This window comes from Piscibacillus salipiscarius JCM 13188, from assembly GCF_001311865.1.
GTDB lineage: Bacteria > Bacillota > Bacilli > Bacillales > Alkalibacillaceae > Piscibacillus > Piscibacillus salipiscarius.
In genome coordinates this window covers 115,344-202,502 of record NZ_BBCD01000002.1, presented here as the reverse complement: position 1 = coordinate 202,502, position 87,159 = coordinate 115,344, and the positions used below count along the sequence as shown (strand labels likewise).

The 87,159-nt window shown below is 39.7% G+C and carries 84 protein-coding genes, 21 pseudogenes and 1 riboswitch (1 of these 106 cut by a window edge); of the genes and pseudogenes, 81 read left to right on the top strand and 24 right to left on the bottom strand.

The features are described from left to right. Window positions 1–91 precede the first annotated feature (91 nt). The 4 genes from JCM13188_RS02615 to JCM13188_RS02600 are packed head-to-tail and all read right to left on the bottom strand — an operon-like array spanning window position 92 to window position 1,432. On the bottom strand, window positions 92–520 hold the full coding sequence (locus JCM13188_RS02615; RefSeq protein WP_054751929.1) for a hypothetical protein: 429 nt from the start codon (window positions 518–520) through the stop codon (window positions 92–94). Then, window positions 510–770, bottom strand: a complete 261-nt coding sequence (locus JCM13188_RS02610; RefSeq protein ID WP_279401276.1) for a hypothetical protein — start codon at window positions 768–770, stop codon at window positions 510–512. Before JCM13188_RS02610 ends, JCM13188_RS02615 begins: the two co-directional genes overlap by 11 nt. A 29-nt stretch (window positions 771–799) precedes the next feature. After that, window positions 800–1,066 (bottom strand): hypothetical protein, encoded by a 267-nt coding sequence (locus JCM13188_RS02605; RefSeq protein ID WP_054751926.1) that lies wholly within the window; start codon window positions 1,064–1,066, stop codon window positions 800–802. Window positions 1,067–1,075: 9 nt separating this feature from the next. Then, a complete protein-coding gene (locus tag JCM13188_RS02600) occupies window positions 1,076–1,432 on the bottom strand; it encodes a hypothetical protein (RefSeq protein WP_054751924.1) in 357 nt (118 codons plus the stop codon). 139 nt (window positions 1,433–1,571) lie between these two features. Between JCM13188_RS02600 and JCM13188_RS17620 the strand changes: the two genes are divergently transcribed. Continuing rightward, entirely contained in the window at window positions 1,572–1,742 is a 171-nt protein-coding gene (locus JCM13188_RS17620; RefSeq protein ID WP_279401275.1) for a hypothetical protein, read from the top strand. Here JCM13188_RS17620 and JCM13188_RS02595 read toward each other — a convergent pair. The 4 genes and pseudogenes from JCM13188_RS02595 to JCM13188_RS02580 form a co-directional block, all read right to left on the bottom strand. Beyond that, a pseudogene (locus tag JCM13188_RS02595) lies at window positions 1,739–2,939 on the bottom strand (exo-beta-N-acetylmuramidase NamZ family protein). The gene JCM13188_RS17620 and the pseudogene JCM13188_RS02595 sit on opposite strands and share 4 nt — an antisense overlap. A gap of 326 nt (window positions 2,940–3,265) precedes the next feature. Further along, window positions 3,266–5,278, bottom strand: a pseudogene (locus JCM13188_RS02590) (glycoside hydrolase family 3 protein); the annotation flags it as partial. A gap of 363 nt (window positions 5,279–5,641) precedes the next feature. After that, window positions 5,642–7,326: pseudogene (locus JCM13188_RS02585) on the bottom strand (serine hydrolase domain-containing protein). 383 nt (window positions 7,327–7,709) lie between these two features. After that, complete coding sequence (locus JCM13188_RS02580; protein WP_054751922.1) at window positions 7,710–8,243, bottom strand: ribonuclease H-like YkuK family protein; 534 nt, start codon at window positions 8,241–8,243, stop codon at window positions 7,710–7,712. 459 nt (window positions 8,244–8,702) lie between these two features. Between JCM13188_RS02580 and JCM13188_RS02570 the strand changes: the two genes are divergently transcribed. The 3 genes from JCM13188_RS02570 (at window position 8,703) to JCM13188_RS02560 (ending at window position 12,859) form a co-directional block, all read left to right on the top strand. Continuing rightward, window positions 8,703–10,493: a M6 family metalloprotease domain-containing protein gene (locus tag JCM13188_RS02570; protein WP_054751918.1), complete on the top strand. Its 1,791-nt coding sequence runs from the start codon at window positions 8,703–8,705 to the stop codon at window positions 10,491–10,493. A gap of 475 nt (window positions 10,494–10,968) precedes the next feature. After that, a complete protein-coding gene (locus JCM13188_RS02565) occupies window positions 10,969–11,931 on the top strand; it encodes a hypothetical protein (RefSeq protein WP_054751917.1) in 963 nt (320 codons plus the stop codon). Beyond that, the gene (locus JCM13188_RS02560; protein WP_054751915.1) at window positions 11,912–12,859 is read left to right on the top strand and encodes a hypothetical protein; all 948 of its coding nucleotides are present in this window, start codon (window positions 11,912–11,914) and stop codon (window positions 12,857–12,859) included. The genes JCM13188_RS02565 and JCM13188_RS02560 overlap by 20 nt, the downstream gene beginning before the upstream one ends. A 29-nt stretch (window positions 12,860–12,888) precedes the next feature. On the opposite strand, the gene JCM13188_RS02555 is transcribed toward JCM13188_RS02560, so the two are convergent. From JCM13188_RS02555 to JCM13188_RS02540, 4 genes are all read right to left on the bottom strand, one after another. Continuing rightward, a complete protein-coding gene (locus JCM13188_RS02555) occupies window positions 12,889–13,617 on the bottom strand; it encodes an efflux RND transporter periplasmic adaptor subunit (RefSeq protein WP_054751913.1) in 729 nt (242 codons plus the stop codon). A gap of 50 nt (window positions 13,618–13,667) precedes the next feature. After that, complete coding sequence (locus tag JCM13188_RS02550; RefSeq protein ID WP_054751911.1) at window positions 13,668–14,114, bottom strand: HlyD family secretion protein; 447 nt, start codon at window positions 14,112–14,114, stop codon at window positions 13,668–13,670. Continuing rightward, the gene (locus JCM13188_RS02545) at window positions 14,111–14,782 is read right to left on the bottom strand and encodes a hypothetical protein (RefSeq protein ID WP_279401274.1); all 672 of its coding nucleotides are present in this window, start codon (window positions 14,780–14,782) and stop codon (window positions 14,111–14,113) included. The genes JCM13188_RS02550 and JCM13188_RS02545 overlap by 4 nt, the downstream gene beginning before the upstream one ends. Window positions 14,783–15,266: 484 nt before the next feature. Beyond that, window positions 15,267–15,554 (bottom strand): hypothetical protein, encoded by a 288-nt coding sequence (locus JCM13188_RS02540; RefSeq protein WP_054751907.1) that lies wholly within the window; start codon window positions 15,552–15,554, stop codon window positions 15,267–15,269. A gap of 181 nt (window positions 15,555–15,735) precedes the next feature. Between JCM13188_RS02540 and JCM13188_RS02535 the strand changes: the two genes are divergently transcribed. The 14 genes and pseudogenes from JCM13188_RS02535 to JCM13188_RS02480 all read left to right on the top strand — a co-directional run bounded on the left by JCM13188_RS02535 (window position 15,736) and on the right by JCM13188_RS02480 (window position 26,683). After that, complete coding sequence (locus tag JCM13188_RS02535) at window positions 15,736–16,563, top strand: hypothetical protein (protein ID WP_054751905.1); 828 nt, start codon at window positions 15,736–15,738, stop codon at window positions 16,561–16,563. 143 nt (window positions 16,564–16,706) lie between these two features. Further along, window positions 16,707–17,102 carry a hypothetical protein gene (locus JCM13188_RS02530; RefSeq protein ID WP_054751903.1) on the top strand — a complete coding sequence of 132 codons (396 nt, stop codon included), beginning with the start codon at window positions 16,707–16,709 and terminating at the stop codon, window positions 17,100–17,102. After that, window positions 17,066–17,278, top strand: coding sequence for a DUF6241 domain-containing protein (locus JCM13188_RS02525; protein ID WP_054751901.1), 213 nt, complete (start codon window positions 17,066–17,068; stop codon window positions 17,276–17,278). Before JCM13188_RS02530 ends, JCM13188_RS02525 begins: the two co-directional genes overlap by 37 nt. Before the next feature lie 69 nt (window positions 17,279–17,347). After that, window positions 17,348–17,740, top strand: a complete 393-nt coding sequence (locus JCM13188_RS02520) for a YkvA family protein (protein ID WP_054751899.1) — start codon at window positions 17,348–17,350, stop codon at window positions 17,738–17,740. A 232-nt stretch (window positions 17,741–17,972) separates the two neighbouring features. After that, a complete protein-coding gene (locus JCM13188_RS02515; protein WP_054751897.1) occupies window positions 17,973–18,293 on the top strand; it encodes a hypothetical protein in 321 nt (106 codons plus the stop codon). A 152-nt stretch (window positions 18,294–18,445) separates the two neighbouring features. Next, window positions 18,446–19,012, top strand: a complete 567-nt coding sequence (locus JCM13188_RS17615) for a DMT family transporter (protein WP_279401272.1) — start codon at window positions 18,446–18,448, stop codon at window positions 19,010–19,012. A gap of 106 nt (window positions 19,013–19,118) precedes the next feature. Next, window positions 19,119–19,349: an EamA family transporter gene (locus tag JCM13188_RS17610; protein WP_279401271.1), complete on the top strand. Its 231-nt coding sequence runs from the start codon at window positions 19,119–19,121 to the stop codon at window positions 19,347–19,349. A 275-nt stretch (window positions 19,350–19,624) separates the two neighbouring features. Next, window positions 19,625–20,344 carry an HAD-IIA family hydrolase gene (locus tag JCM13188_RS02505; protein WP_369404781.1) on the top strand — a complete coding sequence of 240 codons (720 nt, stop codon included), beginning with the start codon at window positions 19,625–19,627 and terminating at the stop codon, window positions 20,342–20,344. Window positions 20,345–20,474: 130 nt separating this feature from the next. After that, a complete protein-coding gene (locus tag JCM13188_RS02500; protein ID WP_369404780.1) occupies window positions 20,475–21,527 on the top strand; it encodes an ABC transporter substrate-binding protein in 1,053 nt (350 codons plus the stop codon). Window positions 21,528–21,559: 32 nt separating this feature from the next. Beyond that, window positions 21,560–21,739 (top strand): hypothetical protein, encoded by a 180-nt coding sequence (locus JCM13188_RS20275; RefSeq protein WP_369404779.1) that lies wholly within the window; start codon window positions 21,560–21,562, stop codon window positions 21,737–21,739. A 201-nt stretch (window positions 21,740–21,940) separates the two neighbouring features. Continuing rightward, window positions 21,941–22,684, top strand: a complete 744-nt coding sequence (locus tag JCM13188_RS02495) for a carbohydrate ABC transporter permease (RefSeq protein ID WP_279401270.1) — start codon at window positions 21,941–21,943, stop codon at window positions 22,682–22,684. Window positions 22,685–22,696: 12 nt separating this feature from the next. Continuing rightward, window positions 22,697–23,506: pseudogene (locus tag JCM13188_RS02490) on the top strand (carbohydrate ABC transporter permease). Between the two features lie 153 nt (window positions 23,507–23,659). Next, window positions 23,660–24,727 (top strand): NAD(P)H-dependent flavin oxidoreductase, encoded by a 1,068-nt coding sequence (locus JCM13188_RS02485; protein ID WP_054751894.1) that lies wholly within the window; start codon window positions 23,660–23,662, stop codon window positions 24,725–24,727. A 480-nt stretch (window positions 24,728–25,207) separates the two neighbouring features. Continuing rightward, a complete protein-coding gene (locus JCM13188_RS02480; RefSeq protein ID WP_054751892.1) occupies window positions 25,208–26,683 on the top strand; it encodes an MFS transporter in 1,476 nt (491 codons plus the stop codon). A 17-nt stretch (window positions 26,684–26,700) separates the two neighbouring features. On the opposite strand, the gene JCM13188_RS02475 is transcribed toward JCM13188_RS02480, so the two are convergent. Continuing rightward, entirely contained in the window at window positions 26,701–27,888 is a 1,188-nt protein-coding gene (locus JCM13188_RS02475) for an ROK family transcriptional regulator (protein WP_054751890.1), read from the bottom strand. A 198-nt stretch (window positions 27,889–28,086) separates the two neighbouring features. On the opposite strand from JCM13188_RS02475, the pseudogene uxaC reads away from it, so the two are divergent. The 5 genes and pseudogenes from uxaC to uxuA all read left to right on the top strand — a co-directional run bounded on the left by uxaC (window position 28,087) and on the right by uxuA (window position 33,810). Beyond that, window positions 28,087–29,450, top strand: a pseudogene (gene uxaC / locus JCM13188_RS02470) (glucuronate isomerase). Between the two features lie 17 nt (window positions 29,451–29,467). Then, window positions 29,468–30,308: pseudogene (locus JCM13188_RS02465) on the top strand (SDR family oxidoreductase). Window positions 30,309–30,335: 27 nt separating this feature from the next. Beyond that, a complete protein-coding gene (gene uidA, locus JCM13188_RS02460; protein WP_054751888.1) occupies window positions 30,336–32,141 on the top strand; it encodes a beta-glucuronidase in 1,806 nt (601 codons plus the stop codon). A gap of 19 nt (window positions 32,142–32,160) precedes the next feature. Further along, a complete protein-coding gene (locus JCM13188_RS02455; protein WP_054751885.1) occupies window positions 32,161–32,775 on the top strand; it encodes a bifunctional 2-keto-4-hydroxyglutarate aldolase/2-keto-3-deoxy-6-phosphogluconate aldolase in 615 nt (204 codons plus the stop codon). A gap of 5 nt (window positions 32,776–32,780) precedes the next feature. Further along, window positions 32,781–33,810: pseudogene (gene uxuA / locus JCM13188_RS02450) on the top strand (mannonate dehydratase). Window positions 33,811–33,960: 150 nt separating this feature from the next. On the opposite strand, the gene JCM13188_RS17605 reads toward uxuA, so the two are convergent. Then, window positions 33,961–34,134, bottom strand: a complete 174-nt coding sequence (locus tag JCM13188_RS17605) for a Spo0E family sporulation regulatory protein-aspartic acid phosphatase (protein WP_279401269.1) — start codon at window positions 34,132–34,134, stop codon at window positions 33,961–33,963. Window positions 34,135–34,274: 140 nt separating this feature from the next. Between JCM13188_RS17605 and panD the strand changes: the two genes are divergently transcribed. The 19 genes and pseudogenes from panD to JCM13188_RS02370 all read left to right on the top strand — a co-directional run bounded on the left by panD (window position 34,275) and on the right by JCM13188_RS02370 (window position 49,213). Continuing rightward, window positions 34,275–34,670 carry an aspartate 1-decarboxylase gene (gene panD / locus JCM13188_RS02445; RefSeq protein WP_054751882.1) on the top strand — a complete coding sequence of 132 codons (396 nt, stop codon included), beginning with the start codon at window positions 34,275–34,277 and terminating at the stop codon, window positions 34,668–34,670. Between the two features lie 193 nt (window positions 34,671–34,863). After that, complete coding sequence (locus JCM13188_RS02440; RefSeq protein ID WP_054751881.1) at window positions 34,864–35,847, top strand: M20/M25/M40 family metallo-hydrolase; 984 nt, start codon at window positions 34,864–34,866, stop codon at window positions 35,845–35,847. Window positions 35,848–36,007: 160 nt separating this feature from the next. Then, window positions 36,008–36,745 (top strand): oxygen-insensitive NADPH nitroreductase, encoded by a 738-nt coding sequence (gene nfsA / locus JCM13188_RS02435; RefSeq protein ID WP_054751879.1) that lies wholly within the window; start codon window positions 36,008–36,010, stop codon window positions 36,743–36,745. A gap of 264 nt (window positions 36,746–37,009) precedes the next feature. Next, window positions 37,010–37,692, top strand: a pseudogene (locus JCM13188_RS02430) (CoA transferase subunit A). Further along, window positions 37,679–38,331 (top strand): annotated as a pseudogene (locus JCM13188_RS02425) (3-oxoacid CoA-transferase subunit B). The pseudogenes JCM13188_RS02430 and JCM13188_RS02425 overlap by 14 nt, the downstream one beginning before the upstream one ends. A gap of 15 nt (window positions 38,332–38,346) precedes the next feature. After that, a complete protein-coding gene (locus JCM13188_RS17600) occupies window positions 38,347–38,742 on the top strand; it encodes a TAXI family TRAP transporter solute-binding subunit (RefSeq protein WP_279401268.1) in 396 nt (131 codons plus the stop codon). Between the two features lie 7 nt (window positions 38,743–38,749). Then, window positions 38,750–39,394: a TAXI family TRAP transporter solute-binding subunit gene (locus tag JCM13188_RS17595; protein ID WP_279401280.1), complete on the top strand. Its 645-nt coding sequence runs from the start codon at window positions 38,750–38,752 to the stop codon at window positions 39,392–39,394. A gap of 31 nt (window positions 39,395–39,425) precedes the next feature. Continuing rightward, window positions 39,426–40,700: a TRAP transporter permease gene (locus JCM13188_RS17590; protein WP_279401267.1), complete on the top strand. Its 1,275-nt coding sequence runs from the start codon at window positions 39,426–39,428 to the stop codon at window positions 40,698–40,700. Beyond that, complete coding sequence (locus tag JCM13188_RS17585) at window positions 40,690–41,394, top strand: TRAP transporter large permease subunit (RefSeq protein WP_279401266.1); 705 nt, start codon at window positions 40,690–40,692, stop codon at window positions 41,392–41,394. The genes JCM13188_RS17590 and JCM13188_RS17585 overlap by 11 nt, the downstream gene beginning before the upstream one ends. A gap of 15 nt (window positions 41,395–41,409) precedes the next feature. Further along, on the top strand, window positions 41,410–42,255 hold the full coding sequence (locus JCM13188_RS02410) for a 3-hydroxyacyl-CoA dehydrogenase (protein ID WP_054751876.1): 846 nt from the start codon (window positions 41,410–41,412) through the stop codon (window positions 42,253–42,255). A 12-nt stretch (window positions 42,256–42,267) separates the two neighbouring features. Further along, on the top strand, window positions 42,268–43,047 hold the full coding sequence (locus tag JCM13188_RS02405; protein ID WP_054751874.1) for an enoyl-CoA hydratase/isomerase family protein: 780 nt from the start codon (window positions 42,268–42,270) through the stop codon (window positions 43,045–43,047). A 14-nt stretch (window positions 43,048–43,061) separates the two neighbouring features. After that, a pseudogene (locus JCM13188_RS02400) lies at window positions 43,062–44,212 on the top strand (acyl-CoA dehydrogenase family protein). Beyond that, window positions 44,212–45,413 (top strand): annotated as a pseudogene (locus JCM13188_RS02395) (thiolase family protein). The pseudogenes JCM13188_RS02400 and JCM13188_RS02395 overlap by 1 nt, the downstream one beginning before the upstream one ends. A 284-nt stretch (window positions 45,414–45,697) precedes the next feature. Continuing rightward, complete coding sequence (locus tag JCM13188_RS02390; protein WP_054751872.1) at window positions 45,698–46,186, top strand: NAD(P)-dependent oxidoreductase; 489 nt, start codon at window positions 45,698–45,700, stop codon at window positions 46,184–46,186. Window position 46,187: 1 nt separating this feature from the next. Further along, on the top strand, window positions 46,188–46,310 hold the full coding sequence (locus JCM13188_RS17580) for a hypothetical protein (protein ID WP_279401265.1): 123 nt from the start codon (window positions 46,188–46,190) through the stop codon (window positions 46,308–46,310). A 75-nt stretch (window positions 46,311–46,385) separates the two neighbouring features. Next, window positions 46,386–46,673: pseudogene (locus JCM13188_RS02385) on the top strand (NAD(P)-dependent oxidoreductase); the annotation flags it as partial. A 62-nt stretch (window positions 46,674–46,735) separates the two neighbouring features. Next, window positions 46,736–47,191: a PaaI family thioesterase gene (locus JCM13188_RS02380; RefSeq protein ID WP_054751868.1), complete on the top strand. Its 456-nt coding sequence runs from the start codon at window positions 46,736–46,738 to the stop codon at window positions 47,189–47,191. Further along, window positions 47,172–48,431, top strand: a complete 1,260-nt coding sequence (locus JCM13188_RS02375; protein WP_279401263.1) for a hypothetical protein — start codon at window positions 47,172–47,174, stop codon at window positions 48,429–48,431. Before JCM13188_RS02380 ends, JCM13188_RS02375 begins: the two co-directional genes overlap by 20 nt. Before the next feature lie 23 nt (window positions 48,432–48,454). Beyond that, the gene (locus JCM13188_RS02370; protein WP_054751864.1) at window positions 48,455–49,213 is read left to right on the top strand and encodes an IclR family transcriptional regulator; all 759 of its coding nucleotides are present in this window, start codon (window positions 48,455–48,457) and stop codon (window positions 49,211–49,213) included. A gap of 94 nt (window positions 49,214–49,307) precedes the next feature. Here the strand turns inward: JCM13188_RS02370 and JCM13188_RS02365 are convergent, their stop codons facing one another. The 4 genes from JCM13188_RS02365 to JCM13188_RS02350 all read right to left on the bottom strand — a co-directional run bounded on the left by JCM13188_RS02365 (window position 49,308) and on the right by JCM13188_RS02350 (window position 52,423). Further along, window positions 49,308–49,862, bottom strand: coding sequence for a hypothetical protein (locus tag JCM13188_RS02365; protein WP_054751862.1), 555 nt, complete (start codon window positions 49,860–49,862; stop codon window positions 49,308–49,310). 416 nt (window positions 49,863–50,278) lie between these two features. After that, on the bottom strand, window positions 50,279–50,869 hold the full coding sequence (locus JCM13188_RS02360; RefSeq protein WP_279401262.1) for a hypothetical protein: 591 nt from the start codon (window positions 50,867–50,869) through the stop codon (window positions 50,279–50,281). Between the two features lie 86 nt (window positions 50,870–50,955). Next, on the bottom strand, window positions 50,956–51,414 hold the full coding sequence (locus JCM13188_RS02355) for a hypothetical protein (protein WP_279401261.1): 459 nt from the start codon (window positions 51,412–51,414) through the stop codon (window positions 50,956–50,958). Between the two features lie 283 nt (window positions 51,415–51,697). Beyond that, the gene (locus tag JCM13188_RS02350) at window positions 51,698–52,423 is read right to left on the bottom strand and encodes a Crp/Fnr family transcriptional regulator (RefSeq protein WP_054751857.1); all 726 of its coding nucleotides are present in this window, start codon (window positions 52,421–52,423) and stop codon (window positions 51,698–51,700) included. A gap of 100 nt (window positions 52,424–52,523) precedes the next feature. After that, window positions 52,524–52,613, top strand: a riboswitch (cyclic di-GMP riboswitch). A 53-nt stretch (window positions 52,614–52,666) separates the two neighbouring features. Between JCM13188_RS02350 and sinI the strand changes: the two genes are divergently transcribed. From sinI to JCM13188_RS02335, 4 genes are all read left to right on the top strand, one after another. Then, window positions 52,667–52,768 carry a DNA-binding anti-repressor SinI gene (sinI, locus tag JCM13188_RS17575; protein ID WP_279401260.1) on the top strand — a complete coding sequence of 34 codons (102 nt, stop codon included), beginning with the start codon at window positions 52,667–52,669 and terminating at the stop codon, window positions 52,766–52,768. Between the two features lie 81 nt (window positions 52,769–52,849). Then, window positions 52,850–53,803, top strand: coding sequence for a nucleoside hydrolase (locus JCM13188_RS02345; RefSeq protein ID WP_054751855.1), 954 nt, complete (start codon window positions 52,850–52,852; stop codon window positions 53,801–53,803). A 61-nt stretch (window positions 53,804–53,864) separates the two neighbouring features. Then, complete coding sequence (locus tag JCM13188_RS02340) at window positions 53,865–54,386, top strand: hypothetical protein (RefSeq protein ID WP_054751853.1); 522 nt, start codon at window positions 53,865–53,867, stop codon at window positions 54,384–54,386. A 187-nt stretch (window positions 54,387–54,573) separates the two neighbouring features. Further along, on the top strand, window positions 54,574–55,773 hold the full coding sequence (locus JCM13188_RS02335; protein WP_054751851.1) for an MFS transporter: 1,200 nt from the start codon (window positions 54,574–54,576) through the stop codon (window positions 55,771–55,773). On the opposite strand, the gene JCM13188_RS02330 is transcribed toward JCM13188_RS02335, so the two are convergent. Beyond that, window positions 55,765–55,983: a winged helix-turn-helix domain-containing protein gene (locus tag JCM13188_RS02330; protein ID WP_054751849.1), complete on the bottom strand. Its 219-nt coding sequence runs from the start codon at window positions 55,981–55,983 to the stop codon at window positions 55,765–55,767. The two genes, JCM13188_RS02335 and JCM13188_RS02330, sit on opposite strands and share 9 nt — an antisense overlap. A gap of 15 nt (window positions 55,984–55,998) precedes the next feature. Beyond that, complete coding sequence (locus JCM13188_RS02325; RefSeq protein WP_054751847.1) at window positions 55,999–56,652, bottom strand: peroxiredoxin; 654 nt, start codon at window positions 56,650–56,652, stop codon at window positions 55,999–56,001. A gap of 218 nt (window positions 56,653–56,870) precedes the next feature. Between JCM13188_RS02325 and JCM13188_RS02320 the strand changes: the two genes are divergently transcribed. Both JCM13188_RS02320 and JCM13188_RS02315 read left to right on the top strand, forming a co-directional pair. Beyond that, entirely contained in the window at window positions 56,871–57,125 is a 255-nt protein-coding gene (locus tag JCM13188_RS02320; RefSeq protein WP_054751845.1) for a DUF2188 domain-containing protein, read from the top strand. A gap of 58 nt (window positions 57,126–57,183) precedes the next feature. After that, a complete protein-coding gene (locus tag JCM13188_RS02315) occupies window positions 57,184–57,555 on the top strand; it encodes a hypothetical protein (RefSeq protein WP_054751844.1) in 372 nt (123 codons plus the stop codon). Window positions 57,556–57,588: 33 nt separating this feature from the next. Here JCM13188_RS02315 and JCM13188_RS02310 read toward each other — a convergent pair whose 3' ends face one another. Continuing rightward, window positions 57,589–58,401: a YitT family protein gene (locus JCM13188_RS02310; protein ID WP_054751842.1), complete on the bottom strand. Its 813-nt coding sequence runs from the start codon at window positions 58,399–58,401 to the stop codon at window positions 57,589–57,591. Window positions 58,402–58,523: 122 nt separating this feature from the next. Here JCM13188_RS02310 and JCM13188_RS02305 point away from each other — a divergent pair, with 122 nt between their 5' ends. The 18 genes and pseudogenes from JCM13188_RS02305 to JCM13188_RS02230 all read left to right on the top strand — a co-directional run bounded on the left by JCM13188_RS02305 (window position 58,524) and on the right by JCM13188_RS02230 (window position 70,445). Then, window positions 58,524–58,976, top strand: coding sequence for a DUF2188 domain-containing protein (locus JCM13188_RS02305; RefSeq protein ID WP_054751840.1), 453 nt, complete (start codon window positions 58,524–58,526; stop codon window positions 58,974–58,976). A 281-nt stretch (window positions 58,977–59,257) separates the two neighbouring features. Continuing rightward, window positions 59,258–60,868 (top strand): gamma-glutamyltransferase family protein, encoded by a 1,611-nt coding sequence (locus tag JCM13188_RS02300; protein ID WP_054751838.1) that lies wholly within the window; start codon window positions 59,258–59,260, stop codon window positions 60,866–60,868. Window positions 60,869–61,107: 239 nt separating this feature from the next. Then, window positions 61,108–61,404, top strand: coding sequence for a LacI family DNA-binding transcriptional regulator (locus tag JCM13188_RS02295; protein ID WP_054751836.1), 297 nt, complete (start codon window positions 61,108–61,110; stop codon window positions 61,402–61,404). Window positions 61,405–61,433: 29 nt separating this feature from the next. After that, window positions 61,434–61,787, top strand: coding sequence for a type 1 periplasmic-binding domain-containing protein (locus JCM13188_RS02290; RefSeq protein WP_369404778.1), 354 nt, complete (start codon window positions 61,434–61,436; stop codon window positions 61,785–61,787). Then, window positions 61,784–62,110, top strand: coding sequence for a substrate-binding domain-containing protein (locus tag JCM13188_RS02285; RefSeq protein WP_279401279.1), 327 nt, complete (start codon window positions 61,784–61,786; stop codon window positions 62,108–62,110). Before JCM13188_RS02290 ends, JCM13188_RS02285 begins: the two co-directional genes overlap by 4 nt. A gap of 1 nt (window position 62,111) precedes the next feature. Further along, the gene (gene rpiA / locus JCM13188_RS02280; RefSeq protein WP_054751830.1) at window positions 62,112–62,807 is read left to right on the top strand and encodes a ribose-5-phosphate isomerase RpiA; all 696 of its coding nucleotides are present in this window, start codon (window positions 62,112–62,114) and stop codon (window positions 62,805–62,807) included. A gap of 13 nt (window positions 62,808–62,820) precedes the next feature. Beyond that, a pseudogene (locus tag JCM13188_RS02275) lies at window positions 62,821–63,785 on the top strand (sugar kinase). Window positions 63,786–63,803: 18 nt separating this feature from the next. Then, on the top strand, window positions 63,804–64,646 hold the full coding sequence (locus tag JCM13188_RS02270; protein WP_369404777.1) for a C-terminal binding protein: 843 nt from the start codon (window positions 63,804–63,806) through the stop codon (window positions 64,644–64,646). Continuing rightward, complete coding sequence (locus tag JCM13188_RS20270) at window positions 64,628–64,795, top strand: hypothetical protein (protein WP_369404776.1); 168 nt, start codon at window positions 64,628–64,630, stop codon at window positions 64,793–64,795. Before JCM13188_RS02270 ends, JCM13188_RS20270 begins: the two co-directional genes overlap by 19 nt. Window positions 64,796–65,325: 530 nt before the next feature. Further along, entirely contained in the window at window positions 65,326–65,832 is a 507-nt protein-coding gene (locus tag JCM13188_RS02265) for a chromate transporter (RefSeq protein ID WP_054751828.1), read from the top strand. Continuing rightward, window positions 65,829–66,361: pseudogene (locus JCM13188_RS02260) on the top strand (chromate transporter). The gene JCM13188_RS02265 and the pseudogene JCM13188_RS02260 overlap by 4 nt, the downstream one beginning before the upstream one ends. A gap of 143 nt (window positions 66,362–66,504) precedes the next feature. Beyond that, window positions 66,505–67,331 (top strand): annotated as a pseudogene (locus tag JCM13188_RS02255) (aldo/keto reductase). A 20-nt stretch (window positions 67,332–67,351) separates the two neighbouring features. Then, on the top strand, window positions 67,352–67,609 hold the full coding sequence (locus JCM13188_RS21650) for a hypothetical protein (protein WP_054751826.1): 258 nt from the start codon (window positions 67,352–67,354) through the stop codon (window positions 67,607–67,609). Beyond that, window positions 67,561–68,194, top strand: a pseudogene (locus JCM13188_RS17570) (fumarylacetoacetate hydrolase family protein); the annotation flags it as partial. The gene JCM13188_RS21650 and the pseudogene JCM13188_RS17570, both read left to right, overlap by 49 nt. Before the next feature lie 194 nt (window positions 68,195–68,388). Then, a pseudogene (locus JCM13188_RS02240) lies at window positions 68,389–69,395 on the top strand (N-acetylmuramoyl-L-alanine amidase family protein). Then, the gene (locus JCM13188_RS02235; protein WP_054751820.1) at window positions 69,392–69,649 is read left to right on the top strand and encodes an SH3 domain-containing protein; all 258 of its coding nucleotides are present in this window, start codon (window positions 69,392–69,394) and stop codon (window positions 69,647–69,649) included. The pseudogene JCM13188_RS02240 and the gene JCM13188_RS02235 overlap by 4 nt, the downstream one beginning before the upstream one ends. Continuing rightward, window positions 69,646–69,813, top strand: coding sequence for a hypothetical protein (locus JCM13188_RS17565; protein ID WP_279401259.1), 168 nt, complete (start codon window positions 69,646–69,648; stop codon window positions 69,811–69,813). The genes JCM13188_RS02235 and JCM13188_RS17565 overlap by 4 nt, the downstream gene beginning before the upstream one ends. Window positions 69,814–69,884: 71 nt before the next feature. Continuing rightward, entirely contained in the window at window positions 69,885–70,445 is a 561-nt protein-coding gene (locus JCM13188_RS02230; RefSeq protein ID WP_054751818.1) for an N-acetylmuramoyl-L-alanine amidase family protein, read from the top strand. 383 nt (window positions 70,446–70,828) lie between these two features. Here the strand turns inward: JCM13188_RS02230 and JCM13188_RS17560 are convergent, their stop codons facing one another. From JCM13188_RS17560 to JCM13188_RS02220, 3 genes and pseudogenes are all read right to left on the bottom strand, one after another. After that, window positions 70,829–71,641, bottom strand: a complete 813-nt coding sequence (locus JCM13188_RS17560; RefSeq protein WP_279401278.1) for an FGGY-family carbohydrate kinase — start codon at window positions 71,639–71,641, stop codon at window positions 70,829–70,831. After that, window positions 71,636–72,290 (bottom strand): annotated as a pseudogene (locus tag JCM13188_RS17555) (FGGY family carbohydrate kinase); the annotation flags it as partial. The gene JCM13188_RS17560 and the pseudogene JCM13188_RS17555, both read right to left, overlap by 6 nt. 12 nt (window positions 72,291–72,302) lie before the next feature. Continuing rightward, entirely contained in the window at window positions 72,303–73,160 is an 858-nt protein-coding gene (locus tag JCM13188_RS02220; protein WP_054751817.1) for a MurR/RpiR family transcriptional regulator, read from the bottom strand. 181 nt (window positions 73,161–73,341) lie between these two features. On the opposite strand from JCM13188_RS02220, the gene gnd reads away from it, so the two are divergent. From gnd to JCM13188_RS02150, 15 genes and pseudogenes are all read left to right on the top strand, one after another. Then, window positions 73,342–74,238 (top strand): phosphogluconate dehydrogenase (NAD(+)-dependent, decarboxylating), encoded by an 897-nt coding sequence (gene gnd, locus JCM13188_RS02215; protein ID WP_054751815.1) that lies wholly within the window; start codon window positions 73,342–73,344, stop codon window positions 74,236–74,238. A gap of 37 nt (window positions 74,239–74,275) precedes the next feature. Further along, window positions 74,276–75,334, top strand: coding sequence for a TRAP transporter substrate-binding protein (locus JCM13188_RS02210; RefSeq protein ID WP_054751813.1), 1,059 nt, complete (start codon window positions 74,276–74,278; stop codon window positions 75,332–75,334). A 130-nt stretch (window positions 75,335–75,464) separates the two neighbouring features. Next, complete coding sequence (locus JCM13188_RS02205; protein WP_054751811.1) at window positions 75,465–76,025, top strand: TRAP transporter small permease; 561 nt, start codon at window positions 75,465–75,467, stop codon at window positions 76,023–76,025. Beyond that, the gene (locus JCM13188_RS02200; protein WP_054751810.1) at window positions 76,000–77,280 is read left to right on the top strand and encodes a TRAP transporter large permease; all 1,281 of its coding nucleotides are present in this window, start codon (window positions 76,000–76,002) and stop codon (window positions 77,278–77,280) included. The genes JCM13188_RS02205 and JCM13188_RS02200 overlap by 26 nt, the downstream gene beginning before the upstream one ends. A gap of 205 nt (window positions 77,281–77,485) precedes the next feature. Continuing rightward, entirely contained in the window at window positions 77,486–78,133 is a 648-nt protein-coding gene (locus JCM13188_RS02195; RefSeq protein ID WP_054751808.1) for a bifunctional 4-hydroxy-2-oxoglutarate aldolase/2-dehydro-3-deoxy-phosphogluconate aldolase, read from the top strand. Window position 78,134: 1 nt separating this feature from the next. Then, a complete protein-coding gene (gene dgoD, locus JCM13188_RS02190; RefSeq protein ID WP_054751805.1) occupies window positions 78,135–79,283 on the top strand; it encodes a galactonate dehydratase in 1,149 nt (382 codons plus the stop codon). Between the two features lie 24 nt (window positions 79,284–79,307). Beyond that, on the top strand, window positions 79,308–79,571 hold the full coding sequence (locus JCM13188_RS02185) for an HPr family phosphocarrier protein (protein WP_054751803.1): 264 nt from the start codon (window positions 79,308–79,310) through the stop codon (window positions 79,569–79,571). A gap of 77 nt (window positions 79,572–79,648) precedes the next feature. Further along, complete coding sequence (locus JCM13188_RS17550; protein ID WP_279401258.1) at window positions 79,649–79,840, top strand: hypothetical protein; 192 nt, start codon at window positions 79,649–79,651, stop codon at window positions 79,838–79,840. Window positions 79,841–79,923: 83 nt separating this feature from the next. After that, entirely contained in the window at window positions 79,924–80,544 is a 621-nt protein-coding gene (locus JCM13188_RS02180; protein ID WP_279401257.1) for an AEC family transporter, read from the top strand. A 114-nt stretch (window positions 80,545–80,658) separates the two neighbouring features. After that, window positions 80,659–80,976, top strand: coding sequence for a cytochrome-c oxidase (locus tag JCM13188_RS02175; RefSeq protein WP_279401256.1), 318 nt, complete (start codon window positions 80,659–80,661; stop codon window positions 80,974–80,976). Window positions 80,977–81,596: 620 nt separating this feature from the next. Beyond that, window positions 81,597–82,586: pseudogene (locus JCM13188_RS02170) on the top strand (ABC transporter ATP-binding protein). Then, window positions 82,583–83,553, top strand: a pseudogene (locus JCM13188_RS02165) (ABC transporter ATP-binding protein). Before JCM13188_RS02170 ends, JCM13188_RS02165 begins: the two co-directional pseudogenes overlap by 4 nt. A gap of 53 nt (window positions 83,554–83,606) precedes the next feature. After that, window positions 83,607–85,304 (top strand): ABC transporter substrate-binding protein, encoded by a 1,698-nt coding sequence (locus JCM13188_RS02160; protein WP_054751799.1) that lies wholly within the window; start codon window positions 83,607–83,609, stop codon window positions 85,302–85,304. Between the two features lie 67 nt (window positions 85,305–85,371). Continuing rightward, window positions 85,372–86,375, top strand: a pseudogene (locus JCM13188_RS02155) (ABC transporter permease). A 14-nt stretch (window positions 86,376–86,389) separates the two neighbouring features. Beyond that, window positions 86,390–87,159, top strand: the 5' portion of a protein-coding gene (locus JCM13188_RS02150; RefSeq protein WP_054751797.1) for an ABC transporter permease. 136 nt of this gene lie beyond the right edge of the window; only the first 770 of its 906 coding nucleotides appear in the window; it begins with the start codon at window positions 86,390–86,392; its stop codon lies beyond the right edge, outside the window.

The following is an 87,159-nucleotide window of genomic DNA, read 5'->3' as shown; positions in this document are numbered from 1 at the left end:
TCATTCTATTGGTTCAAGGGTTTAAGGTGCCGACCAATCCAATAGTTCGGTTAGTAATTTTATATAAAAAAAGTGACCTTCCACTTAAAGGTCACTTTTCCTTAATATATAATCGATTTATACCATGCTTTTCAAACTCTTCCTCGTACTTTGCTTCAATTTCAAAGAGTCTTCTCATATAGTCATCACCATTTTCAAAGGTTTCCCCAGATCGGTCGATATCTCTTTTCGCAAGTTTTGCCGGTAGTTCTTCCCAAAAGGAATCGTTATCATATTTATTAATATATTCTTCAAGTTGCTCTTCAAATTCCCTCGTGGGCATATATTCGTCAAATTTTCCCTCGTATTCTATTAAATCATCCATTTGAAACCGATCAGCGAAAGATAGAACATATTGATAGATGTCATGTATTGCCTTATCACGTTCATCAGGCATTCTTGTCCCATTCCCAAAGAACTCACCTAAAAAGGCCAAATCTAGTAATTGTTTATACTGCTTTTTCGTGAAGTTAATTTTCATGTTCTTCCTCCAGTTCATATTTATTTGAGTAAAACAAATCTTCTAATTCATCATGATAGCCCCAGCCGATTCCGCTTGCTTCGTGAACGATTGTTGAGAGTCGGTTCTTGAAGTTCTCGTATAATGCACGGTCCCTTTCGCATTCTTGTATCGCTTTTTCGTACATTGATAATAAACTGTTATAAAAACGTAAATCGATATCCCCATACGTATTCGTAAACTCTGTTCCAACTTCGACGTAGTAAATCATGAGGTCTGTAGTTAAATATAGGTCCTGAGTCAATTTCTTAAAATTAGTGATGGCTTTTTGGCGTTAGTTAAACGTAATTTACCAAAACCTTTTTGAGGAAAGAACTCATCTAGAATCTCCTTTTTAGCCTGTTTATGTTGTTCTTGGATAGCGGCTTCACCTAAGAACTTGACGGATAGATAGGTTTCAGCATCTTTGCTATATTTTTGAAGTTCTGTGATCAGATTAATTAATTCTTTCTGATTGAGCTCATTTAAATGACTTTTTAACTCAGATATTTTAAGTTTGTTTGCCATAGATTTCACCTACAATCTAACATAATGTGTTGAATATAACTTCTCAACTTGTACTTGTCCTGATTTTGAGAATTGAAGTGTCTGTTTGGCTCCCTTACCCCAGGACTGATAGTTTGTCTGTTTAGGTTTAAGGTTATGGGCTTTGGCGACTCGTTTTAATGTGCTTAAAATAAAATTTAGCTTATTTAAATTAACAGCCATGGCACGTTCTAGAAAAGGGGTTCTTTTTCTGCGCCAATCGTCAACCTGTTTAGGTTTTAGCCTGTCCATTTTGATAAGTAAATCAATGGGGCTGGCATACCCTTTTTCTATTAAAAGTTGCATGGTGTGTCGCTCCACTTGTTGTTCTAGTTTCTGTCTAGTCATGGGATCATCCTTTGCCATTAATGAGTTTCATTATACTAATTTTGGAGAGTTTTTGAAAGGTCTTATGAATGTAGTTCATACTGATTGAGACATCCTTATGTAGATAGAGCTCATTTCTATTGGTGTTGGGATTGTCCCAATGTCGATTGAGGCCGTCCCAATTGCGGTTCGGAGCTTCCCAATGTCGGTTGAGCTCGTTTCTATTGCTGTTGGACGCGTCCCAATTTCGGTTGCTCTAGTTTTTATACCTTATTTAGTAGAATACATAAAGACGAATCCGCCAACAGCGGATTCGTCTCCATTCTATTAATATAGTAAATATTGTTCGCGGACTTCTTTAAACTCGTTAAGTCCTTCTTGCCACTGGGCTTGAATGTCTTCAACGGATTCACCGTTTTCAATAGCCTCGCGAACCCATCCGTTTCCGATTAGGTTATCGAAGAACGAGATGCCTGCGCTGTTCTCAGCACGGAACTGGAAGTCTTCTGGATACAGATCGTGAATCGCTTTGACGATGTGAAGTCCAGTTGTGACAGGCGCGAATGATTGCTTGTGCGTCATGTGAATTTCAACGCCGTGTGATAAGTCGCCAGCATGTTTTGAGAACATTGGTGTGAATGATGCTGCGCGGAACTTAACTCCTGGAATCTCTTTTCGTTCAAATGCGCTGCGAGATTGCTTGCATTAATAAATGGTGCACCGAGTAACTGGAATGGCTTCGTTGTGCCTCGGCCTTCCGAAACGTTAGTGCCTTCAATTAGAGCTGCACCAGGATAAACGAGTGCTGTGTCTGTTGTTGGCATGTTTGGTGATGGTAACACGAACTCAAGTCCTGTATCTTCGTAATACATATTGCGCTTCCAGCCGTTCATTTCAACAACAGTTAAGTCTGCGCCAATGTCAAATTCTTCGTTAAATAGTTTCGCAAGTTCGCCTACTGTCATGCCGTGGCGAAGTGGAATTTCATAGTTTCCAACGAATGATTTGTATTCAGATTCTAGTACTGGACCTTCAACTTTTGTACCGCTAATTGGGTTCGGGCGGTCTAACACGATAAATTCGATGTCGTTTTCAGCAGCGGCTTCCATTGCGTAAGCCATCGTGTAAATATACGTGTAGAAACGCGTTCCAACATCTTGAATGTCGAATAGAAGCGTGTCGATGCCTTCTAACATTTCAGGTGTTGGTTTGCGTGTTTTGCCATATAAGCTGTAAACAGGCAGGCCTGTTTTTTCATCAATATAAAACTCAACGTATTCCCCGGCCTGAGCGCTTCCTCGTACGCCGTGCTCAGGTCCATATAGCGCGGTTAAGTTGGTGTCTGGATCATTGTGGAGTAAATCCACCACGCTGTTTAGTTCCTTGTCAACGCCAGTTGGGTTGGTGATTAGCCCGACGTTTTACCTTCGATTAAATCTGCACGTTCATTTAAAAGGACTTCAACCCCTAGTTCGAGCTTATTCTGATGACCTTTTCCTTTGCCGTTGTCATGGTCAGCGAACACCATCGAGAACGATGTGAATACTAAGACTAAAGCTGTTAACGAAATGAGCCATTTTTCATGAAAAATTCCTCCTCAACCTTTATTTATTTAGGCAAGCCAGAGCTCACCCTGGCTTGTTATGTCTAGCACAATGCACCCAACCACTGGGTGATTTCCCGTCTAAACCTACGATAAGTCAACATCGACTCGCTTCGCTCACCGTGTTTCCTTTATCTCAGTTTAGTCGGTCCAGCGACGAACTGGACGTTCTAGTGCCGACGTTGGCCGCAGGACGCGGCCGTAGTTAGTCGGCGCACTGCGTGGTTAAACGGGCTTTTGTGCTTTTCTAACTAGTAACTTAAACCGTAACCGAATTCGTAAAGCGTGCTTTCGCCACTTGCGTTTGGAATGGTAACTGGTAAGACACCAGTTGGATTGTTCTGTCCAAAATTGTATCGGCTGTCGCTTTGAAGCTAGCATCTCTAAAGCCATACTGCGCGATGAACGCATCAATTTCTGGATACGCGCTAATGTCGTACGGATTGCGGATTCCAACGCCAACAACTGGGCTGTCGGTCTCATCAATAATCGTATTAATCATCTGCATTTGCGGATGGTCAGGCGAACGAGTCCAGACGTTGTAAGTGTAGGAGCCGACGATCACCGCATCTGCGTTACGGATTTGTTCGAGCTGCGCGTCCGTTAAGTTACCAGACGACTGAATGACGGTTGTTTGGTCGTGGTACGCTTTAATGGCATCACCAAGGTCTGAGATGTACGAGTTTCCGACAACAACGATTTGGTCATCATCATTTGAGACAAGAGGTAGGACCTCGTCGTTTTTTTCACTAATGTGATTGATTTAGCGGCAGCCTCAGCTTCAACAGCTTTGTGTTCATCTGATCCGACTACGTCAAGAGCGTTTGCAATTTTTCATCTAATGGCTGCGGGCTTTCTTGTTTAATAATGCCGCGTTCTAGTTTAAGCGTTAAAATACGCTCCACGGATGCCTCGATGCGTTCTTCAGTGATTTCGCCTTCTTCAATCGCGGTTAGTAGGCCGTTTCTGACTTCTTCTAAACCTACCGGCATAAGCACGATATCAGAGCCTGCCTTAACGGCGCGGATAACAGCATCTACTGAACCGAAGTGATCCGTGATGGCGTTCATGTTGAGGGCATCTGTTGTAATAACGCCATCAAATCCCATTTCTTCACGCATCAGCTCGGTTAAAACTTTATGAGAAAGCGTTGCAGGTAGGGCGATTTCTTCACCTGTCTTTTTCGAAATGACTTTCGTGTCGTCAATTTTCGGGAACGTGACATGGGCTGTCATGATCATGTCGATTCCTGCATCCATTGCCTGCTGGAATGGGTAAAGTTCGACTTCTTTAAGGCGTTCTTTGTCATGCGGCACTTCAGGTAAACCGAGGTGCGAGTCCACGTCAGTATCTCCGTGACCTGGGAAGTGCTTAGCTGTTGCGGCAACACCTGTCGATTGAAGTCCTTTCGTGTAGGCGATTCCCATGTCGGCAACGAGATCCGGATCTTCACCGAATGAGCGAACGCCGATGACCGGGTTGTCTGGGTTATTGTTGACATCGAGTACAGGTGCGAAGTTCGTATTAATACCCAGTGCCGAAAGCTCTTCACCTATTGCCTTTCCGACGTTATAGGAAATGTCGGTCGAGCGTGTCGCACCAAGTGCCATGTTACCTGGCATGTCCGTACCTGATTGAAGGCGAGTGACAATACCGCCTTCTTGGTCGATCGTCATGAGTAATCCGAACTTTTCAGCCGCCTCTTGATAATCATTCACAAGGCGCGTCGTCTGTTCAGTCGTCACAACGTTTTCTCTGAATAAAATCACGCCGCCTAGATGATAATCTTTAACAAGGTGTTCAATTTCAGGTAGCATTTCAGTCACGTTCTCGCCGTTCCATTTACGGAAATCCGGCATGAGCATCTGTCCAACTTTTTTCTTCGATCGTTAAATTCGAAAGCGCGTGCTCGATTAGGTCATAGCGTTCGCCAGTTTCTTTAATAATGTTGACTTTTGACTCTGCCTTACCTTTTGCGGATCGACCTTGTAATCGACTGCGATGCGGTCCTCAAACTCACCGTCAGTTGCTGTGATGAACGTGCGACCGCGCTGACCAGTCAATTCGACATTCCCTTGATCATCTACCGTCGCAACGTTTTTATTAGTAGAGGACCAGCTCACGTCTGATGCCATCGTGAAATGACCTTCTTCGTATACGTTTAGCGCATCAAGCTTAATGTTCTCCGTATCTGGCTCCACTTGAGGGACATTTTGCAGAAGGATGAGATCCTTCTGCGTGTACTCCTCAGCTGAGACTGTTGGTTAGGAGTTGTCATGAGAAGCTGAGATACGATGAGCATTAGCGTAAGCACCATCATCGTCATTTTTTCATTATAAAAGCACCACCTTAAATAGATTTTGGTGAAACAGGCCGTAAATTCTCAGAAACGGGCCGAAAAATTTTGAAAAGGGGCCGATAAATTTGAAAAACGGGCCGTAAGTTTCTTAAAACTGGCCGTTAATTTTCAAAAAGGGGCCGTATATTCCTATAAACAGGCCGTATATCGTTCTGAACCTGCGGGTGAAGAAGCTAAACTTGCCGATAAAATAGAAAAACTTGTCGATAAAACGAAAAAACCTGCCGATAAATCAATAAAACTTACCGAAAACCTCGTAGTTCACTGATTAATATCCGCGCTCAGTCCAACCAGTTAGTTCAGGCTCGAGCACTTCACCGTCTGCCGTTTCGACTTTTACCTGATCGACGTACCAACCTCGATGGTTTACGTAACTGTCTGTGTCATAGCGGAAGCGGATGTACTGTGTGTCTTCAGGGAGGTCAACTGACTGTTGTTCCCAGTCCATACTGCTGCCAGTAAACGTTTAAGCTCAGTCCAGTTTTCGCCATCTGATGAGGCTTCGACGTAACCAAAGTCATAGTCAGCCTCTATGCGATGCCAAGTGTTAAATTTAAGAGTCGCTGGTGCGTCCACTTCAGCCGTTAATGAATGGTTCAGTTGATCGCCATAACCTGAGAACCACGCCTCGCCGTCAGGAATAGATAATGGAATTGAATCAGCAACTTGTCTAGCTAGTGCTCGTCTTGCTCCATTCGTTGAAACTGTGTTTCGAGTTGGATGCACGCGGTTCGTAAGTAGAATCGCGATTGTGTCGTTGTTCTGGTTAATCGCAATCGACGTGCCGGTATAACCAGTATGTCCTAAAGTGTTTCCTTCAGATAAAGCATCCATGTACCAACCTTGTCCAAGCTCCCAGCCAAGTCCATGGTCATCACCAGGGAACTGCGGGATTTGGTTTTCGGTTAACAGTTCAATCGTATCTTTTTTCAAAATTTGTTTACCGCCATAACGGCCATCGTTTACAAACATGTGCGCAAATTTTGCAAGGTCGGAAGCAGTTGAGAAGACGCCAGCATGTCCAGCAACACCATCAAGTGACCATGCATTTTCGTCATGCACTTCTCCCCAAACGATTCCTCGATCAATGTATGGTTGATACTCTGTTGCAGCGATTCGATGTTTAAGTGACTCTGGTGGGTTGTACATCGTATCCTCCATGTCGAGTGGCTCTGTTAGATTTTCCTTTACAAACTCATCTAAACGCTGGCCAGATAGTTCTTCAACTAGAACGCCTAGTGTAATCATGTTTAAATCGCTATACGTATAAGACTCGCCTGGCTCATTAGAAAGTGGATACTCGAGCACGATTTGAAGCCTTTCTTCACGCGAGTCACCTTGAGTGTAAAGTGGAATCCATGCCGGGAAACCTGATGTATGAGTCATTAACTGTTTGATCGTCACATCTTCTTTACCATTTGTCGCAAAACTAGGTAGGTGTTTGGCAACTGGATCATCGAGTTCAAATAAACCTTCTTCATATAACTTCATCGCAGCAGTTGTCGTAAAAATTTTACTAATGGAAGCTAGGTCGAAAATCGTGTCCTTCTGCATTTCCACCGGATTATCAGCTTCAGTAAAACTGTCATCTGTGTACTGGTAAGCGTATCCGTAAGCATCGTGCTTTACGATATGACCGCGCCTTGCGACAAACGCGACAGCGCCTGGCATAACTTGGTCATCAATCATGCCTTCAAGAATGGGATCGAGGTCTTCAAGCGGCTGCTTAACCATTCCAGCACCTGTAGCAGACCCAGGATGAAGAACTGGTGATGTCGGCCCCGGCTCGTCCCATGTGAAGGTCGGGTGCACATTTTCATGATTCTTCTTATGATCTCGGTCTTCCATCGTAGGTGATGGATCGGCGGATGCGTAGTTAGCTGCCGGAATGAGTAGACTTGTTCCAAGCACCGTCGCCATCGCAATCGAAATCGTTTTGGAACGTTTGTTCATTATCAAACCTCCTAGATTAATAGATTTTTAGTCGTATCTTGGTGAAAATATAATGTTGGAAAAGGGGGATAGGGGATATAAGTTGAAGCGCTTACATAACTAGATAAAAAAATATTTCACCACCTTTATGCAATAAGTGAAATATAAATTCAGAATTAATTTAACATTTGGAAAATTTGTTGTCAAATGGAGGAATAACGCACAAATACAGGCTTTAGGGCTATTTTATTTGTCAAAATTTCGGAGAATAACACGAAAAGTTAGGTCATTATGAGTAGAACTTTTCGGTAATATGGTGGAGGGAGGATTAAAGATAGGAAAAAAGTGAGATTTTCAAAACAGGTTAGAATTCAAACAAACGTTTGATTCAATTTATGTAGTTATTATTTCGTATATCGATTCGCATAACTGCTTGCAACAAACGCTTCTGGTTTAATCTTGGGCTCTGCACCCATCGACTGAATACGGGCAATCATTTCATTGATGAACACTCTCGTCTTGTTACGGGGACCTGAGCCAATATCGATATGCCCCTCAATTGTAAAACTTGCCCCGCGCTCGACATAAGGCAGAACAATTTCGTACATGGCATCTTTCCGTTCTTGAGTAAACATGGCAAAAACCGCCTCTGAGAATGAAGTTTCATAGGAGATCTTTTGATGAAGGTTTGTGATCTTTCGGGGAATTTTATTCTTTTGAAGGCACGCCCACACACCTTTACCTTCGCACTGGATGACAATGCCTGTAATGAACGACGTATAGTCATAGTGTACCTGTGAATCCGTCCCAATGATGAGCTTATAGTTCCCGTTAGGGTTAAGCCGCATGAATCTCAAAATCCGCTCAAACACCTGCTCAAACGTCATATCCTTCTCTTTGGAGTTTTCAAATGAACTATATAATACCCGGTCTTGCATCACCAGAATCACCTAACTTTTTAGAGTCTTATATATAGTATTCATGATTTGTTTTATTTATTAATCGATTAAGGTGGGTGGTTGGGCTGGCAGCTTGAACATGTGAGTAGATTTGTTCGCAATTCCATGAGAACTGTTCGTATTCATGGAGAAACTGTCCGCATTCTTGGTAAAACTGTTTGTATTCTAGCGGAAACTGTCTGCATTATTGCTAAAACTGTCCGTATTCTGCGAGAAATTGTTTATATTCTCGGGAGAACTGTTCATATTTTGGTTCGAGTTGTCCGCATCAAAGCGCAAACTGTCCGCATGAATCGAGGTATTGTCTTTATGACAGTACAACCATACATGTGACTATAGTCCTGATACGTTTATCGAAATTAATCCTTTTTCCCTATTATTTTTATTTTCGAAATATTTTAATATATTAATTATAACTTATTTTTAGGGGGAGTTTATTTGAAAAAGCGTCTAACAAATCTAGCTTTGTCTGCGACCTTAGTTGGTAGTGTGGCACTAGCTGGAGCGGGAGCACCAAAAGACTTAGCGGGACAAGATCTACAGCAAGACTATCAATTAACTTTAGCTGATTACGTCAATGCAGCACCAGATATGGCTGAGAAAGCTAAAGAATTAGGCAAAGACTTGTCAAAATCTGATCCTGCTGAGAAAATTGCCGAGAAGAAAAACAACGGCACAAAATTTGAAGAACCAGCAGGTGATAAGGTAGGCGAACAGCCTGTCGAAGGTGATGTTCCGGTACTCGTTATTTTAGCAAAATACAAAGATGGGGATGAGCCTGTCGGTGACATGGAGGGACAAGTTCCTGCAGATTACTATGAGGATTTAATTTTTGGTACTGAGTACAATCCTTATGAATTAGATGTGTTCAGTAAGTATGCTGAGTATAATGGAAAACCAGCGCCGACTGATCGCACAATGCAAAATGTTTACAACGAATCGAGTTACGGAAAAGTAGACTTAGTTCGTAATGAAGATACTGCGTTTGAATGGGTGGAGCTACCTAAAGGAGCTTCTTACTATTTAGACCAAGAGGGCGATTATGTACATGGTAACGTGAATGGCGATGCGAAAACTGGAGAGTTTATCCGTGATTTATTAAAAGCAGCGGATGAGCAAGTGGACTTCTCAGCTTATGCTGAAAACGGGGAAGTACCGAACGTCTTCGTCATCCATGAAGGTACAGGTGCTGAATTCAGCCGTGACCCTGCACAATTCTGGTCTCATAAGTGGAGCTTACTCAGTGCTCTATATTATGGTAAGTACTACGAAACAGGGCAAACCGCTGCAGAGTACGAAGGGTTAACAATGGATGAGTGGATTGCTAAAACGATTGAAGAAGACATGACTTATGATGGAGTAGTCGTGAATAACTATAATATTCAGCCAGGTATTGGCGGTAACGTGGCAGGTTATGACATGGAAACAGGTGAGTATAAAGAAGAGCTTGAAGAAGGTCCTTACCCTGCACAAACGGGTGTATATGCTCACGAATTTGGCCATGCATTAGGTTTACCTGATTTCTATGATACTGACTATTCATCTGAAGGTGTAGGAAACTTCTCAATGATGGCTGGCGGTTCTTGGATGCGTTATCCAAACGCCTCACAATACTCTGGTAACTCGCCAACGAACTTTGATCCTTATTCTAAAATGAAGCTTGGTTGGTTAGATCCAATCGAAGTCGCGCCTGAAGATGGCGTTCAAGAATTGACATTAGAGCCATCCAACAGCTCACAAGATGTTGTGAAGATGGAAGTTCCAGGTTCTGATGGATCTGAGTATTTCTTATTTGAAAACCTACAGCAAGAAGGATTTAATAAAGGTCTAAGCCGTCTAGGTGAAAATGCGCACGGACTTGTGGCATGGCATGTCGATGAAAACATCATCGCTAATGTCGGACGTCCTAACAATGCTGAAAACTGGATGAACAAGCGTTTCCAATCTAATCAAGAAGGAGACGTTAAACATTACGGTTTATCGGTTTTACAAGCTGACGGAGAATATGATTTAGAAAAATACGTAAACCGCGGTGACGAAGCGGACTTCTTCCAGACAGGCGATCAAATCACACCAGTATCTAAAAATGTCCACACTGGTTCCTACTATTTCTGGAAAGGCAATAGTGATACGCCAGCAAATAGCGGTATCCACGTAACGGATATTACTGAGAATGAAGATGGAACCATTACAGCTAAGTTTTATTATAGTGAGAATGAAGGGAAGTAATCCCGAGATAAAACAGCACCAGCCATAAAGGTTGGTGCTTTTATTAATATGAATAGTTCTAGTACTGTAAAAGATTTGGTTACGAAATTCTATTCATTATGTAGCTCAGTTTATAATATGAAAAATAAATATTTTAATAAATTGATTTTTTAGGATATATAGGGTTGTAACTGTAAAATTTAGGTTGTATGAACCTGTTCTACATTATATGGAAAAATATTCTTGCAATTTTATGGACGAAGAACCTTTGTTCGTATAAAATTAACTCATGGATGTTAATAATATATGTATTAGAAGGGAGGACAAAATGATAAAAATAGAAATCAAATGATTTCCTTTTTTGATGATTTGCTATATAAGAATCATGATAGGTATAAAAAGAATTTAAAAATGCAACTAATCAATTAAAGACTTATATTGTAGAAGGACATATACCTCGTGAACAAAAAAATAACCATGATTTAGTTTTTAATTTTTGAAAAATTTAGATATTAACCCAGAAAAATATAATTATAAAGTGATTGAAACAGAAGATGAAAATCTTTTAAGTGTAAATTTTAGAGATGGACACTTATTTATAGATGTTATGAATCCGAGATTTTGGGTGATTCACACAGCAATTAAAGCTGAACATAGTGATTTGTTCCATAGTATACTTTTAAAACAAAAAAATATGGATAGCGTTTGGCTTCCGATACCTTTTCTGAAAGACCTTGTTAAATATGGCGAAATTTATGGAATAGGAATGTCATTTACAGAGCTATTAAATAGAGAGGAAAGAGATAAACTCTTATTTGAAAATCAAGATACTTTAAAGCTAGACATTAGAAGATTATATGTTAAAGAAATGCTCCAAGCTTTAACTCATTCAGAATTAAGAATGGCTGCAGGTCTAAACAAAATAAGTATTTTAAACTATTCTGATGAGGATTCTGATAACTATATTATTGATGATATTACTTATGCAGGTAAAATTACTGGTAGAGGAACATCGTTTAGTAAGCATCTATTTTTAACACATAATGTATTAGAAGAATACGAAAATTCCGTTAACTTAATTGAAGATAATTTCTCATTTAATTATGATTTGGATAGTTATAAAATTTCTGGAGCACCGATAACTATTAATTTAAATCGCAAAAATATTAATATATATAAACTAGTTGAAACATTGTTCTCAGGAAAGAAACCTTTTCAGTTGTGGGGGATACCTGACTGGCGCTCCGAAAATTATTGTTATGTATCTGCTGTTGACTTGCATCTAGGAAATTTTGGGAAACAAATACATTTTGAGATTACTAGTTCAACCATTAAAGTCATCCTCCCTAAAAGTTCTTGTGGTAATTCAGTGGCTAGATTAATCACAAATATTCATCAATCAATAGATGCAACATCCTCTATAAAAGGAGGTAAAAATCATGACATATTCACAATATAATGAACTTGATTTAATAAATATCTTAGTATGTATGTGTTTAGAAGAGGAACTTGATGGGATAGAAAATGTATTCACAAAGCATGGTTACAATTTAATTTCCATTGATAGGAATATTGATACTTCCGTAGGTACTATAAAATATGATTTAATAATATCAAACAAATTAAAGGAATACTCACTAGGGTTCGAACTAAAAGGGAATAAAGCTAGTAATTTAGAAACTGATCAATTAGAAAAATACAAAAACGTTAGTAGTAGTGAACTTGTAAAATTTGGTGGTTTAAATAGTTTTAATTCAGAAGAGCACAAATTACAGACAATTATAGGGATTAACAATCACAGTTCAGAAAATGTTATTTCCTTTCTAGAAGAACAAAATTACTCTTTTCCAGTTTTAGCAGTGGATACCTCAAATATTCAAATTAAACATATCCGTATTATTGATAATGAGATTAATAATGTTTTTAAGTCGCCATTAATCTATAAATCTTTTATTTCGCTTATAAAATATGATAAGGATACGCCCCTGGAAAATATAGCGCCAGATTTAATAGCAATAATACTTAAATATTCATTAGAAGGTAAATCGAATTTTACAGTTGATGAAGTAATAGATGATTTGTATTGTAGCATTCCAAATGTGTTTCAAATAATTGGAGGGGATGTTAAAAAGGCTGTAAGAAGAAAAATTATTAAATTGTTAGACCGATTATCCAAAACAGAATTAAGCGTTTATTTGGAATGGGATTCAATTAATCAATATTGGTATATTCATAGATTACATCCAGATGCTCATCCGAATACATTATCTTCTTTTAGAGAAAAAGGAGTGGCCTTTGTTAATAGAATAAGAGAAGGTAAAGCTTATAAACAAGCTCAAGTAAACGCGGGTCAACTTAGTTTGTTTGACGAAGATGAATATAATTAATAAAAGCTGTTCAACGCGTTGAACAGCTTTTATCTTACCCCAAGACCCATGAGTAGATAGCGTTCCCACTCAACTTCCTTGGGATTCATGACGTACCATGTTAGGGCAGGAAGGTCTAATGCGGTAATAAATGTTGTTTCGTCTCGGAAACGTTTTTCTGGATCATAAGCGACGCGATCTTCAGTCGTTGCGCCTTCTACGACTTCAATCCAGCCGTGCTGCTCGATACCAGTTGTCACGACAGATTTTTTTAAGGTGCCTTCCGCTGTCATTTTCCAAATGATATTATCAAAAATATGATCGTCCTTTAATACGACAGCTTCGAGTGATTCTTTTAGTGTGATATCAAGTCCAACGTGATAGCCAGGCTTCAGCATGTCGCCTTCAATTTCTTCATTAAACGTAATCTCAAGTGGATAAACACTTTTATCCTCAAGTTTTCCATCCTCAGGTACATCACTGATATCAGTTACAGTTCCTGGAATGTCGCCAAGTGGGGTTTCGGTCATAACATCAGCTGACATTTCTTCCTCAACAAACTGACGCTGCTCCTCAGTTAGCTCGCCATAAGCGTGAAGTTCCCTGCTGCTAATTGTCATGAGCGGGTCATCGAGTGACGCTGATAGCTGACTAACTATTCCATCCGCTGGACTTTCGACTGTAATGGTATCGCCAGTTGATTCGAGATCATCCAACTGGTTTTCCAAACTATCAATCTGAGCTTCTTTCTCCGCAAGCTCAGATTCCTTTTGCAGCACGAACTGTTGTAATTGAAACTCAGTTTCTAGCTGACCTTGGGCAGGGATGTTTAGCTCGTGTTCACCGTCATTAATCGAAATCTCAATTGAGTCATCTTGAAGCGGAAACTATAACGTTCAATCTCAGAGATAATTGCCTCTATTGCATCCACTTCGTCTTCAAGTCGGTCAATTTCATTCGTTAGCGTGCGATACGTTTGGTTGTAATCAGTGACAGAATATGTATACAGCGGATCGCCCGCAGTCACCGCATCCCCTTTTTCAACCATAAAAGATTGAAAGTTTCCTTGTTGTTTATCAAAATAAATGCGGTTTTGATCAGTATGAGTAAGAATGCCATCTTGAACGAGATTCTCACGAACGTCCATCACGCGTGTGTTCGCCCACTCATCAACATATGTAATACGATCTACTGTCCAATCGTCATCCAAATAAATAAGTAAAAAGTTAACTAATATAAATAGGGTTAAAAATATGAGGTTCCGTCTTTTCTTCATGAGCTTAACCACCATTCAATAAGTTCGACGTCAAATAAACTTAGGGTTGCAACGATGCAGTATACGAAAAAGTGCCAAAGAATGACCATTAACCAAACTTTCCAGCGTTTCATGTCGGTTAGATTTGATAAATACTTGGCTTGGAATCCGATAATCCACAACTGTATGATCGACACAGCGCCAAAGAAATAGATGAACCATTCCAGGTCGATTATATAGGACGCGATAACTCCTAGTGAAAAAGGTGACACATACCAATCAAGTCCTAAATAAACGAATAATGGAATCCATAATAAACGCTCAAATAGCATCATGATTAGGACGACCTGTTGCATGATCACAAGCTTTTTGTAGCGAATTTTTGTAAATAAATAAAAATAATAGCTTGTGAGATAGAGGATTAGTGCTGCTAAGAGCACGGCAAATACAGCACGACCTGCTATGAAGTAAAGTTTCAATGCATTATAGTTACTTTCAGACACGGACATAAATACGCTTGAAATCGGGTTCGTACCCATTCCGAGCCATGCCATCCATACGTATATTATGATGGTAGAAAGAAAGAGTAATAGACTAACTTTCCAGACTTTTTCAATGTCTTCTGCACGTTTAATTCGAAAAATATGGTCGTCTAGATCTGTGAAAAATCGAAAGAAGTAGTTCTGCATCTGTTTCATCCTTTAACTATGTACTTGTCTACTATTGTAGAATAAGTGGAAGGAATTTACTATAATTAATTGATTATTTTTAATATTTTGGTAGAAAAGAAGGAGAGGGTGATGAAGGGTGTCGTTTCAATCAAACGTTTGTTTGAGCTGGAGTAAATAAAAAGCACTTACGCCTTAGCGCAAATGCTTTATGTATCAATCCCTTTTCGGTCATGTTCATCTTCAAAATAAGATCCATTCATTCTGTCGTCGATTTTTTCTATTAAATTATGTATCTCTAAAATCTCGACTTTTAATGTTTGTTTATTACTATTGTAAATGTCTTGATATCGAGTAAGGTCAGATTCTAGTTCGTCAATTTTGTTTTGATCACGTTTATCTTTGGCCTTCTCTTTTTCGAGTTCTTCTTTAATTGAATCAATACGGGATTCCCATATGCTAAGGCTATTTTCCGGTAATGAAACGTAATTTTCAACGAGCTGCTTTAACTGATTTTTTCTTCTTTAGAAGCATCAAGAAATGTAATGCGACGGTTCACCGCAAGCTTAATTCCCTCTCCAGTTGGTAGAGCATAACCGAGTTCATTTGTACAATCACACAGCATACTGTCTACAATGACGTGCAGTTCATATGCCATTCGTTCGGATAGTGACACCTCATTGCTGTAAAAACGATCTATAATGTCTTGGTGGTCGTCTGCCTGAGATTGAATGATCCCGTAACCGAAGCCTAGGGCAATAGATAAAATAAGAATAAATCCTAACTTTCTCATATTAGTTTCTCCCCTAATTGTGCGTCTATTCTGACTTTATTTTACTTGTTAATATTGGATAATTCAATACAAATATTACAATTAGTTTACAAAACAGTTTCAAACAAACGTTTGATTAAATGGTAAAAGTTGATAATGAGACAGGCTAGTGGTGTCATAAACTAGATTAGGGGTGAAGCGAATGGCATCTAGAGTTGTCTTGCAGGTAAAGCAAATTAGTTCGCTGTATCAAGAGAAAATGGGAGAGAGGGATGCCCGGCAATTGGTTGAGGGTTTTAACAAAAGGTTTGGCGATGTTTTATTAAAGGTAGAGCTGGATTCGAATAAGCAGATGCATCTACTTGAAAACTTTAGATATCACAAAGCATTACAATTGTTAGACCCGGATCGAAAAGTGATGTGTGAGGTATACCCAGAAAAAGGTGAACGTGACAGGCTTATCTACTTACTTCGTATAGGTCTAACTGTGGAAAAGTACTCAACTAAATGGTTGTTTAAACACACGATTATTAAGAAACTTATGAATAAATTTGATTATACGCTGGAGGACATATGTGCGGAGCTTTCGGATGATAAATACTATAGGCCAAGTGATTTGAAAAAATATTTGGTTCATCGTAACATCCCAAGTCATATCGAAAAGCTTTCTGTGATGGTTGGGGCAAGAAGTCTTGTCGAACGAATCGCATCTAGCCAAGTCATTCCAACTGAAGTAAAAGACATTTTATATGAAAAAGCAATCTTACCAAAACAGGGACACCACAGATTAACCATTTGGAAATTTAACCTTCTTCAAAAATTCTTCCGTACTTGTTCACTTACCAATGAAATTCTAAATAACCAAAAACAATTAAAGCTCATGATAGATACTCTTATTGCTGAGAACTTTAGGATTGATGAGCATATGAGAAATTTATATCAGGATGTGCAGACTGAAACGAGGATTGAGGAATATACGATGTGCTTTTTAAGCTACCAGAGGAAGTTTATTATTAGGAAGAATCACTGACCTGCTTATTGGCGGGTCAGTTTTAATATTAAGGGATTTGTGGACAAACCTAATCATAAAGTCTCACCTGTACTAGTGATAATCTGTCATTACTAGTAAAATTATGGTAAAGTAATAATAGGTAAAGTAAGGGGGAATTTTGCTTGAAGACAGTCTTGAAATGGCTTATCGGAACCGTAGTCGTACTGGGGCTTGGAGTCGGACTTTTCTTTGGAGTCGGTTATGTACTTGATGAGCAAATGGCAGATGATCCTAAGGAACCGGAGGCAGAAGATAAACAGTCTGATGAAAAAGAAGAGGAGAAAAAGGTGACTGAGTTGTCAGAGGAAAAGTTTGAGAATGCTGAAAATGCTGAGAACCTAAATCCGTTTGGTGATGATCTTGAAGCCAAAGCATTAGATGATACCCAAGTACAGGATTATATACATGAAATGTCACACCAAAAGTTGAAGCGGATGAAAAGTGGGGATTTTATCTTATTACAGATGAGCGGATTAAGTGGTTGCAGCAGGGGATTGAAGCTTCAAAAGACAATTTAAGCCATTATGATGTTTACCAATCAATACTTAACCGCTGGGCTGCAGGTGATTTCACGCAAGCAGACGATGACCACAACGCCATTTGGGACCTTAAAGGCGGGACGATTGGCTATGCAACAGGTGTGCTAAGTGATGAAGAAGAGCAGGCTTATATTGAGAGTGCGGATGAGTATTAATAAATATGCTTAACTATACCTTTTAAGGGGTAAATTAACACTATTGACATATGGAAATAACTAACGGAGGTGCCTCACTTGAACGAGCAAAATATACAGCAACATCAAGAGCATTATTCAGAGGACAAGCTTTGGAATAAAGTACGCCGCGTTGCGAAAAAGGCTGGAGCATCAGCGATATATGCGGTACTTTTGTTATATTATACCTTGCAAAAACCTGAAATACCGAAAAAGGTAAAGGCGACCATTCTTGGTGCATTAGGTTATTTCATACTACCAGTTGACCTCTTGCCTGATGCGTTCGTCGGAATTGGCTATACGGATGACCTCACGATTTTAATTACTGCCATCTATCAGGTAACGGGTTATATAGATGATGATGTAAAATCAAAAGCAAGAGGCAAGATCGAAGAATGGTTCGGAGAAGATGTGGATACGTCGGAGATTGATAATAAATTATAATTAATGAAGCAAGGCGAACATCGCTTTGCTTTTTTTCTTAACTTGATATAGTTTGTGCATTCATTAGATGTAGATATAAATGCCCAAAAAACTAAAAATATAGCTTCTGATATAGCTAATTTTGAGTAATAAGATGTATAAAAATAATATTATTTGTAAAATAATGTTGTTTTTTATTATTAATATGGTAATATATACTTATTGATTCAATATTTAACTAGGGGGGATAAAAATGGTAGTTGCAGGTGTATTAAAATTAATAGGTTCAGGTTTAGAATTTTTCTTAGGTATTCCAGGTTTTGGTGGAGGACTTATTTTAACACTTCTATGGACGCCGCTATTATTCATGTTAATTTATCATATTGTTACATTGGTATTATCTAAGAAAAGAAACGCACCAGTATGGGGACCAGTTGTAGGTATTGTTGCTAGTACCCTTGGTGTAATTCCAGGTTTAGGCATGGTCTTACATTGGGCTGCGTTTATTTGCTTATTAGTAGATGGTATTCTGTCTCTTAATAGTAAAAAGAAGGCTTCTGAAGTGACTGCTTAAAATTTTAAGGAAAAACCACTGCTGAAATTAATTTTCAGCAGTGGTTTTTTGTGTTGTTGAATATAAGCGTTAACTATTCTTGTTTGACTAAGCATGATTTGTTAAAGTAATAGAATCAACTTAGAAATCGGGTGTAATCATGATTAAGATTTATGTATTATTATTGCTCGTTATGCTCATGTGGGGGCTTAAATGTTTCAGCGTTAAAAATTCTAGTCGATGCAATTGATCCAATGTTATTAACCTCATTCCGTATTATGACAGCAGGCGTTGCAGTGCTTATTGCTTGTTGGTTCATGGGAATTTTGAGGTGGCCGATGAAGCATGAATGGCTAGTCATATTCGGTCTTTCGATTTTTAATGTTATTTTGCATCATATTTTTATTGCCGTCGGGTTCGATATGACAACTGGAGTTAATGCGAGCTTGATTTTAGGTCTAACACCGCTTGTGACGATGATGATGGCTGTCTTGTTATTGAGACAACGTGTCTCAAAGGTTCGAGTATTAGGGTTTTTTATCGGTTTTGCAGGTGTTGTGGTTGCGAACGTTGCTGGGTCTGGAGGATTCGGTGGCGTTTCACTAGGTGACTTTTTCGTCTTCCTTGGGATTTTAGTACAAGGCTTTAGCTTTGTGATGATCAGTAAGCTGAAACCGACCTTTGACCCTCGCCTTGCGACAGGTTATATGATGGTCTTCGGTTCAGTATTTATTTTATAATCAGTCAAGGCTTTGGCTCAAATGTATCTGAAATCACGAGACTTATAGACTGGAAGCTTGCACTCATCTTTTATTCAGTGCTGTTCTAGCCACTGCTTTCGGACATATGACGTATAACTTTTCCATAACTAAAGTCGGCCCTGCTGAGAGTGCTATTTTCATAAACTTGAATACCTTATTCGCAATCGTTGGGTCCGCTATTTTCCTAAATGAAGCCGTCACCTTGAGCCACGCTTTCGGTTTTCTCCTCATCCTGATAGGTGTATTCTTCGGGACAGGTGCTTTGGAGTATTTATTGTTGAAAAGGAAAAAGCGGCGTGAATCTTTAGCGAAGTGAATGAGTAAAATGGGAAAACTGATCGCAATGGCGGTCAGTTTTTGTTTTGGATGGAACATACGTGAATGTCATTAGCGGAGCGAAAGGTCGTTAAAGATAGCATCAACGAAAATAGGGAAGCGCTAAGTGTAAATAGGGAGCACGAGAACACAAATAGGAACGATTTGAATCGAAATAGGGGAGCTGCTAACTTAAATAGAAAGCTCGCGAATGCAAAAGGAGATTCATAGTAAGTCTCAATTCCTCATAATCTATTAAGAGGAGTTGAGGCCTGTATGAAAGGGTACATATTTGATCTTGATGGGACGGTTTATTTAGATGACGAGCCGATTGATGGCGCGGCCAAAACGATCAACGAGCTAAAAGCCCAGGGGCATAAGGTCGTTTTCTTAACCAATAAGTCCATCGCGCGTCGCTCGGATTATGTAGAGAAATTAAACAAGATGGGGATTGAGTGCACGATTGAAGATGTCATCAACTCGAATTTTATTACGGCAAAATTTCTCCAAGGAAAGCCTGGCAAAGCACTTGTTATTGGAGAAAAGCCTCTTTTTGAAGAGTTAACCGAAGAGGGAATTCAAATCACTAACAATCCTCGAGAAGCATATTACGTCGTCATTGGCTGGGACCACGAATTCAACTATGAAAAGCTATCACAAGCTTACGAGGCTTACCAGAATGGAGCGAAAATTATAGCTACGAATCCTGACAGGACTTGTCCAACTAAAGAAGGTGAAATTCCTGACTGCGAGGCAATGATTGGTGCCATTGAAGGCGCGACAGGGAAGACAATTGATTACATTGCTGGCAAGCCCTCAAGACTCATGATGCAGTATGTCACAGAAGAAGTTCTAAAATTACCCCCTAATCAATGTTATATGATTGGCGATCGTCTTGAGACGGATATTTTAATGGGAAATGAAAATGGGGTTAATAGTGTTTTAGTGTTAACGGGGGATTACGAAGAGGGCGGATGTGGCTCAGTCGGAGATTAAACCTACATATATATTAAATAGTATTGCAGATTTGAAGAGTTCTGATTAACAGAGCTCTATTTTTTGCAAATAAAATAGGTCTTTTGTTCATATAGTTTAGTGAAGCTTGTTTATTGAGGAGGGAAACAAAATGCGTCGATGGCTCAGTGTCTTATTGATTTTGTTTTTAAGTTTAGTATTAGCTGCTTGTAATAGTGATTCTGCAGATGATGTGACGGAAATTGATTTTTACTTCCCGGTTGCGGTTGGTGGCGATATTGCGAATTTAGTTGATGAATTGGTTGCGGATTTTGAAGAGGAAAATCCAGATATAAAGGTCAATGCGAACTTTGGAGGAAGCTATTCTGAAACGATGACTCAGGTAATGGCATCGGTTCAAGGTGGCAATCCACCAGAGCTTGCGGTTCTATTCTCAATTGATTTGTTTACCTTACTTGAAAATGACGTGATAGAAGAGATGACGCCACTTTTTGGTGAAGATTATTTCGATGATTACTATGATGCGTTTATGGCAAATTCACAGGTTGGCGATCAAGTATGGAGTATTCCGTTCCAGCGAAGCACAATCGTTCTTTACTACAACAAAGATAAGTTCAAGGAAGCGGGTCTTGATCCTGAGCAGCCTCCTGAGAACTGGGATGAACTAGTTGAGTATAGTAAGAAGTTAACAACGGATGACCAGTGGGGCCTCGAGATTCCAAGTACCGGTTATCAGTACTGGATGTTCCAGGCACTTGCGCTTCAGACAGAAGGAAATATTATGTCTGAGGATGGTAAAGAGGTTTACTTTGATGCACCTCATTCTAAAGAAGCGATGGAGTACTGGCTTAGCTTAAGTCAAGATCACGAGGTGATGCCTGAAGGAGTTATTGAGTGGGGGACGGTTCCTTCAGACTTTTTAAGCGGGAAAACAGCGATGATGTACCATACGACTGGTAATTTAACGAACGTTAAATCGAACGCAGAGTTTGATTTCGGTGTGTCGTTCTTACCAGCAAACGAGCAGTACGGATCACCAACTGGCGGAGGAAATATTTATTTGTTTAAAGATATTCCAGAAAAGAATCGTGAAGCGGCCATTAAGTTTATTGAGTTTTTAACAAAACCAGAGCAGGTTGCGAAGTGGTCGATTGAAACGGGTTATGTGGCACGCGCGAATCAGCTTATGAAACTGAAGAGTTAAGCTCTTATGTTGAGGAATTTCCAAGTGCGTTAGTGGCACGTGATCAGTTAGAGTATGCCGATAGTGAGCTTGCGACGTACCAAAACGGTGAGGTTCAGAAGATCTTTAACGACGCGATTCAGTCGGTGTTAACGGGGCAGAGCACGGTGGACGAAGCGTTTAATGACGCACAATCGAAAGCAGAAGAAGTTTTAGCACCATTTCAGGAATAAGTGAGAGGCCTGGGCTCCAGGCTTCTCCAAATTTTTGGCTGAGAGGAGGTTTCGGCCACTTTTTTATGAAAAAGTTTAAATTTATTTTTTAAGGAAAATATCTTTGCGTATACGCTATTACTACCGTCATTTATATTTCTAACGCTATTTACCTTTTACCCAACATTAAAGTCGCTTCAGCTCAGTTTTTATAGCGGGCCGATGACGAGGCTTGAGTTTTCTGGTCTTGATCAGTACAAAGAAGTTTTTACGGATGAAATTTTCGCAAAAGTGATGGTAAATAATTTGCTGTTTATGATCGGGACGGTTCCGACGAGTATCTTTTTGGCAATGTATTTGGCGATTTGGCTAAACAAGAGGATGAAAGGCAGTGCGCTACTTAGGACGTCTTTCTTTTATCCGACCGTCATTCCGCTTATTGCGGTTGCGAACATTTGGCTATTTATTTATACCCCGCAGTATGGTCTATTAGATAAATTTCTACAAATGTTTGGGACAAGTGGCCCGAATTGGCTAGGGGATCCTGGTTTTGTCATGGTCGCGATGATCATCATGATTATTTGGAAAGACGCTGGATTTTTCATGATATTTTACTTAGCTGGCCTGCAAAACTTGCCACGTGATGTGTATGAAGCGGCCGTTATGGAAGGGGCTTCACCATGGCAGATGTTTAGACATGTGACGTTTCCGTTATTAATGCCGACAACGCTATTTGTCATGATTGTTGCGATTACGAATTCGTTTAAGAATGTCGACCATCTATACATTATGACAAAGGGCGGGCCGGATAATGCGAGTAACCTTCTGCTTTATCATATTTACGAAGTGGCGTTTACGAACTGGGACTTAGGTAAGGCAGCTGTGCTGACGGTCATTTTGATTGTTGTCATGTTAAGTATTACAGCATTTAATTATCTATATTTAGATAGGAAAATTCATTATTAAGGAGGAGAGAAGATGAGTCGATTTATAAACTACTCAGTCATTGTCATACTTGGAGTAGTGTTTGCAACGCCTCTCGTTTGGGTTTTATGACGTCCTTCTCTCCGGCTAATGAAATCATTAATGGTTCTAATCCATTTTTTGTGAACGAACCGACTCTTCAGAATTACAAGGACGCTTGGAATGCCGCTCCATTTTGCGTTATTACTATAATACCTTTGTGATTGTGTTTGGCATTTTAGCTATGCAATTGATCACAATCACACTCGCAGCGTATGCCTTTGCAAGGTTAAAGTTTAAAGGTCGCAACGTTTGTTTATTTTATTTTTAGTGCAACTCATGATTCAGCCTGAAATCTTACTCTTTCCAAATTATCAGGTGATGGGACAGCTTGGGCTAGTAGATTCGAAGCTCGCGGTCATGCTTCCTTACTGGGCGTCAGCGTTTGGGGTATTTTTACTTAGACAAACATTTAAACAAGTACCTTATGAATTAGATGAGGCCTCAAAAATGGACGGGTGTAAATGGTATCAGACGCTGCGTCATGTTTATATCCCAGCCGCGAAACCGACTTATATTGCGTTTGCGCTGGTGTCCGTTAGTCACCACTGGAGTAATTTCATGTGGCCGCTAATCATTACGGACTCTGTAGAAAATCGTCCACTTACCGTCGGGATTGCTTTGTTTGCCCAATCGTATGAGACAGGGGCGCAGTGGGGGATGGTGACAGCTGGTACAGTGATGGTGATCTTTCCGTTGTTGATTGCCTTTTTCATTTTTCAAAAACAATTTGTATCGAGCTTTATGCATTCTGGGATTAAGTAAGATAAGGTAGAATTAGGTTAAGGGGCGTTTGAATCGAAATGGGAAGCAAAATATAGTTGCTTTTGGGCTTACCCAAAAGCTTCTTTTTATGGCCAGAAGGATTAATCATGTAAAATGATCATTAAGAAGTAAGTCGCCGGGAGGGTTTTTAGCATGATTAAATTGCAAAATGAATTGTGTGAGTTGCTTGGTATTAAATTCCCAATCATTCAGGCTGGAATGGCTGGTGGTTCAACGACGCCTGAGTTAGTTGCGGAAGTATCTGAGTTTGGGGCTCTTGGAACACTTGGAGCAGCCTACATGGAACCCGAATCGATTCGCGAGGCTATTCGTGAGATTAAAAAGAAGACTAATCAGCCGTTTGCGGTAAATGTATTTTCGCTTAGAGGTGATCGTGAACAGTCTTTTCAGTCGAGTGAAGTTGAGGCTTTAAATGCTGTGCGCACTCAAGTTGAGTTAAACCCTGTCGATCAGGTTGATTTCAGTTGGCAAAACCGTGTAGCAGAGCAGGTCGATGTTTTGCTAGAGGAAAAGGTGCCTGTTATTAGTACAGCTTTTGGTATCTTGCCTGAAGAAATAGCAGAGCGTGCTAAAAGTGCTGGTGCTGTGCTCATGACAATGGTGACAAATGTTGATGAAGCGGTTCAGGCAGAAGCTGCGGGAGTTGATGTGATCGTTGCGCAAGGTAGTGAAGCTGGCGGGCACCGTGGAACGTTTAATGTTGAGAAGTATCCAGGAGGCGCTAATATCGGAACGTTCTCGTTAGTACCTCAAGTCACAGGGGCAGTCGATGTTCCGGTGGTTGCTGCAGGTGGTATTATGGACGGGAAAGGACTTGTTGCGGCAATGGTGTTAGGTGCTTCAGGCGTTCAGATGGGGACGCGCTTTTTAACGACAAGCGAATCAGGAATTCCGAATGCTTATAAAGAAGCTCTATTTGCTGGTGATGAGACGAGTACCGTTATTACGAAAAATATTTCTGGCAGGCCAGCTCGAGCAATTGAGAATGAGCTTGTTCGATCGTTTGATAAAAAGACTCGTTTTCCATATCCATTTCAAAACATGGCTACAAAACCTGTTCGAACTTCTGCTAAGGAACGTGGCGACGCTGAATATTTGTCGTTATATGCAGGGCAAGGTGTGAGATCAGTAGAGAAAGAAGAATCGGTGCGTGATGTGTTAGATGATGTGATTCTTGAAGCGAAGGAGATTATTGTATAAGTAGAGGCTTTTGCGTGAGCGCAAAAGCTTCTTTTTATTTTTGGAAATGGAGCAATGTCGATAGGGAAGCCTTGAACATCAATAGAGACTAGCTCAACCAAAAAGGGGACGCGCGAACATAAATAGGGATTGCCTGAATGTAAATAGGGAAGAGCTCAACCGAAATAGGGAGCACACAAATGTAAAAAGGAATGAGCCAAACCAAAATAGAAAGCCCAAACGGCGACCAAAACTCATAAGTTCACGTTCAAGCTACTGTTAAAATCGGAATATCCCAACCTAAATTCAGATTTTTTAAAACATTATTGACATCTAAAACGCTTACATATAATATGACAATATAAGTTTGTTTAGTAAACAAACAAATTACACATGCGCGTGTGAATTTTATTTTTACCAATATTTTTCTGAAAAATTTAACTAATTTGTTGTTAAAATGTAAACGGTTTCTTTAATGGACGACTAAAAGGGGAGTGTACAATGGGAGCTTCAATTGTTGGAAATGAAGGCAATTATCATAAGGCTAAAGTATGGCAGATTGGTTTCTTTGCATTAAACAATACGGCGACAAACCTTTATATGTTTGCATTAGCCTTTGTATCTTACTATGCAACAGGGGTAGCTGGTCTTGCGGTTGTGATCGTCAGTACGATCTTAGCAGCGATGCGTGCGTTTGATGCCGTGACAGATCCGATTATTGGATTTGTTCTTGATAAAACGGAGACACGATTCGGTAAATTTATACCAATCATGGTGACAGGAAATATTATTTTAATCATTTCATTTATTCTAATGTTTAATATTCACCTTTTACCTGAAAATCTGGCATTAGCTGCATTTATAGTGATTCACGCTATTTATATCATTGGTTACACATTGCAAACCAATGTGACAAGGGCTGCTCAAACGGTCTTAACGAACCATCCGAAGCAGCGTCCGCTATTCTCGATTTTTGATTCGGTTTATAACATTACATTGTTCTCTCTAGGACAAGTGTTTGTTTCATCTTATTTAACACAAAAGTATGGCGGGTTTACTAGCGGATTGTTCCAAGAATTATATATTGAGATTATTATTTTAGCAGCTATTTTTACTATGTTAGCTATTATTGGAATCAAGCCTAAAGATCGAAAAGAGTTTTATGGCCTTGCGGATCTTTCTGCAAATGTGAGATTTAGAGATTACTGGCCAGTTCTAAAAGGGAACAGACCCCTTCAGATGCTAGTCTTATCTGCATCAACTGATAAACTTGCGGTTACGGTGATGATGCAGCAGCCCGTGATGGTCATGCTGTTCGCAATTGCTTTAGGTAACTTTGAACTAAGTGGTACGTACTCCTTAATCATTATTGCGCCAAGCTTGTTTATTACTTATTTTGGTGTTGTGTATGCTAGAAAAGTAGGTATGAAAAAAGCCTTGGTAAGAGCTTCTTGGTTAGGAGTTGTTTCCTTCACGGCATTAGCGGTCATTATGTTACTCGTAGATAATCCGACAGATGCGAACTTTGAATCGTTCGGCTGGTTAACAATTGCCTTTATGGTTCTTTACAGTATTGGACGCGGTGTCGGTACCTTAACACCATCGATTGTTATTCCGATGATTGCGGATACGTCTGATTATGAGACGTATAAAACAGGACGCTACGTACCGGGTATGATTTCAGCGATGTTCTCATTTGTAGACAAGCTAGTATCGTCCTTAGCTCCAGCTCTTGTTGGTTATGTCGTTGCCATGATTGGCTATACAGAAGAATTTCCGCAAATTGGAGAATCCCTAACTAATCCTTTATTATATGCAACGTTATTTGTTGCTTTCGGTATTCCAGTCCTTGGTTGGTTAATCTCCATCTTAGCCATGCATTTCTATAAGTTAGATGGGGAAACAATGAAAGAAATACAGCAAGAAATTGCTGATGTTAAAGAAAAAAAGTCCGAAGAAGTTAATCAAGCTAATTAACTAAGAGAGCGCTTGGATTAGGTCCAAGCGCTCTTTTCATGACTATTAAAATATTCGTACTCCACAAAATCTAATGTGTTAATGTTTAAATAGTTTTTGAGAACCAATGCTGCCCCGCCAAGTGCACAGGCAAACTCACCTAAATGGGAAAGGTGAATTGTTTCATAACTATTGATCTTTGATTTAAGATGTCTCTCAATAGATTGAATGACTTCTGGATTTTGATTAATCATAGCTCCGTTTAATACAATTCGCTGTGGGTTAAATATATTGATTATATTGTTTAAACCGATTGCTAAATATTGAATATACGAATCTAATTCAGATTCATACTTTGGTTTCTCAAAAATCTCAGCTGGGTTTTGCGGCATAGAGCCAAATTTAGCATTAAACCGGTTTCTAAGCGCCCGTTCTGAGGCGTATAATTCCCAGCATCCTTTATTTCCACAGGAACATAATTCCCCATCAGGGTTGACCACCATATGGCCAATTTCACCTGCAAATCCATCATAACCTCGATAGATTTTAGAGTTGTTAATGATTCCGAGTCCTATACCTGAATAAAGCGTGATACAGAATAGATCTTGGATGTTTTCGTAATAGACTTGCTCACCGTAAGCACTTAAATTCGCGTTGTTGTCAATAACAACCGGAACATTGAAGACCTCTTCAAATTTGGATTTAAAGTTTGAATATTGCCATTTTTGATTAGGTGTAAAAACGATTTGGTCATAACTATTGATGATTCCGTGTATACCAACTGCAATACCAGTTAATCCAATCGGCTTATGAGACTCGTTATAAGTTTCAATCAGTGGTTTTAAGTGGTATTGGATAATAGAGATTATTTCATCTACGTCACCTTGGTCAATTGGTACAACTTTTCGCTCTATAGGTTTTCCTTTTAAATCTATGAAGACAAAGCGAAACTCATTGGCGTCAATATCAATACCGATACTGTAGCCAGCTTGTCCATTCATTTCTATTAAAATTGGCTTGCGCCCTGGCGAATCAATATGTCCGACTTTGGTTTCTCTAATGATCCCGTCATCGATTAATTTTGATATTTGGGCCGAAACCGTTGCTTTATTTAAACCTGTCACTCTTGCTAAATCACTTCTTGAGAGTGTTTGTTCTTTAATGACATGTTCGATTAGAATACGTCTGTTTAAGTTCTTTATATATTGTGCGTCTCCTGTACTCATGACTTCACCAACTTTAAATATTCTAATTTAATCTTAGCAGACATAAAAGACAATTCTATGAAAATAAAATTTTCAGAGCAAAGAGGGTTGAAATTAAAACCGCTTACATATATTATAAAATTAATAGTTTGTTTAGTAAACAAACAAATTATACAAAAAAGCGAGGATTTGTATGAATACGTTTATTCAAGATGATTTTTGCTAAACAATGAGACAGCTTATGAGCTCTATCATGAATACGCAAAAAACCTTCCGATTATTGATTATCACAATCATCTGGTTCCAGATGACATTTTAAATGACAAAAATTATCAGAATTTAACGGAAATTTGGCTTTCTGGTGACCATTATAAGTGGAGAGCGATGAGAGCTAATGGAATTGATGAGTATTATATTACAGGTGATGCTTCGGATTACGAGAAGTTCTTAGCGTGGGCGAAGACCGTTCCCCAGACACTCGGTAATCCTTTATATCACTGGACTCATTTAGAGTAAAACGTTATTTCGATATTGATCAGTTATTAAGTGAAGAAACAGCGAAGGATATTTGGGAGGAAGCGAATGCGAAGCTTCAATCTCCTAAATGGTCGGTTCGCCAGTTATTAAAAAAAGATCGTGTTGAATTTGTAGGGACAACGGATGATCCAGTTGATTCGCTGTCTTCACATCAAGCGTTACAAGGAATTGAAGGCCTGCAGGTGTCACCGTCGTTTAGACCAGATACAGGCCTTAATATTCAGCAAGATGGTTTTATGGATTGGCTCAAAAGTTAGAAGACGCCGTTGGGTATTCTATTAATGATTACTCGCAGTTTTATAAAAGCCCTACAAGAGCGAGTTGATTTTTGATGAATTAGGCTGCCGAAGCTCTGATCACGGTATTAACGAAATGTTTTTGCAGAGGCAACTGAACAAGAAGTCGAGAATATTTTTAAAAAGCGTTTAAACAATGAGAAACTTTCAGACCATGAAGTAGAGCAGTATAAAACATACACGCTCATTCAGTTAGGCAAGATGTATCATGAAAAAGGCTGGATTATGCAGCTTCACATGGGGCCAAAGCGTAATAACAATTCGCGAATGTTTGAACAATTAGGTCCTGATTCGGGATTTGATTCGATTAATGACACGAAGCTTGCTAAACCACTTGGAAGCCTGATGGACTCTCTTGAGCGAAAACAAAAGCTACCTAAAACGGTATTATATAGCTTGAATCCGAATGATTATCCGATCTTAGCGTCGATGGCAGGTAACTTCCAAGGCGATGGAATCCGCGGAAAAATTCAATTTGGCACAGCTTGGTGGTTTAACGATACGATCGATGGGATGGAGAACCAGATGAAGACGCTTGCTAATATTGGCTTAATCAGTAATTTCGTCGGTATGCTGACTGATTCGAGAAGCTTTCTATCCTTTTCAAGACATGAGTATTTCAGACGCATTCTTTGCCGGTTATTTGGTAGCTGGGTCGAACAAGGACTGGTTCCAAATGATCGTCAGTTATTAAAGCAATATATACAGAACATTTGTTATTACAATGCAAAAGAGTATTTTAGTTTATAATCTTCGGAGGTGATTAAATGACGATACCATTTAATACAGATTTATCAGGTAAAGTTGCTGTTGTGACTGGCGGGAGCGGCGTGTTAGGTTCTGTTCTAAGTGAAGCATTAGCTGAAGCAGGCGCAAAGGTAGCGGTTCTAGCACGTACGCAATCAAAGATTGACCGTGTAGTCGAGAGTATTAAAAGTAAAGGACACGAGGCCATTGGCTACAGTGTTGATGTTTTAAACAAAGATGATCTAAAACGTGTGCGTGAGGACCTAAAGGGAGCAGTTCGGCACTTGCGATATTTTAATCAACGGCGCTGGAGGTAACGATCCAAAAGCGACCACGTCACATGATTATTTTACTGAAGACGATGGTGAGCAGTCGTTTTTTGATTTAGACCAAAACGCTGTTGGTGATTTATTTGATATGAACTTTTTAGGTTCGTTCTTACCGACTCAAGTATTTGGACAAGATATGGTGAACGCAGAAGGTGCGACGATTATTAACGTATCTTCGATGAACGCCTTTACTCCATTAACCCGTATTCCGGCTTACAGCGGAGCTAAAGCGGCTGTGAGTAACTTTACGCAGTGGCTTGCAGTCTATTTTTCAAAAGTAGGCGTTCGCGTTAATGCAATTGCGCCTGGCTTTTTCTTAACCGACCAAAACCGAAACTTACTTTATAAAGAAGATGGTTCGTTATCTGAACGTGCTGAGAAAATTTTATCTCAGACTCCAGAAGATCGTTTTGGTGAGCCAGAAGAGTTAGTTGGCACCTTGATGTGGCTCGTGAATCAACAAGCATCAGGCTTTGTCAACGGCATTATCGTTCCGGTTGATGGAGGCTTTTCAGCTTATTCAGGTGTATAAATTTAAATAAAAAACGGAGGTATTTATATGTTATATCCAATTACGACAGATACTCGTGGTGTTTTTGACTTAAATGGAATCTGGAATTTTAAATTAGACGGAATTGAGCTTCAAGAAAGCGTAAGCCAAAAGCCTTTAGAAAATCCATCTTCTATGGCTGTTCCGTCATCTTATAATGATGTGAGTGTCATTAAAGAGATTCGTAATCATATCGGGTGGGTTTGGTATGAACGTGAATTTCAAGTACCAAAGTATGCGTTTAGTGAACGATTGGTTCTTCGCTTTGGTTCCGTGACGCATGAAGCTAAAGTTTATGTAAATGGAATGCTTGTTTGCGAGAATAAAGGCGGTTTCCTGCCATTTGAAAAAGAAATTAATGACGTTGTTCAGCCAGGTGTGAACCGTGTGACTGTAGCCGTGAACAACATTTTGGATGAAACAACATTACCTGTCGGACTTTATACTGAACGAGAAGTCGAAGGTATTGGAAAAGTCGTAGAAAACTCACCTAACTTTGACTTTTTTAATTATGCTGGTATTCATCGCCCAGTTAAAATTTATACCACACCTAAAACTTATATTAACGATGTGACCGTAGTAACAGATCTAGATGGTTCAAATGGTGTTGTTGATTATGAAGTTGAGGTCGTGGGTTCAAATCATCAAGTTAACGTCACAGTTTTAGATGAGAACAACGAAGAAGTAGCGACAGCATCTGGTTCAAACGGTCAGGTGACGATTGAAAATGCTAATCTTTGGGAACCGTTAGATGCGTATCTTTACCAATTAAAGGTTGAACTTGTTGACGGGGATGAAGTCGTTGATCAGTATTACGAACCATTTGGGGTTCGAACAGTTGAAGTTACGCATAATCAATTTTTAATTAACGGCAAGCCGTTCTATTTTAAAGGCTTTGGTAAGCATGAAGATTCCTTTATTAGCGGGCGTGGTTTTAATGAACCGATTAACGTGATGGATTTTAACCTGATGAAATGGATTGGCGCTAACTCGTTCCGTACAGCTCACTATCCGTATTCAGAAGAAATTATGCGTTTGGCTGACCGTGAAGGATTAGTCGTCATTGATGAAACGCCAGCAGTAGGACTTCATTTAAACTTCTCTGCAAGTTTATTAGGCTCAAGCGAAAAACGCGATACTTGGAAAGAGCTTGGCACGTATGAACATCATGCTCAAGTCATTAGAGATTTAGTCGCTCGTGATAAAAACCACCCAGCTGTTCTGATGTGGAGTGTGGCTAATGAGCCTGAATCCTATGAAGACGGCGCTTATGAGTATTTTAAACCGCTGATCGATTTAACTCGTGAAGTGGATCCACAAAATCGCCCTGTGACATTAGTGACGATTTTAATGGCAACACCTGATAAAGCTAAAATTGAGCATGAACTCGATGTTCTAAGTTTAAACCGTTACTACGGCTGGTACGTTGAAAGTGGTAACTTAGAAGTTGCAAAAGCGAAACTTGCGCAAGAGTTAAGAGAGTGGGCAGAGGTTTGCCCTGGTAAACCTGTTATCATGACCGAATATGGCGCTGACACGGTTGCAGGATTCCATGACATGGATGACATCATGTTCACAGAAGAGTATCAAGTGAAGTTTTTAGAGGCGAACCAGAAAGTGTTTGATCAGCATGAAAACTTTGTCGGTGAGCATATTTGGAACTTTGCAGATTTTGAAACGAGTCAAGGCGTAATTCGCGTACAAGGTAATAAGAAAGGTGTCTTCACTCGTGAGCGTAAGCCTAAATCAGCGGCGCACTATATGCGTAAACGTTGGCACAACATCCCGAGCTTCGGCTATAAAAAAGGTGAGTAAGTCGTTAGGAGTTGATGTGATGAAGCAGTTAAAGACGCTTAATAAAGTGGTTGAGCAAAAGTTAATCGCCGTTATTCGGGCTGAAGACAGTCAAGAAGCTGTCCAATATTCTGATGCTGTTATAAAAGGCGGTTTTAAGGCTGTTGAGTTAACGTATACAACACCTGGTGCCCAGCGTGCTATTGAGCAAGTTCGAGAAGAGCATCCAAATGTAGTCGTTGGTGCTGGGACCGTTTTAGATGACATAACAGCTAAACTCGCTATTCAAGCCGGAGCACAGTTTGTCGTTAGCCCTGGTTTTAAAAAGGAAATCGCGCTTTTATGTAATCTGCATCAAGTACCTTATTTACCAGGATGTATGACGGTTTCCGAAATGATGACGGCTTTGCAGTACGGAGCTCAGGTTATCAAGCTATTTCCAGGAGCCCAGTTCGGGCCAAGTGCGATCAAACAATTTAAAGGACCATTGCCCGATGTTTCGATTATGCCAACAGGTGGTGTGAACTTAGAAAACGTCAATGAGTGGTTTGAAAATGGGGCTGTTGCAGTCGGGGTCGGTGGTTCTTTAACTCAAGGCAATTTAGATGAGATTGAAGCGAAGGCCAAGGCTTTTGTTGAACAGGTAAGGGGGTAAAGTGAGTGGAGATTACATTTAGATGGTATGGACAAGACGACCAAGTTCCATTAGCATATATTCGTCAAATTCCGAGTGTGACTGGGATTGTCACGGCAATCTATGATATTCCTGTCGGGGGAAGTTTGGTCACGAGAGCGAATTAAAGAGTTAAAACAAGATGTCGAGTCGCACGGACTAAATCTATCAGTGATTGAAAGCGTGCCAGTTCACGAAGATATTAAACTAGGAAAAGACACACGCGATCATTATATTGAAAACTACAAGACAACAATTCGAAATCTCGCAAAAGCTGGTGTTAAGACAGTTTGTTATAACTTTATGCCTGTTTTTGACTGGACAAGAACAGATTTAGCTAAGCCACTAGAAGATGGCTCTAATTCGTTAAACTATGATGAGGAAGAGTTAAAAGAATTAGATCCTTTAAGCGGAGAGCTTACTTTACCTGGTTGGGATTTGTCGTATCAAACGGACGAACTTAAGCGCATCATGGAGGAGTACAAGCAAATAACGGAAGATCAGTTACTAGACAACTTGGTTTACTTTTTGGAACAAATTATTCCAGTCGCAGAAGAGGAAGACGTGCTGATGGCGATTCACCCTGATGATCCGCCGTGGAACATTTTCGGGTTACCACGAGTCGTTAAAAATAAAGAAAATATCAAGTATCTACTAGATGCAGTAGATAGTCCAAATAATGGCTTAACGTTTTGCACAGGATCTTTTGGTGCTGACCCATCTAATGATTTATTTGAAATTATTGATACGGCTCAAGGCAGAATCAACTTCGTACACTTACGTAATGTTAAACGTTACGGAGAACAATCGTTTCAAGAAGTCTCTCATATGAATAAAGATGGTTCACTTGATATGGTCGGCATAATTAAAAAGCTTAAGGAAACTGGGTTTAATGGTCCAGCTAGGCCTGATCATGGCCGAATGATTTTCGGTGAGGAAGGCCGTCCAGGCTATGGACTTTATGACCGTGCACTCGGCGCCATGTACATTGCAGGCGTTTTGGATAGTATAAAATAATGTTTATTTGAGGCTTTTGCGCACGCGCAAAAGCTTCTATTTTGTTTTGGATGAGATTAACGTCGTTAGGGAGAGGGTGAATTGATATTAGGAGCGCACGAACATCAATAGGGAGACGCTCAACCTCAATTAGATAACTCTCAGCTATCATTAATAACTTTTCTTACAGCGAGTGTTCTCATATTGATTCAATAGCCTGTCCAATTCTTGACTTAGACGGACTGTTTCGGGATCGTGAAGTCCTTTAGTCAAGCCGGAATCTATCATGCTCTCACGTAATTGTTTAATATTTTGATAAAGTTGCTCTTTCTGTCTGATGTTCATCACCTCAAGATTTAGTAAAATAAAGGGTTGAACATACCTTACCCGGTCATATTCATTTTAAAACTACCAAATCTATTATTCTTGAAACAAGACTTTCAATTGAATATACTGAAATTAACTCAAAACAGGAGGGGAAATGAATGCAACGTAAGATGTGTAAAGGTAAAATCCATCGCGCGACTGTAACGGAAGCGGATTTAGATTATGTTGGAAGTATTACGATTGATTATAAATTAATGAAAGAAGCCAATATCAAACCATATGAAATGGTGCAGATTACTAGTGTTCGCAATGCCACGCTATGGAAAACATACGCTATTCCAGCTCCAGAAGGCTCGGGTAAAATCTGCCTTAACGGACCACCAGCTCATTTATTCTCACCTGGTGACCTAGTAATTATTCTGAGCATGGGTCTGTATGATGAAGAGGAGATTAAAAAATTACAGCCTAGTGTTGTATTTGTCGACAAAGAAAATCAAATTACGAGTGTTGAAAAACATGATCTTCACTGGCCTGAAGAGGTAGAAGTGGAGTGATCAAAAAATGGCCCAGCTAATGGGCCATTTTTTAATTGATCATAATAAGCCTTAAGCCACATGGCTAGTTTTTATTACTTTGGGTCATACATCCCATTCCTCTATTACGTTCTTACCATTTTTGCCGAATTAAAAGGTAATTGAAAAATAACGTAGAATTTTGTCAACAAACCTAAAAGGAGGAGTGGTATGAATGAAGAAGATTTTTAGTCTAGTAATGGTAGCAATGTTTTTAGCAACGGTTCCTTTTTACGGAACTTTAGCAGGTGGAAACGGTGGTGAGTCGGATCAAGCTTTTGACAACAAAGTAGTGAAACGAGTCAAAGTCGATAATATCTATGACCACGTTTCGTACCTTTCTGAAGAGATTGGCCCAAGAGGAGCTGGGACTGAAGGTGAGCTACAAACGGTCGAATACTTAAAAGAACAATTTGAGTCTTATGGTTATGAAAATGTTCAAGTGCATGAATTTACGTTTAATAGCTTCAGCGGAGAAGAGATTACATCTTATAATGTTGAAGCGGTTAAAGAACCGATGAAAAATCATGATACAGGTCAGACTGTTGTTGTAGGTGCTCACCATGATTCAGTGCCGCACGGGCCAGGAGCTAATGATGATGCATCTGGTACAGCAGCATTACTAGAGTTAGCTCGTGTTTATGCAAATACACCGACTGACACGACAATTAAATTTGTCGCATTTGGTGCAGAAGAATATGGCTTATGGGGTTCTCGTAAATATGCAGAGGCGATGACTGAAGAAGAGGTGGAAAGTACTGTCGCTATGTTCCAACTTGATATGGTTGGAAGTGCTGATGCTGGCGACTTAGTGATGTTCACTGCAAATGGTGAGAAGAACATGGTAACGGACCTTGGTGCTGCAGCGGGCTCACGAGTTAGCGAATTAGTTCCTTATAGTGAACTTGGACGTAGTGACCATGTGCCGTTTCATAACTTAGGTATTCCAGCTGCATTATTTATTCATACACCACTTGAACCGTGGTATCATACTGAAGATGATGTTATAGAATATATTAGTAAAGATAAACTGAAAGATGTTGCAAACATCGTTGGAGCAGCCATTAACCAAATTACTCGTAAAGATACCCCAGCATTAGAAAAATCTGAAGTAGCTCCAGTACCAGTAGATTATTATTATGAAGAGCCTGAACTATAAAAAAGAGGTGGATTCCAATTTTGGAATCCACCTTTTTAATGGGGAGATTATAACTTGCTCTTACTATACCCTGCCTCCTATTTTATAAACATATTATTTGTTTAATTCTATAAAAATTAGTAATTTTAATAGATAGACATATAAAGAAAGGTTGATGGTGATGAACGAGGTTACACAGTTATTAAAGAAACATACATCGATTCGTCTATATAAGGAGGATCAGGTGCCAAGCGAACATTTACATGAAATGATTGAAGCAGCTCAGCATTCGGCAAGCTCTAATTTTGTTCAGGCATATTCAATTGTTCGTGTGACGGATGCGGATAAAATTGAAGCCTTAGCAGACCTCAGTAATAACCCGAAACAAATTAATTCTGCTCCAGTTGTTTTATTGTTCTGTGCAGATTTAAAGCGTCTGGAGTATGCATGCCAAAAGCAAGGGGTTGAACTGACAACTGAAGGTTTAGAAAACTTTATTGTTGGAACGACCGATACATCCCTTTTTGCTCAAAACTTTGTTGTGGCAGCAGAGTCAATGGGATATGGTATTTGTTACATCGGTGGTGTGAGAAATAATCCGAAGCAAATCAGTGAGCTCGTTAATCTTCCAGATAAGGTTTACCCAGTATTCGGTATGACAGTTGGTGTTCCTGATGAAGAGCATGAGGTGAAACCACGCCTTCCAGTTGAGGCAATTTTGCATAAAAATGAGTATGATGAGTCTAAGTATGAGGAAATCATTAAGAACTATGACGAAACGATGAGTCATTATTATCAATCACGGTCAGCAAACAAGCGCCAGATCACATGGTCTGAAACAATGGCTAAGATGATGGGGCAGCCGCGTCGTAAGCATATGAGAGAGTTTGTTGAGTCGCAACAATTTGATTTGAGTTAAGGTAAAACGGTCCTACATGGGCCGTTTTTTTATTTGAAAAGTTTAACAGGGTAAGAGTTAAGAACGTAGTTAGAAGCACCATCAATAATAGAGAGAGTAAGTCGAAAATAAGTTAGAACTATATTACATAAAGTAATATTTATTAAATTTTCTAAAAAGTATTGATTTTTAAAAAATAGTCTTTTACAATTAACCCAAGTTATAAAAATGGAACATTAATTCCGTATAACGGAATACAAATAAAAGGAAGGGGGAGTTTTTCTAATGAAAAAATTAATAGAGATTGATGAGGCAATGGACCTTATCAAAAATGGAGATACGTTGTTAGTTGGTGGATTCGGAATGTCTGGAACACCATTAACTTTATTGATGCCATTGCAAAGTCTGGTAAGCAAAACCTTACTGTTGTCAGTAATAATTTAGGTGAAGTGGGAAGAGGACTTGGAAAGCTCTTAGATGCAGGTTGCTTGAAAAAGGCAAAAGGTTCTTATTTTACAACAAATCGTGAGGCTGTACGCGCTTGGTCTGAAGGCGAACTTGAAATTGAGTTGATTCCGCAAGGAACTTTGGCAGAAGCCGTACGATGCGGTGGCGCTGGAATTGCCGGCTTTTACACGAAAACAGCAGCAGGTACTAAACTAGCTGAGGGTAAGGAAGAAAAAGTATTTGACGGAGAAACGTACATACTTGAACGTGCAATTAAAGGAAATGTTTCTATTATTAAAGGTTTGAAAGCGGATACATTAGGCAACGTCATTTATGATCACACGGCAAGAAACTTCAATGTCGGCATGGCAACAGCTAGTGATATTGTCATTGCGGAAGTTGATGAGATCGTTGAAACAGGTGAGATTCCTCCTGAGGATGTTGTTACACCACATCTATTCATTGACTACGTAGTACTTAATAAATACATCAAGAAAGGTGGTGTCTATGTTGAACAGTGATTTAAGAGTTAAGGTGGCAAAGAGAGTAGCTCAAGAGCTGAACGATGGTGATGTTGTCAATCTTGGTGTCGGAATTCCAACGCTCATTCCTGATTATTTAGGCGATAAAAAGTTTATTTGCATTCAGAGAATGGTCTACTAGGAATGGGGCCGACGCCACCTGAAGATGAGATGAACATGGATTTAATTAGCGCAAGTAAGAAACCGATTACAATGGATGTAGGTGCTTCGTTATTTGATAGTGCAGACTCATTTGTCATGATTCGAGGTGGTCATATTGACATGGCCGTTCTTGGTGCTCTGCAAATTGATGAAACTGGTGAAATCGCGAACTGGGCCATACCAGGTAAAACTATTTTAGGTGTCGGTGGGGCAATGGATTTAGTAGCCGGTGCTAAGAAGATCATCATTGCATCAAGCCATTTGGCGAAGGATGGCAGCCCTAAATTTGTTAAAAATTTAACCTTTCCAAGTAGTGGGGCTAGAAAAGTAGATATGTTAGTGACCGAGCATGCGGTATTTAAGTTTTCAAACAATCAATGTGAATTGATTGAAATATTATCAGATATATCAATTGACGAGTTAAGAGACATCACAGAGGCGAACTTCACAGTCAATCAAGAATCTATGAATATATAAAAAGGGGAGAAAAAAATGAAAAAAATAAGCTTATTATTAGCAGCTATTCTATTAATGTTCGCTGTATTGGTTGGTTGTTCAGAAACAGATCCTAGTGAAGAGTCATCAGGTGGTTCTAGTGGGTCTGAAGGTGATGAAGAGAGCGTAGAAGTAGATACAAACGTTGAAGCAGCGGACGTTGAGGCTCCTACTGAATTTACATTTGGAGCTGCGACTGTAGGTGGATTTTGGTATACGTTAGCAGGTGCAATGTCAGATACGATGAATGAGTTATTTCCTGGTTCGTCAACAACAGTCGTTGAAGGTGGATCTGTTTCAAACTTACTAGGTTTAGGAGAAGGAACGTTTCATATTGGATTTAGTAATGGTCAAACAGTTCCGGAAGCATTAGAAGGTAAAAAACGCTTTTGAAGAACCAATTGATAATGTTAGTACTCTAGCGACACTTTATCCAAACGTCTTCCATATCGCAGTTAGAGCTGACTCAGATATTCATACTGTAGAAGACTTAAAAGGTAAAATCGTTAGTCCTGGAATTAAAGGTTATAGTGGTGAACTTGCTTTTAAGGAAATTTTAGAACTAAACGATATGTCGTATGATGACCTAGAAGGCATTGAGTACATTGGAACAGCTGATGCTGCACAGTTATTAAGAGACGGACATATTGATGCGATTACTGGAATGTTAGCTGCTCCAGTATCAACTTATCAGGAACTTGATACAACATTAGGCATTCGTTTGATTCCATTAAAAGATGAAACAGTTGAGCAACTACATGCGGCTAATGAAGGTTACTTACCTTACACAATCGAAGGTGGCACATACGAAAATATTAAAGAGGATACGAATACTGTTGCGGGTTACACGGTGCTACTTGCCAATAACGATTTAATTAATGAAGATGTTGCTTATGAAATCACGAAAATGGTTGTAGAGAACAAAGATGCTTGGGCAAATATTTCTAGCGTCATGTCAGACTTTAATGCTGAATTTTCTGTAGAGAATAATGTTGGAAACATGCACCCAGGTGCTGAACGTTATTACAAAGAATTGGTGCATTAGAGTAAGGCAGCCTTTATGAGGAGGTTATGTCATGTCAGATAAACAGAATAGTTTAGAACAACTAAACTTCAATGACAGAGAAGCGGTTGAAGCAGAGTCAGTGGTCAGACCAAAGCATAGGGAACTAGTTGGAGTTGCAGCAAAGGTTATATCCTTTGTTGCGATTCTTATGTCCCTTTTTCACTTGTACACTGCCTTGTTCGGGATCTTTGATTCAATTATGCAGAGGTCAATGCACCTAGGTTTTGCGTTAGTGTTAGTTTTTGCGATTTATAAACCTTCAAAAAAGTTATCGAAAAATGCGCCTATCCCTTGGTATGACTGGATTCTTATGGTCCTGTCAATAGCTTGTTATTCCTATTTCGTGGTCAATTCACAAGAAATTGCCTCAAGAATGAGTTACATAGAGAAGCTTACCACCTTTGAGATAGCGTTAGGTATTGTTGGAGGGCTTCTACTGATTGAAGCTACAAGAAGGGTTGTTGGAAATGCGCTAGTCATTATCATAGTAGCCTTTTTAGTGTATGGACTTTGGGGCCATCTTGTTCCAGGTGCACTCGGACACAGAGAATTTCCACTTATGTGGTTTATTGATCATTTGTTTTATACGACAACAGGTGTTTTTAGTACGCCTTTAGGTGTATCAGCTACCTTTATTTTCTTATTTATCTTATTTGGTAAATTCTTAGAAGTATCAGGAGCTGGTCAATTCTTTATCAATTTATCTGTAGCAGGTATGGGTAAGTATCGAGGAGGCCCAGCTAAAACAGCTATTTTAGCTAGTTCTATTCTTGGTACGATTTCAGGAAGTGCTGTAGCGAATACGGTCACAACTGGTGCTTTTACGATTCCTCTTATGAGAAAAACGGGATACAAAAAGCATTTCGCGGCAGCTATTGAATCAGTTGCTTCGACAGGTGGTCAAATTGTACCACCCATTATGGGCGCTTCAGCATTCATTATCGCAGCTTACCTCGGCATACCTTACATGGATGTTGCGATTGCAGCTATTGTACCTGCGTTACTTTACTACATCAGTTTATTTATTCAAGTTGATTTACGAGCACGAAGAAACGGATTGGAAGGACTGAAAAAAGATCAACTACCTAAGTTTTGGGAAGTATTTAAGAAAGGTTTTCTATTTTTCATCCCTCTAGTCTTAATTATTTATTTACTAGCAATAGGATCTTCACCTATGAAAGCAGGTTTATATGCGATTGTTGCGACTATTGTGATTGCAGCCATCAGTGCGGTACATCGTATTGGTCTTAAGAAAATTATAAAACGCTTTAGACTTGGGAGCTAAAGCTGCACTTGAAACGGCTATTGCTTGTGCGGCGGCTGGTTTAATCATCGGTGTAATTGGTTTAACAGGGATCGGCCTTAAGTTTAGTAGTATTATTATCGACATTTCAGGCGGCGTATTATTACTAGCTTTAATCTTTACGATGATTACGAGCATTATTCTAGGAATGGGACTGCCAACGGTTGCAGCTTATATTGTGCAGGTTCCGTTAACGATTCCTGCATTAATAGAGATGGGTGTTAGCCCAATGGCGGCACACTTATTTGTTTTCTACTTTGCAACGTTATCAGCGATTACTCCACCAGTTGCTTTAGCAGCTTTTGCTGCGGCAGGTATTTCTGGATCTGAACCGATGAAAACGGGTTTAACAGCCATGAGATTAGGTCTAGCAGCTTATATTGTTCCATTCATGTTTGTTTATGGTGAGAATCTTTTATTAATTGGCGGACCATTAGAAACATTATTATCAGTTGTGACTGCGATTATCGGAATTATTGGTATTGCCATTGCGGCAGAAGGTTGGATGTTAAGACATTCATTCTGGTATGAACGATTAGTTTTATTTGCGGGTTCTGTCTGTATGGTGATTCCAGATTTATTTACAGATGCAATTGGTGTTGTGGTATTAGTTCTAGTTTATATTTTCCAAAAAAAGTTTAGGCAAGATTTACTCGTTAGACAGGAAGCTTCATAAGGGAGGAAATGGTTTATGCAGCAAATTACAGTTGTCGGTGCTGGTGTGATGGGAAAAGGAATCGCCTATGCTAGTGCCATTTCAGGTTTTAAAGTGTTTTTAAACGATATTAGTGAAGATGCTTTAACGAATGCTAAAAGTGATATTGAGAAACTGCTGTCAGGCAGTGCTGAGAGAGGTTTTATTACAAAAGAGCAGCATGAAACCGCAGCTCAGCATTTAAGTTATACGACTGATTTAACTGAAGCAGCAAAAGATGCTGACTTAGTGATTGAAGCCGTTTTAGAAAAAATGGATATAAAAATTAAAGTGTTCCAGCAGCTAGATGAGGTTTGTAAGAAAGAAGCGATTCTAGCCACAAACACATCAACGATGAGCCCGACTGAAATTGCGGCTCAGACGTCTCGCCCTGATCAAGTCGTGGCGATGCACTTCTTCAATCCAGTTCACAAAATGAAGCTGATTGAAGTAATCAAAGGTCTTGAAACATCAACTGAAACAGTCAACTTTGTTCGTGACATTACGGAAAAGTTAAACAAAGAAATGGTTGAAGTGAATGAGTTTCCTGGATTTGTAACATCACGCATGAACTGTTTAATCGGAAACGAAGCGATGAACATGTTGATGGAAGGAGTCGCAAGTGCTGAGGATATTGATAAAGCTATGAAACTAGGACTCAATCATCCGATGGGGCCGCTAGAACTCGCAGATTTAGTAGGACTTGATACAAGGCTTCGTAACATGGAGTACTTGCATGCAACATTAGGTGAAAAATATCGTCCATCACCATTATTAACTAAATACGTGAAAGCAGGACGTTATGGCCGTAAATCTGGTAGCGGATTCTATGACTATTCGTAAGGAGGAATCTAGTTGTCTACTTTTCAGAATATTGAGGTGAAACGTGACCAAGGAATCTTCTGGCTAACGCTAAATCGTCCGGACGTCCGGAATGCACTAGATCAAACGATGCTTAGGGAAATCGGTCTGGCAGTTCAAGAAGCTGAGGCTGACCCTGAAGTTAAAGTCATTGTCTTTAAAGGAGCTGGGGGCAAATCATTCGCTGCGGGCGCCGATATTAAGCAGCTAAGAGATCGTGAGCCTTTGGAAGCTTTAGTGCCAGGGATGCAGGGCTTGTATAGTCAAATCGAAAAGTCTACTAAAGCAACAGTTGCAGTCGTTGAAGGCTATGCCCTAGGAGGTGGCTGCGAGCTTGCATTAGCTTGTGATATCAGAATCGCAACGGAACGGGCTAAGTTCGGACTGCCTGAGCTTAACTTAGGAATAATCCCTGGTGCAGGCGGGACGCAGCGTCTTTCACGAATTGTTGGAAAAGGTCACGCGCTAGATATGATTTTGACAGGAAAATTTGTTAGCGGTGAAGAGGCTCATCGGATTGGGCTTGTGCAGTATAGCATTGCTAGCGATAATCTTAATGAAAAAATTAATGAAGTAATAGATCCGATTTTAAAGAAAGGACCTGTTGCGATTCAGCTTGCTAAACAGGCCGTGCATCATGGTTACGATCTATCAGGTGATGCGGCGATGTGGATTGAGAAACTATCACAGGCTGTGGCATTTGGAACAGAAGATAAGCATGAAGGAACGAGCGCTTTTATAGAGAAACGAAAGCCGAATTTTAATAACCGATAAAGGAGCTGTCAGCATTGGATTTTAATTTATCAGAAGATATCGAGTTTCTTAGATCAAATGTGCGTAAATTTGTTAGAGATGAAGTCGAACCATTAGCGATGAAAATTGAAGAAGATAATGAAATCCCTGAAGAGATTGTAGAAGCATCAAAAGAGATGGGACTGTTTAGCTTAAGTATTCCTGAAGAATACGGCGGATTAGGCTTAGACATGGTCGGCAAATGTGCGATTTATGAAGAACTTGGCAAAACGCATAATGGGTATACGACGTAATTGGGGCCCATACCGGAATCGGATCGGTTGGCATTGTGGAACTTGGTACTGAGGAGCAGAAGAAAAAGTATTTACCCAAAATGGCAACTGGGGAATACATTGGTGCCTTTGCGTTAACGGAACCTAGTGCCGGTTCAAATGCGGCAAACCTCAAAACCACGGCGGTTAAAAAAGGTGATAAGTACATTATTAATGGGTCGAAACACTACATTACAAACGCGGTCGATGGCCAGGTATTTACGGTCATGGCAGTCACCGATCCTGAAAAAGGTGCTAAAGGCATCACATCTTTTATTGTGGAAAAAGATTTCCCAGGATTTCAGTTAGGCGCTGTTGAAGAGAAAATGGGACTCCGCGGTTCACATTCAGCTGAACTATTTTTCGAAGACATGGAAGTGCCAGAAGAGAATGTATTAGGCGAAGTGAACAGAGGTTACGTTAACGCGCTTAAAATTCTAGCAAATGGTCGTGCGGGCCTTGCTGCTAGAAACCTAGGTTCTTGCGAGAAATTACTAGAACATTGTTTAGAATATGCTAATGAACGTACCCAATTTGGCAAGCCAATTATTGAAATTCAAGCCGTCCAGCATATGCTATCTGAGATGACGATGATGATTGAATCATTACGTTCATTAACGTACCGAGTTGCTTGGATGACGGATCAAGGTAAGCGTGTGGTTAAAGAAGCGGCTATTGCGAAACTATACGGTTCTGAAGTTTACAACAAAGTGGCTGATCTCGCCGTGCAAATTCATGGTGGAATCGGTTATATGAAAGATTATCCTATCGAGCGTTATTTCAGGGATGCTCGTATTACTAAAATTTACGAAGGAACATCAGAGATTCAACGAAATATTATTGCTGGTGAGCTCATACGCGAAACACGTAAATAATGGAGGTGCTTGATGTGCAAGAAACGTATATTGTTGATTCGGTTCGAACAGCGGTTGGCCGCATGGGCGGTGCGCTCAAAACGGTTGAGGTTGATTTTTAGCTGAAAAAGTCATTCGTGAAGCATTGAAGCGTACGAATCCGGAGCTTAAAGTTGACGAGGTCATTTTAGGTCAGGCAAAACAAAGTGCAGATACCTCGAACTTAGGTAGAGTAGCAGCTCTACGTGCCGGTTTACCTGAAGAGGTGACAGGTTATACAGTTCATCGCCAGTGCGGATCTGGGCTTCAGGCGATTAATAATGCGGATATGCAGATTAAGTTAGGATTGTCAGACGTTGTCGTAGCTGGTGGTGCTGAGAGTATGAGTACAGCACCATATTACATCCGTAACGCTCGCTATGGATACCGAGCTGGCAATGGACTTTTACTAGACCCGAATACAGAAAGTCAGCCTTGCTCTCAGCCTCGCGAAAAGTATGGTGATTTAACAATGGGTTATACGGCTGAAAATCTAGCAGAGAAGTACGGGATTTCCCGTCAAGAGCAAGATGAATTTGCTCATCGCAGTCAAGTTTTAGCCGATGAGGCGATTAAATCTGGACGCTTTGAAAAAGAGATTGTCCCTTACGAAGTGAAAGAGCGCAAACAAACTGTGGAATTTAAAATCGATGAACACCCTAGGCTGACGTCCGTTGAAAAGTTGAGCACACTACCAGCTGTGTTTAAAGAAGGTGGATCAGTGACACCTGGGAACGCTTCAGGGCGAAATGACGGCGCAGCAGCTGTCGTCATGATGAGCGGAGATAAGGTGAAAGAATACGGGCTAAAGCCTAAGGCCAAAATCATCGCTCAAGCTGTAAGTGGTGTTGGGCCAGATATTATGGGGATCGGGCCTGTTTACTCGACTGAAAAAGCTCTTAAGCAGTGCGGCCTTAAGATTGACGACATTGGGTTAATTGAACTGAATGAAGCCTTTGCTGCACAAGCATTGTCAGTCATTCGCGAAAGTAAAATGGATCCCGAAAAAGTCAACGTCAACGGGGGCGCCATTGCATTAGGCCACCCGATCGGCGCAACAGGTGCTATTTTAATGACGAAGCTCTTACACGAAATGGAACGACGCGGCGAGAAGTACGGCTTAGTAACCCTTTGTATTGGGGGAGGCCAAGGCATTTCAACGATTGTAGAGTATTTAGATTAGTCAGTGAGCCAGTAATGTGAGATTACTGGCTTTCTTATAACTGTTTATCGTCTGAGGTGAATTGTCCGTATATAACGTGGAAGTGTTCGCATTTTTGTGGAATCTGTCCGTATTAGGGCGAGATTTGTTTGCATTTCTGCGTGAAGTGTTCGTATCCGGGCGGAATTTGTTCACATATTTGAATGAAGTGTTCGTATCGAGTTGAGATTTGACCGTATTTCGAAGGAAACCGTTCTTTAATCTGCAAGTTATTCTTATTTAAAAGAAATTTAGGAGGGACACGGATGTCTAATCGACCTCACGTCATACAAATTTTGCCGATGTATTATCCAAAAGGTGAAGAAGTTTTAAATGAGCTTGCTCATGTGAAGAAGTTCGAGGAGTTTCGTGAAGATGAGATCATTGAGTATCTCAAGAGTCATCGTGTTGATGGTATTATTTTACGTGCACCTGCTCGGGTTACGTCTGCCATGATTGATGCAGCCAAAGATTTAAAGGCGGTCTCGGGTGCAGGAATCGGACTGGATAATATTGATGTCGAGTATGCTACGCAAAAAGGAATTAAGGTTTTACATGCTCCTAAAATTAACAGCCAGGCAACTGCTGAGCATACGATTGGTCTAATTTTCTCAGTTATGAAAAATATCGTCCCATTTCATGAGGAGATGAAAAAAGGGAATTTTGGTTATCGTGATGGTAAATTTACATACGAGTTAAAGGGAAAAACGCTCGGGCTAGTCGGGTTCGGTTCTATCGCGCAAAAAAGTCGCTAGTATGATGAAAACTTCTTTTGATATGGATGTTCTAGTTTATGTGCGTCAAATCACGGAAGAACGCCATAAAATCCAAGAAGAGTTAGGTTATCAGTTCACAACTCATATTGAGGATGTTTTTTAAACATGCAGATGTCACAAGTGTTCATATTCCGCTGAGTCCACATACTAAACAATTGATTAATAAAAACATTTTGATCTTATGAAACCAAATGCTATTTTTATCAATACAGCAAGAGGCGGAGTGGTCAACCAAGAGGATCTGGCAACTGTACTCAAAGAACGAAAATTAATGGGAGCAGCGGTGGATGTCTATGACCCTGAGCCACCCCCATATGATCACCCTTATTTTGGATTAGACAATATTGTGATGACACCTCACATTGGTGGCATTAGTGAAGAAGCAGCAAGGGAGACGACAGAAACCATTGCTAGAAATCTTATTAAAGCTATACTCGGAGAAAAAGTTGAAACAATCGTTAATTAGAGAAGGTGAATAATTATGGAAGTCAATCCGTTTATTCGTGAGGGTTTTGAGAAAAGCCCTTTTTGGAATTTGTTGGACTTGAATTGCATGAAGCTAATCCAGGTAATGTTAAATTAAAGCTGCCTATTAAAAATGAATTTACAAATGTTAGAGAAACGGTACACGGTGGTGTATTAGTTTCGATGGTGGACACGACGATGGGATTTACTTGTAAGTCTCTAGGTTTTGATGAAGTCGTAACACTCCAATTAAATACGAATTTTATTAAATCTGTCTTAGAAGGAACATTATTTTCAGAAGGAAAAATCATTTCACGTACACGAACAACAGCCATTGTCGAAGGGCAAATTTTTGATGAACAAGGTGAGTTGTTAGTACATGCCAATGGAACGTTTAAATTGATTAAAAAGACTAATTATGTCAGTCGGAAGCCGGGATCTGTGTGTTATATTTTTATGCTGTCATGTTCATGTGCTTATATTATATCTTTCAAACTTTGTGAATCACCCACTAGTTGAAGCAGTTTATATCGTAATATGTTTAATTGTATTCATTCTAGCTTTAATTAAATTACCTGTTAGAGCGAAAATGCTTACAAGCTTCTTATTTACATCTGGTGTGATGATTCATTTTTTCTATGGAAATAGAACTTTTGAATTGTTGGACGGAATAACACAGAATCTAGCATTATTATCTATTATATTATTGGCACCACTTATTTCGATTCCGTTAAAACAAGAGCGAATCATAGAGCGGCTCGTCAATAACTTAAAATATGTGATTGACGATTATAAACGAACGTACAAAAGTGTGTTTTTGTTAGTATTCATACTGTCTCCTATACTAAATATGGGCTCCTTACGTATTGTTCATAGTTTTATATATGATTTGAAAATTCCTAACCGATTACTGTCAAAGGCTTATTATAACGGGTTTACACCTGCAATCTTATGGTCTCCTTTTTATGCATCAGTTGGGATTGTCTTAGTTACAGCTGATTTGTCATTTCAATCATATTTACCGATTGGTTTAAGTTTTGCAACAATCCAAGTACTGTTGGCATGGATGTTGTTTAAAGGTTTTTCAGCCAATGTTAATTCTAGTAAAATAAAAATAAACGGAGCATTTTGGCTGTTTGTTTTATATGTCTTCATTATTTTATTATTACTTGTTGGACTTGAATTATTGACAGGATGGTCGATGTTACTATTAGTAAGTATTTTATGTCTATCAGTTCCGCTTATATATCAGTTAATAAGGTTTAATAGTCAAGAGTTTCTTTCAGAAATTAAAGCGTATTCGAGACAGGTTAAATCTTTTTCAAGTATGGAAGTCGCATTGTTTCTAAGCGCTGGTTTATTTGGCAGTGCACTCCTCCATACACCAATTGATGATCTGTTAAGAAATGCGATTTTGTGGTCATCAGAAAAGTCATTGGTTATCTTGTTTTTATTTATTATTTTATTTGTAACAGTCTTAGCAATGGTTGGCATACACCAAATCGTTAGTGTGCCAATTGTGTTAACTGTTCTCTTAAGCTTAGATCTTCAAATGAGTATGATGAGTGCCGCGTTTATGTGTATTTTTACTTGGATGTTGTCGGCCTCGATTAGTCCTTTGAACGCTTTAAATATCATTATTAGTTCATGTGTTCGAACAAATGGTATTAGAGTGGCCTATCAGTGGAACGGTTTATATTTTATCACCATCACGTCTGTAGCAATGATTTATGTTTATGTTATAAATGTTATTTATTAGGATTAGAGATTTGAGGGGTATTCATGAGTAAAAGCTTAGTTAAAGCTATTAATCTATTAGATTGTTTTAAGGATCAGCCAACCCTTACGCTAATGGAATTAACCGAAAAATCAGGTCTTCCAAAAACAACGGTCTTTAGATTAGTCAGTTCACTTGAAGAAGCGGGATTAATTATTAAAGATCGAAATGGAAATGTGGAAGTGACCTACCGTCTTGGGTTAAAGCTACTACAGTATGGAAATGTCGTTAAAGAAGGGCTAGAAATTAATAAAATCGCATTACCTCATATGAGGGAACTAAATGACGATTTAGACGAATTGGTCCATTTAACAGTGTCTGAAGGGAATCAGGCAGTTTATGTTGAAACTATTGGTAGTAAAAAGCCTGTTCGTTTAGTCGTAAGAGTGGGGCAGCGCGCGCCTTTATATGCAGGGTCAGCACCTAAAGTTTTATTGGCATACAAAAGTGAAGAAGAGATCGATGATTATTTAAAAGGTGTTGAACTTAAAAAATTAGCACTTAACACGCTTACGGATGAAGAAGAAATTAAAGCAGGCTTAAAGGTGATTTACGAAAGAGGCTATTCTATTAGTCGATCTGAACATTTTAAAGATACGATCGGTTTTTCAGCGCCTATTTTTGATTACAACGGAAAAGTAGTAGCCGCTTTAGGTGTTAGTACACCTATGAGAGAATTGACTGAGCAGGATGAGGATACGATTTTATCAAGCGTCATTGAAAACAGTTTAAAAATATCAAGAGAACTCGGGTATGAGGGGTAAAGGCGATCTTAATAGGATCGTCTTTTTATTGTGCACAAAATCCAACAGGTCGTTACCCCGTTGGAGATGTTTAAGGGTAATATTGTGAAGTGAATTATTTGGATAAAGCTTGCTCTATTTTATGACCTAAATCATGGTCGAGGGATAGAAGCGGAGCAATGCGATCGAAGTTGTCAGATTGGTAGAGTTCGGACACTAAGTTACTTTCAACTCCAAATGTTAGTAGCATATAAAGCTCTCTTTTTAATGTTGCGTAGTACCTTTGTTCAGATGGACTCATCCATGCCTCGCAAAAATAATCATAAAGGTAATATTCGCATTTCAGTTGCCTGTTTTTATTTTTAATAATGCCAAGACCGGCACTAAAGGCAGTTGACGTATTAACTGGATGCGAATGAATGCGAAAAAGATGGTTATTGATGCTAAATTCATTGATGATTGGATACAGTGCTTTAAAAGGTTTGCCCGTTTGCATCAGGTGAGCTAACAATACCTCATAGTCCAAACGGATCAATTGAGTGTGGGTTATATTCGCATACTCATAGTACGGGACAAACTCAGAGCCAGTATCCACCATGTGGCTTACATTTACGTAATCCACATTTGGAACGAGTTTACGTTGTGGCTTAAAGCTTTTTAGCATGTCCATGTTTAATACCCACCTCTTTCTAAAAATTTAGACGCCAAACAAGCGAGGGGAGGTTCACCTCCTTTCCAAATATTGTCGAATTTTCAGTTTTAAACGTATTTTAACACGTTTAACCAATTAAGTAAACAGTATATTTAGAAAAATCAGATAATTTGTATTAGACGCGCACGAGCCATCGCGTCATACGTTTAATTCAACGGCAAATGGAAACAAGACTCATGCTTACGCGAACAAAATTCACGCCAATGCGGACAGTTTGATTTAAGATACGGACAGTTGGCGAGGAAATGCGAACAGAAAGTCGCAAGATACGGACAGTTGAGTCGGAGATGCGAACAAAAGTCGTCGTGACGCGAACAGTTCCCCTAGAAAAGCGAACAAAACCCGCTCACGTCCCATCGTGAGCGGGTTAACTTCTACGTCAGATAATATATTCCAACCATTAGTATATAAAAAACACCATATAAAATGATCGTGAATTGCCAGTTCATTTTCAGGCCAACATGGACGGAGTTGGTGCCAGTCAAGTTTCCGACCATTAGGTTTGTTGCGGACAGTGGCGAGATGAGGATCGTGAGCATCCAGCCTGTCAGTAATCCGATACTTAACAGCAAATGATCACCCTCGAACATCGGACTTGAACTCAAAGTGATGGCCAGGGCTGTGTTCGTTATGATCGGGTGCACGCCAATAAATGATAGTAAGTTCACGACAAGGGCTAGGACTGGAATTAATATTAATAGATGGTTAATACCACTTGCCTCAATTAAGTAGATAATCCATTCGCTGGCGCCTGCATCTAATATGGCGACGCCGAATACGCCCGCAGCGATAAACAGGGATAGTTCATTTCCCATTTTAGGAAGCCGGCCCTGAGTATAGTCCACTAATTCTTTTCCGAATTCTTTCGGTGACTGATAAAAGAGTGACCATATAGTAGACACGATGATCGCCATAATTGGGATGATGGTTAATACTGATAAATCCACAAAGTGTTCGATGGTCATCGTGATGACGGTCATACCGATGATGATTAATAAAAGTTCAAATAACTTACGCTTAGCTGTTTCAATAGAAATGTTCTCGTCTGACTCTACGATTTTATTGGTTCGCTAATCGATCCCATTGTAAAAAGGCCTAAGATGAATCCAGCTAGGGCAAAAGCGAACCCGAACGGGAATAATTCAACCCAAGTCACATTAAAGTAAGTTAAAATGAGAGCGATTGAAATGAAATAAGGCGACCATAAAAAGCTTAGTGAGAACCCTCTTGTCAGCGCTCTGATTCGGGTATCGCGATAATCAATAAACGAAGATGTTTCGGTCAAATGGTACATAATTGGAATCGTACCCAAATTCATAACCGACCCAATACCTAATATCGATATTTTTAAATACGTATAGAGTTGTTTGGATGTTTTAACATAATGATTAAAAATGGCGTTCATGTAGTCTAAGTACTGACCATTTTTAATTGGAAGGGAGATTAATGGAACGAAAAGAAAAATTGCCAGTAACCCTACATTTTCTCTCATCCCGTGAAATAATTTCATGAGCCCGCTTCCGTTTAGTAAAAAGATAACACTTAAAATCAGCAACGTGCTTATAAGTATCATCGGAGTTTTACTTAAATAAGGTATGTAAGACATCACCGTAATCGTCGCAAATAGACTAACCAGAATTGGAAGCAGGTCTGAATCGATAAATTGTGATAATAAATAGGTAAACCCCATTAGTAATGCAAAAGGGGTCTAATGATGATCCACTTCATGTTGATACGTCCTTTTACTGTTTACTTTCATTATAGGGGTTTGAAAGTACACTGTCATATTTTTGTTAATAGTTTTGATAGAGATCTTGAATGTATTTAGGGTTGGGGTCGTCTTGTACTAGCGAAAAATGCACATCTATTTGTTTGCGCTTAGGAAATTTCACGAGTCCTTCTTCGGCAAGTTCGTTTAAAACAGTAGAGACAGACTCACGGCTTGAACCAATCATGTTGGCAAGTTCCTGCTGGGTGATGGGTAAGGTGATGGTGTAGAACTCTTGGTCATGTGATGGTCTATTGTAACGGTCGTAAATCATTTGAAGCAGGTGAATGACTTTATCCTTGCAGTGATCTAGTGCCATGACTTTAAGGCGTTCTTCCCGTTCTTTTAGCCGATCACTTAATGTTTCTAAAGCTTTGTGCAATAAAATAGGGTATTTGTTTGCGAGTGCCATAAAACTTTCCTCATCAACTGTACAAAAGTGCGTTGGCTCGATCGCTTCTACATAAACATTATCCATATGTAGTGAAAAGGATCTCATTTTACCAAAGGTACTTCCTGGACCTAATAGGCTGCACGTGAACTGTTTTCCTTCGTCGTTAATGGTATACAATCTCACGGAGCCTTCTTTGATAAAACCCAACTCATGCTTGGTGTTGTCAGGCGTTCGTATGACCTCATTACGATTATATCTTGCATGTTTGATGCATCCTATGAGCTCATTGCTCGCAGGAGGTGCGACATGTTCAAGAAATCCGATTTTAGATAAGTACCATAGTTCATCATATTTCATCAAATTCTCCCCCTAAAAATATGACTTAATGTTAAGTACTTAACAGAAGTTTTCGTTATTTTAGAATAGTATATCAATTAGAAGAAAAAAATACCAGTTGTTCTAGAAAAGGCAAACCACTTGAAAGAGTGGGACGCAAAGCTGGTGGTCTAAGGGTCTGGGGGTGGCCTATGATAGCACAGCTGCCTCTGATCATGTGGGGAGGAGTACAAACGGTGTCAGTTCGGGAAAAAAAGTGATCAGTTGTTAGACCGAGAGTGGGTGGAATTACTTAAGGAAGCTAGGGAGCTTGGGTTATGCTTGGAGGACGTTAAACAATTCATTGAGCAAAAACGTCAGTTGTAATATTTTCCTGTATAATCTTAACAACATTTCAGGTCACCTTCAATAAGATGAAGTAAAGTTCATTTTTATTGGAGGTTTTTTGTGGCACAAACTCCTGTTATTATTGATACAGATCCTGGCATAGATGATTTTATGATGTTGTTGGTAGCGCTCATTCATGAAAAATTGGATGTTCAATTAATTACAACTGCCCCTGGAAATTTAGAGCAGAACCAAACATATGAAAATGCACTAAAAATGGTGAGTTACTTAGGTAAGGAGATTGAGGTTGCTCGAGGTTTAAATAAGCCAATTTTTAAGTCACTTGAGACAGCACCAGATTTTCATGGCGAAACAGGTACGGGAAATGTGGTTTTTCCTAAATCTAATTTTCCTGGAAGTATAAGAACAGCGATATCAGCGATGTATGATGTCATCTCTAAATCGGATGTGCCAATTACCATTGTGACGAGCGGGCCGTTAACGAACGTCGGCTTGTTGTTAAGTACCCATCCTGAGTTAAAGTCGAATATTAAAAGGATTTCGATGATGGGCGGTGCGGTGATGGGAGGTAATGTTATTCCGACAGCAGAATTTAATATTTATGCAGACCCTGATGCTGCGGAGTTAGTTTTTAGGTCCGGCGTTCCTGTCATCATGAGTGGCCTTGATGCGACGAGGCAAGCATTTTTAACGGAACCCGAGCTTGAGAACATTCGTGCAATTAATAGTGATTTATCCGATAAGGTCTACCGAATGCTGAAGTTTTACCAGGAAGCATCTATGGGTTCGCCTTTTAATGTGACTTACTTTGAAGATGTAGTCAGGCTCCATGATGTGTGCGCTGCAGCCTATATTATTGACCCGAGTCTATTTAGTGGTAATTTTTATTATGTTACGGTTGAACGTAACTCACCTTTAACCGCAGGTACGACCTTTGTTGATTACTTAGACACATTAGGAAGGCAGCCAAATGCCTACGTACTTCATGATGTGGACCGGGAAAGGTTAGTCGATTTGTTTATCGATTCGATCCGAAGCTATGAACTTGCATAGATGTGAGAATTCTTGTATAATGCCCAATTGTGTGTTTGAGTTTTAAAGAAAGGGGCATTCGATGAGTTTTCCAAGGTTATTAGAGCTTGAAGCTGAACAGACTCAAGAGGAGCGACAAGCTGAACTTGAGAACATGGAGTTCCAAGTTCTTCGAATGCGTGAAAATATAAAGGAAATCTCAAAGAAATATGACATTGTTGGCATTGACCAAACAAAGCAGGATAATTGGGTGATTGTGTTTAAGGATGCTGATGATGAGAAGGGGCAGCTGATGGTCAATGATTGCGCAGGACCATTTAAAGGCCACTGGGATTCCTGTATGCAGCTTGAATTTAAAGATGAACAAACCGTTCATATTGCCGATATAAAAGGGCCTGAGGATCAAGGGTATGGGTCTATTTTAATGAATTATTTAAAAGATTTAGTCAAAGAGTTTAACTATCAATATATTACAGGTGATTTAGTTGAGCGTGATTGGGATCATTTAAATCGTCTGACGTATTTTTATGAAAAGCATAATTTTAACGTCAATGTGGATCCCAATCAGCAAAAAGGCGAAATCATCTGGCATGGAGACCTCTAGAGGGGTCTTTTTTTGTAGAGAAAAAGCGACCGATAATTTTCCAAAACTGATTGATAAAATTCTAAAAGTGACCGATAAACTTCCCAAAGTGACTGATACGCTTTGACGGACAACTTACATTAGATGAGATTTCATCAATAGTTTGATAAAATGATGGACAACTAATGGCACCGAAAGAAGGATTAACATGGGAGAGTCGGCCTATTCGTTTAGGGACGGGCGGTTTTGGCAGTTGTCACTAGGGTTAATGCTGGCATCTGTTTTTATCTTTTCAAACCTTTATATTATCCAGCCTATTTTACCTATTCTAGCAAAAGAATTTGGAGTATCAGCAACTGAGTCGAGTCTATTATTTTCCGTTGCATCGTTTTCACTTATGATTAGTTTGCTTGCGTTTGGATTTGTTTCGGACCGAATTGGACGAATTGGCATTTTAAAGTGGACGATGTTGTTATCGGTCGTGCCACTCTTTTTAATGCCATTGGTTGATTCGTTTTATGCACTCGTGTTTTTAAGGTTACTAGTCGGGATCTTTTGCGCAGGCCTTCCAGCTGTTGCCGTTGCCTACATAACGGAAGAAGTTGCAGCAGGCAGCCGCGCTTTAGCGGTCACGATTTATATCGCAAGTAACGCTCTTGGCGGTATGGCAGGCAGAGTCTTTGGCGGTTTCTGGGCAGAGGCTTATACCTGGGAGTCAAGCTTTTATGTGTTAGGTGTGTTTGGACTTGTCATATCCCTATTGTGTTTAGTCGTATTACCTAAATCAAAATCTTTCACTAGTTCAAAGCAGCCCTATTCGCAGGATTTAAAAGGGATGTTTATTCATTTGAAAAATCCACTGCTGATTTATGCTTTTATTTTCGGAATGATGATTCAAGTGAGCTTTTCGGGGATTTGGGTGTACTTGCCTTTCTACTTGGAAGGTGATCCTTTTTTCTTATCCATTCAAGTGATCTCGCTCTTGTTTTTAACGTACTCAATGGGTGTCATTGGCTCGCCTATTGCAGGAAAACTAGCGGACTTATATGGAACGGTTCGCATTTTATTTAGCGGTTTAATAATCATGGCGACAGGAGTGTTGATGACCGTCATCTCAAATGTGGTCGTGATTATCCTCGGGCTTGCGGTCATGTGCCTCGGCTTCTTCACAGCTCATTCGCTTACTTCGTCTTGGGTTGGTGCAACCGCGAAACATCACAAGAGCGGAGCGACGAGTATCTATTTGTTTAGTTATTATATTGGTGTAACCGTAGGCGGGACTGGTGTTGGCGTGATTTGGACACAGTTTGGCTGGAATGGCGTTGTGTTCGTCGCCGTTATTTTGCCTCTATTATCTGGATTGTTCTTTTATCGAAATGCAAAAAGGCCCCGCTCTGAGTTAGAGTGAGGCCATTCCTTTATCAGTTAAAACATATTCTTCGTTTACTTCTTCAATATAACCTGCACCTTCAAGCTCGCGCAATGCACTTCTGACCTTAAAAACGGGCAGGTTAACTTTTTCTCTGATTTGATCAACATTGCCTGAGTTCTCAATTGCGGTCAAAAACAGTTCGATTTGCGAAGGTGCGAGTGTCGTTTCATTTTTACCACAAGGCATTTGGGCTCACCTGGCTTATAACTTTTTCTTTGCTAAGTACCAGTCAATCACTTCAACGCTATCATCATTTGCGCGTTCTTCAGCTTGCTGCTGTGAAGCTGGTGGTGGTACTAAAACGTCATCGCCTTCAGTCCAGTTAGCAGGCGTTGACACCTGGTGTTTAACCGTAGTTTGTAGTGCTTTGACTAAACGAACGATTTCAGCCATGTTACGACCAGTCGTTAGTGGGTAGTAAATAATAGACTTGATCACTTGCTGATCATCAATAACGAACACAGCACGGCTTGCTTCAGTGCCGCTATCGTTGGGATGAATCATACCATATTTAGTTGCTACTTCTTTGCTTAAGTCTGCAATAACAGGGAATTCAATTTTGGTATTAAAGTTCTCCTCAATGTTACGTACCCACGCAATATGAGACTGAACACTGTCGACACTTAATCCTAATAACTCAGTGTTTAATTCTCTTAATTCAGGATAAATCTCCTGAAAGGCTACGAACTCTGTTGTGCAAACTGGTGTAAAATCTGCTGGGTGAGAAAACAACACCAGCCATGATCCTTTGTAGTCCTCTAATTTAACAGGTCCTTGTGTTGTATTCACTTCAAAGTTTGGAGCTTTGTCCCCAATTCTAGGTAAGCTTATTGGATTTTGTTGTTCTTCTGACATAAGTGATTCCTCCTTAAATTATAATTCCTATAAGTTTAGTATGATTTATTATATTCTAATCATAACAAAATGAACCAACATTCCAAAATGATTTGCAATAATTTTTGAAATATTCTCAGTGTACTAATTTGTGCGAAGTATCTCATAACGTCATTTAAATGATTTATATTTATTTATATACCCATATTATGAAGAGGATAAACTCAAGGAGGTTAAATATGTCTGAAGAGAATAGTCAACATAGTGGGGCAAGGCCAGAGATGAAGGAGCATGGTGTGATCGTCAAACGTAAAGGGGACGACTGGATTGTCCATCTAATTAATCAAGAGAATGATCATGAAACTTTTGCGACTGAAAAAGAAGCACTCAAGCGAGCAGATGAGATCTCAGATGAATATGAATCGTATGTCCAAGTTCGAGGTGAAGACGGGGATATTAATGAGAATTTTAATTATGATGATGTAAAAGAGTAAAATTTTGCGTACTAAAATTTTCTATATATGATAGTATATAGAAAAAGGGTGAGGACGCATGGGGTTATTTAGTAAATTGTTTGGTAATGAAAAGCAAGAGGAGAAGAAGCCCGATTGTACAGGCCGCTTATTTGTACTCATGGTTTATAAAGAGCATATCGGCGATTCAGATGAAGAAATTAATGCGTGGATTGAAAGTGGCGACGGAGAATGGGTTATGGACTATAAGTCAGTCGATCAAATGGGGCCAACAGGGTTAGATGATGCTAAGCGAGACCGAGTTCCCGTCCCTATTTCTTATGAGTATCCAATTTATTTTGTCTATGATTCGCATGATGAAGGCTTTCATAATCCACTATTTTATTCAGCGAAAGAAGATGAAGTTGCTAAATTTATTGAAGAGTATGAAGCGTCATATGAGATTGAATAAAAGCGTACCCGCGATTGTGTGCGGGTACGCTTATTATTTACCACCTTTATAGCCTGTCTTGAAGATTTCCTGAACCCTGTGTGTTGTTACGTAGGCATCAGGGTCTATCTTTTCTATAATTTTTCTTAGCTGAACGATTTCGCGTTTATTGATCACGATGTAAAGGACCTCTTTATTAAGGTTGGAATAACCTCCGCGACCTTCTAGAACGGTCACGCCACGAGCCATTCGCCTTGTAATGTCATCGAGTACGCGCTCGCCTTCCCCAGAAATAATCATAACGGCTGTTCGCTGGCTAGCCCCTTCAACGACAATATCAATGACTTTCGACCCTACATATACCGCTATCAACGTATACATTGCTTTTTCCTGGCCGATGACAAAGGCTGAAGCCAAAATAATGAGGACATCAATAAATAAAATAGTCGGTCCTACATCCCAGCCAACTAACTTGTTTAACATTTTGGCAAGAATCGTTGTACCACCAGCCGTGCCACCTGAGCGGAACATCAAGCCGATTCCGAGCCCGACGAATATCCCTGCAAATAATGCGGCAAGTAATGTGTCACCTACGATCTCATGACCCCAACCTTCTGTTATATAAAGGAATAAAGATGATATTCCGAAAGCTAAGATGGTATAAATGGTTGCTCTTTTAGTGAAAAATCGGTACCCAAGTGCGAGTAAAGTTGCATTAAGTAAGAAGTTCATTAATGCAGGGGACCATTCAAAAAGGTAATACGTAATAATGGTAATCCCGATGACGCCGCCTTCTGATAGCATATTGGGAATAGCAAAATAGTTAATCCCAAATGCAAAGGAAAATGAACCAAATAAATAAATAATAAGTCCTTAATGTTGCGGTACATGGAATGCCCCCTGTCTAAGAGTAGTCATTTTTATTTTAGCAATGTTTGAAGTTAGTTCAAAGTGGAATAGCTAAAGTATAACAGTTTGGAGGTGTTCATATGCCTTATGATCGAAAAGATTACCCTAGTTCATTGAAAAACTTAAATGAAGCGACGCGTTTAAAAGCCATCGAAATTATCAATGCCATGCTTGAAGATGGCTATGATGAAGACCAGGCCATTCCGATTGGGACTGAGCAGGCTAAAGAGTGGTATGACAACGCGAATGACCAGGAAAGACAAGAGATGCGTGATAAATCAGCCAAGGAGCTTAAAGACCATGATGACCATAGCAGTCGCCCTGAACTCATGGAACGGGGTGTGATGGTTATTAAGCACGATGATGGCTGGGCTGTTCAAACCAAAACAGCTGATCAAGCGTCGGATGTGTTTGACCAGAAGGATGAAGCAGTGAAACGTGGACGTGAGATTGCGAAGAATAAAGGAACGTATTTAGAAATTCAGGACTCAGACGGAAATGTGCAAGAAACCCATTCATATGAGGATGAGTAAAAATCCGCCACGTGGTGGATTTTTATTTCTTGCTTAAAAGTTCAGAGCTTTACTAGACAATTTTCTTGATTTACTAGACAATTTCGTGAAAATACTAGACAAAATCCGAAATTTACTAGACAATATCGCAAATTTACTAGACAATTTCGTAGTTTTACTAGACAATTTTAGCAACTTACTAGACAAATCCCCGATTGCACTAGAAAATTCGGCCTCGTATGTTATAATTTTAAAAAAGTTTTCTTAAAAGTTAGACATCGTACATATGGGGAGGAGACAACATGGAATTCGATAGCATGTATTATCCGTATGCGTCGAGACGTCATGCGGTTTATAGCAAAAATGGAATGGTGGCAACATCTCAGCCGCTCGCTGCTGAAGCGGGGCTTGAAATGATTCGTAGAGGTGGAAACGCAGTGGATGCAGCGATTGCAACGGCTGCTGCGCTTACGGTAGTTGAACCGACATCGAACGGAATTGGATCTGATGCCTTTGCGATTGTGTGGGTTGATGGGAAAATCCACGGGCTTAATGCAAGTGGATACGCGCCTCAAAACATTTCAATTGAAAAGCTGAAGGCAGAAGGGTATGACGAAATGCCGACGTTTGGAAAAGTACCAGTGACCGTTCCGGGGACCCCGGCTGCTTGGGCTGAGTTATCTGAACGGTTTGGAGTGCTGCCGTTTGAGGATTTATTTGAACCTGCGATTCGCTATGCGGAGGAAGGCTTTCCTCTTAGCCCAACGTTAGCTTTTCACTGGGAGTCGGCATATAAAAAGTTCAAAGATATTTTTAAAGAAGATATTTTTGAAGATTGGTTTAAAACATTTGCACCTGAAGGACGGGCGCCTAAAGCCGGTGAAATTTGGAAATCGCCAGGTCATGCACATGCGTTAAGAGAGATTTCTGTTACAAAGGCTAAATCCTTTTACTCAGGCAAGCTTGCTGATGTCATCGATCAATTTTTCAAAAAGCATAATGGTTATTTATCTAAAGAGGATTTAGAAAACTATCAAGTGCAGTGGGTTGATCCGATAAAAGTGAATTACCGTGGTTATGACGTTTGGGAGATTCCGCCGAATGGTCAGGGAATTATTACGTTAATGGCGCTCAATATTTTAAAAGGTTATGAGTTTAATGAGAAAGATTCGCTAGATACGTACCACAAACAAATTGAGGCCATTAAACTCACCTTTACGGACGGACTTGAGTACATTACTCAGCAAGATCATATGGATGTGACAGCTGAACAATTGCTATCGGAAGGCTATGCCGAAAAGCGCCGTGAGCTAATCGGAGAAGAAGCGCTTGACCCGACACCAGGTGAGCCACAGCGCGGTGGAACGGTATATTTATCAACGGCTGATGGTGATGGAAATATGGTATCGTTCATTCAAAGTAATTACATGGGCTTCGGCTCTGGAATCGTCATTCCCGGAACAGGTATTGCCATGCAAAACCGTGGACATACGTTCCAGCTTGATGAAAACCATGTCAACGCACTGAAACCTGGTAAACAGACGTATCACACGATTATCCCTGGGTTTTTATCAAAAGACGGACAAGCCGTTGGGCCATTTGGCGTGATGGGTGGCTTCATGCAGCCTCAAGGTCACGTACAGGTTATAATGAATACGGTTGATTTTGGTTTAAACCCTCAGGCGTCACTCGATGCCCCAAGGTGGCAGTGGATGAAGGAAAAAGTCGTGCATGTAGACCCGACATTTCCCGAACATCTCGCTCAAGCACTTCAAAGGCGAGGCCACGTGATTAAACGAAGCTTATATCATAGTGAGTTTGGACGAGGTCAAATTATTTGGCGAAATCCGGAAACGGGCGTCTTGTGCGGAGGAACAGAGCCACGAACCGATGGTCATATAGCGGTACTATAATGTTGGAAAACTCTTGCGTCTAGTGATGGCGTGAGAGTTTTTTTGCATCGAAAGGACAAACACCCATAGAAAGGGCACTAATGCCTATATACATTACGACTAATAGATTCCACGTTGAAATTTTAATCAAAAAAAATGTATGATAAGTTACGTAAACGATTACGCAACAAGATATGAAACGTATTTTTTACTATATTACGTAATCGATTACGTAATTTGTGAATAGTTAGGTGACGGTTATGGCGAAGGTGACGATTAAAGAGATCGCAGATATTCTTGGAGTGTCGACGGCGACAGTTTCTCGGGTTTTAAATAACTCTGGAGGCTACTCTGAGGAGACAAAGAGACGAGTTCTTGATGTGCTGAAACAGTATAACTACCAAGCGAATGCGATGGCCAAAGGGTTAAGAACGAAGAAGACGAATAGTGTTGGTGTCGTACTACCTGATTTAACGAATGAATATTTTGCGAAAATTGCAGTTGCGATTGAGCGTGTTCTTATGAAAAAGGGTATTCTATTAATATTTACAACATGAGTGAAGATGCTAATAAGGAAGAACTCATGTTGCGTGATTTAGAGTCGCGTGGTGTGGATGGTTTAATTTATGTTTCAGGATATCGCAATCAGGTTAATCGAGTTAAAGAGTTAAATATTCCAGTTATATGCGTCAATCAGTTAGAAAAAATGGATGAGACGATGCCAGTCATTGAGTCGGATCACGAGTATGGTGGATATTTAGCTGCGAAGGCTTTGCTTGAACGCGGAACTGAACGAATCATTATGCTGCGAGATGAGCGTGATATTTTACCAATTAACCAACGTGAACAAGGATTCAAGGCAGGATTGAAGGAGCAACATCTAAGACCGTTACACATCAGCAGAATTCCATTTAATGTCGACGCCGCACAAAAGAAATAGCTGACTTATTAAAGAACGGTAAGTCATTTGATGGGATTTTTGCGAGCTCAGATATTTTGGCAATAGGAGCGTTAAAAGCTCTTCAGCAACATGGTCTTCAAGTGCCGGATAACGTTCAAATTATTGGGTTTGATAATGTCACATTTAGCCAGTACAGTTATCCTGCACTAACTACCATCCACCAATCGACAGATCAGTTAGGTGAGAAAGCTGCTGAACGATTAATTCAGTCAATGCAAGAGAACCATTTGGACTCGAACGGGCGAATCGTTGTACCCGTTCATTTAGTTGAACGAGAAACCACTCAAGCATGGAGGGTTTAATATGGAACATGTTGATCGTAAAAAACAAGCTGTAGGTGAAAAAGCGGCAGAATACATTCAAGATGGGATGTTAGTGGGTCTCGGTTCTGGAACTACGATGTATTACATGCTTCAGGCACTTGGAGATCGCGTGAAGAAAGGCCTACATATCCGCGGGGTTCCGTCATCGGTTAAAACCGAAAAGTGGGCAAATGAATTTGGTATTCCACTCACTGACTTTTCAGAGGTTGATCAGTTAGACATAGCCATAGATGGGGCAGATGAAATTGACCCAGCTTTTAATTTAATAAAAGGCGGCGGAGGTTCGCTGCTTCGTGAAAAAATCGTTGACATGGCAGCTGATCGCTTTATTGTCGTCGCGGATGACCGAAAACAAGTCGACCGTCTTGGTGCCTTTCCGTTACCTATTGAAGTTGTCCAGTTTGGATGGCAGCTGACGAAAAAGAACATCGAAGCATTAGGCTGCTCGACAGTTTTAAGAGAAGAAGATGGTCAGGTATTTATTACGAACAATGATAACTATATTTTAGATTGTCAGTTCGAAGCCATTCATGAACCGAAAAAACTCCACGAACAGTTAAAGCAGTTATTAGGCGTAGTAGAAACGGGATTGTTTTTTGACATCGTCGATGACGTTTTAATTGGACGTGATGATGGCGTTGAAGTATTAAAAGATAGCGTATACGAATATAAATAAAGGTGGATTTAACATGAGTCAGATTGATGTATTTACATTAGGCGAGACGATGGTGCTGTTTCAGCCTGATCAAATGGCTCCATTAGATTATGTTAGTCATTTTCCAAAAAGATTGGCGGAGCAGAATCCAACGTCGCAATTGGCCTTGCACGACTGGGTCATCAGGTAGGGTGGTTTAGTCAATTAGGCGATGATCCTTTCGGAAGATATGTGTTAAAAACGATTCGCGGTGAAGGCGTGGACGTGTCGTCGTGCCAATTCACAAACGAAGCGCCGACTGGGTTGCTCTTTAAAGAACAGCTTTCTCCTGAGGATTTAAATGTTTATTACTACCGTCAAAACTCAGCTGCGAGTTTGATGAAACCAGAACAACTGAATCTTGAATACATCTCTCAGGCTAAGGTGTTACATGTGACTGGGATTACACCAGCACTTAGTGAAACAGGGTATCAAACAGTGATGAAAGCAATTGAAATTGCAAAAGAACATGGGTTGAAAATCGTGTTTGATCCTAATTTACGCTTGAAACTTTGGTCTAAAGAGAAGGCGAAACAAGTATTAAATGAAATCGCAGATCAAGCCGATGTTATTTTACCAGGACTTGATGAAGGTCAGTTTATGACAGGGCTAGAGTCTGCTCAGGAAGTTGCAGAAAGCCTGAGCCATCATGGTGACAAAACGGTCATCATGAAACTAGGAAGTAATGGTGCTTATATTCATTCAAAAGATGAGCAAGCTTATGTGGAAGGGTTTCCTGTTAAGCAGGTGGTAGACCCAGTTGGAGCAGGAGATGGGTTTGCCGCAGGCGTGATTAGTGGTTTGTTAAAGGATGAACCACTTCAAACTGTAGTGAGACGTGCGAATGCGATTGGTGCAATGGTTGTCGGAATGAAAGGCGATATTGAAGGGCTGCCGACACTTAGCGCTGTTGAACGCTTCATGAAGCCAGATGATGAAAACCGAGATGTCAAACGTTAATACAAAGGAGTATGACTTATGAGTCAATTTAAAGTTGTCGTGACAGATTACAATTACCATACATTTGCCCCAGAAAAAGAAGTGCTTGAACAAATGGGAATTGAGCTAACACTTGAACAATGCCAAACGGAGGATGAAGTGATTGAAAGGTGTCATGATGCAGATGCCATTCTGAATCAGTATGCACCCATCTCTCGTAAGGTTATTGAAAACCTTCCTAACTTAAAAATAGTCGCTCGTTACGGAATCGGGTTCAATACGGTTGATCTTGATGCCGCAACTGAACGTGGGGTGGTAGTTTCAAACGTAACCGACTACTGCTTAGATGAGGTTTCGGATCACGCAATGGCTTTATTGTTATCTAGTGTGCGTAAAGTGACGCTGATGAACAATGAAGTGAAAAATGGAAACTGGGACTATAAAGTGGCCATTCCAATTTACCGCATGCGTGGCAGTACGCTTGGTTTAATTGGTTTTGGCAACATTCCTCAGCGATTAACCGAGAAGGCGCAGGCATTTGGCATTAACGTGATTGCTTATGACCCATTTGTGCCGGAAGAAGTAGCGGAATCTATGAATGTTCAACTAGCTGAGCTTGATACGCTGTATGAGCAGTCTGATTATGTATCTGTTCACCTTCCATTAAATGAGCATACCGAGAAACTTGTCAGTCACGATGCATTTAAAAAGATGAAAGAGCATGCGTTTATCATTAACACAGCACGCGGGCCAGTCATCGATGAGGATGCGCTAGTTGAAGCACTAGAAAATGGAGAAATCGCAGGTGCTGGGTTAGACGTGCTTGAGACCGAACCAATTCCTGAGGCCATCCATTCCTTAACATGGACCAAGTCATTTTAAACCCGCACTCTGCTTTTTATTCAGTTGAATCAGAAGCGGAGTTAAAGCGTAAAGCAGCACAAAATGTAGCCGATGTGCTATCAGGCTATTTCCCGACTTACTTAGTTAATCAAGACGTTAAGGACCACGTCGATTTGAAAGAAAAATAATATATGAAAAGCTATCCTTTGTTGGATAGCTTTTTTAATGGACTGAGTCGGAGACTGTCTGCATAATAGCTAGAACTGTTCGCATGATTGAGAGATTTGTTCATATTTCTGTCTATTTTGTTCACATATACAGAGGTATTGTCCGTATATACAGGTTAATTGTTCGCATTCCAAGGGAAAGTGTTCGTATATACGGCTAAATTGTTCGCATGAGCTAAAGTTTTGTCTCTATGATGCTGAAATCACACATAAATGTTAATAGAAAATGCATGAACGTCATTAGGGAGAGTTGAATGTCAATAGGGAGCGTCAGAGTGTCAATAGGGGAGCGTCAAAATGTAAATAGGGAAGCTGCGAATGTCGATAGGGAAACGGCAAATGTAGTTAGAGGGCACAAGCGCATCGATAGAGAGACATTACCCTAAATTTTCATCGCGTTCATCACCGTGATATAATACGTAAAGATGAGGTGAACGACATGAACTGGACGTTGCAGAAAGATATTTTTATCAGTTTTTTTTCGATCTAGCATGCTGGGATATGGTGGAGGACCCTCTACAATCCCTTTAGTTTATAAAGAAGTTGTCGATACATATAAATGGATGACGGATGAAGAATTTAGTGATTTACTAGCGATTTCTAACACGCTTCCTGGGCCAATTTTAACTAAAATGGCAGGGTATATTGGCTATAGGGTCGGCGGAGTGATCGGGATGCTATCGGCTCTAATTTCATCTGTCTTGCCAACGGTTTTAATTATGATCTTCCTAATCGGATTTTTAATTAAATTCCGTGATTCAAGCATTGTGCAAGGGATGACTTCTGCGATCATGCCAGTTGTTGGAGTGCTATTACTCACTTTAACCTGGTCTTTTGTGAAAAAATCAAAGAAAGACCTAGGTTGGTTGTATGCAATAATGCTTATTGTAGTTGGAACAATTCTGTACATAATGGGTGTTCACCCTGCTATCTTGATCGCGGCACTAATTTTATTTGCGATCTTTAAGCCTAACCAAAAGGCAGGTGAGTCATCATGAAGGAACTATGGGAGTTATTTGTTGCCTTTCTTATACCCGGGGTTGTTGGCTATGGTGGTGGACCTGCGTCAATTCCCCTTGTGGAACATGAAGTTGTTAAAAATTATGAGTTTATGACAACAACGGATTTGGGGAAGTGTTAGCACTCGCGAATGCACTTCCGGGGCCGATTGCAACAAAAATGGCAGGGTATATTGGCTATGAAGTAGCTGGAGCTCTAGGTTCAACGGTTGCTTTGCTGGCGACGATTGTCCCATCGTTACTTGCAATGATTTTGTTATTAGGTCTACTTACAAAATACAAAGATTCGCCAAAAGTCAAAAGAATTACGGCTTACGTCAGACCAATTATTGCTGTTTTAATGGGCTTCTTAACCTTTCAGTTCTTTGATTCATCCGTCGAATCAGCAGGCTGGGTTCAAACTATAGTTTTAGTTGGAGTCAGTTTATTCCTACTTGAAAAGTTGAAAATTCATCCAGCTTGGGTTGTAGCTGGGTCATTAATTTATGGCGCTGTGTTCCTGTCATAATGTTTGTCGAAACAGCCTTTTCAATTTTCTACAATATTTCCGAGGAAATATTTCAAATTTCCCCAAGATGTCGATTAAGCATTGATTTGATTGAACGTTTGATTCATGTTTCGATATAATTAGATTCAAAAGGAGGATGTATGATGATTCAATCTCTACAGGATCGGATAAAATTAAACAACGGAGTCGAAATGCCAGGTTTCGGGCTTGGTGTTTATAAAGCAGAAGAAGGAAAAGAAGTTGTCGAAGCTGTAAGAACTGCAGTGAATCATGGTTACCGATTAATCGACACAGCTTCATTTTATGGTAATGAAACAGGTGTAGGCGAGGGAATTCGTGAAACAGATGTTGCTCGTGAAGATCTGTTTATTACAACAAAGTTTGGAATGATGAACAAGGTTATGATGAAACATTGCGTGCTTTTGAAAGAAGTCTAGAACGACTCAATCAGGAGTATCTTGATCTATACTTAATTCATTGGCCAGTCAAAGAACACTTCCAAGACACTTGGAAAGCGATGGAGCGTTTATATGAAGAAGGTGTGATTAAATCGATTGGCGTGAGTAACTTTCATGTTCATCATTTGCAGAAGCTTTTCACAAAAGCTAATGTCAAACCAGTCATTAACCAAATTGAATACCATCCACACCTTACACAACAAGAAGTAAAGACATTTTGTGACAAAGAGGATATTCAAATGGAAGCTTGGTCTCCATTAAAAAGAGGAAGACTATTTGAAGATCCAACAATTACTCAAATTGCCGAACGACACGGTAAATCACCAGCTCAAGTCATTCTCAGGTGGGATGTGCAGAATCATGTCATCACGATCCCTAAATCAGTTACTCCGAGCCGAATTCGTGATAATGCAGATATCTTTGATTTTAATTTGTCAGAAGATGAAATGGATCAAATTAATCGCATGAATCAAAATGATCGTACAGGTATGAATCCAAATGAATTTGATTAATGGGAGAGGGGCTGCTTCCTGTGAAGCTATTGACATTTAAGTATCAAGATACGACTTACTGGGGCGTACTAAAAGAAGATGGAATTTATTATTCAGATCATCTGATTCAGTTTTTCCCTAATATGGGTTCCATCATCGAAAATTTTCATCACTTAAACCTGGAACAAGATCTGACTAAGTTTGTAAAGCTTGATGAGGTGGAAATTTTACCTCCATATCGACCAAATAAAACATCATGTGTATTGGGAAGAACTATTCTGAACATGCCATGGAAATGACGAATGATCCTAATTCGATTCCAAAAGATCCGGTTGTATTTACGAAGTCGCCATCTAGTGTGATTGGAGATGGACAACCTGTAAAGGCTCATTCCCATGTAACAGAACAGTTAGATTATGAAGGTGAACTAGCCGTCATTATTGGCAAAAAGGAATAAATATTACTAAGGAAACGCCTTAGATTATGTGTTTGGGTATACTATCATGAATGATATAACAGCTCGTGATCTTCAGAAGAAGCACCAGCAATTCTTTAAAGGGAAGTCCTTGGATACCTTTGCGCCTATGGGTCCATATATTGTAACTGCTGATGAGATTGAGGATGTACAAGAACTGTCAATCGTGACGAAGATCAATGACGAAGTTAGACAGAATGGCAACACGAAAGATATGATTTTTTCAGTAGCAAAACTTATTGAAATACTCTCGCAAGGGATGACTCTGGAACCAGGAGATATCATCGCAACGGGGACCCCAAGTGGAGTTGGTAAAGGTTTTAATCCGCCTAAGTTTCTGAAGGCAGGAGACTCTGTTTCCATTGAGGTTAAAGGAATTGGTACACTAACTAATACTATAGTAAGTTAGTAGAATATTATCTATTTAGTCAATAAAAAGATCCGTACTAGATGACTCATCTAAGTACGGATTTTTACTATTAATAGAACTTTATAATTAGATTTACTTATTACATAGTCTTTTTGTATGAAATTACTCCATTTTAGTTTACTAGAGTGAGCTTACGGTAATATATTGTAAAACTATTAAATGGAGGTGGATAAATGAAAAAGGTTATATATTTAGCCGTATTATTAGCCATAATATTTATTCCTTTAACCATCCAGGCTGAAGAGCAAATCTATCAAGTAACAACGGATAACTTGAATGTACGAGAAGGACCGTCTTACCAAGCAGATGTGTTGGCCCAATTAGACGAAGGTGATCAAGTTAGGGTGTTTGAAGAGTTTTATGGTTGGGTCAAGACTTATTTAGATGGTCAGGAAGTTTGGGTTGCTAAACATTATCTCGTAAAGCTAGACAGTCATGCGAGTGAGACAGAAGTTAATCATCATCAATCAAGTAATCCAATCAACTCCACTTCAGCAACATTAGATGGTTACAATATTGTGCTCGATTTTGGTCATGGTGGTAAGGATGTCGGTGCCATTGGTGCTGGCGGAGTTTTTGAAAAAGACTTGTTATTACAAACTGGTTTAAAAGTTGCAGAAGAACTCAGGGAAGCTGGTGCCACTGTCATTCTAACCCGTCAAGATGATACTTTTTTATCCCTGGGAAGACGAGCTGAATTAAGTAATTTATATCTGACGCACGCTTTTATCAGCCTTCATTATGATTCCTACAGAAATTCATCAGCAAGCGGAACGACCGTATTCTATTTTAATGACTCAAACCTTGCATCATCATTACATCATTCATTAGACGATTATACATCACTAAAAATCGCGGGATCAAACCTGCGTTCTACAAAGTATTAACTCATACTGAAGCTCCTTCAGCTTTAATTGAATTAGGTTTTATTTCTAATCCTACTGATTTATCCATCATTCAAACTAATCAATACCAGCAAAATATTGCAGATGCTGTGAAGAATGGGTTGATTGATTACTTAATTAATATTGAGAGTTTAAACCGTACTATGGAACTCATAGTGCGGTTCTTTTTGTGCTTACAAACTATTAATCTTAAAAAATATCAATCGCATGTTTATTTATTTGAGAGATTGGACATAACTAGAATCAACTCATTGAAAGGGAGGGTTTGTAGATGAAATTTTCTACGAAAGTTTTACTGGTGCTTAGTCTAGTAATCTTGTTTTCTATGACACTAACAGTACAAGCGGACGAGCAACCAGTCTATGAAGTGACAGCTGATTATTTAAATGTTCGTGAGAAGCCGAATGCTGACTCCACGATCGTAGCTGTCTTGAGTAAAGGTGATCAAATAAGAAAGTTTGCGGAAAAGTCAGGCTGGGCAAAAACGTTTATGATGGTGAAGAAGTTTGGGTGTCGATGCACTTTTTGAAGAAAGTTAAACAAGAAAAGGAAAACGATAAAGAAAAGAATACGGATACTGCTAAGAAATCTAAAAAGATTAAAGTTAACGTAGGACAAATTAATATCCGATCAGGTCCAGGTGTTGACCATGAGATTATTGATTTCTCAAAAAAGGTGAGAAGTTTCGTTTAGTTAGCAAGCAAGGTGATTGGGTTGAAGTTGATTTAGGTGATAGCAAAACAGGCTGGATAGCTGGATTTTTAATGACGAAACCAGGAGAATCAAAGGATAATTCTTTAGAAGGTCGTAAAATCGTACTAGATCTAGGGCATGGCGGAAAAGATGCTGGTGCTGTCGGTGTAGGTGGTGTTTTAGAGAAGAATTTATTATTAGATACTGGTCTTGTCGTAGCGGATAAGCTAAAGGATGCTGGTGCGAAGGTTATTTTAACTCGAGAGAAGGACCATTACTTAACTTTAGAAGAACGAGTGGAAATAAGTAAAAAGCATAATCCTGATGCATTTGTCAGCCTTCACTATGATTCATTCTATGATTCTACAGTAAGCGGGACAACGGTGTTCTATCATAGAGACGGTGAGTTAGCTGAATCTATGAAACTAGCCTTAGATGATGATCCGTCAATTAAAAGTCGAGGTGCTAAAAAAGCTTTATATAAAGTGTTAACGAATACGAAGTCTCCGTCTGTATTGTTAGAGTTAGGGTTCATTACGAATCCAAGTGAATTAGAGATTATTCAAAGTGAAAGTTATCATAAAGAAGTTGCCGAAGCCATTAAAAACGGTCTTCTAAAGTATTTTGACTAAATAAGGATGCTGGGACAAAGTATGTTTAATCTAGAAGAAGACGAATATTAGAGGAGAGGTCAATCCCTAATATTCGTCTTCATTTTAGCTGTGTCAAAATGCTTCGCTTTCCGCAGGCACGGCGCGGGCTTCGCCAAACTCTCTCCTGTTCGTTTGGCGTGATTTTCAGCTCGTGCTGTTCTGCGACGATCTGGACGATCTAGTGTCGGCGTTGGCCACAAATGCTACTTGCATTACTTCTTTGCTTAAGTTTGCGCCGAGTAATCGCAGGCGCAGGACGTGGCCGACCTTAGCCGACCAGGAGTCTTGCATTTTGACTACGCTAATTACACTCAATATTCGTTTAAAGAAAAGCTATTTTTCTTTTGTCCCATCCTTCTTTCTTAACTTAACCGATGAAATGTATCTTTTAGTTGTTCATACAACCCTTGATAAATATCAAATAGCTCTTGATACGTTTGATGATTCGCTAAATCAGGTTCAATTTCTGTTTTCATCGGAATCGACTGTTTAATATCTTCAAGCTGATAGTTCTGAATCGCACATAATGCAACCCAGGCCGCGCCCCAAGCAGAGCTTTGATGACTTTCAGGTACTTTAACAGGTTTTCCAAATGTATCAGCCAACATTTGTAACCAAAGGGAAGAACGGGCGAAACCACCACTTGCGAAGAGTGTTTCGTGATGATTCCCTAATCGTTCCAAAACGTGACCAATGTGATAGATCGAGTAAATAACACCTTCCATACTTGCCCGAATAAGGTGTTGTTTTTGATGGTGTGGCTGTAATCCAATATAGCTACCTTTTGCCTTGGCATCCCAAAACGGAGCACGCTCACCGTTTAAATAAGGCATAAATAATAGTTTTTCAGAACCTGCTTCAACTGTTTTCGCTAGCTGCGTCATCTCATCCATGGAGAGAAGGTGATGTTCGGTTGACAGTAAATCCTGAACCCACTTTAAAACGATCCCTCCGTTATTCGTCGGCCCGCCGGTAATCCAAGAGTCTTTTGTAAATGAATAAGAGAAAATTTCTTGCTTCGAATCAAGTAACGGTTCACTTGAAAACTGACGAATCGCACCGCTTGTTCCAATTGTAATGGCAGTTTCACCAGGATTAATCGCTCCAATTCCGAGGTTGGCTAGTGGACCATCGCTTCCGGCCAACACAATTGGTGTGTGTCGGTTAATCCCCATTTGTTCTGCAGTTTCTTTGCGCATATTCGTTAAAGAGGTATAAGGTGAAACGGGCTCAAACAATTGATCTTTAGATAAGTGAGCTTCTTTTAAGGCTGCCTCATCCCATTTAAGTTCATGAATGTTAAACAGACCTGTTGCAGCAGCCATTGAATAGTCGACGATTTTTTCACCAAACCAGCGATAAATCAAGTACTCTTTTACTGAAACAAAAAATCGGCTTTTGGTAATACTCAACCTCATATTTATTCAGCCATTTTAATTTAGCTAGTGGACTCATCGGATGAAGCGGTGTGCCTGTGTTCAAATAGATGCTTGATGAGATCTCGGGTGATTCGTCCGAGCTTCGTTTATCCGCCCAAATAATAGCATTCGATAATGGCTGACCGTTCTGATTCATCGCAATCAAGGAATGCATAGCCGTTGAAAAGCCAATTCCAATTAGATTGTCTGAATGTTCATAGACGGTTTCACGAATAGCCTCAATTGTAGCTTTCTCTATCTGAGCAGGGTCCTGTTCAGCCCAGCCAGCTTCAGGGTGAAGGATTGGGTAAGGTTTTTCACTTTCTGATAATACCTTTCCATTTAAATCAAATAAAACTGCTTTTGCACTTGTTGTTCCGATGTCTAAACCTAGTATGCATGTCATTGAAAACATCCTTTATAAACGTTTTTTTGAGATGGCTTGTCGCATACGATTCACAGCCGAAGTGGATTTTTCTAATGTTTTAATATGATAATTGACATAAAGTGCGTCAATGATGCTGAGTTCCGCGATTCTTGAAGCTAAAGCTTCTGAGCGATACTCTGTTTCCTCTGACACCGTGTATAACGGTACGTCAACTGCTTCAGAGAGTGGTGATTTTGCGAAGTTTGTGATGGCAACTGTAAAGACGCCTCGTTCCTTTGCCATTTCAACCACATCTAATAAGTCAATATTCGCCCCTGTATGTGAAATAAAAAAGGCGATGTTATTTTTGGTCATTTGAGATGTTGCCATGAGCTGCAAATGCGTATCAGCGTAGGCATGAGCATTGACGCCGATTCTTAAAAACTTATGCTGAGCATCTTGCGCCACAATGCCAGAGCCACCATTTCCAAAAAAATAAACGCAATCAGATTTTATTATGCGATCAATGACTTGTTCCAGTGTGTTGCCGTTTTGAATTTCTTTGGTGCGCTCAATCGCCTGAATATTTGATTGGAAGACTTTTTCAGTGATCTCAAGAACTGAATCATCTTCACTAATTTCCTCGTGAATATCTTCAATAGGTGCTACAACCTCGGCTGCAAGTGCAATTTTTAATGCCTGATAGCCTTTAAAACCTAATCGTCTACAAAACCTAAATACCGTTGCCTCAGCTATTCCGAGATCATCTGCTACCTGATTAATGGTTGTATGGATAATTAGTTGAGGGTTACGCAAAATATATGTAGCTATTTGCTTTTCTTTTTCACTAAATTGACTCATCGATCCTCTGATTCGATTGAGAACAAATTTTTGAGATTGTTCAGTCATGATAAAACCTCCGCACTATAACTTTACTACTATAATAATAGCCTAAACGAAATTTTTTTTCAAAATGAAGAGATAAATGTGAAAAAAATTTTAATAAAAGTATTGATGTAAGAAAAATTTATTGTATAATCAAAGTTGAGAAAAAAAAATTTTCATATTGTTTCGAGAAAGGAGTTACCAAATGCAAGTTGGATTAATTGGTCTTGGGAAAATGGGATATAACTTAGCATTAAATCTCATGGACCATGGACATCAGGTTGTAGCTAATGACGTAAATAAAGACCAAGTCCAGAGCATCGCTGAGGCTGGAGCAACACCAGCTAACAGTTTGGACGAACTGGTAAACAAGCTTGAGAAACCAAGAACCGTTTGGGTTATGGTTCCAGCTGGAGAGGTTACCGATCAGGTAGTTGATCAGCTCAAGCATGTGCTTGATGAGGGTGATCGAGTGATAGATGGTGGTAACTCCAACTATAAAGATAGCCTTCGTCTTGCAGAGTCGCTACAGGAAAAGGGAATTTTCCTTTTCGATGTAGGAACAAGTGGTGGTACTGAAGGAGCTCGTCATGGTGGAAACTACATGATTGGTGGGGACCAGGAACAGTTTAAACAAATCGAGCCAATCTTCAAAGACACCGCAGTTGAAAACGGTTACCTTTACACGGGCCGTAGTGGGAGTGGCCACTTCTTAAAGATGGTTCACAATGGAATTGAATATGGCATGATGCAAGCCATTGCTGAAGGGTTTGAAATTCTTGAGAAGAGTCCATTTGACTATGATTATGAAGCGGTATCAAAAGTTTGGAACAATGGTTCTGTCATACGCTCATGGTTGATTGAGCTCATGCAAAACGCGTTCTCTAAAGATGGCAACTTAGAATCCATTAAAGGCGTTATGAACTCATCAGGTGAAGGTAAATGGACTGTTGAAAGCGCCATCGAGTTTGAAATGGCTGCGCCAGTGATCGCGATGTCACTTATGATGCGCTATCGTTCGCAGGAAGATGACACGTTCTCTGGTAAAGTGGTTGCAGCATTAAGAAACGAATTTGGTGGACATGAAGTTGTGAAGAAATAATTTTATTTATAAAAATTTATTAAAGGGGTTGTATGAAGTGAAAAAGTTAATGACTTTATTTGCTTTATCACTACTAGCATTTGTATTAGTTGCTTGTGGTGGTGGAGATAGCGAAAGTGAAGGACAGAATGGTGAAAATGAAAGCGCTTCAGAGTCAGAAGGTGGCGAAAAGGTGATCCGAGCTGGTATTGGTCTAAACTCTGAGCACCCACAGTACAAAGGACTACTAAAATTTAAAGAGATTGTTGAAAAAGAAACTGATGGTGCGATTAAAGTGGAAACTTATCATAGTGGTCAGCTAGGTGACGACCGTACGATGACTGAAGCATTACAATTAGGTACTCAGGAAGTAACAATTCCATCGACAGCACCTATTGCTAACTTTGTTCCAGAATTCAGTGTATTCGATATTCCATTCTTATTCCCAAGCGAAGAAGTAGCAGACAAAGTGTTAGCTGGTGATGTAGCACAGGGTCTACTTAAAAAGCTTGAAGAGAAAGACTTAGTTGGACTAGCTTACTGGGAAAACGGTTTCCGTGACCTAACAAATAGCGTACGTCCTGTTAAAACAATTGAAGATTTTGAAGGTCTAAAAATCCGTACTATGGAAAATGACCTACACCTTGAAGCATTTAAAGCATTAGGTGCGAACCCAACACCAATGGCATTTACTGAATTATTCACTGCACTACAGCAAGGTACAGTTGACGGTCAGGAAAACCCATACGCAACAATTTATTTAGAGAAATTCTATGAAGTACAAGATTACGTGTCTAACACGCACCATGTTTATAGCCCATTCGTATTCTTAATGAGTAAGCAATTCTACGATGGACTTTCTAAAGAACAGCAAGAAATCGTTCGTTCTGCAGCTAAAGAAGCTGGTAAGCATCAGATCAAACTAAACCGTGAAGCTAACGCTAAATACCTAAAGAATTTACAAGAAGAAGGTATGGAGTATTCAGAAATTAGCGATGAAGAGCGTCAGAAAATGGTAGATGCTGTTCAGCCTGTTATCGAAGAATTTAAGAGTGATATCGGAGCAGAAACAGTTGACGGCATTATGAAAGCTGTAGAGGAAGCTAAAGCAGAATAATTGATCAATCACATGATATAACAACAGGTGCCCCACCTAAACTCTTGCTGCCCAATTGGGTGGCAAGAGTTTTGCCTTATTATTTAAAACTTTATAATACGGGGAAATTGGTAAGCATTGAGGTGAAAACATGGTCATTTTAAAGAAAATTGAACAACATTTAGAAGAATGGCTGCTCGTTATTTTAGGATCGGTTATGACTGCGGTTATTTTTCTACAAGTTGTAATGAGGGAGACGGGAAATTCTCTTTCTTGGTCTGAAGAATTAGGTCGTTACTGCTTTATATGGCTTGTTTATATCGGTATTAGTTATGGCGTTAAGAAACAAAGGCATATCAAAGTAGATGTCATGTTAGTTTTATTAAAAGATAAATGGAAAATTGTATTATCACTCATTGCGAATATTTTATTCCTAGTGTTTGCAGCATTAGTGGTTTATTACGGTTCAGAAATTTCTTCTAACTTATTAAGACTTGGGCAAAAGTCACCTGCCTTACAGGTTGAAATGGGAATTGTTTATTTAGCAGCACCAATTGGTATGGGACTTACTGTAATCCGTCTCTTGCAAAATATGTATCATCAAGTGCTCATGCTTATTGGTAAAAAAGAAATAGACGTCGCTGACGAACGAGAAAGAATTTTAGAAGAAGAGGAGGAGTTAACAGATGACAGTAACGGTCCTGTTCGGTAGTTTCGCATTATTATTACTTCTAAGTGTTCCGATTGGAATTGCGTTAGGGATCTCAACGCTAGTTACGATTATGTATTCTGAATCTGTTCCAATCCTCTTCTTAATGAAGGAATTAATTACGTCATTGGATTCATTCCCGATCATGGCGGTACCATTCTTTATTTTAGCAGGAGAGATCATGGGTAAAGGTGGTATTTCGGAGCGGTTATTCAATTTCGCAAACGCACTCGTTGGTAGTAAAACAGGTGGCTTCGCGATAGCGACTATTATCACTTGTATGTTCTTTGCAGCGATTTCAGGTTCTGGTCCTGCAACCGTTGCAGCGATTGGTTCAATTATGATTCCAGCAATGGTCCGTAAAGGGTATGATAAGCCATTTGCGACGGCAACCGTTGCAGCAGCAGGCTCGCTCGGTGTTATTATTCCGCCAAGTATTCCGATGGTCATCTACGGTGTAACTGGTGGTGCATCAGTCGGTGATATGTTTATCGCTGGGATTTTACCTGGTATTTTAGTTGCTGTTGGTCTAATGGCGTGGGCGTATATTTACTCGAAGAAGAAAGGTTACAAAGGTACGCTTGAGAAGGTAACGTTTAGCCATATTCTGAACACGTTTTGGGATGCTAAATGGGCGATGATCATACCAATTATTATTTTAGGTGGAATCTATGGTGGTTATTTCACACCAACAGAAGCAGCTGTTGTAGCAGTTGTTTATGGAATGCTTGTAGGCTTATTCCTACACAGAGAGTTGAAAATTAAACACTTACCAAAAATCATTGCTGATTCTTCTTTAACAACGGCAACAGTATTAATTATCGTTGGTACGGCAAATGCATTTGGTAAGCTATTAACGATTGAACAAATTCCAAATCAGATCGCTCAGTGGATGTTAGCCTTAACTGATAGTAAAATTATTCTAATTCTACTGATTACAGCCCTATTATTACTAGTTGGTTGTTTCATGGATACAATAGCCGCGATCATTATTTTAACGCCAATCTTACTTCCAATTGCCTCAAATATTGGGTATGATCCGATTCACTTTGGTATCATCATGGTTGTGAGTCTTGCGATTGGATTCATTACTCCACCGCTTGGGGTTAACTTGTTCGTTGCATCGGGAATCTCAGGTCTCTCGATTGAACGGATTTCGAAGGCTGTTATACCTTTTTTCTTCGCAATGGTGTTCTCTGTCTTAATGATCGTGTTTATACCTGAAATTTCATTATGGTTAATCTCATTTGGAGACTAACCATTAGCTGACAGAGTGGTCATGACCATTCTGTCAGTTGCTTTTATATAACAGTTGTTGAATGATGGCGGCGACTCCTGCGGGAAAAGCACGAGTCTCGAGACCCCACAGAGCGAAGTATGAGCTCGAGGAGGCTCGAGTCGTGCCCGCGGAAAGCGCCGCCTGTCACATAGATATCTTATTTAACATCTAAGGAGTGCATGATATGAGTAAGTTGGAAGACCTAAAGCGACTTAAGGAATCAGGCGTTGTTGCGGTACTAAGACGTGTCCCAAAGACCAAATTATTTCCGTTAGTTGAAACGCTAGTGAGTGCTGGAGTTAATGTGCTTGAGCTTACGGTTGATAGTGAAGATGCTTACCAGTCCATTAAGGAATTAAGAGACCATTTTAATGATCAAGCTTTAATTGGTGCCGGTACGGTATTGACTGTTGAGGAAGCGACTCAAGCAATAGATGCAGGGGCGCAGTTTATTTTTTCACCATCTTTTGATGAGGATGTTGTTAATGTGAGTGCGGACCGTGACGTTATTTCGATTCCTGGTGTTTTAACACCAACTGAAATGGTTAAGGCTCACCGTGTCGGCGCTGATGTTGTGAAAATTTTCCCTGCATCAGCGGTTGGTCCAAAATACTTAAAAGATCTGCAAGGCCCATTAGGTCATATTCCGATGGTTCCAACAGGTGGTGTGAATGTTGATAATACAGCATCCTTCATACGAAATGGGGCCGTTGCTGTTGGAATTGGCGGATCTTTAATTGATAAAACTTTAATCGAACAAGAAGACTGGGCTGGTCTTAAAGCGAAAGCTGAAGCGTTTAAAACTGAGGTCGGTAAAGGAAGGGGTGCATAAAGTGAAAATTACAAAGCTAACGACGTATGTCGTGCCGCCGAGGTGGTGCTTCTTAAAAATTGAGACAGATGAAGGTATCGTTGGCTGGGGTGAACCTGTCATTGAAGGGCGCGCTGAAACAGTTCAAGCTGCGGTTCATGAACTTGAAGACTATTTAATAGGAAAAAACCCTCTTCATATTGAAGACCATTGGAATGTTATGTATCGTGCTGGCTTTTATCGCGGAGGCCCTATTTTAATGAGTGCGATTGCAGGAATTGATCAGGCGTTATGGGATATTAAAGGTAAGTATTATAACGCGCCTATTTATGAGTTGATGGGTGGTGCTTGCCGTGAGTCCATTAAGGTATATTCATGGATTGGCGGTGATAGGCCGTCTGACGTTGGAGCGGCTGCAAAGGAAGTTGTAGACAAAGGTTTTCATGCGATTAAAATGAACGGAACTGAAGAGCTTCAGTATATCGATACGCACGATAAACTGGATCAAGTTGTCGAACGCGTTCGAGCTGTTCGAGATGCAGTAGGGCCAAACATCGGAATCGGTATTGATTTTCATGGACGAGTTCATAAACCAATGGCTAAAATGTTAGCAAAGGAACTTGAACCATTCAGGCTTATGTTCATTGAAGAACCCGTTCTTCCTGAGCATAATGAAGCATTAAGAGATATTGCGAATCATACAGCCACCCCAATTGCGACAGGTGAACGAATGTATTCAAGATGGGATTTTAAACCTCTTTTTGAAGATGGTTACGTTGATATTATACAGCCGGATTTATCACATGCTGGTGGTATTACAGAGGTTAAGAAAATTGCAAGCATGGCTGAAGCTTATGATATGGGGTTAGCTCCTCACTGTCCACTTGGTCCAATTGCGCTTGCTGCGTGTTTACAAGTGGATGCGACAAGTCATAACGCGTTTATTCAGGAACAAAGCTTAGGCATTCATTATAATAAAGGTAACGACTTGTTAGACTATATTGAAGACCGATCCGTTTTTGACTATCAAAACGGACATGTGAAGTTGCCTCAAGGTCCTGGGCTAGGAATTACGATTAATGAAGATTATGTTAAAGAAATGGCTGAAAAAGGTCATCGCTGGCGCAACCCTGTGTGGAGACATCAAGACGGAACCGTTGCCGAGTGGTAATCAATTCAATTTGGAGGTGCTCTTATGTCAGAAACCATTAGTGAGAATATTCGCATTCAGTTGACTGATGCTCAAACGATTATGGATTTAAGTCAGTTAATACAAAAATATGATGCAGAGATATTTTTAAAAAAGAATGTTCATGGTAGTATGAGAGAAGCGAATTTAAAAAGTATCCTAGGCTTAATAAATCTTCAGTTGTCAGGTGATGATGAAGTGACGATTATTTGTGAAGGGCCGGATGCTAAAGAAGCGTTAGAAGCGATTAAAGATTTTTTAAATCAATAGTTTTGTGGGAGCGTCTGTAATCAGGCGCTTTCCTTTTGATTAAACATCAAGATATTTGATAGGAAGCTGGTGTACTTATGGGGATCTTTCTTCAAGTTGTGCTGCCAATTATAAGTGTGTTTATAATCGGGTACTTATTACAAATGTGGAAAAAGCTAGACGTCAAACCTGTCTCAGCTGTCACCATTTATGTTTTCATCCCATTTTTAGTGTTTCAAGCTTTTATGATGAAAATTTTGGTGGCGAATTTTCCATCATTGTCCTCGTAAATTTTGTTTTACTGTTTGCTATTATAGCGATTACTAAATTATTTGCTTTGATTAATAAATGGGAACGCAGCGAAGAAAGTGGCATGATCTTAGCAACTGCTTTTATGAATTCAGGAAATTACGGAACGCCGATTGTACTATTTGCTTTAGGAGAAGAGGCTTTTAGGTATGCGATCTTATTTATGGCTGTTCAGACCATTATCATGAATGCATTTGGCGTCTATTATGCTTCTAGAGGCAATTATGAGATTCGATACGCCGTTTATTCAGTGTTCAAAATGCCTGCAACTTATGCGATTATCGTGGCGCTTGGCCTTAATTTTACAGGTGTTAACTTGCACTCGCGCGTCGTTGAAATGGTCGATTTCATGGCAGCAGTCGCGTTGCCACTTATGATGATTGTGTTAGGGATGCAGCTTGCGAACATTAAATTTAAACAGTTTGAAACTGGAAAAGTAGCTTTAGGTACAGCCATCAAACTGATCATCATGCCTGTGATTGCGTGGGTTTGTGTGATGTTGTTACCAGTGTCGGATTTACTAGGAAAAGTATTAATTATCTTAGCTGCCATGCCGACAGCTGCGACCACTACGATGTTTGCATTGGAATTCAGATCAAGGCCTGATCTTGTTTCAAGTGTAACGTTAGTGACGACATTATTAAGCATTGTGTCCCTGTCCGTATTACTCATATTTTTAGTATAAAATGGAACTTTCTTTCATAAGATGAATTAGTTTAAAACCTTATGAGAGAAGGTGAATTGCATGGTCGTATGGATGTTTAGGCTTTCGGTCTTATATTTTTTAGTAGGCGTTTTGATGGGGCAATACATGTCTCAAGCACATGACTACGCGCTCACAGGCGTACATGTGCATATTAATCTTATTGGCTGGGTATCATTTGCTTTAGCTGCCGTCATCTATAAATTATATCCAAAAGCAGCTGGGAGCTGGATGGCAAAAACCCATTTCTGGCTTCATACTATCGGGTTACCACTTATGATGATTGCCCTAGCTCAGTATATTCAAGGAGCTGAATTTGCAGGGTTCGTCGCATTTGGAATGATGATGTCCTACGCTGTAGTGCTCGGTGTCATCTTATTCCTAATCAACGTGTTTGTTAATGTGAGAGATTAATGGTAAAAACTAGCCGGAGAGGCTAGTTTTTTCATTATATTTGAGGGGTGTACTCGTGATGAGGTGAGTGTCCACAATTTTGTGAGTTTTGTTCGCATTAGTGAGAGTTTTGTCTGCATTTTGTGGTATAGTGTTCGTATTTTCGTGTTAATTGTCCGTATTCTTGGTGAAAGTGTTTGTATTGGAGCAGAGTTTTGTTTGTATTACGAGGAGAATTGATCGCATGAGACCATGAACAGTCTCCATGGCATGATTTTTGTCCGCATATAAGTATTTACAGAATTAAATTAAATGAATATCTAGTTTGGAAAAGACATATGATGATTTAGTCATATGTCTTTTTTAATCTTTTTTAATTGCGTGTGAGCTTAGGTATTAACATCAAACTAGGAGTTAAATAATTAATTTAGCCTATATTTAAGACATAATTATATTGACAATTACAGAATATTTTTTATAATATTTATAATCACAAACATATGAATTTTCACTAAATTCTTTTTATTGTGAATTTGTACATATTTTATTAACAAAATGGCTTTGCCCACGGTTAGGATAAGCCTTATATGTTTTAGTGAATACATAGCCTGAGGCATCGATAGAGAGAAAGGCGGATCAATATGCTGAAAGATTATGAGCTTAAGGTAAAAGGGTTAAGAACATCTTTTTTTACAGATGATGGTGAAGTGCCAGCTGTTGATGATGTTGACTTTTTCGTAAGAGAAGGGGAGATTCTCGGAATTGTCGGAGAGTCCGGATGCGGAAAAAGTGTTACCTCCCTTTCAGTCATGGGGTTAATTCCAAAGCCACCAGGAAAGATCGTCGGTGGTGAGATTTTGTTTAATGGCGAAAATTTAGTCCATGCTTCTGAAAAAGGATGCGTAAGTTGCGTGGTAATGACATTGCAATGATATTCCAGGAACCCATGACATCGTTAAATCCATTGTTCCGAATTGGAGATCAACTAGTTGAAGCATTACTGACACACAAAAGGATTAGTAAAAAGAAGCACGTCAGAGAGCAATCGATAAATTAAAGCTAGTTGGATTACCACGAGCTGAAGAGCTGTTAGATGATTATCCACACCAATTATCAGGTGGTATGAGACAAAGAGTCATGATTGCGATGGCGCTTATGTGTGACCCTAAAGTATTAATCGCAGATGAGCCGACTACAGCTTTAGATGTGACGATTCAAAAGCAAATATTAAAATTAATGAAAGAGTTAAATGAAAAGCTAAACATGGCGATTATTATGATTACCCATGATTTAGGTGTAGTCGCAGAGGTTTGCGACAGGGTAACAGTCATGTATTCAGGAAAAGTGGTCGAAGAAGCGGATGTTAAAACGGTTTTAACAATCCTCAGCATCCATACACAAAAGGTCTTCTTGCTTCGATTCCTGACATCAGAAACAGAGTTAGCCATTTATATTCTATTCCAGGTAACGTACCTAAACCTGGCTCAATCAAAGCAGGGTGTCGATTTGCACCGAGGTGTGAATTCGCCTTTGATCGCTGTTTTGAAGAAAATCCTGAATTATACGAAACAAAAGATCCAAATCATACAGCACGTTGTTTCTTGCTTGATGAAGAGGGGGAACAATCATGACGGAAACATTAATGGAAGTTAAAAATCTAAAAAGTATTTTCCTATCACAGGCGGTGTATTTGGTAGAAAAGTAGGAGAGGTTAAAGCGGTCGATGGTGTTTCCTTTGAGGTTAAGCAAGGGGAAACACTTGGTTTAGTCGGTGAATCGGGTTGTGGTAAGTCGACAACGGGCCGCTTGTTATTAAGATTACTAGAAGCTACCGAAGGCACTATATCTTTTGAAAATCAAGAGGTTCAGAACCTATCAGATGTTGAAATGAAAAAGCTTAGAAGGGAAATGCAGCTCATTTTCCAAGACCCATTAGCTTCTTTAAACCCAAGGCAAACCGTTGAGAAAATCTTAGAAGAGCCGTTAATTGTACATAAGATCGGTGATAAGAAAGAACGCAGACAAATGGTTAAAGAGATTCTTGAGGTTGTAGGTCTGGATGAATATCATGCTAAGCGTTACCCACACCAATTTAGTGGCGGGCAGCGTCAAAGAATTGGGATTGCGAGGGCACTAATGACTCGTCCGAAGTTAATTATTGCAGACGAGCCAGTGTCGGCATTAGACGTTTCGATTCAATCACAGGTTTTAAATCTATTAAAAGACCTACAAGAGAAATTTAACTTAACTTATATTTTCATCGCACACGACTTAGGTGTTGTGCGTCACATTAGCGATCGAGTTGGAGTTATGTATTTAGGGCGTTTAGTGGAGCTTACAGATGTAGATGAACTGTATGACAATCCGCTTCACCCATATACGAAGGCATTGTTAAGTTCAGTGCCTATTCCAGACCCAGAACTTGAAGTTGAGGATGAAGATGTTATTGGCGGTGAAATTCCGAGTCCTTCTAATCCGCCAAAAGGCTGCGCATTCCACACAAGATGTCCATTTGCAATGGATGTGTGTAAGGAAGTAAGGCCTGCTTTTGAGGAGAAAGAATCTGGTCATTACGTCGCTTGTCATTTATATGAATGATTCTAGCGATTAATGAAATATATTTTAATTATTCATAAGGGGGAATAAAGCACATGGTCAAAAAATCTTGGCTATTAATGTTATTGATGGCTGCCTTTTTAGCTGTAGCTGTTGCAGGTTGTAGCGGCGGCGAATCAGGCGAAACGGAAGAACAGCCAGAAGAAGGTAGTGAAGAGGGCACTGAATCTGAAAGCGAATCAGAGGGTGAATCTTCAGAAGGCGAATCAACTGAAGGTGAGAGTGCTGCAGGAGATAGTAACACGTTAGTTTATGCACGTGGTGGGGACTCTACAGCGTTAGATCCAATCACAACGACTGAAGGTGAAACGTTCCGTGTTACTGAAAATATTTTTGAAGGATTAGTAACATTTGCTGAAGATAGTACTGAAGTCGTACCATCGTTAGCACATGATTGGGAAGTTTCTGATGATGGTTTAACGTATAAATTCTTCTTAGAAGAAGGCGTTAAATTCCATGATGGCACAGACTTTAATGCTGAAGATGTTGTTTTTAACTTTGAACGTTGGATGAACGGTGATGCTGGTCAATTCCCTTACTTCACGATGTTTGGTGGTTTTAAAGGGGAAGATGGAGCCGTGATTAAGTCTGTTGAAGCTGTTGATGATTATACAGTTGAATTCAAGCTAAATAAACCACAGGCGACGTTCTTAAAGAACTTATCTATGAGTCCATTCGGAATGTCTAGCCCTGAAGCGATTGAAGAACATGGTGAAGATTATACTTCTAACCCAGTTGGTACGGGTCCATTTAAGTTCGTAGAGTGGAAGCCGGATCAGCAAATCGTGTTAGAGAAAAATGGCGAATACTGGAGAGATGGATTACCTAAGTTAGATAAAGTAATCTATACAGTTATTCCTGATAACACAGCTCGTCTAAACGCTCTTAAAAACGGTGAAGTTGACGTTGTAGATGGCGTTAACCCGTCAGAAGTAGCAGATATTAAGGAAAATCCAGACGTTAAAGTATTAGAGCGTCCATCGATGAACATTGGGTACTTAGGGTTCACAATGGGACGCGATAATCCATTACAAGACGTAAAGGTTCGTAAGGCATTAAGTCATGCGGTACCTAAAAAAGACTTAATTGATGCGTTCTATTATGGTCAAGCAGAACCAGCTACAACTTATATGCCTCCAAGTATCGCTGGATATAATGACAGTTTAGAAGGCTATGAGTATGATCTAGAAAAAGCGAAGCAGCTACTTGAAGAAGCTGGTTATGGCGACGGATTTGAATTCGATTTATGGTATATGCCAGTTCCTCGTCCTTACATTCCAGAAGGACAGAAAATTGCTGAAGTACTACGCCAAAGCTTTGCAGAAATTGGTGTAACGGCTAACCTTCAAACAATTGACTGGGGTACTTACATCGAAAAAGCTGACGCTGGTGACTTTGATGCATTCTTATTAGGTTGGACTGGAGATAACGGTGATGCTGATAACTTCTTACACACGCTATTAGGAATCGGTAGTGGTAGTAACTACACAGATTACGAAAACGAAGAGTATAACGAGATGTTATTAGAAGCTCAGCGTATTACAGATGAACAAGAACGTATTGAGATTTATAAAGAAGCTCAAGAAGTTGTAAATGAAGATGCACCATGGGTTCCACTTGTACACTCAACACCAGTAGTTGCTGTTGGTTCAAACATTGAAGGATATGTTCCGCACGCAACAGGCTCTGAAGCTGTAACAAATGTTGAGAAAAATAAGTTTGACTTGGAATAAGGGGGTGTTTTAACACTCCCTTATCTTATACATATGCATTATTCAACATAGGAGGTGTATGGGCAACATGACATCATATATATTACGAAGGTTATTCATGTTAATTCCCGTTCTGTTTGGTATGAGTGTCTTCGTATTTTCAATTATTTACTTAATTCCAGGTAATCCAGCACAAATTAAATTAGGACAGCGTGCATCTCCAGAGCGATCGCTGAAATGGAAAGGCACTTAGGATTGGATCAGCCTTGGTATACTCAATATTTTGAGTATGTTGGTGGTCTTTTAACAGGGGATTTTGGAATATCTATTGAGACGAATCGCGCCATCGCTTCAGAGTTGTTTCCACACTTAATGGCGACGGTCGAACTGACCATTGTGGCAATGGGAATTGCGATATTTATCGGGGTTAATGCTGGTATAATCAGTGCCTGGTTTCATAATAGAATGCTAGACTATGCCGTTATGGTGTTAGCATTAGTTGGTGTATCTATGCCGGTATTCTGGTTAGGATTACTAGAGCAGTATGTTTTCTCTGTTGAGTTAGGGTGGCTACCATCAACAAGCCGGACCAATGCAGCGACGCAAATAGATCCCATCACCCACATCTATTTTATAGATACGCTTATACAAGGTGAATGGGGGCAATTTAAGGACGTATTGAGTCATCTTGTGTTACCGAGTGTAGCTTTAGCGACGATTCCTATGGCAATTATCGCCCGCATCACTAGGTCGAGTATGTTAGATGTCATGAAATCGGATTATATTAGAACGGCTAAAGCAAAAGGTGTTAAAGGTTTTATTGTTGTCTATAAACATGCTTTAAAAAATGCCATCATTCCTGTTATGACGGTTATTGGGCTTCAAGCAGGGTTATTACTTGGTGGGGCAATTTTAACCGAAACTATTTTCGGATGGCCTGGTTTAGGGACTTATATTTATAACGCGATATTAGCAAGAGACTATCCAGTTATACAGTCAGGTATATTAGTAGTTGCAACAATCTTTGTATTTATCAACCTTATTGTGGACTTACTTTATGCCTTAGTAGATCCAAGGATTAAATACAACTAGGGGGAGGAGAAGTCATGCCACAAACTGAAGTAAAGAAAGATACTGTAAAAGTAAAAAATCAACAAGCTGTCACGCAGCCTGCTTCTCCTTGGAAAGATGCCTGGAGGAATTTTAAAAAGAATAAAATAGCCGTTACTGGAACGATTATTGTATTGATCTTTACAATCATGGCAATATTTGCTCCATGGTTAACACCTTATAGCCATTCATCTGGTCAATTAGTCGACAGGCTTCAGCCGCCTTCAAGTGATCATTGGCTTGGGACAGATGATTTTGGTAGAGACATTTTATCTCGTATTATTCACGGTGCTAGAATTTCACTAACAGGTGGGTTTGCTGCAGTATTTGGATCGATTATTGTCGGTAGTTTGCTAGGGGTTATTGCAGCCTACTACGGTCGCTGGGTGGATACGTTAATTTCTCGTATATTCGATGTCTTACTAGCGTTTCCTAGTATTCTACTTGCGATTGCGATTGTAACGATTCTTGAACCAACTTTACAAAACGCTTTAATTGCGATTGCGATTATTAACGTACCGAATTTTGGACGTTTAATTCGCTCCAGAGTTTTAAGTGTAAAAGAAGAAGAATTTATTACCGCAGCACGGGCTGTCGGCATGAACGACAGGCGTATATTATTTAAACATATTATTCCTAATAGCATTACGCCAGTGGTGGTTCAAGGGACGCTTGCGATTGCAACAGCTATTATTGAAATTGCTGCATTAAGTTTCCTAGGGTTAGGAACGCAGCCGCCAAAAGTGGACTGGGGAATGATGTTAAG

Excerpts from the sequence above, each read along its gene's own strand:
- JCM13188_RS02305 (WP_054751840.1), top strand. The coding sequence starts at position 58,524 with ATGCCTTATGATCGAAAAGATTACCCTAGTTCATTGAAAAACTTAAAT.
- JCM13188_RS02580 (WP_054751922.1), bottom strand. The coding sequence starts at position 8,243 with ATGCAAGACCGGGTATTATATAGTTCATTTGAAAACTCCAAAGAGAAG.
- JCM13188_RS02320 (WP_054751845.1), top strand. The coding sequence starts at position 56,871 with ATGTCTGAAGAGAATAGTCAACATAGTGGGGCAAGGCCAGAGATGAAG.
- JCM13188_RS02335 (WP_054751851.1), top strand. The coding sequence starts at position 54,574 with ATGGGAGAGTCGGCCTATTCGTTTAGGGACGGGCGGTTTTGGCAGTTG.
- JCM13188_RS02330 (WP_054751849.1), bottom strand. The coding sequence starts at position 55,983 with ATGCCTTGTGGTAAAAATGAAACGACACTCGCACCTTCGCAAATCGAA.
- JCM13188_RS17580 (WP_279401265.1), top strand. The coding sequence starts at position 46,188 with ATGATGAAAACTTCTTTTGATATGGATGTTCTAGTTTATGTGCGTCAA.
- JCM13188_RS02180 (WP_279401257.1), top strand. The coding sequence starts at position 79,924 with ATGATCTTAGCAACTGCTTTTATGAATTCAGGAAATTACGGAACGCCG.
- JCM13188_RS02610 (WP_279401276.1), bottom strand. The coding sequence starts at position 770 with ATGATTTACTACGTCGAAGTTGGAACAGAGTTTACGAATACGTATGGG.
- JCM13188_RS02325 (WP_054751847.1), bottom strand. The coding sequence starts at position 56,652 with ATGTCAGAAGAACAACAAAATCCAATAAGCTTACCTAGAATTGGGGAC.
- JCM13188_RS17550 (WP_279401258.1), top strand. The coding sequence starts at position 79,649 with ATGGGGATCTTTCTTCAAGTTGTGCTGCCAATTATAAGTGTGTTTATA.
- JCM13188_RS02535 (WP_054751905.1), top strand. The coding sequence starts at position 15,736 with ATGGCATCTAGAGTTGTCTTGCAGGTAAAGCAAATTAGTTCGCTGTAT.
- JCM13188_RS02550 (WP_054751911.1), bottom strand. The coding sequence starts at position 14,114 with ATGAAGAAAAGACGGAACCTCATATTTTTAACCCTATTTATATTAGTT.
- JCM13188_RS02390 (WP_054751872.1), top strand. The coding sequence starts at position 45,698 with ATGTCTAATCGACCTCACGTCATACAAATTTTGCCGATGTATTATCCA.
- JCM13188_RS02365 (WP_054751862.1), bottom strand. The coding sequence starts at position 49,862 with ATGGACATGCTAAAAAGCTTTAAGCCACAACGTAAACTCGTTCCAAAT.
- JCM13188_RS17610 (WP_279401271.1), top strand. The coding sequence starts at position 19,119 with ATGACGTATAACTTTTCCATAACTAAAGTCGGCCCTGCTGAGAGTGCT.
- JCM13188_RS02295 (WP_054751836.1), top strand. The coding sequence starts at position 61,108 with ATGGCGAAGGTGACGATTAAAGAGATCGCAGATATTCTTGGAGTGTCG.
- gnd (WP_054751815.1), top strand. The coding sequence starts at position 73,342 with ATGCAAGTTGGATTAATTGGTCTTGGGAAAATGGGATATAACTTAGCA.
- JCM13188_RS02300 (WP_054751838.1), top strand. The coding sequence starts at position 59,258 with ATGGAATTCGATAGCATGTATTATCCGTATGCGTCGAGACGTCATGCG.
- JCM13188_RS02600 (WP_054751924.1), bottom strand. The coding sequence starts at position 1,432 with ATGACTAGACAGAAACTAGAACAACAAGTGGAGCGACACACCATGCAA.
- JCM13188_RS02505 (WP_369404781.1), top strand. The coding sequence starts at position 19,625 with ATGAAAGGGTACATATTTGATCTTGATGGGACGGTTTATTTAGATGAC.
- JCM13188_RS02500 (WP_369404780.1), top strand. The coding sequence starts at position 20,475 with ATGCGTCGATGGCTCAGTGTCTTATTGATTTTGTTTTTAAGTTTAGTA.
- JCM13188_RS02235 (WP_054751820.1), top strand. The coding sequence starts at position 69,392 with ATGAAATTTTCTACGAAAGTTTTACTGGTGCTTAGTCTAGTAATCTTG.
- JCM13188_RS17615 (WP_279401272.1), top strand. The coding sequence starts at position 18,446 with ATGTATTATTATTGCTCGTTATGCTCATGTGGGGGCTTAAATGTTTCA.
- JCM13188_RS17590 (WP_279401267.1), top strand. The coding sequence starts at position 39,426 with ATGTCAGATAAACAGAATAGTTTAGAACAACTAAACTTCAATGACAGA.
- JCM13188_RS02315 (WP_054751844.1), top strand. The coding sequence starts at position 57,184 with ATGGGGTTATTTAGTAAATTGTTTGGTAATGAAAAGCAAGAGGAGAAG.
- JCM13188_RS02540 (WP_054751907.1), bottom strand. The coding sequence starts at position 15,554 with ATGAGAAAGTTAGGATTTATTCTTATTTTATCTATTGCCCTAGGCTTC.
- JCM13188_RS02350 (WP_054751857.1), bottom strand. The coding sequence starts at position 52,423 with ATGAAATATGATGAACTATGGTACTTATCTAAAATCGGATTTCTTGAA.
- JCM13188_RS20270 (WP_369404776.1), top strand. The coding sequence starts at position 64,628 with ATGGACCAAGTCATTTTAAACCCGCACTCTGCTTTTTATTCAGTTGAA.
- JCM13188_RS02495 (WP_279401270.1), top strand. The coding sequence starts at position 21,941 with ATGACGAGGCTTGAGTTTTCTGGTCTTGATCAGTACAAAGAAGTTTTT.
- JCM13188_RS02200 (WP_054751810.1), top strand. The coding sequence starts at position 76,000 with ATGACAGTAACGGTCCTGTTCGGTAGTTTCGCATTATTATTACTTCTA.
- uidA (WP_054751888.1), top strand. The coding sequence starts at position 30,336 with ATGTTATATCCAATTACGACAGATACTCGTGGTGTTTTTGACTTAAAT.
- JCM13188_RS02560 (WP_054751915.1), top strand. The coding sequence starts at position 11,912 with ATGACATATTCACAATATAATGAACTTGATTTAATAAATATCTTAGTA.
- JCM13188_RS02205 (WP_054751811.1), top strand. The coding sequence starts at position 75,465 with ATGGTCATTTTAAAGAAAATTGAACAACATTTAGAAGAATGGCTGCTC.
- JCM13188_RS02270 (WP_369404777.1), top strand. The coding sequence starts at position 63,804 with ATGAGTCAATTTAAAGTTGTCGTGACAGATTACAATTACCATACATTT.
- JCM13188_RS02615 (WP_054751929.1), bottom strand. The coding sequence starts at position 520 with ATGAAAATTAACTTCACGAAAAAGCAGTATAAACAATTACTAGATTTG.
- JCM13188_RS02480 (WP_054751892.1), top strand. The coding sequence starts at position 25,208 with ATGGGAGCTTCAATTGTTGGAAATGAAGGCAATTATCATAAGGCTAAA.
- JCM13188_RS02195 (WP_054751808.1), top strand. The coding sequence starts at position 77,486 with ATGAGTAAGTTGGAAGACCTAAAGCGACTTAAGGAATCAGGCGTTGTT.
- JCM13188_RS02515 (WP_054751897.1), top strand. The coding sequence starts at position 17,973 with ATGGTAGTTGCAGGTGTATTAAAATTAATAGGTTCAGGTTTAGAATTT.
- nfsA (WP_054751879.1), top strand. The coding sequence starts at position 36,008 with ATGAACGAGGTTACACAGTTATTAAAGAAACATACATCGATTCGTCTA.
- JCM13188_RS17600 (WP_279401268.1), top strand. The coding sequence starts at position 38,347 with ATGAAAAAAATAAGCTTATTATTAGCAGCTATTCTATTAATGTTCGCT.
- JCM13188_RS02340 (WP_054751853.1), top strand. The coding sequence starts at position 53,865 with ATGAGTTTTCCAAGGTTATTAGAGCTTGAAGCTGAACAGACTCAAGAG.
- JCM13188_RS02410 (WP_054751876.1), top strand. The coding sequence starts at position 41,410 with ATGCAGCAAATTACAGTTGTCGGTGCTGGTGTGATGGGAAAAGGAATC.
- JCM13188_RS02185 (WP_054751803.1), top strand. The coding sequence starts at position 79,308 with ATGTCAGAAACCATTAGTGAGAATATTCGCATTCAGTTGACTGATGCT.
- JCM13188_RS17560 (WP_279401278.1), bottom strand. The coding sequence starts at position 71,641 with ATGGGGATTAACCGACACACACCAATTGTGTTGGCCGGAAGCGATGGT.
- JCM13188_RS02175 (WP_279401256.1), top strand. The coding sequence starts at position 80,659 with ATGGGGCAATACATGTCTCAAGCACATGACTACGCGCTCACAGGCGTA.
- JCM13188_RS17620 (WP_279401275.1), top strand. The coding sequence starts at position 1,572 with ATGTCGATTGAGGCCGTCCCAATTGCGGTTCGGAGCTTCCCAATGTCG.
- JCM13188_RS02545 (WP_279401274.1), bottom strand. The coding sequence starts at position 14,782 with ATGCAGAACTACTTCTTTCGATTTTTCACAGATCTAGACGACCATATT.
- JCM13188_RS02455 (WP_054751885.1), top strand. The coding sequence starts at position 32,161 with ATGAAGCAGTTAAAGACGCTTAATAAAGTGGTTGAGCAAAAGTTAATC.
- JCM13188_RS02605 (WP_054751926.1), bottom strand. The coding sequence starts at position 1,066 with ATGGCAAACAAACTTAAAATATCTGAGTTAAAAAGTCATTTAAATGAG.
- JCM13188_RS17605 (WP_279401269.1), bottom strand. The coding sequence starts at position 34,134 with ATGAACATCAGACAGAAAGAGCAACTTTATCAAAATATTAAACAATTA.
- JCM13188_RS02485 (WP_054751894.1), top strand. The coding sequence starts at position 23,660 with ATGATTAAATTGCAAAATGAATTGTGTGAGTTGCTTGGTATTAAATTC.
- JCM13188_RS02360 (WP_279401262.1), bottom strand. The coding sequence starts at position 50,869 with ATGACCATCGAACACTTTGTGGATTTATCAGTATTAACCATCATCCCA.
- JCM13188_RS02370 (WP_054751864.1), top strand. The coding sequence starts at position 48,455 with ATGAGTAAAAGCTTAGTTAAAGCTATTAATCTATTAGATTGTTTTAAG.
- JCM13188_RS02160 (WP_054751799.1), top strand. The coding sequence starts at position 83,607 with ATGGTCAAAAAATCTTGGCTATTAATGTTATTGATGGCTGCCTTTTTA.
- JCM13188_RS02265 (WP_054751828.1), top strand. The coding sequence starts at position 65,326 with ATGCTGGGATATGGTGGAGGACCCTCTACAATCCCTTTAGTTTATAAA.
- JCM13188_RS02355 (WP_279401261.1), bottom strand. The coding sequence starts at position 51,414 with ATGAAATTATTTCACGGGATGAGAGAAAATGTAGGGTTACTGGCAATT.
- JCM13188_RS02220 (WP_054751817.1), bottom strand. The coding sequence starts at position 73,160 with ATGACTGAACAATCTCAAAAATTTGTTCTCAATCGAATCAGAGGATCG.
- JCM13188_RS02440 (WP_054751881.1), top strand. The coding sequence starts at position 34,864 with ATGAAGAAGATTTTTAGTCTAGTAATGGTAGCAATGTTTTTAGCAACG.
- JCM13188_RS02230 (WP_054751818.1), top strand. The coding sequence starts at position 69,885 with ATGACGAAACCAGGAGAATCAAAGGATAATTCTTTAGAAGGTCGTAAA.
- rpiA (WP_054751830.1), top strand. The coding sequence starts at position 62,112 with ATGGAACATGTTGATCGTAAAAAACAAGCTGTAGGTGAAAAAGCGGCA.
- JCM13188_RS02475 (WP_054751890.1), bottom strand. The coding sequence starts at position 27,888 with ATGAGTACAGGAGACGCACAATATATAAAGAACTTAAACAGACGTATT.
- panD (WP_054751882.1), top strand. The coding sequence starts at position 34,275 with ATGCAACGTAAGATGTGTAAAGGTAAAATCCATCGCGCGACTGTAACG.